The organism is Sphingopyxis sp. SE2 (genome assembly GCF_032227185.1).
Taxonomy (GTDB): domain Bacteria; phylum Pseudomonadota; class Alphaproteobacteria; order Sphingomonadales; family Sphingomonadaceae; genus Sphingopyxis.
Genome location: NZ_JAPMXW010000001.1, coordinates 3600005 through 3713726 on the forward strand (window position 1 = coordinate 3600005; position 113722 = coordinate 3713726).

At 66.1% G+C, this 113722-nt stretch carries 104 protein-coding genes (2 of these 104 cut by a window edge); 53 read left to right on the forward strand and 51 right to left on the reverse strand.

What is annotated here, in order from left to right; all coding sequences use genetic code 11:
* From flgK to OVY29_RS17270, 5 genes are all read left to right on the forward strand, one after another.
* Window positions 1-766 carry the 3' portion of a flagellar hook-associated protein FlgK gene (gene flgK / locus OVY29_RS17250; RefSeq protein ID WP_037557401.1) on the forward strand. The gene continues 560 nt to the left of window position 1, outside the view, so the window shows 766 of its 1326 coding nt (coding positions 561-1326); its start codon lies off the left edge, out of view; the stop codon is at window positions 764-766.
* A 13-nt stretch (window positions 767-779) separates the two neighbouring features.
* The gene (locus OVY29_RS17255) at window positions 780-1610 is read left to right on the forward strand and encodes a flagellin (protein ID WP_313911797.1); all 831 of its coding nucleotides are present in this window, start codon (window positions 780-782) and stop codon (window positions 1608-1610) included.
* A 117-nt stretch (window positions 1611-1727) separates the two neighbouring features.
* A complete protein-coding gene (motA, locus tag OVY29_RS17260) occupies window positions 1728-2591 on the forward strand; it encodes a flagellar motor stator protein MotA (RefSeq protein ID WP_037557399.1) in 864 nt (287 codons plus the stop codon).
* Window positions 2591-3454 (forward strand): flagellar motor protein MotB, encoded by an 864-nt coding sequence (locus tag OVY29_RS17265; protein ID WP_037557398.1) that lies wholly within the window; start codon window positions 2591-2593, stop codon window positions 3452-3454. Before motA ends, OVY29_RS17265 begins: the two co-directional genes overlap by 1 nt.
* A 180-nt stretch (window positions 3455-3634) precedes the next feature.
* A complete protein-coding gene (locus tag OVY29_RS17270) occupies window positions 3635-4696 on the forward strand; it encodes a sigma-54 interaction domain-containing protein (RefSeq protein WP_037557397.1) in 1062 nt (353 codons plus the stop codon).
* A 385-nt stretch (window positions 4697-5081) separates the two neighbouring features.
* Here OVY29_RS17270 and fliS read toward each other — a convergent pair whose 3' ends face one another.
* The 17 genes from fliS to fliE all read right to left on the reverse strand — a co-directional run bounded on the left by fliS (window position 5082) and on the right by fliE (window position 18835).
* Complete coding sequence (fliS, locus tag OVY29_RS17275; RefSeq protein WP_037557396.1) at window positions 5082-5471, reverse strand: flagellar export chaperone FliS; 390 nt, start codon at window positions 5469-5471, stop codon at window positions 5082-5084.
* Between the two features lie 22 nt (window positions 5472-5493).
* Window positions 5494-6864 carry a flagellar filament capping protein FliD gene (gene fliD / locus OVY29_RS17280; RefSeq protein ID WP_037557395.1) on the reverse strand — a complete coding sequence of 457 codons (1371 nt, stop codon included), beginning with the start codon at window positions 6862-6864 and terminating at the stop codon, window positions 5494-5496.
* A gap of 44 nt (window positions 6865-6908) precedes the next feature.
* Window positions 6909-8048 carry a flagellar biosynthesis protein FlhB gene (locus OVY29_RS17285; RefSeq protein WP_037557394.1) on the reverse strand — a complete coding sequence of 380 codons (1140 nt, stop codon included), beginning with the start codon at window positions 8046-8048 and terminating at the stop codon, window positions 6909-6911.
* 3 nt (window positions 8049-8051) lie between these two features.
* Complete coding sequence (gene fliR / locus OVY29_RS17290; protein WP_037557393.1) at window positions 8052-8831, reverse strand: flagellar biosynthetic protein FliR; 780 nt, start codon at window positions 8829-8831, stop codon at window positions 8052-8054.
* A 16-nt stretch (window positions 8832-8847) separates the two neighbouring features.
* A complete protein-coding gene (locus OVY29_RS17295; protein ID WP_037557392.1) occupies window positions 8848-9117 on the reverse strand; it encodes a flagellar biosynthetic protein FliQ in 270 nt (89 codons plus the stop codon).
* A 228-nt stretch (window positions 9118-9345) separates the two neighbouring features.
* Window positions 9346-10116: a flagellar type III secretion system pore protein FliP gene (fliP, locus tag OVY29_RS17300; protein ID WP_037557391.1), complete on the reverse strand. Its 771-nt coding sequence runs from the start codon at window positions 10114-10116 to the stop codon at window positions 9346-9348.
* Window positions 10106-10384, reverse strand: coding sequence for a flagellar biosynthetic protein FliO (locus OVY29_RS17305; RefSeq protein WP_037557390.1), 279 nt, complete (start codon window positions 10382-10384; stop codon window positions 10106-10108). Before OVY29_RS17305 ends, fliP begins: the two co-directional genes overlap by 11 nt.
* Window positions 10384-10716: a flagellar motor switch protein FliN gene (gene fliN / locus OVY29_RS17310; protein WP_037557389.1), complete on the reverse strand. Its 333-nt coding sequence runs from the start codon at window positions 10714-10716 to the stop codon at window positions 10384-10386. Before fliN ends, OVY29_RS17305 begins: the two co-directional genes overlap by 1 nt.
* Window positions 10709-11659 carry a flagellar motor switch protein FliM gene (locus OVY29_RS17315; RefSeq protein ID WP_037557388.1) on the reverse strand — a complete coding sequence of 317 codons (951 nt, stop codon included), beginning with the start codon at window positions 11657-11659 and terminating at the stop codon, window positions 10709-10711. The genes fliN and OVY29_RS17315 overlap by 8 nt, the downstream gene beginning before the upstream one ends.
* The gene (gene fliL, locus OVY29_RS17320; protein ID WP_037557387.1) at window positions 11656-12261 is read right to left on the reverse strand and encodes a flagellar basal body-associated protein FliL; all 606 of its coding nucleotides are present in this window, start codon (window positions 12259-12261) and stop codon (window positions 11656-11658) included. Before fliL ends, OVY29_RS17315 begins: the two co-directional genes overlap by 4 nt.
* A 17-nt stretch (window positions 12262-12278) precedes the next feature.
* On the reverse strand, window positions 12279-13451 hold the full coding sequence (locus OVY29_RS17325; protein ID WP_313911798.1) for a flagellar hook-length control protein FliK: 1173 nt from the start codon (window positions 13449-13451) through the stop codon (window positions 12279-12281).
* Entirely contained in the window at window positions 13448-13894 is a 447-nt protein-coding gene (locus OVY29_RS17330; RefSeq protein ID WP_037557384.1) for a hypothetical protein, read from the reverse strand. The genes OVY29_RS17325 and OVY29_RS17330 overlap by 4 nt, the downstream gene beginning before the upstream one ends.
* Entirely contained in the window at window positions 13891-15222 is a 1332-nt protein-coding gene (locus OVY29_RS17335; protein WP_037557383.1) for a FliI/YscN family ATPase, read from the reverse strand. Before OVY29_RS17335 ends, OVY29_RS17330 begins: the two co-directional genes overlap by 4 nt.
* The gene (locus OVY29_RS17340) at window positions 15219-15815 is read right to left on the reverse strand and encodes a FliH/SctL family protein (RefSeq protein ID WP_037557382.1); all 597 of its coding nucleotides are present in this window, start codon (window positions 15813-15815) and stop codon (window positions 15219-15221) included. The genes OVY29_RS17335 and OVY29_RS17340 overlap by 4 nt, the downstream gene beginning before the upstream one ends.
* The gene (gene fliG / locus OVY29_RS17345; protein ID WP_052182462.1) at window positions 15808-16839 is read right to left on the reverse strand and encodes a flagellar motor switch protein FliG; all 1032 of its coding nucleotides are present in this window, start codon (window positions 16837-16839) and stop codon (window positions 15808-15810) included. The genes OVY29_RS17340 and fliG overlap by 8 nt, the downstream gene beginning before the upstream one ends.
* Window positions 16832-18487, reverse strand: coding sequence for a flagellar basal-body MS-ring/collar protein FliF (gene fliF / locus OVY29_RS17350; protein ID WP_313911799.1), 1656 nt, complete (start codon window positions 18485-18487; stop codon window positions 16832-16834). Before fliF ends, fliG begins: the two co-directional genes overlap by 8 nt.
* Before the next feature lie 3 nt (window positions 18488-18490).
* Window positions 18491-18835, reverse strand: coding sequence for a flagellar hook-basal body complex protein FliE (fliE, locus tag OVY29_RS17355; RefSeq protein ID WP_037557379.1), 345 nt, complete (start codon window positions 18833-18835; stop codon window positions 18491-18493).
* Window positions 18836-19081: 246 nt separating this feature from the next.
* On the opposite strand from fliE, the gene OVY29_RS17360 reads away from it, so the two are divergent.
* Window positions 19082-19900 carry a flagellin gene (locus OVY29_RS17360; protein WP_037557378.1) on the forward strand — a complete coding sequence of 273 codons (819 nt, stop codon included), beginning with the start codon at window positions 19082-19084 and terminating at the stop codon, window positions 19898-19900.
* Window positions 19901-20122: 222 nt separating this feature from the next.
* Here the strand turns inward: OVY29_RS17360 and OVY29_RS17365 are convergent, their stop codons facing one another.
* From OVY29_RS17365 to OVY29_RS17390, 6 genes are all read right to left on the reverse strand, one after another.
* A complete protein-coding gene (locus tag OVY29_RS17365) occupies window positions 20123-23395 on the reverse strand; it encodes an error-prone DNA polymerase (RefSeq protein WP_313911800.1) in 3273 nt (1090 codons plus the stop codon).
* A complete protein-coding gene (locus tag OVY29_RS17370; RefSeq protein ID WP_037557376.1) occupies window positions 23392-24930 on the reverse strand; it encodes a Y-family DNA polymerase in 1539 nt (512 codons plus the stop codon). Before OVY29_RS17370 ends, OVY29_RS17365 begins: the two co-directional genes overlap by 4 nt.
* On the reverse strand, window positions 24833-25621 hold the full coding sequence (locus OVY29_RS17375) for an ImuA family protein (protein ID WP_037557509.1): 789 nt from the start codon (window positions 25619-25621) through the stop codon (window positions 24833-24835). The genes OVY29_RS17370 and OVY29_RS17375 overlap by 98 nt, the downstream gene beginning before the upstream one ends.
* Window positions 25622-25791: 170 nt before the next feature.
* Entirely contained in the window at window positions 25792-27207 is a 1416-nt protein-coding gene (locus tag OVY29_RS17380; protein WP_037557374.1) for an efflux transporter outer membrane subunit, read from the reverse strand.
* Window positions 27204-30401, reverse strand: a complete 3198-nt coding sequence (locus tag OVY29_RS17385) for an efflux RND transporter permease subunit (protein WP_037557372.1) — start codon at window positions 30399-30401, stop codon at window positions 27204-27206. Before OVY29_RS17385 ends, OVY29_RS17380 begins: the two co-directional genes overlap by 4 nt.
* A gap of 6 nt (window positions 30402-30407) precedes the next feature.
* Complete coding sequence (locus tag OVY29_RS17390) at window positions 30408-31586, reverse strand: efflux RND transporter periplasmic adaptor subunit (RefSeq protein WP_037557369.1); 1179 nt, start codon at window positions 31584-31586, stop codon at window positions 30408-30410.
* 353 nt (window positions 31587-31939) lie between these two features.
* Here OVY29_RS17390 and OVY29_RS17395 point away from each other — a divergent pair, with 353 nt between their 5' ends.
* Both OVY29_RS17395 and OVY29_RS17400 read left to right on the forward strand, forming a co-directional pair.
* Entirely contained in the window at window positions 31940-34558 is a 2619-nt protein-coding gene (locus tag OVY29_RS17395) for a TonB-dependent receptor (protein WP_161786572.1), read from the forward strand.
* 70 nt (window positions 34559-34628) lie between these two features.
* Complete coding sequence (locus OVY29_RS17400; RefSeq protein ID WP_037557365.1) at window positions 34629-36308, forward strand: hypothetical protein; 1680 nt, start codon at window positions 34629-34631, stop codon at window positions 36306-36308.
* Between the two features lie 133 nt (window positions 36309-36441).
* Here OVY29_RS17400 and OVY29_RS17405 read toward each other — a convergent pair whose 3' ends face one another.
* The gene (locus OVY29_RS17405) at window positions 36442-37497 is read right to left on the reverse strand and encodes a LacI family DNA-binding transcriptional regulator (RefSeq protein ID WP_037557363.1); all 1056 of its coding nucleotides are present in this window, start codon (window positions 37495-37497) and stop codon (window positions 36442-36444) included.
* A 172-nt stretch (window positions 37498-37669) separates the two neighbouring features.
* On the opposite strand from OVY29_RS17405, the gene kduI reads away from it, so the two are divergent.
* The 4 genes from kduI (at window position 37670) to OVY29_RS17425 (ending at window position 41880) form a co-directional block, all read left to right on the forward strand.
* The gene (gene kduI, locus OVY29_RS17410; RefSeq protein ID WP_037557362.1) at window positions 37670-38512 is read left to right on the forward strand and encodes a 5-dehydro-4-deoxy-D-glucuronate isomerase; all 843 of its coding nucleotides are present in this window, start codon (window positions 37670-37672) and stop codon (window positions 38510-38512) included.
* A gap of 91 nt (window positions 38513-38603) precedes the next feature.
* Complete coding sequence (kduD, locus tag OVY29_RS17415) at window positions 38604-39356, forward strand: 2-dehydro-3-deoxy-D-gluconate 5-dehydrogenase KduD (RefSeq protein ID WP_037557508.1); 753 nt, start codon at window positions 38604-38606, stop codon at window positions 39354-39356.
* A 9-nt stretch (window positions 39357-39365) separates the two neighbouring features.
* Window positions 39366-40376 (forward strand): sugar kinase, encoded by a 1011-nt coding sequence (locus OVY29_RS17420; RefSeq protein WP_037557361.1) that lies wholly within the window; start codon window positions 39366-39368, stop codon window positions 40374-40376.
* A complete protein-coding gene (locus OVY29_RS17425; protein WP_037557507.1) occupies window positions 40363-41880 on the forward strand; it encodes a carboxylesterase/lipase family protein in 1518 nt (505 codons plus the stop codon). Before OVY29_RS17420 ends, OVY29_RS17425 begins: the two co-directional genes overlap by 14 nt.
* 55 nt (window positions 41881-41935) lie before the next feature.
* Here the strand turns inward: OVY29_RS17425 and OVY29_RS17430 are convergent, their stop codons facing one another.
* From OVY29_RS17430 to OVY29_RS17440, 3 genes are read right to left on the reverse strand one after another with little or no spacing between them, the layout of a single operon-like run.
* A complete protein-coding gene (locus OVY29_RS17430) occupies window positions 41936-42907 on the reverse strand; it encodes an alpha/beta hydrolase (protein WP_037557360.1) in 972 nt (323 codons plus the stop codon).
* The gene (locus OVY29_RS17435; protein WP_037557359.1) at window positions 42904-43305 is read right to left on the reverse strand and encodes a cupin domain-containing protein; all 402 of its coding nucleotides are present in this window, start codon (window positions 43303-43305) and stop codon (window positions 42904-42906) included. The genes OVY29_RS17430 and OVY29_RS17435 overlap by 4 nt, the downstream gene beginning before the upstream one ends.
* Entirely contained in the window at window positions 43302-44681 is a 1380-nt protein-coding gene (locus OVY29_RS17440; protein ID WP_037557357.1) for a polysaccharide lyase family 1 protein, read from the reverse strand. The genes OVY29_RS17435 and OVY29_RS17440 overlap by 4 nt, the downstream gene beginning before the upstream one ends.
* Window positions 44682-44939: 258 nt before the next feature.
* On the opposite strand from OVY29_RS17440, the gene OVY29_RS17445 reads away from it, so the two are divergent.
* Complete coding sequence (locus OVY29_RS17445) at window positions 44940-47729, forward strand: TonB-dependent receptor (RefSeq protein ID WP_081933227.1); 2790 nt, start codon at window positions 44940-44942, stop codon at window positions 47727-47729.
* A 95-nt stretch (window positions 47730-47824) separates the two neighbouring features.
* Window positions 47825-49429, forward strand: a complete 1605-nt coding sequence (locus OVY29_RS17450) for a family 43 glycosylhydrolase (protein ID WP_081933226.1) — start codon at window positions 47825-47827, stop codon at window positions 49427-49429.
* On the opposite strand, the gene OVY29_RS17455 is transcribed toward OVY29_RS17450, so the two are convergent.
* A complete protein-coding gene (locus tag OVY29_RS17455; RefSeq protein WP_313911801.1) occupies window positions 49426-50922 on the reverse strand; it encodes an altronate dehydratase family protein in 1497 nt (498 codons plus the stop codon). The genes OVY29_RS17450 and OVY29_RS17455 overlap by 4 nt on opposite strands.
* A 100-nt stretch (window positions 50923-51022) precedes the next feature.
* On the opposite strand from OVY29_RS17455, the gene OVY29_RS17460 reads away from it, so the two are divergent.
* From OVY29_RS17460 to OVY29_RS17475, 4 genes are read left to right on the forward strand one after another with little or no spacing between them, the layout of a single operon-like run.
* Window positions 51023-51814 (forward strand): 2-keto-4-pentenoate hydratase, encoded by a 792-nt coding sequence (locus tag OVY29_RS17460; RefSeq protein WP_313911802.1) that lies wholly within the window; start codon window positions 51023-51025, stop codon window positions 51812-51814.
* 21 nt (window positions 51815-51835) lie between these two features.
* The gene (locus OVY29_RS17465) at window positions 51836-53143 is read left to right on the forward strand and encodes an MFS transporter (protein WP_052182461.1); all 1308 of its coding nucleotides are present in this window, start codon (window positions 51836-51838) and stop codon (window positions 53141-53143) included.
* Between the two features lie 4 nt (window positions 53144-53147).
* Window positions 53148-54560: a glucuronate isomerase gene (gene uxaC / locus OVY29_RS17470; protein ID WP_313911803.1), complete on the forward strand. Its 1413-nt coding sequence runs from the start codon at window positions 53148-53150 to the stop codon at window positions 54558-54560.
* Entirely contained in the window at window positions 54557-55873 is a 1317-nt protein-coding gene (locus OVY29_RS17475) for a mannitol dehydrogenase family protein (protein ID WP_313911804.1), read from the forward strand. Before uxaC ends, OVY29_RS17475 begins: the two co-directional genes overlap by 4 nt.
* 115 nt (window positions 55874-55988) lie before the next feature.
* Here OVY29_RS17475 and OVY29_RS17480 read toward each other — a convergent pair whose 3' ends face one another.
* Entirely contained in the window at window positions 55989-56876 is an 888-nt protein-coding gene (locus OVY29_RS17480) for a LysR family transcriptional regulator (RefSeq protein WP_052181937.1), read from the reverse strand.
* A 224-nt stretch (window positions 56877-57100) separates the two neighbouring features.
* On the opposite strand from OVY29_RS17480, the gene OVY29_RS17485 reads away from it, so the two are divergent.
* The 8 genes from OVY29_RS17485 to mmsB all read left to right on the forward strand — a co-directional run bounded on the left by OVY29_RS17485 (window position 57101) and on the right by mmsB (window position 63962).
* Window positions 57101-58606, forward strand: a complete 1506-nt coding sequence (locus OVY29_RS17485) for a CoA-acylating methylmalonate-semialdehyde dehydrogenase (RefSeq protein ID WP_037553094.1) — start codon at window positions 57101-57103, stop codon at window positions 58604-58606.
* Window positions 58607-58676: 70 nt separating this feature from the next.
* Complete coding sequence (locus tag OVY29_RS17490) at window positions 58677-59195, forward strand: hypothetical protein (protein ID WP_037553368.1); 519 nt, start codon at window positions 58677-58679, stop codon at window positions 59193-59195.
* 25 nt (window positions 59196-59220) lie between these two features.
* On the forward strand, window positions 59221-59526 hold the full coding sequence (locus tag OVY29_RS17495) for an I78 family peptidase inhibitor (RefSeq protein WP_037553095.1): 306 nt from the start codon (window positions 59221-59223) through the stop codon (window positions 59524-59526).
* Window positions 59519-59914 (forward strand): RidA family protein, encoded by a 396-nt coding sequence (locus tag OVY29_RS17500; RefSeq protein WP_037553096.1) that lies wholly within the window; start codon window positions 59519-59521, stop codon window positions 59912-59914. Before OVY29_RS17495 ends, OVY29_RS17500 begins: the two co-directional genes overlap by 8 nt.
* A gap of 2 nt (window positions 59915-59916) precedes the next feature.
* Window positions 59917-61062 carry an acyl-CoA dehydrogenase family protein gene (locus OVY29_RS17505; protein WP_037553097.1) on the forward strand — a complete coding sequence of 382 codons (1146 nt, stop codon included), beginning with the start codon at window positions 59917-59919 and terminating at the stop codon, window positions 61060-61062.
* Window positions 61059-62105 carry an enoyl-CoA hydratase/isomerase family protein gene (locus tag OVY29_RS17510; RefSeq protein WP_037553099.1) on the forward strand — a complete coding sequence of 349 codons (1047 nt, stop codon included), beginning with the start codon at window positions 61059-61061 and terminating at the stop codon, window positions 62103-62105. The genes OVY29_RS17505 and OVY29_RS17510 overlap by 4 nt, the downstream gene beginning before the upstream one ends.
* Before the next feature lie 80 nt (window positions 62106-62185).
* Window positions 62186-62968, forward strand: a complete 783-nt coding sequence (locus tag OVY29_RS17515; protein ID WP_037553100.1) for an enoyl-CoA hydratase-related protein — start codon at window positions 62186-62188, stop codon at window positions 62966-62968.
* 118 nt (window positions 62969-63086) lie between these two features.
* On the forward strand, window positions 63087-63962 hold the full coding sequence (mmsB, locus tag OVY29_RS17520) for a 3-hydroxyisobutyrate dehydrogenase (RefSeq protein ID WP_200880123.1): 876 nt from the start codon (window positions 63087-63089) through the stop codon (window positions 63960-63962).
* Between the two features lie 83 nt (window positions 63963-64045).
* Here the strand turns inward: mmsB and OVY29_RS17525 are convergent, their stop codons facing one another.
* From OVY29_RS17525 to OVY29_RS17570, 10 genes are all read right to left on the reverse strand, one after another.
* A complete protein-coding gene (locus OVY29_RS17525; RefSeq protein WP_235211406.1) occupies window positions 64046-64273 on the reverse strand; it encodes a hypothetical protein in 228 nt (75 codons plus the stop codon).
* A 153-nt stretch (window positions 64274-64426) separates the two neighbouring features.
* A complete protein-coding gene (locus OVY29_RS17530) occupies window positions 64427-66460 on the reverse strand; it encodes a 3-hydroxyacyl-CoA dehydrogenase NAD-binding domain-containing protein (RefSeq protein ID WP_037553105.1) in 2034 nt (677 codons plus the stop codon).
* Between the two features lie 121 nt (window positions 66461-66581).
* The gene (locus OVY29_RS17535) at window positions 66582-67784 is read right to left on the reverse strand and encodes a serine hydrolase domain-containing protein (RefSeq protein ID WP_037553106.1); all 1203 of its coding nucleotides are present in this window, start codon (window positions 67782-67784) and stop codon (window positions 66582-66584) included.
* Between the two features lie 13 nt (window positions 67785-67797).
* Entirely contained in the window at window positions 67798-68601 is an 804-nt protein-coding gene (locus OVY29_RS17540; RefSeq protein ID WP_037553108.1) for an SDR family NAD(P)-dependent oxidoreductase, read from the reverse strand.
* Window positions 68601-69377, reverse strand: a complete 777-nt coding sequence (locus tag OVY29_RS17545) for an SDR family NAD(P)-dependent oxidoreductase (protein WP_037553111.1) — start codon at window positions 69375-69377, stop codon at window positions 68601-68603. The genes OVY29_RS17540 and OVY29_RS17545 overlap by 1 nt, the downstream gene beginning before the upstream one ends.
* Window positions 69374-70441: a phosphotransferase family protein gene (locus tag OVY29_RS17550; RefSeq protein ID WP_037553114.1), complete on the reverse strand. Its 1068-nt coding sequence runs from the start codon at window positions 70439-70441 to the stop codon at window positions 69374-69376. Before OVY29_RS17550 ends, OVY29_RS17545 begins: the two co-directional genes overlap by 4 nt.
* A gap of 157 nt (window positions 70442-70598) precedes the next feature.
* Complete coding sequence (locus OVY29_RS17555) at window positions 70599-71690, reverse strand: Zn-dependent alcohol dehydrogenase (protein WP_037553118.1); 1092 nt, start codon at window positions 71688-71690, stop codon at window positions 70599-70601.
* A 110-nt stretch (window positions 71691-71800) separates the two neighbouring features.
* Entirely contained in the window at window positions 71801-73090 is a 1290-nt protein-coding gene (locus tag OVY29_RS17560) for an acyl-CoA dehydrogenase family protein (protein ID WP_037553119.1), read from the reverse strand.
* A 110-nt stretch (window positions 73091-73200) separates the two neighbouring features.
* A complete protein-coding gene (locus OVY29_RS17565; protein ID WP_313911806.1) occupies window positions 73201-74661 on the reverse strand; it encodes an MFS transporter in 1461 nt (486 codons plus the stop codon).
* Window positions 74658-75515 (reverse strand): SDR family NAD(P)-dependent oxidoreductase, encoded by an 858-nt coding sequence (locus tag OVY29_RS17570; protein ID WP_037553121.1) that lies wholly within the window; start codon window positions 75513-75515, stop codon window positions 74658-74660. Before OVY29_RS17570 ends, OVY29_RS17565 begins: the two co-directional genes overlap by 4 nt.
* Before the next feature lie 173 nt (window positions 75516-75688).
* On the opposite strand from OVY29_RS17570, the gene OVY29_RS17575 reads away from it, so the two are divergent.
* From OVY29_RS17575 to OVY29_RS17590, 4 genes are all read left to right on the forward strand, one after another.
* Window positions 75689-76870, forward strand: a complete 1182-nt coding sequence (locus OVY29_RS17575) for an acyl-CoA dehydrogenase family protein (RefSeq protein ID WP_037553123.1) — start codon at window positions 75689-75691, stop codon at window positions 76868-76870.
* 148 nt (window positions 76871-77018) lie between these two features.
* Window positions 77019-78137 carry an acyl-CoA dehydrogenase family protein gene (locus tag OVY29_RS17580; RefSeq protein ID WP_037553125.1) on the forward strand — a complete coding sequence of 373 codons (1119 nt, stop codon included), beginning with the start codon at window positions 77019-77021 and terminating at the stop codon, window positions 78135-78137.
* Between the two features lie 163 nt (window positions 78138-78300).
* The gene (locus tag OVY29_RS17585) at window positions 78301-79104 is read left to right on the forward strand and encodes an SDR family oxidoreductase (RefSeq protein ID WP_037553127.1); all 804 of its coding nucleotides are present in this window, start codon (window positions 78301-78303) and stop codon (window positions 79102-79104) included.
* Window positions 79105-79281: 177 nt separating this feature from the next.
* On the forward strand, window positions 79282-79800 hold the full coding sequence (locus OVY29_RS17590) for a hypothetical protein (protein ID WP_037553134.1): 519 nt from the start codon (window positions 79282-79284) through the stop codon (window positions 79798-79800).
* Window positions 79801-79918: 118 nt separating this feature from the next.
* Here OVY29_RS17590 and ppc read toward each other — a convergent pair whose 3' ends face one another.
* The 3 genes from ppc to OVY29_RS17605 all read right to left on the reverse strand — a co-directional run bounded on the left by ppc (window position 79919) and on the right by OVY29_RS17605 (window position 83736).
* Window positions 79919-82597, reverse strand: coding sequence for a phosphoenolpyruvate carboxylase (gene ppc, locus OVY29_RS17595; protein ID WP_037553136.1), 2679 nt, complete (start codon window positions 82595-82597; stop codon window positions 79919-79921).
* A 63-nt stretch (window positions 82598-82660) separates the two neighbouring features.
* Window positions 82661-83086: a YbaY family lipoprotein gene (locus OVY29_RS17600; protein ID WP_037553137.1), complete on the reverse strand. Its 426-nt coding sequence runs from the start codon at window positions 83084-83086 to the stop codon at window positions 82661-82663.
* An 83-nt stretch (window positions 83087-83169) separates the two neighbouring features.
* A complete protein-coding gene (locus OVY29_RS17605; protein ID WP_037553138.1) occupies window positions 83170-83736 on the reverse strand; it encodes an HNH endonuclease in 567 nt (188 codons plus the stop codon).
* Between the two features lie 170 nt (window positions 83737-83906).
* Between OVY29_RS17605 and gluQRS the strand changes: the two genes are divergently transcribed.
* The 8 genes from gluQRS (at window position 83907) to OVY29_RS17645 (ending at window position 90437) form a co-directional block, all read left to right on the forward strand.
* A complete protein-coding gene (gluQRS, locus tag OVY29_RS17610) occupies window positions 83907-84770 on the forward strand; it encodes a tRNA glutamyl-Q(34) synthetase GluQRS (RefSeq protein ID WP_037553139.1) in 864 nt (287 codons plus the stop codon).
* A gap of 9 nt (window positions 84771-84779) precedes the next feature.
* Entirely contained in the window at window positions 84780-85004 is a 225-nt protein-coding gene (locus OVY29_RS17615) for an HIG1 domain-containing protein (RefSeq protein ID WP_037553140.1), read from the forward strand.
* Window positions 85005-85013: 9 nt separating this feature from the next.
* Window positions 85014-85595: a cob(I)yrinic acid a,c-diamide adenosyltransferase gene (locus OVY29_RS17620; RefSeq protein ID WP_037553141.1), complete on the forward strand. Its 582-nt coding sequence runs from the start codon at window positions 85014-85016 to the stop codon at window positions 85593-85595.
* 232 nt (window positions 85596-85827) lie between these two features.
* Window positions 85828-87093 carry an ergothioneine biosynthesis protein EgtB gene (gene egtB, locus OVY29_RS17625; RefSeq protein WP_052181940.1) on the forward strand — a complete coding sequence of 422 codons (1266 nt, stop codon included), beginning with the start codon at window positions 85828-85830 and terminating at the stop codon, window positions 87091-87093.
* 268 nt (window positions 87094-87361) lie between these two features.
* Complete coding sequence (gene egtD, locus OVY29_RS17630) at window positions 87362-88348, forward strand: L-histidine N(alpha)-methyltransferase (RefSeq protein ID WP_037553142.1); 987 nt, start codon at window positions 87362-87364, stop codon at window positions 88346-88348.
* Window positions 88349-88417: 69 nt separating this feature from the next.
* Window positions 88418-89284: a 3-hydroxyacyl-CoA dehydrogenase NAD-binding domain-containing protein gene (locus OVY29_RS17635; RefSeq protein WP_313911811.1), complete on the forward strand. Its 867-nt coding sequence runs from the start codon at window positions 88418-88420 to the stop codon at window positions 89282-89284.
* Window positions 89281-89883: a class I SAM-dependent methyltransferase gene (locus tag OVY29_RS17640; protein WP_037553144.1), complete on the forward strand. Its 603-nt coding sequence runs from the start codon at window positions 89281-89283 to the stop codon at window positions 89881-89883. Before OVY29_RS17635 ends, OVY29_RS17640 begins: the two co-directional genes overlap by 4 nt.
* A gap of 65 nt (window positions 89884-89948) precedes the next feature.
* Window positions 89949-90437, forward strand: a complete 489-nt coding sequence (locus tag OVY29_RS17645; RefSeq protein WP_313911813.1) for a hypothetical protein — start codon at window positions 89949-89951, stop codon at window positions 90435-90437.
* A gap of 9 nt (window positions 90438-90446) precedes the next feature.
* Here the strand turns inward: OVY29_RS17645 and OVY29_RS17650 are convergent, their stop codons facing one another.
* The 3 genes from OVY29_RS17650 to OVY29_RS17660 form a co-directional block, all read right to left on the reverse strand.
* Window positions 90447-90764 (reverse strand): MliC family protein, encoded by a 318-nt coding sequence (locus OVY29_RS17650; protein WP_081932939.1) that lies wholly within the window; start codon window positions 90762-90764, stop codon window positions 90447-90449.
* Between the two features lie 13 nt (window positions 90765-90777).
* Window positions 90778-91392, reverse strand: a complete 615-nt coding sequence (locus tag OVY29_RS17655; RefSeq protein WP_037553147.1) for a beta/gamma crystallin-related protein — start codon at window positions 91390-91392, stop codon at window positions 90778-90780.
* Window positions 91393-91514: 122 nt separating this feature from the next.
* On the reverse strand, window positions 91515-92852 hold the full coding sequence (locus OVY29_RS17660) for a NupC/NupG family nucleoside CNT transporter (protein WP_052181941.1): 1338 nt from the start codon (window positions 92850-92852) through the stop codon (window positions 91515-91517).
* A gap of 125 nt (window positions 92853-92977) precedes the next feature.
* Between OVY29_RS17660 and OVY29_RS17665 the strand changes: the two genes are divergently transcribed.
* Genes OVY29_RS17665 through OVY29_RS17690 form a run of 6 tightly spaced genes read left to right on the forward strand, consistent with a single transcriptional unit; the run spans window position 92978 to window position 97111 of the window.
* Window positions 92978-93655 carry a queuosine precursor transporter gene (locus OVY29_RS17665; RefSeq protein ID WP_037553148.1) on the forward strand — a complete coding sequence of 226 codons (678 nt, stop codon included), beginning with the start codon at window positions 92978-92980 and terminating at the stop codon, window positions 93653-93655.
* Window positions 93652-94560 (forward strand): acetylglutamate kinase, encoded by a 909-nt coding sequence (argB, locus tag OVY29_RS17670; RefSeq protein WP_409581469.1) that lies wholly within the window; start codon window positions 93652-93654, stop codon window positions 94558-94560. The genes OVY29_RS17665 and argB overlap by 4 nt, the downstream gene beginning before the upstream one ends.
* Before the next feature lie 36 nt (window positions 94561-94596).
* On the forward strand, window positions 94597-94905 hold the full coding sequence (locus tag OVY29_RS17675; RefSeq protein WP_081932940.1) for a YggT family protein: 309 nt from the start codon (window positions 94597-94599) through the stop codon (window positions 94903-94905).
* 3 nt (window positions 94906-94908) lie between these two features.
* The gene (gene folD, locus OVY29_RS17680; protein ID WP_037553150.1) at window positions 94909-95817 is read left to right on the forward strand and encodes a bifunctional methylenetetrahydrofolate dehydrogenase/methenyltetrahydrofolate cyclohydrolase FolD; all 909 of its coding nucleotides are present in this window, start codon (window positions 94909-94911) and stop codon (window positions 95815-95817) included.
* Window positions 95817-96485, forward strand: a complete 669-nt coding sequence (locus tag OVY29_RS17685; RefSeq protein ID WP_313911818.1) for a hypothetical protein — start codon at window positions 95817-95819, stop codon at window positions 96483-96485. Before folD ends, OVY29_RS17685 begins: the two co-directional genes overlap by 1 nt.
* Complete coding sequence (locus OVY29_RS17690; RefSeq protein ID WP_037553153.1) at window positions 96482-97111, forward strand: MarC family protein; 630 nt, start codon at window positions 96482-96484, stop codon at window positions 97109-97111. Before OVY29_RS17685 ends, OVY29_RS17690 begins: the two co-directional genes overlap by 4 nt.
* 52 nt (window positions 97112-97163) lie before the next feature.
* On the opposite strand, the gene OVY29_RS17695 is transcribed toward OVY29_RS17690, so the two are convergent.
* Window positions 97164-97853 carry an OmpA family protein gene (locus tag OVY29_RS17695; protein WP_037553154.1) on the reverse strand — a complete coding sequence of 230 codons (690 nt, stop codon included), beginning with the start codon at window positions 97851-97853 and terminating at the stop codon, window positions 97164-97166.
* A gap of 219 nt (window positions 97854-98072) precedes the next feature.
* Between OVY29_RS17695 and OVY29_RS17700 the strand changes: the two genes are divergently transcribed.
* Entirely contained in the window at window positions 98073-99395 is a 1323-nt protein-coding gene (locus OVY29_RS17700; protein ID WP_037553155.1) for a hemolysin family protein, read from the forward strand.
* A 121-nt stretch (window positions 99396-99516) separates the two neighbouring features.
* Here OVY29_RS17700 and OVY29_RS17705 read toward each other — a convergent pair whose 3' ends face one another.
* The 3 genes from OVY29_RS17705 to purD form a co-directional block, all read right to left on the reverse strand.
* Window positions 99517-99861: a hypothetical protein gene (locus OVY29_RS17705; RefSeq protein WP_313911819.1), complete on the reverse strand. Its 345-nt coding sequence runs from the start codon at window positions 99859-99861 to the stop codon at window positions 99517-99519.
* 249 nt (window positions 99862-100110) lie between these two features.
* Window positions 100111-100884 (reverse strand): hypothetical protein, encoded by a 774-nt coding sequence (locus tag OVY29_RS17710; RefSeq protein ID WP_313911820.1) that lies wholly within the window; start codon window positions 100882-100884, stop codon window positions 100111-100113.
* A 62-nt stretch (window positions 100885-100946) separates the two neighbouring features.
* Window positions 100947-102224 carry a phosphoribosylamine--glycine ligase gene (gene purD / locus OVY29_RS17715; protein ID WP_037553156.1) on the reverse strand — a complete coding sequence of 426 codons (1278 nt, stop codon included), beginning with the start codon at window positions 102222-102224 and terminating at the stop codon, window positions 100947-100949.
* On the opposite strand from purD, the gene xseA reads away from it, so the two are divergent.
* The 4 genes from xseA (at window position 102223) to OVY29_RS17735 (ending at window position 108235) form a co-directional block, all read left to right on the forward strand.
* On the forward strand, window positions 102223-103647 hold the full coding sequence (gene xseA, locus OVY29_RS17720; protein WP_313911821.1) for an exodeoxyribonuclease VII large subunit: 1425 nt from the start codon (window positions 102223-102225) through the stop codon (window positions 103645-103647). The two genes, purD and xseA, sit on opposite strands and share 2 nt — an antisense overlap.
* A 90-nt stretch (window positions 103648-103737) precedes the next feature.
* The gene (locus OVY29_RS17725; RefSeq protein ID WP_037553160.1) at window positions 103738-103950 is read left to right on the forward strand and encodes a DUF2093 domain-containing protein; all 213 of its coding nucleotides are present in this window, start codon (window positions 103738-103740) and stop codon (window positions 103948-103950) included.
* Entirely contained in the window at window positions 103947-104873 is a 927-nt protein-coding gene (locus OVY29_RS17730; RefSeq protein WP_200880124.1) for a M23 family metallopeptidase, read from the forward strand. The genes OVY29_RS17725 and OVY29_RS17730 overlap by 4 nt, the downstream gene beginning before the upstream one ends.
* A 266-nt stretch (window positions 104874-105139) precedes the next feature.
* Entirely contained in the window at window positions 105140-108235 is a 3096-nt protein-coding gene (locus tag OVY29_RS17735; protein ID WP_313911822.1) for a TonB-dependent receptor domain-containing protein, read from the forward strand.
* Window positions 108236-108527: 292 nt separating this feature from the next.
* Here the strand turns inward: OVY29_RS17735 and OVY29_RS17740 are convergent, their stop codons facing one another.
* Window positions 108528-109553 carry a hypothetical protein gene (locus OVY29_RS17740; protein ID WP_313911823.1) on the reverse strand — a complete coding sequence of 342 codons (1026 nt, stop codon included), beginning with the start codon at window positions 109551-109553 and terminating at the stop codon, window positions 108528-108530.
* A gap of 43 nt (window positions 109554-109596) precedes the next feature.
* On the opposite strand from OVY29_RS17740, the gene OVY29_RS17745 reads away from it, so the two are divergent.
* From OVY29_RS17745 to OVY29_RS17760, 4 genes are all read left to right on the forward strand, one after another.
* Entirely contained in the window at window positions 109597-110781 is a 1185-nt protein-coding gene (locus OVY29_RS17745; RefSeq protein WP_313911824.1) for an aspartyl/asparaginyl beta-hydroxylase domain-containing protein, read from the forward strand.
* Between the two features lie 107 nt (window positions 110782-110888).
* Window positions 110889-111218: a hypothetical protein gene (locus OVY29_RS17750; protein WP_313911825.1), complete on the forward strand. Its 330-nt coding sequence runs from the start codon at window positions 110889-110891 to the stop codon at window positions 111216-111218.
* A gap of 28 nt (window positions 111219-111246) precedes the next feature.
* The gene (locus tag OVY29_RS17755; protein ID WP_152567538.1) at window positions 111247-111597 is read left to right on the forward strand and encodes a hypothetical protein; all 351 of its coding nucleotides are present in this window, start codon (window positions 111247-111249) and stop codon (window positions 111595-111597) included.
* Window positions 111598-111616: 19 nt separating this feature from the next.
* On the forward strand, window positions 111617-111928 hold the full coding sequence (locus OVY29_RS17760; RefSeq protein WP_037553166.1) for a hypothetical protein: 312 nt from the start codon (window positions 111617-111619) through the stop codon (window positions 111926-111928).
* Window positions 111929-111960: 32 nt separating this feature from the next.
* Here the strand turns inward: OVY29_RS17760 and clpB are convergent, their stop codons facing one another.
* A protein-coding gene (clpB, locus tag OVY29_RS17765; protein ID WP_313911826.1) for an ATP-dependent chaperone ClpB crosses the window boundary here: on the reverse strand, window positions 111961-113722 show its 3' portion. It continues 818 nt past the right edge of the window; only the last 1762 of its 2580 coding nucleotides appear in the window; its start codon lies off the right edge, out of view; it ends in the stop codon at window positions 111961-111963.

A 113722-nucleotide genomic window follows, 5' to 3' on the forward strand; every position in this document is an offset into this window, starting at 1 on the left:
GCGCAAGGCGCGGCCGGGATCGACGAACGAAGCGAGCCTGCTCGACGAGCGCGACCGATTGCTCGACAAATTGTCGTCGCAGGCGGGGGTCAGCGCGAGTTTCGACAATAATGGCGCGGTGACGCTGCGCGCCGCCGGATCGGGCGACCTGCTTGTCGGCGGCGGGGTTGTGAACCCGATTTCGGTGACTGCCGCGGCCGACGGGCGGCTGTCGTACAGTATCGGCGGATCGCCGCTTGCCATCTCGACGGGATCGCTCGCCGGGCTCGCCGAGGGGGCGAACCATGTCGCCGACCAGCGCGCCGCGCTCGACACGATGGCGAGTGATTTCGCCACCCAGCTCAACGCCGCGCATCAGGCGGGTACCGATGCCGGCGGCAATCCGGGGCAGCCGTTGTTCACGGGCACCAGCGCCGCGACCTTGACCGCCACGACGCTGACCCCCGATCAGGTGGCGGCCGCCGACGCGTCGGGCAGCAACGGCAATATGCTGGCGTTCGGCTCGATGCGGGGGGCGGACGATCCCGAGGCGCGCTGGTCGGGCCATATGGCCTCGCAGGCGCAGACGGTCGCGTCGTCGCGCGCGCAGGATGCCGCCGCCGCGACGCGCGCCGACGCGTCGGCCGCCGCGCGCGATGGGGTCAGCCAGGTCGATCTCGACACCGAGGCGGCCGAATTGCTGCGCTTCCAGCAGGCCTATTCGGCCGCCGCGCGCACGATCCAGGTCGCGCGCGAAACGATGCAAACGCTCTTGAGCTCGCTGTAAGGAGGCCGGGACGATGATCAACGCCGTGGGCAATCGCATGACGCGCGAAATCGCGCGCCAACAAAAGCTCGCCGACGCGCTCGAGCGGACGCAGATCCAGATTTCGGGCGGCAAGAAGCTCCTCCGAATGTCCGACGATCCGGTCGCGGCGCGCCGCATCGCGACGATCGGCACGACGCAGGCGAGCATGGCCGCCTGGTCGGCGAACGTCAATTCGGCCTCGGCACTCGTGTCGCAGGCCGACGGGGTGATGAAATCGGTGAGCGACCTGATGTCGCGCGCACGCGAGCTGACGCTCGCCGCCGCGAGCGATACCGCGAACCCCACCGACCGCGCGACGATTGCGGCCGAACTCGGGACGATCGCCGACGAGCTCGACGCGCTCGCGGCGACCCGCGATTCGAACGGCGATCCGGTATTCGCCGCCGGCGCCGCGCGCGTGATGCGCGTCGATTCTGACGTCACCTTTGCGCCGGTACCGTCGGCGGCCGATGTTTTTGTCGTCGGGGGCAACAGCCTGTCGACGGGAATCCGCGACGCCGCGATGGCAGTCGCCGCGAACGACAAGGCGGGAATGAACGCATCCTTGGGATCGCTCGACACCGCGATCAGCCACGTCGCCGACGAACATGCCAAGATCGGCCTGTCGGGCGGTCGCCTCGACCGCATCGGCGACGGTCTTGCATCGCGCGGGATCGCGCTCAAGGACGAACGCTCGGTGGTCGAGGATACCAATCTCGAAGAGGCGATCGCCCAGCTCCATGCGCAGGATTTGACGCTGCAGGCCGCGCAGGCGGCCTTCGCCAAGATCAACCGGCAGACCTTGTTCGATATTTTGGGCTGACGGCCCTCAATCTTGCGACGGCGCTGCCGTTAATCATCAAGACGTCCCCGAGTTAGTGGGGGCCTGAGTTTGCGGGGCCGGCCTCGACAGCCGGGTCCCGAATGGAGTTGCGCGCACATGTTTCCCGTTGTCGGCATCGTCGTCTTGATCCTGCTGGTCTTCGGGGGCTTTGCGCTGACCGGGGGCAACCTCGGCCCCGTGATGCACGCGCTGCCGCACGAGATGCTGATCATCGGCGGCGCGGCGCTCGGCTCGCTGATCATCGGCAATTCGGGCGCCGACCTGAAGGCGCTCGCCGGCGGGCTCGGCAAGGTTTTCAAGGGACCGCAATACAAGAAGCAGGATTATCTCGACTGCATCCTGCTCGTCTCGACGTTGATGAAGATGATGCGCACTGAGGGGCCGGTCGCGGTCGAGCCGCATATCGAGGATCCGAAGAATTCGACGATCTTTCAGCAATATCCCAAGCTTTTGAAGGACGACACGCTCGTCCATCTGATCTGCGACACGCTGCGTCTGGTGGTCGTGTCGTCGGGGACGCTCGACCCGCACGCGGTCGAGGAGGTGATGGACAATGCGCTGAAAAGCCACCACCACCACAGCCTGAAGCCCGCCGAAGGCTTGCAGAGCCTCGCCGACGCGCTCCCCGCGCTCGGCATCGTCGCGGCGGTGCTCGGCGTCGTCAAGACGATGGGCTCGATCGACCAGCCGCCGGCGATCCTCGGTGCGATGATCGGCTCGGCGCTTGTTGGCACCTTTCTCGGCGTGCTGCTCGCCTATGGCCTCGTCGGCCCGTTCGCGACGCGCGCCAAGACGGTGATCGAAAGCGACGGCGCCATCTATCACACGGTGAAGCAGCTGATCATCGCCTCGCTCCACGGCCATCCGCAGCCGCTGGTGATCGAGGCAGCGCGTTCGGGCGTCGACCATCATAACCAGCCGAGCTTCGCCGAAGTCTTTGATGGCATGAGAGGCCGCTGATGGCCGCGCGCCCGAACACGCCGCCGCGGCCGATCATCGTCAAGAAGGTGATTCAGGAAGCGCATGGCGGCCACCACGGCGGCGCGTGGAAGGTCGCCTATGCCGACTTCGTCACCGCGATGATGGCCTTCTTCCTCCTGATGTGGCTGCTCGGCGCGACCAACGAGGCCCAGCGCAAGGCGCTCGCCGACTATTTCGCGCCGACGATCGTGCAGACGAAAACCGAAACCGCGGGATCGAACGGCCTGTTCGGCGGCGATTCGCTGGTGGCGGCGGATCGCTATCCGCATGGCGCCGCACAAACGGGCACGCGCGCGATGACGATCCCGCGCGATGCGGTCGGCGGCCCGCGCGAGGCGTCGGGGCGCGAACGCAAAGCCGAATCGAAAAAGTTCAACGCGCTCGCCCAGTCGCTGAAGGAGCGGCTCCAGAGCCGCGCCGACCTCAAGCGCCTCGCGCGCAACCTGCGCTTCACCGAAACGCTCGAAGGGCTGCGCATCGACATCGTCGACGACGCCGACGTCTCGATGTTCGCGATCGGCACCAGTCAACTGACCCCGTCCGGCGCGAAGCTGTTCGCCGAGGTCGCGGCGCTGATCGCCGAAGTGCCCAACCGGGTGATGATCCGCGGGCACACCGACGCTGCACCCTGGTCGGCGAAATCGGGCACCAACAACTGGCGCCTGTCGGTCGACCGCGCCGAGGTCACGCGCCACTATCTTTCGTTCCGCGGCATCGCGTCGGAGCGGTTCGCGCGAATCGAAGGGGTCGCCGATCGCGAGCCCTATGTCCCTTCCGACCGATTCGATCCGCGCAATCGCCGTATCTCGATCACCCTCGGGTGGCGGTCGGTGAACGATTAGTGCCAATTTGGCAGCATATCGGCGATAGTTAACGCGTTTGTGGCGTTAATGCTTTCATTTTGGCGATATCCCTTTGTTTTGAATAGCTTAGCGAGCACCAAATAAGCTTTTGTTTACCAGTTTCGTCAATTGCTGAGTCCATCGAAGGGGCACCGAGCGGGCGGTGCGGTGGAGACCAAAATGACACTGGGGCACAACAATAATGCAGCGCTCGAAGCGCTGATCATCGGGTCGAGCCCGGCGGTTTGCCGGCTGCGCGAGATGATCCGCCGCGTGGCGCGATCGAACGCTTCGGTGATGCTCTGCGGCCCGTCGGGCTCGGGCAAGGAACTGGTCGCCCGGGCGATCCACGACGAAGGCGTCCGTGCGGGCAAGGCCTTTTCGGCGATCAACTGCGGCGCGATCCCCGGCGAACTTATCGAATCCGAACTGTTCGGGCATGAAAAGGGCAGCTTCACCGGCGCCCATGCCCGCCGCATCGGTCATTTCGAAGCGAGCGAGGGCGGCACGCTCTTCCTCGACGAAATCGGCGACATGCGTTTCGACATGCAGGTGAAACTGCTCCGCGTGCTCGAAGACCGGACGATCGTCCGCGTCGGCAGCAGCGAGGTGAAGGCCGTCGACGTCCGCGTCATTTCGGCCACCCATCAGGATCTCGGCGCCGCGATCGCCGAAGGCAAGTTCCGCGAAGACCTGTTCTTCCGGCTCGGCGTGGTTGTGCTCCAGGTCCCCAGCCTGGCCAGCCGCGTCGAGGATATTCCGGCGCTCGTCCGCCACTTCCAGCGCCGGATGCCGGCCGATGCCAAATGCCGCTATGACGACGCCGCGATGGCGCTCCTCATGCAGCACGCCTGGCCGGGCAATGTGCGCGAACTCCGCAATTTCGTCGAACGCGCCAGTGTTCTCCACGGCGGCGAGACGCTCGGCGCCGACGATGTCGCGATGCTTTTGAACCCCACCGCAGCGCTTGCACCCCGGCCGGCTGTCCCCAGCAGTCCCGCCGCGGTGCAGGCCGGCGCGGACGATTTCACGACGCCCGCGACGCCCTATGCCAAGACGCCGGCACCGGGCCGCCCGATTGACCTCAAGCGCGAGATCGAGACGATCGAACTCGAACAGATCCACGTCGCGCTCGACCTCGCCGACGGGATCATTTCGGAAGCCGCGCGCCTGCTGACGCTGAAGCGCACGACGCTGATCGAGAAGATGCGCAAATATGGCGTCCACCAGCAGGCCGCCTGACGGCCCGCGCGACACAGGTTTCAGCACCCGCTGAAAAAGGGGGCTCTGGTCCGCTCCCGCACCACCCGGCCGCCCGTCCCCACCTAGGGCGGCCGGGTACCCATCAGGTTATCAAATATGAACGGCACCGGCCGGCTCCTTCATACGACGGGCGGGCCGTTCGTTATGATCAGTGCGAGAGCGGCGTGCGTCAAATCCGATCCGCATCCCCGAGCCCATCGACTGCTCTGGCGGGCGCTCAGGATAAACTTCGGCCTTTGGCCGAAGACGAGGGGCCCGTTCGAGCGGAGCGAGAACCGAAAACGTCGCAGCCTCGACTTCGCTCGGCATAGCTCCTCGTCTTCGCTCGGGGGATGCGGATATTTCAGATTGCGCGCAATGGGCGCTAACGAAGCTGTCGCCAGGCGGCGCTGATCGTCAGGATTCCTTCGAGAAGTTCGGAAAGCCCCTCGGCGCTGTTCGCCGCCACGGCATCGTCGAGCTTGCGGCGCATGCTGCGGTAGACGCGCGAGAGCGCGGTCGCAACATCGCCGCCCTTGTCGCGGTCGAGATTGACGTCGAGGCCGATCAGGATCGCGCGCGCGCGATGCGCGGGTTCGGTCGCCGAAATGCGCTGCCCCTGCCGCACCATCGCGGCGAGGACGCCGACGGCGGTTTCGAGCTCGTCGTAAAGCATTGTCACCAGCTCGATCGGGTCGGCGGCGGCGGCGCGGCTTTCGTTCTGCAAGCGGCGATAAAGTCCGGTCGCCCGGACGGTCGAGGCGGTAGCGGTCACGGTCCTGGTCCCCACGCTCTGGTTAGTCATTGCCCTGATTCGACCAGAGCTTGATCTGTTGTTCCAGATAGGATTGCGTCGCCTTGAACGCGGCCAGCTTCGCTTCGAGCGCGCCATATTGCTTCTCGAGGCGCTTCTTGTACGCGTCCTCGCGTTCCTCGATCTTCTCGAGCTGGTCGGCGAGATTTTCCTTTTTCGTGTCGAGCGATTTCGACACGCGATCGATCGCGCCATTGACCCCGACCGCCTTGTCGCGGATCGCGTCGAGCGCGAAGGCGATGCCGGGGTCGCTCTGTTCGGTGTGGGTGGCGTCGCGACGCGGGTTGAACAGCGCCTCGACCGCGCCGGCGTCGGTTTCGAGCGCCTTGTCGAGCCTTTTATTGTCGACCGACAGCAGACCTTCCTTCGTTACCGAAACGCCGATGTCGGACAGCTGGTTGATGCTGCCGTGGCTCGAAACCACCTTGTGGAGGAGCCCGCCGAGTTCGCGTTCGAGTTCGCGCAATCCGGTCGTCGGGCCCGACAGGCTCGATGCGGCGACGAGGCTTTTCTTGAGCTGGTTATAGACCGCGACAAAATCGCCGACGGTCTGCTTGATCATGTCGAGCGGGCGGCTCGCGCCGATATCGACGGGCTGACCCGGCGCCGCTTTCTTGAGCGTGAGCGACATGCCCGGGACGACGTCGTCGACGATGTTGGTCGCGCGGCTGAAAGCGATGCCGTCGATGGTGAATTCGGCGTTGGCGGCGCTTTGACCCTCGGTCATGCCGCCGCCGGTGGTAAAGGCCGAGAGGCCCGGATCGGCGCCGGCATCGGCGGTGAGGGTGAAGGCGCCCGCTTCGCCGGTCGGGCCTTTCAGGATCAGGCGATGCCCGCCTTCGTCGGCGATGATCGACGCGGTGACGCCCGCGCCGCTCGCGTTGATTGCGTTCGCAAGCCCGTCGAGGCTGTTGTTCGTCGCGTCGATCGTGATCGTCTTGGCGACGCCGCCGACGGTCAGCGTCATCGTGCCCGCGCCGATCGCGGCGGTCTTGTCGGTGACAACGCCCGAATAATTGGTCTGCGCGCGCGCGAGCTGGTTCACGACGACCGTCGCGGCAAAGCTGTCGGCGGAAAGGCCCGCGCGGCTGGTGGCGCCGAGCACGCTTTCATCCGACACGGTGGGCGTGCTGCGCAGCGTGCCGTCATTGACCATCTGGCTCAGCGAATCGGCGAATCCGTCGAGATCGGCGCGCGCCTGCGCGAGCGCGCTGATCCGCGTTTGGTTCGCCTGCGTCAATTCGGTCATGCGCGCGATCTTGGGGTCACGCGACGCGTTCGACAGGTCGGTAACGAGCTGTTTGACGTCGAGGCCCGAGCCGAACCCGAGGCTGTTGGCGATTGAACTGACCATGGCAAATATCCTTCGCACTGCTTAACGGCGGCGCGCAGGGAAGATTAAGCCTGACGCCGGCCTTCGGGATCGAAGCGGTGCGAAGGCGGCACGTCGACTGCAGGCTGGCTGAGCCCGTCGGCGACCGCGCGTTCCAATTGGAAGACGAAGGCGAGCACGGTCGCGACCGCGACGAACAATTCTTCCGGAATCACGCGGCCCGCGCGCGCGGTGAAATAGATGGCGCGGGTGAGCTGCGGATATTCGAGCATCGGCACATTGGCGGCGCGCGCCAGCTCGCGGATCGACAGTGCGACATCGCCGCGTCCGCGCGCGACGACGACCGGCGCGGCGTCGGTCCCGGGACGATAGCGCAGCGCGACCGAGAAATGCGTCGGGTTGGTCAGGACGACGGTCGCTTCCGACACCGCCTTGCGCGCCGACCCGCTCAAAATCTCGTGTGCGCGCTGGCGCTGCGCCTGCTTGAGTTCGGGGGCGCCGTCGGACTGGCGCATCTCCTCCTTGATCTCCTGCTTGCTCATCATCAGCCGCTTGTTGCGCTGGAACCATTGCACCGGGACATCGATCAGCGCGATGACGACGAGCCCGCCGGCGAGCGTCAGCATCGCGTGGCCGACCGCCTTTCCGGCAAGGCCGATCGCGGCGATCAGGTCGGTCGATGCCATCGTCATGATCGCGGGCAGACTGCTTGCGACGAGCCAGTAACCGATCGTCCCGAGCAGCAGCACTTTCGCGATCGCCTTGCCGAGCTCGGTCGCGCCCTGCATGCCGAACATGCGTTTGAGCCCGCTCAGCGGGTTGATCCGGTTGCCCTTGAAGTGGAGCGCCTTGCCGCGCCAGCCTATCGAGCCGAGCATCGCCGGACCTGCGACGGCGGCGCCGAGCGCGAGCGCGAACAGGCTCGCGAGCGGCAGCAAAATCTCGACGCCGTTGCGCATCAGCGCCTCGGCGGGCGCGAAATCGGCGACGTCGGCTGCGGTCAGCGTCAGCCCGCGACGGACGAGGTCGCCCGCCGACTGGACGAACCAGCCGCCCGCGGCGACGATCCAGCCCGCGGCGGCGAGCATCATCAGCGCGGTCGCCAACTCGCGCGATATCAGCACATCGCCCTCGCGCGCCGAATCGGCGAGCTTCTTCGCGGTCGGCTGTTCGGTTTTCTGGTCCTTGTCGCTGCCTTCGGCCATGGCTCAGATTCCCGCGACCATGCGCGCGGCGTCGAGCGCGTCGGAGAGGATGCGCGCGACCGCCTCGGCCATCGCGGGCGTCGCGACGCCGAGCAGCACGATCCCGGCGAGCAGGGTCGCGGGGATGCCGACCGCGAACAGGTTGAGCGCGGGCGCCGAGCGGCCGATCACGCCCATGATGATCTGGACGAGAATGAGCACGAAGCCGACGGGCATCGCGATCGTCAGCCCCGCCGCGAACATCAGGCTCCCGAAGCGGATGAGGCCGCCGATCGCGTCCCACGAGGGAAAGGCGTTGCCGGGCGGCAGCGCGTCATAGCTGCCCACGATGATGTCGATCAGCAGCAGATGGCCGTCGGCGGCGAGGAAGAGCGCCGTCGCCATCATCGACAGGAACTGGCCGATCGCCGAACTCGACGCGCCGCTCAACGGATCGACCATCGACGCGAAGCCGAGGCCCATCGCATTGCTGATCACTTCGCCCGCGAGCAAGGCGGCGGCGAGTCCCATCTGGAGCACGAAGCCGATCGCGAGCCCGATCACGACCTCGCCGATGACGAAGAAAAAGCCCGGAACCGACACGATGCCTTCGGGCGGCAGCGCCATGCCCGATGCCGCGACCGCGGGCACCCCGACCGCGAGCGCGATCACGAGCCGAAGCTGTACCGGCACATTCGCGGCGCCGAACACCGGCGCTGCGATAAAGGCGGCGCCGGGGCGGATCATCCCCAGCATCCACAGCTGAAGCATCGCCTCGATATTCGGGATGTCGGCGGGGTTCATCGACGTGCCGCGAGCCCTAACGGACGAGCGCCGGAATCTGCGCGAACAACTCGCGCGTGAAGTCGGTGAGCAGCACGAGGATGCTGCCGCCGAAGATCGCGAGGCAGATCGCCGCGACGATCAGCTTGGGCACGAAGGTCAAAGTCTGTTCGTTGATCGAGGTCGCCGCCTGCACCATGCCGAGCAGCACGCCGATGACGAGCACCGGCAACAGCAGCGGCGCCGAGGCGAGCGCAAGGATCCACAGCGACTGCTGCGCGACCCCGATGAAATAGTCGGCTTCCATGGCCTCAGTGCCTGCTGTCGAGCGACTGGCCCGCCCTGACCGGTTCGATTTTGTCCCGGTGCAGGGCAGGCGAAGCGCCGCGATGCGATACGTCCCGCTGGGGGACCAATGTGACGATGGGCCAAAAGCGGCCGGTTCCGAAGGGGCTCCAGCGCCGCGGCGCGCGGTGCTCCCCGGAAACCTGCGCCGCGGCGCAATCGAGGTAGGTCAATCCCATCGTACCGGACCCTAACTCACGAAGGAGGAGGCGAGCGATCCCATCGTCAGCGCCCAGCCGTCGACGAGGACGAAGAGCAGCAGCTTGAACGGCATCGATATGATCGTCGGCGACAGCATCATCATACCGAGCGACATCAGTGCCGATGCGACGATCAGGTCGATGACGAGGAAGGGGAGGAAGATGAGGAAGCCGATCTGGAACGCGGTCTTGAGCTCGCTGGTGACGAAGGCGGGGAGCAGGATCGAGAAGGGGACGTCCTTCGGGCTCGCATAGCTCGGCGCCTTGGCGATCTTCGCGAACATCATCAGGTCGGTCTTGCGCGTCTGCTTCATCATGAAACCGTGGAGCGCATCGCCCGAGCGCGACACCGCTTCGCCGATGTCGATCTGTTCCTGACCATAAGGTTCGATCGCGACGCGGTTCACTTCGCTGATCACCGGCGCCATCACGAACAGCGAGAGAAAGAGGCTGAGGCCGACGAGCACCTGGTTCGGCGGCGTCTGTTGCAGCCCGAGCGCGTGGCGCAGGATCGACAGCACGATGATGATCCGCGTGAAGCTCGTCATCATCAGCAGCAGCGACGGCAGCACCGTCAGCAGGCTCATCAGGACGAGGATCTGGAGCGACAGGCTCAAGGGTCGGCCGTCGCCGCCGATCTCGTTCACCGCGCGGCTGAGGCCGTCGGCCGCCTGTGCATAGGCCGCCGGCGCGGTGCAGAGCAGCGCGCCGCCGCCGGCGAGCGCCGCGGCACGCAGCCAGAAGCGGCGGTCAGTCGACATGGAAATCCCCCTGCGCGTCGTCGGCAATCCGCGTGATCCCGTTACGCGACACCGCGACGAGAATCCGCTGCCCCGCGAATTCGACGACCGCGAGCTTCGATCCCGGGCCGAGCGGCAGCACGTCGATCATTTCGACCGCGCGCGTCTTGGTCGCGCCGCCGACGAGCGGCACGCCCATCTGGACGCGCTTCCACAGCCACAGGCTGCCCCACGCCATGCCGCCGACGATCGGCAGCAGGATGAGCAGGCGGAGGATATATTCGAACATCAGGCTCTCCGTTCGAAGCCTTCGAGCCCGCGCGCCGGCGCGACGACTTCGGCGACCTGAATGCCGTAGCGGCCATCGACGCTGACGATTTCGCCCTTCGCGATGAGGGTGCCGTTGGCATAGATGTCGAGCAGGTCGGTCGCGGCGCGATCGAGCTCGATCACGCTGCCTTCGCCCAATGCGAGCAACTCGGAAAGCGTCATCGAGGTCGACCCGACCTCGACCGACACGCGCAGCGAGACGCCGGCGAGCAGGTCGAAATTGGGCGCGGCGGCGATGCTCTTGTCGCGCCGGTCGGCGCGCGCCTTCGGGGCGTCGGCGATGTCAGTCATTGTCCGGTCCTTTTTCGATATGGTCGATCATGATCGCGGCGTTGCCATTGGCTTCGCCGATGCTGCCGAACGCGAAGCTGCGCCCGGCGACGGTCACCGGCACATGGCGCGGCATGGAAAGCGGAATGATGTCGCCGACCTCGAGCGCGAGCAGCTTGACGAGGCTGATCTCGGGACGCGCGAGCACCGAGCGAACGGGCATGCGCACGTCGCGCAGCGCCTTGTCGAGCGCGCCCGACCAGACCGGATCGCCGCCGCCGGCGGCCGGCATGTCGGGAAGCAGTTCGTCGCCCGCGATCCCGCGCAGCGCCGCGACCGGATAGGCGCACAGGATGACGCGCCCGTCGAAAGGCGCGCCGCGCAGCGTGAAACGCTGCACGAACAATTCGTCCTCGGCGCGCACCGCGGCGAGCTTCGCCGGATCGGCGGTAACGCAGTCGAGTTCGGGTTCGAGTGCCAGCTTGCCGCGCCAGGCGGCGGCGAGCTGCATCCCGATGTCGCGGCCGAGCCGCGCGGCGAAGCGGTCTTCGGCGTCGGTCAGCTCTTCGCGTTCGGCGGCGAGCTGGCCGCGGCCGCCATAGAAGATATCGACGAGCTGGAGCAGCAGCGAGCGCGATCCGGCGAGCAGCACCGGGCCTTTGAGCGGCGCCGCGTGATAGCGCCAGAAGATCGCAGGCGCGGCCGACGCGCTCCACTCGGCAAAGCTCATCTGTTCGGCGCCGGCGCGCTCGACCTGAATCGCCGGCGCACCGAGCGCGCGGATAAGGTCGCGCAGGCTGCGCGCGAACTGGTTCGCGACGCCCTCGAGCGCGGGAAAGGCATAGCTATCCGCCGCCTTGCGCAGCAGGAGCGATTCCTTGCTGTCCGCGGGCGCGGCCGCGGGAGCCGGTGGAGAAGCCCTTGGGGCCTTCACGGCTTTGACGGATTTCGTGCCGGTGGTCACTGGATCACCAGACTCGTGAAATAGACATTGTCGATACCCCCGAAACCTTCCTTCTCGCGCAGCACATCGTTGATCGCGGTCGTCAACTGGCGTTGAAGCCGCTGTTTCCCCTCTGATGTGGAGAGCAGAGCCGGATTCTGTTCGGCGAGCACCATAAGCACGACCGAGCGGATCGGCACTGCCTGCCGTTTGATATTATTGATAACCTTGCCGTCGTAGAAGGTCGAAAGGCTGATACCGATCTGCAAAAAGCCCGATCCGTCGGCGAGGTTCGTCGTGAAGCTTTCGGTGATCGGATAATAGGTGATCTCATACGTGCGCGGATCGACCTTGAACTTGTCGTTCGGGACCGAGACGGTTCCGACCTTGAGCGGCGCTTCCTTGTTGTCGCCCTCGGCGGCGGGTTCGGCGCCGTCCTCGCTGCGCACGACGAGCTTGGGATAATTATCCTCGGGCTTCGCTTCATGCGCCTGCAGCGCGCCGAAATAGATGCCCGCGCCCGCGCCGGCGCCGATCAGCGCGATCGCCGCGACCCCGATCAGCAGCAGCTTTTTGAACTTGCCCTTTTTCTTGGGGGCGCCTTCGACATTATCCTTGGCCATGATGAGACCCTTTCTGATCAGGCGAAGCGGCCGCGGCGGTCCGCGGCGCGCGCTTCGTCGCGCGGCTCGGCGCGTTCGGTGGCGGTTTCGATAAGATGCGTGGGGTTAGCGGCGGCGGAACGGTCCTGCCCCTGGCCCTGGCTTTGCGACTGGCGTCCGGTCTCGCCCGGCGTGCAGGTCACTTCGGCGCCGGTGACGCGCACGCCCTGCTGGCGCAGTTCGTCGACGAGGCGGCCCTGTGCGGCGGTGACGATCGTCGCGGTCGCTTCATGATGCGTGTCCATCTTCAGCGCGACGCCCTCGTCGCCTTGTCGCATCGCGACGTCGAGCCGGCCGAGGTGGCGCGGCATCAGGCGAAAGCTGATGTCGCCGCTGTCCGACTTGGTCGCGGCGATGTCGCGCGCGAGCTGGTCGATCCACGCGCCGTCGCTGTCCATGTCGAGCACGCGCTCGGCGATTTGGGCGGGTGCGGCGGCTTCGGTCGCCATGGCGGTGCCCTGCACCGCGGGTTGGGCGAAGAGGATCGTCATCGACGGTGCGGCGTCGACGGGCTTTGCGGCCGGCGCTTCGGTGCCGGCTGGGATCGGCAGCGGCGCGCTGGCGTCGCGCGGGCGCGCGGCGACCGGCGTTGCCGGTGTCTCGGCGTCGGCACGGACCTGCGGCGCCTCGACCGGCTTGGCGGGCTTCGCGGCGGCCGGAATGGTGGCGGCCACGACCGCAGCCAGATTGGTCGCCGGGGCGGCGGTGGTGACGGCTTCGCCCGGTTCCGCCGTGTCGGGGGCGGTATCCGCTTCGCTTTCGGCCGGCACCGGCTTGCCGGGTGCGGGCGTGCCGGGCACGCTGCCGCCCAGCGCGACCAGCAGGGTCGCAGCCAGTGCGGCAGGGTTTGTTTCGGCAGGCTCCGCTTTGACGAGCGGGGCTTCGACGCTGACGGCGGCTTTGAGCGGCGCGGTATCGATCTGCGGGGGCACGGCCTCGGCCGTCGGCGCGGTAACGATCGCGACCGCCGCTGTCGCCTTGGCGATCGGCGCAGCGGCCGCGGGGGCGCCCGTAACCGGCGCCGCGGCGAGCAGCCGGTCGAAACCGCCGCCTTCACCGCCTTCGGGAAGCTGGCCGATATTGGCAAGGAAGGTCGCGAAGCCCGCGGGCATTGCGCCCTGCGGCGTTGGAAGGGATGGCGCGCCCATCATGCCGCACCGCCTTCGATCAGGCGCAGGCGCATGCCCGTGCGCGGACGGTGCGGGCGGTTCGCGTCGTCGCGGCGTTCCCGTTCGGCCTCGGCCGATTTGCGGCTGCGTTCATAAAGGCGCACCGCCGATTCTTCCTTCGCCATTGCGCTTTGTGCGAGCGCGCCCATCTGGTCGCGGCGCTGGCTCGCGCCCGCCAGCGGCGCGGTCAGGCTTTCCTGCGCGATGTCGAGCCGCATCGCGAGCTCGCCGATTGTGTTGAGCGCGCGGCCGGCGACCGCGCCCTTCGCCATCGCCAGGTCGACGCGCAGCGTTTCGAGCCGCTTGGCGAGCTCGACGAGATTCGCCAGTTCGCCATTGGCGCGCGCCAGATTGGCCTCGGCCAGCTGATGTTCGACGGAGCGCACGCGGATGATGCGTTTGCGGCGTGCGGTGCGGGCGTTCATGCGGAATATCCTTCGATCAGGGCTTGGCGGGAAATGTCGAAATCGACCTGCGCCTTGGCAGGCTGCGAAACATAGGCGAGCTGGTCGGCGTGGCGGGCGATCGCGGTGTCGAGCACCGGATCGGCGCCGGCGACGTAAGCGCCCATCAGCATCAGGTCGCGATTCTCTTCATAGAGCGACCAGAGCTGTCGAAAGCGCGCGGCGGCGGCGGCATGTTCGGGGTCGACCGAATCGACCATCGTGCGCGACAGCGATCGCGCGACGTCGATCGCAGGATAGACGCCCTGTTCGGCGAGCTGGCGCGACAGGATGATATGGCCGTCGACGATCGCGCGCGCGCTGTCGACGACGGGATCGTCGATGTCGCCGCCATCGGCGAGCACGGTGTAGAGCGCGGTGACCGATCCGCCGGTTTCGCGGTCGATGCCGGCGCGTTCGCAGAGCGAAGGGATGAGCGCGAAGACCGACGGCGGATAGCCCTTCATCGTCGGCGGCTCGCCCAGCGTCAGCCCGATCTCGCGCTGCGCATGCGCGACGCGGGTCAGGCTGTCGATCAGCAGCAGCACTTTCTTGCCTTCGGCGCGAAAGGCCTCGGCGATCGCGGTTGCGCGCATCGCGGCGCGCAGGCGGAGCAAGGGCGGATGGTCGGCGGGAACCGCGACGACGACCGACTTCTTGCGCACCTCGGGGGGCAACTTGGTTTCGACGAAGTCGCTGACCTCGCGGCTGCGTTCGCCGATCAGCCCGACGACGATGACGTCGCATTCGGTGCCCGCGATCATCTGGCCCATCAGCACCGACTTGCCGACGCCCGACCCCGCGATGATCGCGACGCGCTGGCCTTCGCCGACCGTGAGCAGGCCGTTGATCGCGCGCACCCCCATGTTGAGCGCGCGCGTGACGCGGCCGCGGCGCAGTGGATTGACCTTGCGGCCGGCGAGCGGCCACTGGAATTGCGACTTGATCGCCGGGCGGCCGTCGAGCGGATTGCCCTGTGCGTCCATGATGCGGCCGAGCAAAGCCTTGCCGACCGGAACCATGCTCGACGCGCCGTGCGGTTCGACGGGCGCGCCGGTGACGAGCGGCTTGCCCGAGTCGAAGGGGAGGACGAGGCTGCGGTGACCGCGAAAGCCGACCACCTCGCCATAGACATAGTCATTGTCTGCCGACCGGATGCGGACATTGCTGCCGAGCGGCATCGGAAAACCCGAGACTTCGAGCATGATGCCCTCGTGCGAGACGAGCGTGCCGATGCGGCGCGGGCTGGCGTGCGCCAGGTCGACGGGGTCGAGCAATTGCTGCGCGGAGAGGGCGAGGCGGCGCGTCATGCGGCTTCGCTTTCGCCAAGCGCGGCGCGCAACTCCTCAAGATAGACCGCACGGCCATGCTCGATCCAGCCGGTCGAGGTTTCGATGCGGACGGTGCCCCGCATCATCGCCGCGTCGCTCTCGACCGCCATCGCAAGCGGGCAGTCCGCGAGCAGCGCGGCATCGTCGGGATGGACCCACAAAGTGCGCGCCTTGTCGGCGTCGGCGATCATCGCCGCGGCGGTTTCGACCTGTGCGCGCAGCCATTCGGCGTCGATCGGCGCGGTGGCGACGATCTGGCGGACGAGGCGTTCGACGGTCGCGGCGATCAGCTGCGCCAGCTCTTCGCTCGGTTCGTCCTGCAGCGCCTCGGCGGCGGCGAGCAGCGCGAGCAGCTGGTGGCGTTCGGCGACGAAGGCGGCTTCGGCCAGACGCTGGCCTTCGGCGAGGCCGAGCGCGAAAGGGTCGTCGAGATCGATTTCATTGACGCCTTCGGGCTCCTCCGACTGCACCGGAGAGGCGGGCGCGAAGGACAGCGGACGAAAACCGCCGCGCGCCATTGCATCGGCAAGGTTGACGGGGACGAAGCCGGTTTCGACGGCACGATCAGACATAATCGTCGCCTCCGCCCGCGATCATGATCTCGCCGGCCGCGGCCATCTGGCGCACGATCTGCATCACGCTCTTCTGCGCGTCGTCGACGTCGGCGCGCTTGACCATCGTCATCTCGTCCATTTCGTCGCGGATCGTTTCCGCGGCGCGCTGCGACATGGTGGCGAGGCACATGTCGACCATATCCTCGTCGGCGCCCTTGAGCGCGATCGCGAGCTGGGCGGCATCGACCGAGCGCAGCACGCTGCTGAGGCTCTTTTTGTCGAGGTCGCGCAGATTTTCGAAGATGAACATTTCTTCCTCGATCGTCTGCGCGAGGATGCGATCGTGCTTCTTGAGCGCGCGGATCGTGCGTTCGGAAAGCTGCTTCGGCATCTTCTTCATGATCTTGGCGACGTCGCTCGGGCCGCCGATCGCCTGCTTGGCGACGCGCTGGCCATCGACATTGGCGCTGGCGAGTACCGATTCGAGATCCTCGATCGCGGCGGCGGGGACCGAGGTGAGCATTGCGGCGCGCAGTACCAGATCGGCCTGCAGCACTTCGTCGAGCGTCTCGATCGCGCGTGCGGCGACGTCGGGGACGAGCACCGACAGGATCAGCGCGCCCACCTGCGGATGCTCGCTCGCGAGCAGGCCGCTGATCGCATCGACGTCCATCCAGCGCAGCATTTCGAGCGACGCGGCGCTGCGCTGCGGCGCGACGGCGGCGAGGATATTGTCGGCGCGGACGTTGCCGACGGCTTCGTTGATCACCGTGCGGATGCGCGTGTCGGCGCCGATCGCGAGCGCGCTGACGTCGCGGCTGCGCGTGACGAAACGGTCGAGCGCCTGTCCGATCTGCTGCTCGCTGGCGTTGGCGGTGTCGAACATCGCTTTGGCGAGCTGGCGCACCTCGTCGGGGTCGAGCTGCTTCAGGATCGTCGCGGCTTCGCTCTCGTCGAGCAGCATCAGCAGGATCGCGGCGGCGGCCGATCCTTCGATCGCGGGCATCGCGGGCGCATTATCCAGTTCGGCGAGCTCAGGCACGGGCGCCCTCCTGCATCAGGTGGCGGACGACGAGCGCGGCGCGTGCCGAATCCTGGCGGACGAAGGCGCGGACGAGATTGGCGCGCGCTTCATAGCTCGGCGCCTGTTCGATCATCTCGAGCGTGATTTCGCGATGGTTCGATCCGTTGGCGAGCGCCGGGCGGTCGGTCGCGGCGAGCAGCGACGCTTCGAGCTCCTGATTCTGTTCGGCGCGTCTGGCGGCGCGTTCCTTGGCCGCGCGGATCATCGGGCGACCGATGAAGAGGAAGGCGAGCAGCGCGGCGAGGATCGCGCCGACCTGCTTGACCAGCGGCAGGAACCAGCCCTGATCGTAAAAGGCGGGCTCGGTGTTTTCTACAGCCACGAACGGGCGCTGGTTGATCGCGACGAGGTCGCCGCGCGCGGCGTCAAAGCCGATCGCGCCCTTCACCAGACTGTCGATCTTGGTCAGGTCGGCCTGCGTCAGCGCCTTCTTGCCCTGATTGAGCGCGACGGCGACCGAGACGCGGCGCAGCCTGCCCTGCGGCGAATGGGTGACCGAAATCTCGCGGCCGACTTCATAGGCGCGCGCGGCATTTTCATTGCTCTCGACGCCGGGTGCGGGGGGCGCGCCGGCCGGGGCCGGCTGCGGCCCTTCGGCGGTGACCGTCGTCGCCTGCGGCGGCTGGTTCGACAGCGCGCCGGGAATGCCGACGGCGGGGGCGCTCGTGCCGCTGGTCGAACGGGTGATCTGCTCGCTGGTCAGCGCGCGGTCGTTCTCGGGGAAGCTTTCGCGCGTTGCCTGGCTTTCGGACATGTCGACGTCGGCGTGGACCTCGACGGTATAATTGCCGGCGCCGAGCATCGGGCCGAGCAAGGTGTCGAGCGCGCGGCGGAACCGGTCCTCGACCTGCAATTGCATCTGGAACGCCTTCATGTCGCTGCCGCTCGCGGTGTCGGAGAGCAGCGCGCCGCGCTGATCGATCACCGACACCTGATCGGCGTTCATGCCGGGCACCGACGAGGCGACGAGGAAGCGGATCGCCTGCACCTGCCCGTCGCTGAGCGAGCGGCCATTCTGCAACGTCAGCATCACCGACGCGGTGGCGGGCTTGTCGTCGCGCACGAACAGGCTGGGTTCGGCGGCGGCGACATGGACACGCGCGCTCTTGACCGCGTCGATCGTCTCGATCGTGCGCGACAGGTCGGCTTCGCGCGCCGAGCGCAGCGCTTCGCCCTCGATCGCGCGGCTCGACCCCATGGGGAGCGAAGCGATCAGGCTGTCGCCGCTCGGCGCCGCCTTGGGGAGGCCCTGTCCGGCGAGCGCGATGCGCGCCTGATGCAGCTTGTCGGCATCGACGGTGAGCGCGCCGGTCGAACCATCGATGCTGTGCGCGATGCCCTGCGACTGGAGCGCTTCGGCGACCGCCGCCTTGTCGGCGTCGTCGAGCCCGGCGAACAGCTGCGCCTGCGGCGCCGCCTGCATCGTGAAATAGGCGAGCGCGGCGATGCCGATCGCCGACGTCATCGCGATCGCGGGCAGCGCGCGCTGCACCGCCGGCTGGCGGATGAACTGGCTCACGGGTGCGAAGCGACCGCCCAGGACGGGGGCGGGGAGGCGGTTCGCGGATCCGTCGTCGACGGGGGTCAGGATTTGCGCTTCGGCCATGGATTACACCGGCATGTTCATGATGTCGCGGTACGCGGACAGCAGCTTGTTGCGGACTTGCAGCGTGGTTTCGAAGCCGAGCGAGGCTTTCTGGCGCTCGATCATCACGCTGACGATGTCGTGCGTGTCGCCGCGCTCATAGGCTTCGGTGATCTGGCTCGCCTTCGACTGCTGGGCGTTGACCTGTTGCAGCGCATTGTTGATCGCGGCGCCGAAATCGGGAGTGCCCGCCGCGCCGCCTTCGGCCGCGCCGATGCCGCCGCGGCCCGCGGCGCGCTGCAACGCCTGGTTCTGATTGAGGATCGAACTGCGCATCTGCAGCAGCCGGCTCGGGTCAATCGTGCTCATTGCTTCTTCATCCGTCCTGTTGCGCGGCGGTCTGCCGCACGCACAAAGATGCAAAGCTCGTGCCAAAAATATTTATCTAATATTTTCAGTAGTTTAAATAAGGTGCACCCGGCCTGTGGGCGACTTTCGGCATTTTTTTGACGCGCCGGGCTTAAGCGCTGCCGCCGCGCGCCGTTACTGGCTTCGTGACCGCTCCTCGAGCCCTCACATCACGGGAATGGCCATCGAGGCCGGAAAGGAACAAAGATGACTGTCATCAACACCAATGTGAGCGCGCTTCGCGCCCAGAACAACTCGCGTGTCGCAGGCCAAATGCAGTCGCAGGCGATGGAACGCCTGTCGAGCGGCAAGCGCATCAACAGCGCGAAGGACGACGCCGCCGGCCTCGCCATCGCGACCCGCATGGACGCCAGCGCCCGCGGCCTGACCCAGGCGATCCGCAATGCCAACGACGGCATTTCGCTCGCCCAGACCGCCGACAGCGCCGCCGGCAGCATCTCGGACATCCTCGTCCGTATGCGTGAACTGGCGATGCAGGCCTCGACGGGCACGCTCAGCGACGACGACCGTACGCTGGTGCAGGAAGAAGTTACCGCGCTGATTTCGCAGATCGGCGACGTCGCGACCCGCACCACGTTCAACGACAATGTGCTGCTCAACGGCAGTGTCGCCGCGGGCTTCGACATCCAGACGGGTCTCGATACCGGCCAGGTCGTGAATATCACGGTTGCCGATCTGCAGGCTGCCGCGCTTGGTGTTGACGCGCTCGACTTCTCGACCGCGGCGGGTGCGCAGGGCGCGCTGGCGACGCTCGACACGGCGATCGACACGGTTGCGACCGAACGCGCCAACCTCGGTGCCCAGCAGAACCGCCTGACCTCGGCTGTCGACAATTTGACGTCGAGCGTCACGAATCTGTCGGAAGCGAAGTCGCGCATCGAAGACGCCGATTTCTCGGTCGAATCGACGAACCTCGCGGCCGCCGGCATCCTGGCGCAGGCGTCGACCGCGATGCTCGCCCAAGCGAACCAGAGCTCGCAGGGCGTGATGAACCTGCTCCGCTAAGTTTCGCGAACATTTCAGGCTATATTCGGTTGGTCCCTTAGATAGCCTGATTGGATGCCCCGGCCCCCACAGCCGGGGCATCTTCTTTTTTCTTTTTTCTTTTTTGCGCGAAGGCGCGGCACCGGCCCGCTCCCCCACCCGGCCTCCCATAGAATACTATGTCGGGAGGCCGGGCGGGGAGCGGGCCGGCGCCGCTTCCGGCGTTAGCCGGAAAACGATCCATCAATGAAAATCGCGCGATTTTGGCAGGATTCGGACGTTGCGCGGATGGCCGTGCTGCGCCGCATGGCCGCGCGGCGGCTGCGGATGACGGACCTCGTCGGCGCGGCAGACGTCGGGATCGAAGCGCCGGTCGCTCCCTAGCGTATCGAGCATCGCCGTGCGGTCGACGATCCGCGTCGCCATCAGGTGGATCACCCCTTCCTTGCTCCGTTGCACCTCGCCCTCGGCGAGCATCAGCCGCGATGCCATCACCGCGCGCCGCTGGCGTTCGAAAAGGCGCGCCCACAGCAATATGTTGACGATCCCGCCCTCATCCTCGAGCGTGATGAAGATCGCATTGCCTTTGCCGGGTCGCTGGCGGATCAGCACGACGCCGGCGGTGCGCACGATCGATCCGTTCTTCGCCGCCGCGACCCCGGCCGCGCTCAGCACGCCTTCGCGCTCGAAATCATCGCGCAAGAATGCCATCGGATGGCCTTTCAGCGACAAGCGCGTCGTCTGATAGTCGGTGAGCACATGCTCGACCATCGGCGTCGGCGGCAGTGCGGCATCCTCCTCGAAGCCGAGTTCGTTCGCCTCGGCGGCGGCGAACAGCGGCAGCACGCCCTGCCGAACGCGCCGCGCATCCCACAGCGCCGGACGCCGGTCGAGCCCCATCGAGCGGCACGCATCGGCATCGGCGAGAAGGCGCAGCGCGCGCGACGGCAGATTGGCGCGGCGTGCGAGTTCCTCGATCGAAGCGAAAGGCGTAGTGCGCGCCAAAGCGATCTGCGCCGCCCACTCTTCGCGAAACCCGTCGACCTGCCGAAAGCCGAGCCGCAACGCGAGGCTGCCGTCGTCCTTTCGTTCGAGGCTGTTGTCCCAGTCGCTCGCATTCACATCGACCGCGCGCACCTCGACCCCATGCTCGCGCGCATCGCGCACGAGCTGCGCGGGGGCGTAAAAGCCCATCGGCTGCGAATTGAGGATGCCGCACGCGAAGACCGCGGGATGGTAATGCTTGATCCATGAGGAGACATAGACGAGCCGCGCAAAGGATTGCGCATGGCTTTCGGGAAAACCATAGCTGCCGAAGCCCTCGATTTGCTTGAAACAGCGTTCGGCGAAATCCTGCTTGTAGCCACGACGCACCATGCCCCCGACCATCTTCTCCCGGAAATTGTCGATCGTGCCCACATTACGAAACGTTGCCATGGCGCGCCGCAGTCCATTCGCTTCCTCGGGAGTGAAGTCTGCCGCGACGATAGCGAGTTTCATCGCCTGTTCCTGGAAGAGTGGAACGCCGTAGGTGTCGCCCAGAACATCGACGAGTTCATCTTGGGGATATTGAGGAGAGGGGGAAGGATATTCTACTTTCTCCTCCTTGTTGCGTCGACGCAGATAGGGGTGGACCATGTCGCCTTCGATAGGACCCGGGCGAACGATCGCAACCTGCACAACCAGATCGTAGAATTTTTCAGGCTTTAATCGCGGCAGCATGTTGATTTGCGCCCGGCTCTCGACCTGGAACACGCCGATGCTGTCGCCGCGCTGGAGCATTTTGTAGACGGCTTCGTCCTTGCAATCGATGTCGAGTTCCAGCGTGTAATGGCCCAGCCCATGTTCGCGCATCAGGTCGTAACATTTACGGATGCAGGTCAGCATGCCGAGCGCGAGCACATCGACCTTCATCAGACCGAGCGCGTCGATGTCGTCCTTGTCCCACTCGATGAAGGTGCGATCCTCCATCGCAGCGTTGTGAATCGGGACGAGTTCGTCAAGCCGCCCTTCGGTCAGCACAAACCCGCCGACATGCTGCGATAGATGGCGCGGCGCCTTGAGCAGTTCGCCGACGAAACGGTGCAGCCGTTCGATCTCGCCATTGTGTGGATTGAGACCTGCCTCAACGAGGCGTTCAACCGGTACCTCGTCGCCCCAGCTCCCCCAGCTTGTGTCGGCGAGCCGCGCGGTGACATCCTCGCTGAGACCCAGCGCCTTGCCGACCTCGCGGATTGTACTGCGCGGCCGATAGTGGATGACGGTCGCGGCGATCGCGGCGCGATCGCGCGTATAACGGTCGTAGATATATTGGATAACCTCCTCGCGCCGCTCATGTTCGAAATCGACGTCGATATCGGGCGGCTCGTCGCGCTCGGCTGACACGAAGCGTGAGAAAAGCAGCTTATGCTCGTCGGGATCGACCGACGTGACACCCAGCAAAAAACAGACGATCGAATTGGCAGCCGATCCGCGACCTTGGCACAGGATCGGCGGTTCCTGCGCGCGGGCGAAGCGGACGAGATCATAGACGGTCAGGAAATAATAGACATAGTTCCGACGCCGGATCAGGCGGAGCTCATTGCCGATGAGCTTGCGAATTTTCGGCTTCAGCGGCGTGCCATACCGCTCCTCCGCAGCGGTCTTCACCAGATGATGGAGATAGTTGAAGGGCTTCCACCCCAGCGGCACCGGCTCGTGCGGATATTCATATTGCAAGTCTTCGAGGCGAAAGCCGATGCGTGCGAGCAGCCTTGTGCTTGCTTCGATTGCCTTCGGATAACCCTCGAACAGGCGTTTCATCTCGGCGGGCGCTTTCAGATAACGCTCGCCATTGGCGCGAAGCAGCTTGCCGGCTTTCGAGATCGTCGTGCCTTCGCGGATGCAGGTGATGATATCGTGAAGCGGGCGCTGTTTCTTGGTTGCATAAAGTGCGTCGTTGGTCGCGAGCAGGGGAACGCCGGTTGCCGCCGACACGCGCTGGAGTTCGGCCAGCCGGCGCGCGTCGGCGCCCGATTGCGGCATCGTGGCGGCCAGCCAGACCGACTTCGGCCGCTTGCTTTTGAGGGTGCGGAGCAACTCCTCGTCGCCTTCCATCGCGATGAGGAGGAGATCGTCGCAATGATCGAGCAGGTCTTCGAGATGGAGAATGCAGTCGCCCTTTTGCGCGCGCAGGTTTCCGGTCGACAGAAGGCGCGTCAGTCGTCCCCAGCCTTGGCGATCGACGGGATAGGCGACGATGTCGGGAGTGCCGTCGGCGAAGACGAGCCTTGCCCCGACCACGAGCCGGAAGTCCTTCACCATCTCGGGCTGTTTGACCTGCTGTTCCTTCAAAAAAGCCCACGCCCGCACCACCCCCGCGACACTGTTGCGGTCCGCGATGCCGATGCCCTTCATGCCGAGCGCCAGCGCTTCCGCAACCATGTCGGCGGGATGCGAGGCGCCGCGCAAGAAGCTGTAGTTGGTCGCGGCGACCAGCTCGGCGAAGCCGGGCTCGGTTTCGGATGCCTCGCTCATGCGAAGACCCCGTGGATATACCAGCGCGGGTCGGGCTTTTCGTCGTAGAGGCCGTGGCGGAAGAGCCAGAAGCGGCGGCCCTGCGCATCCTCGACGCGGTAATAGTCGCGCGTCAGCCCGCCATTGTCACGGCGCCGCCACCATTCGGCGGCGATGCGTTCGGGGCCTTCGTAGCGGCGGATCGCATGGAAGGCGCGGCGCCAGCGGAAACGCTGCGGCGGGCCGTCGGGGACCTCGGCGATCACCTCGATCGGCTGCGGCGGGTCGAAGAGGTGGAAGGGACGCGTCGGCGGTTCGCCCGGCTCGGGCGCCTGCCAGGGCAGCGGCGCGGGCGCGTCGATCGCGGGCAGTTCGAGCTGCGCCTGTTCGGGGATATGCGTGTCGGCGGGACGCAGCCGTCGCACGCGCCCGCGCCCGAGCCGCGTCGCGAGCCGGTCGGCGAGTTCGTCGATCGCAGCCTCCTTGACCGCGCCGCCCTCGAGCCCCAGCTGGCTCGCGCCGAGCGCCTCGATCCGCGGTACCGCGAGGCGGATCATGTCGAAGCCGAAACCGGGGTCGAGCGGGTCGGCGAGGCCGTCCATGCGCTCGGCGAACAGGCGCATGACGAGCCCGGCGTCGCGCGTCGGGTGCCCGGTCTCGATCGCGATCGTCCGCGCGAGGCCGTCGCTGCGAAAGAAGGTCGCGCGGAAATGGCGCCCACCCTTGCCGCGTTCGCCAAGCTCCTCAATGGCTTCGGCGGCGAGTTCGGTGAGGACTTTGGTCGCGTGTACCGTGCTGCCGAGCGGCTCGGCGAAGCGGCGTTCGGCGGCGACCGGCGGTGGCGTCACGCGCGGGTCGAGCGGGCTTGGCGAATCGCCCAATATGCGGCGCAGCGCCATCGCGGCATCGGCGCCGAAGCGCGCGGCGAGGTTCGCCATCGGGCGGCTCGCAAGGTCGCCGATCGTCTTCAATCCTGCGCGGACGAGCGCGGTCGTCGCCTCGGCTTCGAGTTCGAGCGCGGCGACGGGCAGGCGGCGAATCGCGCTGGCTTCGTCGGGAGCGGGGCGCGCCTGATAACGCGCGAGCGCGCGGGCGGCGTCGGCGGTCGGGCCGAGCGCGTGGCGCAGCGTCATGCCAAGGCGCGCGAGGCGCATCTCGACGTCGGCGATCAGTCCCGCCTCGTCGCCGAAGAGATGCGCGGCGCCCGCGATGTCGAGGATCAGCCCGTCGGGCGCGTCGAGCGCGACGAGCGGCGTGTAGCGCGCAGAGCCCTGCGCGAGCCGGTCGAGCCATTCCGCATCGAGCACCGGATCGTGCGGAACGACCATAAGCTCGCCGACCTGCGCCCGCGCATCGGCGAGCGGCATGCCGGGCCGCAGCCCGACCGCGAGCGCCGCCGCATCGACGCTCGCGAGGCGCATCGCGCCGCGCTGCTTCTCGGCGAAGACGAGCGGGGCGTCAGGCGGCCGCGGCGCGGTGCGAAGCCATCGCTCGGCGGGCAGGAAGGGGAAGAAGAGCGCCAGATAGCGCCGCTTCTCCGAAGCATTTCTCGTCATGGTTCCAGTCCAGTCGCCAGCGCGTCCCCGCGGGGCCGGCTCGCCAGCGCAGCAGTTCGAGGTCGAAGGCGGGCGCGCCGGGGGCATTGGCCTCGAGCGCGTGCGAGGGCGCGGCGGCGACGCTCCAGCGCGTTTCGGCGACGCTCGGCGTCGGCACGGCATTCAGGCGGAGCATCAGCAGAGTGGTGCCCGCATCGCGCGCGCCGAGTGCAAGGCGGCGGCCGGCAGTGAGGTCGAGCAAAGGGAATTTTCCCCAGCTTTCGACGATCACCGCCGCCGACCCCGCGCAGCGAATCGCATCGTTCGCACAGGCGAGCAGCATCTTGGGGTCGGCCGCCTCGACGAGGAGCAGCCGGTCGGGATCGCCGCCGAGTTCGGCGATGCCGGGGGCGTAGATATGGCCGCTGCGCTTGCCGGCGTCGCTTGTACGCAGCCAGATCAGTGGCGCCTTGCCCGGCGTGCGCAGCGCGACGAGCGCCGCGAAGGCGGCGGCGCTCGTCGCATCGAGCGCGTCGGCGGCGAAAAATTCATGGGTGCGTCCGACCGCGAGCCCACCGCCGAACGCGTCGTCGAAGCGCGCGTGGCCGCTCGCCAGCCAGCCTTCGCCCCGGCGGCTTTCCACGCCGTCGCTGGCGGCGATCCGGGCGATGCGTTGGCGCAGCCCGGCGAGAGGGTGAGACGACTCGCGCATCATTTGTTCCTGATATGTTCTATTAGCGTGCGAGCGGGGGCTATTGTCAAGATGAGTCGATATCGCCCCTGATCGTCATGCCGGACTGATCCGGCATCCATTCCGGCGGCGTGGTCGTGGACCCCGGATCAAGTCTAACGAGCCACGGGTCTCTTTAGAGGGTGACGAAGCTATTGGGGTGCAGGCGCCGCCGTGCCCGCGCTGCTGTCGCCGCCCAATGCGCGGAACAGTGCGATTCGGGTCTGGACGAGCAGCAGCTGGGTCGCGATCTCGCTGCGCCGCGCCGAATAGAGGCTGCGCTGGGCGTCGAGGCTGGCAAGGAAGCTGTCGACGCCGCCCTTGTAGCGCGCGTCGGTCAGCGTCGCGGTATCGGCGGCGGCTTCGCTATTCGCTGCGGCGGCGCGGACGCGTTCGGAAATCGTGCCCTGCACCGCGAGCGCGTCGGCGACCTCGCGAAAGGCGGTCTGGATCGCGCCTTCATAGCCCGCGAGTGCGACGTCGCGCTGCGCCTCGCTGACGGCGACCCCGGCGCGGCGCCCGCCGGCGTCGAAAATCGTCGCCGTCGCGTCGCCGCCCGCCGACCAGCTGAACGATCCGCTGTCGAACAGGCTACCGAGCGCGTCACTCGCGAAACCGAGCAATCCGGTGAGCGAGATCGACGGGAAGAGCCGCGCGCGCGCGACGCCGATGTCGGCGTTGGCGGCGCGCAGATCATATTCGGCCTCGATCACGTCGGGGCGGCGGAGCAGGATTTCGGAGCTGACCCCTGCGGGCAGCGACACGACCGACGGCGTGACTTCGGTCAGGCTCGCGGGCAGCAGCGCGCGGTCGACGTCGCCGCCGACGAGCAGGCGAATGAGGTTCTCGTCCTGCGCAAGCGCGGTTCGTTGCTGCGCGATCGAATCCTCGGCGGTCGCGAGAATCTGTTCGGCCTGGCGCAGGTCGGTGCGCGGCGCGACGCCGCCGTCGAGCCGTGCCTGGGTGAGCCGCACGCTTTCGCGCGCGTTGGCGGCGGTGTCCTCGGCGATTTTGAGCAGGTCGCGGTCGGCGCCATAGGCCGCCCAGGCCTCGGCGAGACCCGCGATCAGCGCGAGGCGCACCGTGCGCGACGCGGCCTCGGTCGCAAGCGCGCGGTTGCGGTCGGCCTCGGTCGCGTTGGCGAGACGGCCGAACAGGTCGAGTTCGAACGCGGTGACGCCGCCGCGCAGCGAGAAGTCGCCGCTACCATTCCCGTTGCCGCTGCCGCCGCCGTCCGAATAGCCCGCGCCAACCGTTACGCCGAGTTCGGGGAATTGCGCCGAGCGCGTGACGCGCACCTGCGCGCGCGCCGCGGCGACATTGGCATAGGCGGTGCGCAGGTCGCGGTTGCCGCTCAGCGCCTGCTCGGTCAGCGCCTGCAGCCGCGGGTCGGTGAAGACGCTTTTGTAGGAGAGGATCGGCAGCGCCGCTTCGCTTTGCAGCAGATAGGCGTCGCCGACCGGCCAGCTTTGCGGGACCGGCGGCGCCGGCAGCACCGTCTTGGGCGCGAGCGAGCAGCCGGCGAGCGCGAGCGTGCTCACGATCAGGAGGGCGCGCGCGCCGGTCATGCCGGCACCTCGGCCGCCCCGCCGTCCTTCCTCTTGCCGAAGCGCGCGCGCATCGCGGCGAGCCCGTCGCGCACGCCGCGGCGGACGAGCACGAAGAAGAGCGGGATGAAGAAGATCGCGAGGAAAGCGGCGGTGAGCATGCCGCCGATCACCGAGGTGCCGATCGCGACACGGCTGTTCGCGCCCGCGCCGGTCGCGATCGCGAGCGGCAGCACGCCGAAGATGAAAGCGAAGCTCGTCATCAGGATCGGGCGTAGACGGATGCGCGCCGCCTCGACCGCCGCCTCGATCACGCGCTTGCCCTTTTTCTCTTCCTGCTCGGCGAACTCGATCATCAGGATCGCGTTCTTCGCCGCGAGTCCCATCGTCGTGAGCAGACCGATCTGGAGATAGACGTCATTCTCGAGTCCGCGCAGATTCACCGCGAACACCGCGCCGATCAACCCCAAGGGGATGACGCACAGCACCGCGAGCGGGATCGACCAGCTTTCGTAGAGCGCGGCGAGGCAGAGGAAGATGACGAGCAGCGACAGGCTGTAAAGCAAGGGCGCCTGTCCCGACGAGAGGCGTTCCTGATAGGAAGAGCCCGACCAGGCGACGCTGGTGCCGGGGATTTGGTTCGCCATGCGCTCCATCTCGTCCATCGCCTCGCCCGAGCTGGTGCCGGCGGCGGGTTGGCCCGAGATTTCGAAGGCAGGCACGCCCTGAAAGCGCGAGCTGCTGCTCGGCGTCGTCGACCAGCCGGTCCGGGCAAAGGCCGAGAAGGGCGACATTTCGCCGTCGGCCGAGCGGACAAACCATTGCCCGAGATCTTCGGGCTTGGCGCGATAGGGGGCATCGCCCTGCACAAAGACGCGCTTGACGCGCCCCTTGTCGATGAAATCGTTGACGTAGCGGCCGCCCCACGCGGTCGCGAGCGTCGAATTCACATCGGCATTGTCGATGCCATAGGCCGTCAGCCGCTGCGTATCGACGTCGATCTTGAGCGTCGCGACGTCGGGCAGGTCGGACAGGCGTACCGACGTGAGTTTCGGATTGTCGTTTGCCATCGCGAGCAGGCGGTCGCGCGCTTCGGCGAATTCGGCGCGGCTCATCCCGCTGCGATTCTGGAGCTGCATCGTGAAGCCCGACGAATCGCCAAGGCCGCGCACCGCGCCGGGGACGAGCGCGAAGATCTGCGCGTCGCGCAGGCCGCTCAGCGCCTTGCGCGCGCGATCGACAATCGCATCGGCGGTATTTTCCTTGCCCGGCCGGTCGTCCCAATGAGTGAGGTTGACATAGCCCTGGCCGGTGTTCTGGCCCGCCGCCGCGCCGCCGCCGCCGCCCGCGATCAGGAACAGCGTCTGGGTGTTCGCCTGCTCCTGCGTCAGCAGATATTTTTCGATTTCGTCGCGCACTTCGAGCGTGCGTGCCTGCGTGGCGCCGGCGGGCAGACGGAACTGGACCGAAACGCGTCCCTGATCCTCGTTGGGCAGGAAGCTGCTGGGCAGACGCAGGAAGAGGAAAACGAGCGCGGCGAGCAGCAGGAGATAGATGCCGAGGAAGAGCCATTTGCGGTCGACGACCTTGGTCACGCTGCCGACATAGCGGGAGACCGCGTGGTCGAAGCGCGTGTTGAAACCGTTTTTCGCGCGTTCGAGGAAAGCATGGACGCGCGGGAAGCGCCCGCCGCTCGCCGCTGCGTCATGGCTCTTCGGCTTGAGCAGGGTTGAAGTCAGCGCGGGGCTCAGGATCAGCGCGACGAGCACCGACAGCATCATCGCCGAGATGATGGTGACCGAGAATTGCCGGTAGATGACGCCGGTCGACCCGCCGAAGAAGGCCATCGGCAGGAACACTGCCGACAGCACGAGCGCGATCGCGATCAGCGCGACCTGCAGCTCCTTCATCGACTGGATCGTCGCCTCGCGCGCCGACATGCCGGGATTTTCTTCCATCAAGCGCTCGACATTCTCGACCACGACGATCGCGTCATCGACGAGCAGGCCGATCGCGAGCGTCAGCCCGAACAGGGTGAGCGTGTTGATGCTGAACCCGAGCAGATAAAAAATGCCGAAGGTGCCGAGCAGTACGACGGGCACCGCGATCGCGGGGATCAGCACCGCGCGCCAGCTTTGCAGGAAGACGAACATCACGAGGATGACGAGCAGGATAGCCTCGAACAGCGATTTCTGCACCTCGCTGACCGACAGTTTGATGAAGGCGGTCGCATCGTTGGCGTAAGAGTAGGTGAGGCCGTCGGGGAAGTCGGCGGCGAGTTCCGCCATCCGGGCCTTGACCCGGTCGGCGGTCTCGAGCGCGTCCGACCCCGGCGACAGCGAGATCGACATGCCGGCGCCCGGATGTCCGTTGATACGCACGATCGCGCTGTAATTCTCGGCGCCGATCTCCACCCGCGCGACATCCTTGATCCGCACCGTCGATCCATCGGGCAGCGTCTTGAGGACGATATTCTCGAACTCTTCGACCGTCTGCATTCGCGACTGGGCGGTCACCGTCGCATTGAGCATCTGGCCCTCGGGCGCCGGCAGGCCGCCGACGTCGCCCGCGGCGACTTCGCTGTTCTGTGCCGTGATCGCCGAGATTACGTCGCTTGGCATCAGCGACACGGCGGTAAGACGCCGTGGATCGAGCCAGATGCGCATCGCGTGCGGCGACCCGAACACATTGACATCGCCGACGCCGTCGACGCGCGACAGGGGGTCCTGGATGTTCGACGACAGGAAATCGGCGACATCGGGGAAGGACCGGGTATCGGTGGTGTCATAGACGCCGACGAGCAGTAGCGTGTCCGAATTGGACTTGGTGACGCGCACGCCCTGCGCTTGCACCTGCTGCGGCAGGCGCGAGACGGCCGACTGAATCTTGTTCTGGACCTGCACCTGCGCGATGTCGGGGTCGGTGCCCTTCTCGAAGATCGCGGTGATGCTCGCCTGCCCGCGCGAACTCGACTGCGAGCTGAAATAAAGGAGGCCGTCGATCCCGGTCAGTTGCTGTTCGAGTACCTGCGTGACGCTGTTCTCGATCGTTTCCGCCGAAGCGCCGGGGTAGCTCGCGCGGATGTTGACCTGCGCCGGCGCGATGTCGGGATATTGCTCGATCGGCAGCGAAAAAAGCGCGCCGACGCCGCCGAGCATGACGATGATCGCCAGCACCCAGGCAAAGATCGGCCGATTGATGAAAAGACGCGACATGCGGCGCTACTTGCCCTTCGCCCCGGTGGCCGCGCCCTTCGGCGTCCCCACGCGCTGCGGGCTGTTCGCGGGCACCGGCCGGATCGTCGCGCCCTGCCGCAGATTGCCGATCCCCTGCGTGATCACGCGCTCGCCGGGTTTCAGCCCGCCGGTGACGACCCAGTTGGCGCCCGAAGTGCGGTCGGCGACAATCTTGCGCCGCACCGATTTGTTATCCTTGCCGACGAGGTAGACGAAGGCCGAACCGTCGAAGTCGCGCTGGACCGCGGCCTGCGGCAGCAGGATCGCCGACGGGTTCACCGCTTGGTCGAACATCGCGGTCACGAACATGCCGGGCAGCAACACGCCCTTCGGATTGGGGAAGCGCGCGCGCAGCGTCACCGTTCCGGTCGCTTCGTTGACGGTGACGTCGGAAAACTGGACCGTCCCGGCAAAGCCATAGTTGCTGCCGTCCTCGAGGCGCAGGCGCACCGACGTGCTGCCGGCGTCGACTCCGCCGCTTTCGATCGCCTGACGCAGCGTGGTGAGTTCGGCGCTCGACTGCTGCATGTCGACGAACATCGGATCGGTCTGCTGGATCACCGCGAGCGGGGTCGCCTGGCTCGCGCTGACGAGCCCGCCCGGCGTCACGAGCGATCGGCCGATGCGGCCGCTGATCGGTGCGGTGATCGTCGCGAAGCGCAGGTTGATGCGCGCGGTTTCGAGCGCGGCGCTGTTCTGCGCGACCGTGGCGCGCGCCATCCGCGCCTGTGCGAGCGCGTCGGTATAATCCTGCTCGGCGACCGCCTGCATCTTGGCGAGCGGTTCGAGGCGGCGCGCGCGTTCGTCGGCCGCCGCTGCGCTCGCCCGCGCGCTCGCTAGGTTCGCAGCGGCTTGGTCGACCCCCGCCTGATAGAGGCGCGCGTCGATCTGATAGAGCGGCTCGCCCGCGCGCACGAAGCTGCCCTCGGTGAACAGGCGGCGGCGGATCAGGCCGTTCACCTGCGGACGTACTTCGCTCGTCTCATAGGCGACGGTGCGTCCGCCGAGCGAGGTGGTGAGCGGCACCGGCTGGACCGCGACGGTGACATAGCCGACCTCGGGCGCGCCGCGGCCGCCCTTCTCTTCTCCGGCGGAGCAGGCGGCAAGCGACAGCGCGATGGCACACAGGGCTCCGGCACGAAGCAGCGGCCTCTTGTCCAGCATGGGTTATCTCGTTTCAAATCGGAACGGGGGAGTTTTGCGCCTATTCAGCCGATTGCCCCCGCGCTGGCAAGCCCTCTGGGCGCGATGCGACAATTTGCGACAATTTTTCTGACGGATGGTTGACCCAGCCAATCGTGGCTCAAAGTTGTCATACTAATGGGATAGTTGTCATACAATTTTTTGCTTGACAGCGACTCGCTCTTGCCCGCATCATCGTGACACCGGTTACCAAAACCGGATAACGAAATAGAAATAGATGGCGACCGAGTGGCTCCGAAAGGCGGCATTGGTCGCAATCCGTGGAAAACGGGCGCTCGGGCGGCAAGTCCCCGCGCCCGGGTGGGAGGATGGATATGGCTATTCAGGCAAGACGGGGCATCGGGATAGTGGCGAAGCTCGCGGGCGGCGCGTCGCTGGCCGCGCTGGCGATGACGCCGGCTCATGCGCAGGACGCAGCGGGCGCGCCGGCGGAGGAGGATGCGATCGTCGTGACCGGCATTCGCGCTTCGCTCGAGCAGGCGGCGGATATCAAGCGCGAGGCCGATCAGGTGCTCGACGTCATCACCGCCGAGGATGTGGGCAAGCTTCCCGACGCCAATGTCGCCGAGGCGCTGCAGCGTGTCACCGGCGTCCAGATCACCCGCGTCTTCGGCGAGGGCCAGTCGGTGTTGGTGCGCGGGCTCCAGCAGGTGCGCGTCGAGGTCGACGGGCGCACTTTGCTCGGCTGGTCAGCGCGGCTGTCGCCGCCCGAGAATGACCAGCTCGGCCGCTCGTCGGGGCTCGATTCGGTGCCGTCGAGCCTGTTCGGGCGCCTCGAAGTGCGCAAATCGCCGCTTGCGAGCCAAGCCGAGGGCGGGCTCGGCGGCACAGTCAACCTCGTCACGCCGAAGCCGCTGTCGTTCAAGGAGCCGACGGTCTCGCTGCGCGCGCAGGGCGTCTATTCGGAGAACAGCGACAAGTTCGAACCCGCGATCACCGGCTTCGCGACGACCAAGTTCGCCGACGGCCGCATCGGCGTCATGCTTGCGGGCGAATATCAGAAGCGCACCTCGACGACGCAGGCGTTCGAGCGCAACAATTTCCTCGACCGCAATTACACCGCCGGCGGGACGACGACCGTCCAGCAGACGCCGGTGCTGCTCCAATATGAACAGTTCACCGTCGATCGCTCGCGGCTCGGGCTCAACGGCGCGATCCAGTTTGCGGTGACGCCCGAATTCACGGTCACCGCCGACGCGCTCTATTCGAAGCTCAAGACGGGGCGCCGCCAGGATTTCTTTGCCTTCCGCCTGCCCACCGGTACCAACCCGGTGACGAACCCCGTGGTCGAGGACGGCATGGTGGTCGCGGGCAATGCGAACGGCACTGTCACCACCGCGGGACAGATCCGCAACGAACCGACCGAAAGCTTCCTCTATGGCCTCAACGGCAAATATGAAGGCGACAACGGGCTGACGATCGAGGCCGACGGCTATTACAGCAAGGGCACGATCGATCAGACGATCCAGATCATCACGCTGCAGGGCACCGCCGCGGTGCCCGGCGCGTTCGATTTTCGCGACCAGACGATCCCGTCGCTGACGCTCGGCGGGACGTTCGATCCGACCGATTATGCCTCCTACAATCCCGCGAACAACGGCGTGCGCAGCAACCGCCTGCTCGGCCTGCTTGAGGAATGGACGGGCAAGCTCGACGTCAGCTACGAGGCCGGCAGCGGGGTCACGATCGCCGCCGGAGTGCGTTATACCGACCTCCACGCGCGCTCGAACGCCTTCCGTAGCCAGGTCACCCCGACGCGCGAGGAAATCGAACCCTATCTGAAGCTGGTCGATGCCGACGATTTCCTGTCCGACATTCCGGGCAGCTTCCCGCGCAGCTTCCTGAGCACCGCGCCGACCTACGACTTTGTTTTCAACCGCGCGCAGGCGGCCGAACCGAACCCCGATCCCGATGGCCGCTCGACGCTGCTGCCCAACCTCCAGCGCGACTATGATTTCAGCGAAAAGACGCTCGCGGGCTATCTGATGGTGTCGGGCGAGGGCGAGATCGCGGGCATCCCGTACAAGGCAAACGCGGGCGTGCGCATCGCGTCGACACGGCTGTCGGTCGACTCATACGTCAACGTCGGCGCGGTCAGCACGCTGCGCAACGACAAGAACCGCTACACCAATGTGCTGCCCAGCGCGAACATCGCCTTCAACGTCACCGACGATTTCCTTGTCCGCGTGTCGGGATCGCAGACGATGCAGCGTGCCTCGATCGCCGACCTTGCGCCCTCGACTTTTTTCAATGCGACCAATCTGTCGGTCACCGGCGGCAATGTGAATCTCGAACCGCCGATCGCGACGCAGGCCGATATCAGTTTCGAATATTATACGGGGAAAAGCTCGCTGATCTCGGGTGCGGTCTTTTACAAAGACGTCAAGAATTTCATCGCGAGCTTCGTGACCACCGGGGTCGATCTCGATCTCGACGATCAGGGCCGCGAACTGACCTTCTCACGTCCCGAAAATCTGGCGAGCGCAAAGATAAAGGGGTTCGAGATCGGCATCCAGCAGTTCATGGACTTTCTGCCCTCGCCGCTCGACGGCTTCGGCGTGATCGCCAATTACACCTATTCGGATGCCGAAGATAATGCCGGCTTCCCGCTCGTCGCGGTGTCGAAGAACAGCTACAACCTCGTCGGTCTCTATGAAAAGGGGCCGTTTTCGGCGCGCATCGCCTATAATTACCGCGACGAGGCGGTGTTCGAATTTTCGCAAGGACGCCCGAGCTTCATCGGCGCGCGCTCGCAGCTCGACGCCCAGCTCGGGGTCGACATCACCGACAATATCGCGCTGTCGCTGCAAGCGCAGAATCTGCTGCCGAAAAAATCGGCGACGAGCGAATATAGCAATTTCAACACGACCGCGCTCAACAGCTATGCCTTGTCCGAGCGGCGTTTCTCGGTCGGCGTGCGCGCGAAGTTCTAAAAGGGGTCCCCGACATGGCGGCGGCGGTCGCGCGCCGCCATGTCACCGGGCCGCAGGGAGTGGATGAGTGATGATCTTGGGTAAAGGGCGTGCGCGTCTCGTTTCGGTTGTGGCGCTGGGTGCGACGCTGATTTTTCCGGTTCAGGCGCAGCCGGGGAAATTGCCCAAGATCCTGTCGGACCCCGCGACGGTGGCGGCGAACCCGCTGCCCGATTTTTCCTATGCGGGTTATGGCTTCGGCCTCGCGTCGATCCCCGCCGATGCCGGGACGATCATCGAAGTGACCGATCATGGCGCGATCCCCGACGACGGGCTCGACGATAGCAAGGCGGTGCTCCGCGCGCTCGCCGCCGCCAATGCGGTGAAGGGCAAAGTGACGCTGCGCTTCCCGAAAGGGCGGACGCAGATCACCGAAGTATTGCGTATTACGCGCAGCGACATCGTCCTCGACGGCGCGGGCGATGGCCCCGGCGGCAGCGAGCTCTGGTTCCCGCGCCCGCTCAAGCTCATCGACAAGAGCCACGATTATGACGAGCTGCGCGAATATCTGGTGCGCGAAAAGAAGCAGCAGGTCGAGCCCGAGCATAATATCGACTATCTCTTCACCGAATATACGTGGGCGGGCGGGATGATCTTTGTCGCGCCCGAGGGCAGCCGGCCGGTCTCCTACGACGGGACAAAGGATGTTCGCGATCCGGTGCTCGCGACCGGGATATCGGGCAAGCAGTTCGCCCGCACGCTGACGGTCGACGATCCGTCCAAGCTGAAGGTCGGCGACATCGTCCAGCTGCAATGGTTTTCGGTCGACGGACCGAAGAGCAGGATCCTGACATCGCTTTACGGCGACACCGACCTGCCGATCGGTTCGCACCACTGGACCTTTCCGAACCGGCCGGTGGTCGCGCAGGCGACGCGCGTCGCGGCGATCCGCGGCAAGACGGTGACGCTCGGCGATCCGCTGCTCCACGACATCCGCGCCGACCAGCCCGCGGTGGTCGCCGACTGGAAGCATCTGACCAACGTCGGCATCCAGAATCTGCGGCTGCAATTTCCCGAAGCGCCCGCCTTCGGCCATCATCTCGAGCAGGGTTATAACGGCATCTATATGACCGGCGTGTTCGACGGCTGGATCCGGGGGCTGACGATCGACCGGGCGGACAGCGGCATATTGACCGACAATGCCGCAAGCCTGACGATTTCCGACATCATAACGACGGGCGACCGCCGCGCGCATTATTCGGTACACGTCGGCGCGGTGCACAATGTGCTGGTCAAGCATCTGAAAGTCGAAAATCCGGCGGTCCACCCCGTGAGCATCAACACGCGCTCGACGCGGTCGGTGTTTCTGCGCGCGGTCGTCGACAGGGATGCGATCATCGACCAGCACAGCGGATCGAACCACCAGAATCTGTTCGACCAGATCGAAATGCACATCGATCCGAAGCAGGGCAAGGACGGTTGGCAGTATCAGCTCTGGGTCGGCGGCGGAGCGCCTTACTGGAAGCCCGGGCACGGCCTCTACAACACGCTTTGGAACGCGAAGCTTGTCGTGCCCGAAAGCATCCCCGCCGACGCCAGCGTGGCGATCACCAGCGGGCTCGAAGGGCCGGGCGAGCGGATCGTCGGGCTGCACGCGAACCGAAAGATCCGGGTCAGCTATACGCCGACGCCCTATATCGAGGGCACGGGGCAAGCGGTCGACGCGGTGCCGTCGCTTTACGAATATCAGCTCGCGCGCCGGCGTCGCTGACGCTCTCTTCAACATCGTCATCCCGGCGACAGCCGGGATCTCGCCGGTGCGTCAGAAGGCGAGGTCGAGATCCCGGCCTTCGCCGGGATGACGAAATAAAGAAGACGGTGTTTCAGTCGAATCCGATCCGGCTCTAACGCCCCGGTGGCGGGCCGACCGACTGGCGTTCGACGAAGGTCGAGGCGAGCACATTGCTCTCGTCGCTCGATGCCTTCGCGCCCGGCCCCAGGAAATCGGGAACGAGCGTCTGCGCGGCGCGGATGCCCATTTCGCGGATCGGCCAGCGCACGGTGCTGAGCGCGGGCCAGATATGCGTCGCGGTCGGGCTGTCGTCGAACCCGATGATCGACAGCTCGCCCGGCACCTTGATGCCCTTGCCATGCGCGACGCTCATCAGGCCCGCCGCCATCTCGTCGTTCGAGCAGAAGACCGCGGTCGGGGGTTCGGCCCGCGAGAGCAGGGCTTCACCGGCCTCGATGCCCGCGGTGTAGCGATAATTGCCGGGCGCATAAAGTTCGGCGGGCAGGTCGAGCCCCGCCTCGGCGAGCGCCGCGCGGAACCCCTCTTCGCGCTCGGCGGCCGAACGGAAGCCGACAGGACCGCGCACGAAGCCGATGCGGCGATGGCCGAGCGCGACGAGCCCGCGCACCGCTTCGGCGACCACTTCGCGGTCATTCGACGAGATGCAGCGCTTCGCATCGTCGATCCGTGCCGACCCGATGCGGACATAGCGCACGCCAAGATCCTCGCAGAGCGCGGCGAGATCATCATTCTCCGAGATCGGAGGCAGCAGCATCGCGCCGATCGGGCGCTGCTTTTCAAGGAAGGTGCGGACGTCGTCGAGCATCTTGTCCGACCCGCGGTCGACGGGGCGGACGAGCAGCGCGAGGTCGCTGTCCTTGATCGCGTCGAGCACCCCGCGCTGGAAATTGAGCACCGTCTGCGCGTTCGGATTGTCGTGGAGCAGCGCGATCAGAAAATTGCGACGAAAGGCGAGCGCGCGCGCCTGCGGATTGGGAACGAAGCCGAGCTGCTCGATCGCCTTTTCGACCGCCGCGCGCGTCTTGTCGGTCAGGAATTCGGACCGGTTGATCACCCGGCTCACCGTCTTCTTCGACACCCCCGCCAACGCCGCGACATCGTTGATCGTCGGCTGCTTGCCCCCCGGCCCCTTATTTTGTGCCGCCATATTCGCTCTTTCCCCTGCGGAGCCTCTGGCCAGACCCGCGCTTTTCTATGCTGATGGGCGCTCGAACGCGTAAAATCAACGCCCGGCGGAAGTGCCGACAACTCTTGACACCGGTTACCATCAAAACTAGCAAGGCGGCAAGCCCAGAAATATCGAGCGAGGATGCGATCCCATGTTTTCCAAGACCTATTACGCCACCCATCCCGTGATGATGGAGGAGGTGTCGAATGCCGAGCTGCGCGATCGCTACCTGATCCAGAATCTATTCCGCACCGGCGAATGCGTCCTCAATTACACCCACGCCGACCGTTTCGTGATCGGCGGCGTCGCGGTGGGCGGCGCGCCCGTCAAGCTGCCTGCGCAGACCGAACCGCCGTCGGCCGCGGGGCACCCTTTCCTCGAGCGCCGCGAACTCGCGATCGTCAATGTGTCGTCGGTGCAAGGCACGGTGACCGTCGACGGCGAGAGCTTCACGCTCGGCAACAAGGATTGCCTCTATGTGACGATGGGCGCGAAGGACGTCGCCTTCGCGGGTGAGGGCGCGCGCTATTATCTGGCGTCGTGCCCGGCGCACAAGGCGTTCACCACGCGCAAGCTCGGCATCGCCGACGCCAATGCGCTCGACCGCGGCAGCCTCGCCGAATCGAACGAGCGCACGATCTTCCAGCTCGTCATTCCGGGCGTGTGCGACAGCGCGCAGCTCGTCATGGGCCTCACCGTGCTCAAGGAAGGCAGCGTCTGGAACACGATGCCGCCGCACATCCACGAGCGCCGCAGCGAGATCTATTTCTACTTCGAGCTGGACAATGTCGACACCGACCGCGTCATGCACTTCATGGGCGAGGGCGAGGCGACGCGCCACATCGTGATGCAGAATGAGGAAGCGGTGATCTCGCCGCCCTGGTCGATTCACATGGGCGCGGGCACGAAATCCTATGCCTTCATCTGGGCGATGGCGGGCGAGAATCAGGATTATACCGACATGAACGTCCTCGACATCTGTCAGCTGTCGTAACCATTATCGTCACCCCGGACCTGATCCGGGATCCGGACAACACCGCCGAAATGGATGCCGGATCAAGTCCGGCATGACGAAGGGTAAGAAGATGAAGATGTTCGACCTCACCGGAAAAGTCGCGCTCGTCACCGGCGCCAACACCGGCATCGGGCAGGGGATTGCGCTTGCGCTCGCCGAGGCCGGTGCCGACATCGCCGCCGCGGGCCGCTCGCCCGCCGACGAGACCGTCGGCAAGGTCCGCGGGCTCGGACATAGGGCCGAGAATTTCGCCGCCGACCTGTCGAGCGTCGGCGCGGTCCAGCCGCTCGTCGATGCGGTGCTCGCCGAATTCGGCCGCATCGACATCCTCGTCAACAATGCCGGCATCATCCGCCGCGCCGATGCGGTCGACTTCACCGAGGCCGACTGGGACGCGGTGATGGACACCAATTTGAAGACGCTCTTCTTCCTGTGCCAAGGCGTCGGGCGTCACATGATCGCGCGCGGTTCGGGCAAGATCATCAACATCGCCTCGATGCTGACCTTTCAGGGCGGCATTCGCGTGCCGAGCTATACCGCGTCGAAATCAGGGGTCGGCGGGCTTACCAAGCTGCTCGCGAACGAATGGGCGGCGAAGGGCGTGCAGGTCAACGCGATCGCCCCCGGCTATATCGCGACGAACAACACCGCCGCGCTGCAAGGCGACGCGACGCGTAACCGCCAGATCATGGAACGCATCCCGGCCGGACGCTGGGGCGACCCGAGCGATATTGGCGGCGCTGCGGTCTTCCTCGCGTCGCCGGCGTCGGACTATGTGCAGGGCCATATCCTCGCCGTCGACGGCGGCTGGCTCGCGCGCTAGCATCGCGCCATGACCGGTCGCCTCGTCTTTTTCGGCGAACTGCTGATCCGCCTGACCGCGCCGGGCAATGAGCTGTTGATGCAGTCGCCGTCGCTGTCGCTCCACGTCGGCGGCGCCGAAGCCAACGTCGCGATCGGGCTCGCGCACCTCGGCCATGCTTGCGCGATGGTCAGCAAGGTTCCTTCGAACGCGCTGGGTCGCGGTGCGGTGGCGGCGGTGCGCGGCGCGGGCGTCGACTGCGCCGCCGTCACGCTTCACCCGGGGCGCATGGGGCTCTATTTCCTCAGCGTCGGCGCGGGGCTGCGCGCGTCCGAGATCGTCTACGACCGCGCCGGGTCGAGCTTCGCGGCGACCGGGCCCGAGGACTATGATTTCGACCGCCTGCTCGCGGGCGCGGGCCTGCTCCACCTGTCGGGCATCACCCCCGCGCTCGGGCCGCGCTCGGCCGAATCCGCGCTCGCCGCGGCGCGCGCGGCGAAGCGGCTCGGCGTGCCGGTCAGCTTCGACGGCAATTACCGCGCGATGCTGTGGGAGGCGTGGGATAGCGACCCGCGTTCGGTCCTGACGGCATTGATCGACAGCGCCGACATTTTGTTCGGCAACCATCGCGACCTGTCGCTGGTGCTGGGGCAGGAATTCAGCGGCGACGGCGAAGACAGGCGGCGCGAGGCAGCCGAGGCGGGCTTTGCCGCCTTCCCGGGCCTCGCGCTGATCGCCTCGACCGCCCGCCACACCGTCACCGCCGACCATCACCGCATTGCCGCGCGGGTCGACCTGCGGAGCGGCGGCCACCAGACCGATGAGGTCGACGTCACCGGCATCGTCGATCGCATCGGCGCGGGCGACGCCTTTGCCGCCGGGGTACTTCACGCGCATTTGTCGGGCGGCGATGCCAAAGCGATGGCGGAGAGCGGGCTTGCGCTGACCGCGCTCAAACATTCGCTGCCGGGGGATGCGAGCCGGTTCGGGCAGGCCGATATCGATGCCTTTCATGGCGGCGGGCTCGATGTCCGGCGCTGAGCCGACGCGTCGCGCGCTGCTGGCGGCTGGCGCGCTGCTTTTCCCGGTCATCGCGCGTGCGGACACATTTGCGCCGATCCATCATATCGGCGCGGTGGACGCCGCCGACGGCATGTATCAGTCAGGCAAACGTCGCAGCTTCGGCGATGGCAGCGCCTGGGCCTTTACCGGAATCCGCTATGGCCGCGCCGATCGCTTCCGCGCGCCAACCCCGGTGATGGCGTCCGAACAACTGCGCCACGACATCTTCGGCCCCGCCTGCCCGCAGAGGGGCGAGAGCTATCAGCCGCGATCCGAAGACTGCCTGTTCCTCAACGTCTGGACCCCCCACATCGAGATGAAGCGCAAGCGTCCGGTCATGGTCTATTTCCACGGCGGCGCCTATTCGGCCGGCAGCGTCACCGATCCGGTCAACGACGGCGCGCGGCTCGCGGCGCGCGGCGATGTCGTCGTGGTTACCGTCAACCATCGCCTCAACGCGCTCGGCTATCTCTATCTCGCGCGCCTCGATCCGCGCTTCCCCGACAGCGGCAATGCGGGGCAGCTCGACCTGATCGTCGCGCTGCAATGGGTCCGGCGCAATATTGCGGCGTTCGGCGGCGATCCCGCCAATGTCACCGTCTTCGGCCAGTCGGGGGGCGGCGCGAAGATCGCGACGCTGATGGTGATGCCCGCCGCGAAAGGCCTGTTCCACAAGGCGATCACGATGAGCGGCCAGCAAGTCACCGCGTCGGGGCCACTCAACGCCACCAGACGCGCCGAGGCGTTTCTCGATAAACTCGGCAAAAATGTCGATCCCGCGACCGCGCCGGTCGAGCAGCTCGTAACCGCGCTGGCGGCGATCGACCCGATCCTCGGCGGCTCGGTCTATATGGGGCCCGTGCTCGACATGAAGCATCTGACGCGCCACCCCTTCTGGCCCGACGCCGCGCCGCAGTCGCTAGGCGTTCCGATGATGCTCGGCAACACGGTGATGGAGACGCGCGCTTTCTACGCGCCCGACGGCAAGCAGCTCGCGGGGCTCGATTTCGCCAATCTCGCCGCACGGATCGCGCCCGAGATGCGGATCGACATCCATCCCGAGTGGGTCGTGGCGCAGTTCCGCGCGCGCTACCCTGACGCGCCGCCGCTCGAGCTATTCCACCGCATCGTCACCGCCGCGCGCAGCTGGCGCGGACAGGTCGAGGAAGCCGAAGCGCGCGCGCGTGCCGGAGCGCCCGCCTTCGTCTACCAGCTCGATTTCGAGAGCGCGAAGCACACCGACGACATCGGCCTCAGCTTCGGCACGACGCCCGATCCGACCTCCGCACAGCAGGCGATGAGCGACCGCGTCATGGACGTTTTCGTCCGCTTCGCACGCACCGGCGATCCGGGGTGGCCGACCTATGATCTTGCGCAGCGGCAAACGATGATATTCGACACCGGGAGCCGCGTCGAGAGCGATCCGCGCCGATGGGAACGCGAGCTGTTTGCGCGTGTGCCCTATATCCAGCCGGGCAGTTGAAGCGCGTTCATACTCTCATAGCGTCATCCCGGCCTTCGCCGGGATGACATATTGGTCAAACGAGCTTGTGCGAGGCGAGCCAGTTCCACAGCAACTCGGGCCAGATTGCGACGGGCAGCCCCGCCGTCTTCATCAACCCGAAGCCATGCCCGCCGCGCTCGAAGAAATGCGCCTCGACCGGCGCGGCGATGCCGCGCGTCGCTTCGCGCAGCCGCGCGCTGTTCTCGACCTTCACGACATCGTCGTCCTCGGCGTGGAGCAGCCACAGCGGCGGCTGGTCGGCGCGGACATTGCGTTCGGGCGAATAGGCTTTCTCGCGCCTCGCGTCGGCGTCCGCGCCGATCAATTTCTCGCGGCTCATTGCATGCGCGATCGCGGGATCCATCGATACGACGGGATAGATGGCGGCGAGCGCATCGGGCCGCGCCGGCAGCGTGTCGGCGGTATCGAGCGGATCGTAAAGCTTTGCGTCGAAGCGCGTGAGCAGGCTCGTCGCGACCTGCCCGCCCGCCGAAAAGCCGCCGAAGGCGACGTGCGCCGGGTCGATCCCGTCGATCCGCGCGCGGCTGCGCACGAGCCGCACCGCGCGCTGCGCATCGGCGAGCGGGACGTCGGCGCCGTTCGCCCAGCCGTCGCCGGGCAGGCGATAGAAAAGAACATAGACGGTGACGCCGCGCACCGTCAGCCAGCGCGCCAGTTCATAGCCTTCCTTGTCGACCACGACATAGCGATAGCCGCCGCCGGGGGCGAGGATCACCGCCGCGCCATTGGGTTTGGCGGGGCGGAAGATGTCGAGCCGCGGGCGCGTGATGCGCTCGAGCATCCGGTCGCTGGCTTGCGGATCGTCGCTGCGCTGCACGACCTTTTCGACGAGGCCCGCGGGCGGCGCGATATGGCCTTCGGGCCAGAGCGCGATGCTCGCATCGGGGGTCAGGCCGGCGGGCCGCGTCCACGCTGCGCGCGCCGCCGCGCTTGCGAAAGGCAGCGCGAGGCTCGCAGTCAGCAGCGAGCGGCGGCCGACGGTCATCGCCCGGCCTCCTTGTTCGGATAGGCGACGATCAGCACGAGCGGCACGCTGCCCGTCTGGCGGATGCCGACCCTCGCGCCCTTGTAAAGCCACGCCGCCATTCCGGCTTTCAGCGCCTTCTCCTCGCCGTCCGAATGGACGATGCCGGTGCCCGAGAGGACGTAATAAATCTCGTCATGGTCGATGGGGTGGGCGCCGATCGCCGCGCCGACATGCAGCGCGCGCTTGCGAAATTCGAAGCTGCGCGGCGCGGGCACCGCATCGCTGATCCGGTATGCGGTCGACATGCCGATCGCGCCATGTGGCGGCGCTTCTTCGCGCACCGTCGCGGCTTCGTCGATCACGATCATCGCGGGGGCGGCGGCGTTCGCGAGAAGGATCGCAAGCAGCGCGCTCATTGTCCTTCTCCACGCGACGCACGATCGCGCGCCGACAGATGCTCCTGCGGCATCGGTGCGGTCTGGCCGGGGTAACGGCCAGACTTCGGTTCCATCGTCGTAAGGTCCCAATCCTTCTCGACGAAGGGCGCGCGCACCGGCGCTGCGACCTTGGGATAGGCGCTGACCTCCTTTTCGTCATCGATGACGTCGCCGCGCCCTTCGGCGACAAAGAAGAGAATGCGGATCTCCTCGGCGTCGCGCGCCCAGGGCCGGGCGCCGGCGGTCGCGAGCACCGAGGTTTCGACGTCGCGCGACGGCAGGATGCGATAACCGTCCGTCGGCGCCAGCGGCGTCTTGGCGCGGATCAGCTTGGCCTGCGTCTCGCCATAGCGCCCGAACTCGGGAAGCGGCTCGCCGTGGCGGTCGACCGCCAGATTGTCCTTGCCATAATAGTCGAGGTCGCCGTCGCCGCCGAGCATGAGGAAGGGCAGGCCCTCGTCGGTGTCGTTACCGCCGCGCATCACATTGCCGATCGCGGTGATCTGCCCCGTCACATAATCATGCCCGACCCATTCGAGGTTCATCAGGTTATAATGCACCGCGCGATGCTGCGGGTTGTAGATCAGATTGTTGATCATCAGCGCCTGCCCGCCACCCTTGATCAGCGGGTTGCGCTCGACATTATGCGCCCAGACGTTGCGATAGAAGACGATGCCCGTCGCATTGTCGTGGATCAGCGATCCCTTGCTGTGCTCGCCCTTGGGATGGCTCGCGTCGGCGAGGCCTTCGGCGGCGAGGTTGTTCGAAAAGCTGATGTTGTGGCTCGTTCCCTTCCGCCACTCCGCGACGCTCTTGCCGGTGAAGCGCGGGCCCGATGCCGACATATTCTCGTCGATCCCCCACAGGAAAGTGCAGTGATCGACGATGACATTCTGCGCCGCGAGGGTCGAGAAGGTATCGGCCTCCCAGCCGCTGCGCTTCGGCTGGCCGTCGGCGCCGGTATAGACGCGCAAATGGCGCATCACGACGTCGTGCGTCTTCACGTCGATGCCGGTGCGGATCAGGGTGACCCCCGGTCCCGGCGCGGTCTGGCCGGCGATCGTCAGATATGGATGTTTGATCTCGATCGTCTTGCGGCCCATGTCGATCACGCCGCCGACTTCGAACACGATGATGCGCGGCCCCGGCGTCTCGATCGCCGCTTTCAGCGACCCCGGACCATCGGGCGCGAGCGTCGTCACGCGCAGGATCTTGCCGCCGCGCCCCCCGGGCGTTGCGGCCGCCGGGCCGACCGCACCGGGGAAGGCCGATGGTGCGGCATCGGCGGCCGACGCCGGTACAGCCGACATCGCAAGCGCCAGAAAAAGCGCAGTAATCCAAGGTTTCCGGCGCATCTCTCTCTCCCTATTCTTTGGGTATTGACACGGCTACCCATATCCTTCAATCTTCCTGACACCGGTTACCCCAATCGGTCAACGAGAAAATATTTCCAAGGGAGAGGGTCTGATCCGGTCCGCGGCGCATGGCGGCGGCCAATCTCACTCTCTGAAAAATCGACGGATGAAGCGGCGAGCCAGATCGCTTCGTCCAGCAAAGTAACCGGTGTCATTTCTTGCGCGAGCGGGGGCAACGGGGCACAAGGGAGGATGATGATGGTTATTCATGCAATGCGAAGCGTTCGCGCTTTGACCCGGCTGGCGTGTGGCGCCTCGCTGGCCGCACTGGCGCTGGCACCGGCCCATGCGCAGGACGCCGAAGCCGTCGCAAGCGAGGACGAGATCGTCGTCACCGGCTTCCGCGCTTCGCTCGACAAGGCGCTCGACCAGAAGCGCGATTCGATCTCGGCGGTCGACGTCATCGTCGCCGAGGATATTGCCAAATTCCCCGACCAGAATCTCGCCGAGTCGCTCCAGCGCATCCCGGGGATTTCGATCCAGCGCGACGCCGGCGAGGGCCGCGCGATCACCGTCCGCGGACTCGGCGCCCAATTCACCCGCGTCCGCCTCAACGGCATGGAAACGATCGCCACCTCGACCGACGGCGCCTCGGCGAACCGCGACCGCGCGTTCGACTTCAACGTTTTCGCGTCCGAACTCTTTACCTCGCTCGTGGTCCACAAGACGGCGTCGGCATCGCTCGACGAAGGTTCATTGGGTGCCGTGGTCGATCTCAACACGGGCAACCCGCTCGGCGGCAAGGAAGGTTTCACCGCCGTCGCCTCGGTGCAGGGGCGCTACAACGACCTGACCAAGGACGTCGATCCGCGCCTCGCGGGCCTCATCGCCTGGACCAATGCCGACCGGACGTTCGGCGTCTCGGCGTCGGTCGCCTGGGCTGATTACAAGACGCACGAACTCGGCAACAACAGCGTGCGCTGGGCGCAGGCGCCGTTCCGCAGTGTCGATGGCGTCACCTGCCTCGCCGGATCGAGCTTCGTCGACAACCCCTCGGACGGCTGCATCGAGGTCGCCGAAGCCTTTCACCCGCGCATCCCGCGCTACGGCCTCGTCAGTCACGACCGCGAGCGCCTCGGCGCCACCGCGTCGATTCAGTGGGAACCGAGCGAAAACACCAAAATCTCGATCGACGGCCTCTATTCGACCTTCAAGGAGACGCGCGACGAATTTTGGGGCGAGGTGCTGCTGCGTAGCGAAGAGGACGCGATCGACGTTTCGAACTACACGATCGACGGCGACAACAATCTCATCGCCGCCGACCTCGACAATGTCTATGTCCGCACCGAACGCTATTCACGCCAGAGCAAGACCGAATTCTACCAGATTTCGGGCCGCCTCGAACAGCGCCTGACCGACGCGTTCGCGGTCAATCTTCTCGGCGGCATCTCCAAGTCGCAGGCCGACATTCCGGTCGAAACGACCCTCGCCTTCGACGATGTCGACGCGACCGGCTATCGCTACGATTATACGAATATGAAATATCCGCTGCTGACCTTTGGCGCCGGCATCGACGATCCCTCGTCCTTCGTGCTCGCCGAATTCCGCGACCGGCCGTCCTTCCTGACCAACAAGTTCAAGACCTTCGCGGCCGATTTCGACTGGGACGTCGCCGACCGGTTCAAGATGCGCGGCGGCGGCTTCTATCGCCAGTTCGATTTCGACACCGTCGGCTATCGCCGCGACAGCAGCTATTGCAGCGCCTTCACCTGCGCCCCGGGTACGGGCGGCTTGCCGGTCACCTCGGACATCGCCGAGCTGTTCGAACTCGGCGACGCCGGGCAACCGTCGGGTAACACCAACGCCTGGATCATTCCCGATCTCGACGCGGGCACCGCGCTGATCGATCTCTATGGCCGCCCCGCGCAGCTCCAGCAGGGCGAACAGCGCGCCGTCACCGAAAAAACCTATGGCGGCTGGTTCATGGCGGAGTTCGAGACCGACGTGCTCGGCATGCGGATGACGGGCAATGCCGGCGTCCGCTATGCCAAGACCGATCAGTCGTCATCGGGCTTCACCAGCGGCACCTTCGTCACGGTCGACCGGACCTATGACGACTGGCTGCCCTCGTTCAACGTCAACCTGCACCCGACCGACAGCGTCATCCTGCGCGGCGCGATCGCCAAGGTGATCACGCGTCCGACGCTGGGCAGCCTGACCCCGGGCGGTTCGGTCGACCAGTTCAATTTCCGCATCAGCTCGGGCAACCCGTTCCTCGAACCCTATCGCGCGACGACCTTCGACCTCGCGGCCGAATGGTATTTCGCACCGGGGGCGATCGCGTCGGTGGCGCTGTTCGCCAAGGATATCGAAAGCTTCCCGCTCTCGGACAGCTTCCAGGGCACCTATGCGTCGAGCGGCCTGCCGCTCGCGCTGCTGACGCCGGGAACGCCCGCCTATCAGGCGATCGTCGAGGGGGGCAATCCGGGCCGCGAGTTCGAATTCCGGACGACCGTCAACGGTCCCGGTGCCAGCCTGAAGGGCGTCGAGCTGTCGTTGCAGCTGCCCTTCTCGGTCTTTTCGGATTCGCTGCGCCACTTCGGCGTGCTCGGCAACACGACCTTCGTGAAGAGCGACGTCGATTACGCCATCCGCGGTCCGCTGGTATATGATCCCGACGACAACCGGTTGGAGGCGCCGGCCGCCAGCACCTTCACCCAGCCGCTGCTCGGCCTCGCCAAGCGCGCGTGGAATGCCACCGTCTATTATGACGACGGCAAATTCTCGGTCCGCACGTCGGCCGCGTGGCGCAGCGGCTATAACGACAGCACCAGCGGCAACAACAATGTGTTCGAAGGTTATGGCAGCTCGTTCAACGTCGATGCGTCGATCCGCTATGCGCTGACCGACAATATCGAACTGTCGATCGAGGGCACCAACCTGACCGACGATTATCGCTATCGCTTCACCGATCTCGAAGCGAACCGCAATTACGAGAATAATCACTACGGTCGCACCTTCCTGTTCGGTGCACGCTTCAAGATCTGACACGAGTTGATTTCGTCCCGGTGAGGCCCGGCCTTCGCTTGCGGGGGCCGGGCCTTTCTTTTTTCGAGGAGAATGATGTGACCGATCGGCGCGACATGCTCAAACTGGCGGGAGCGGGATTGCTGGGGACGGGGCTGACGGGTTTCGGTGCCCCGGCGGGCTTAGTCGTCCCCGCCCGCGCGGCGCCCGCTTCACCCGGCCCCGCGCCGGCGTGGGCAAGAGGCTTCGATGGCCAGCGCAAGGCCGACCTTGGCGACGGAGGTTTCCTCAACCCGATCATGGCGGGCGACCATCCCGATCCGTCGATCCTGAAGGACGGCGCCGACTATTATATGACCTTCTCGACCTTCGATAGCTATCCGGGCCTGGTCATCTGGCATTCGCGCGATCTGGTGAACTGGCGCCCGATCGGCCCCGCGCTGACCCGCAATATCGGTTCGGTCTGGGCGCCCGAACTCTGCAAGCATGACGGCCGCTATTATCTCTACATTCCCACAAAGGGCCCGAACACCAGCTGGGTGATCTGGGCCGACCGGATCGAGGGACCGTGGAGCGACCCGGTCGATCTCGATCTGCCGAACCATATCGACCCCGGCCATGCGGTCGGCGAAGACGGGTCGCGCTGGCTGTTCCTGTCGGGGGGCGATCGCGTTCGCCTGTCGGATGACGGACTGTCGCGCGTCGGCGAGCCCGAGCATGTCTATGACCCGTGGCGCTATCCGTCCGACTGGGTCGTCGAGGGTTTCGCGCCCGAGGGGCCGAAGATCACGCGGCGTGGCGCCTATTATTACATGATCACCGCGGTCGGCGGCACCGCCGGGCCGCCGACCGGCCATATGGTCATCGCGGCGCGGTCGAAGTCGATCCACGGGCCATGGGAAAATTGCCCCGCCAACCCGCTCGTTCGCACCGTTTCGGCCGCCGAAAAATGGTGGTCGCGCGGCCATGCGACGCTCGTCGAAGGGCCGGCGGGTGACTGGTGGAGCGTCTATCATGGCTATGAGAATGGCTATTGGACGCTCGGGCGGCAGGCTTTGCTCGACCCGATCGAATGGACCGGCGACGGCTGGTTCCGCATGAAGGGCGGCGACCTGTCGCGGCCGATCGCGAAGCCGAAGGGCGGCACGGTCGCAGGGCCGCACGGCATGGCGCTTTCGGACGATTTCGCGACGCTTGCGCTCGGCGCCAAATGGAATTTCTTCAAGCCCGCCGCCGACGAACCCAGCCGCGCGCGCGTCGAGGACGGCGCACTGGTGCTGGCGGCGCGCGGCGAGGCGCCGGTCGACTCCTCGCCGCTGCTCCTGATCGCGGGCGATCAGGCGTACCGCTTCGAATGCGATATCGAGATCGCGCCGGGCGGCACTGCGGGGCTGATCCTCTTCTATGACGAGAGGCTCTATTGCGGGCTCGGCTTCGACGGCGCGCGGTTCGTCACCCACCAATATGGCATCGAGCGCGCGCGCCCCGCCAACCCGCACGGATCAAGGATGCGGATGCGCGTCACCAACGACCGTCATATCGTCACCTATGACACGAGCGGCGACGGCGGAAAGACGTGGGTCCGCTTCGACCGCGGCATGGAGGTGTCGGGATATCACCATAATGTGCGCGGCGGTTTCCTGATGCTGCGTCCCGGCCTTTATTCGGCGGGAGCGGGGGAGGCACGCTTCCGCAATTTCACCTTCACGGCGTTCGATTAAAGCGTCACGCCCGATTTCCAGATCGCGATATCGCGTTCCGCATTGGCTTCGGCCTTGGTCGGCGCGCCCGAAGCGGTGGCGGCGACGAGGTCGAGCAGCGCGTCCGCAGCCTGATCGAAACCAGCATCGAGCACCTGCCCGGCGTCGAAATCGATCCACCCCGGCTTGCGTCCGGCGAGCGCGCTGTTCGACGCGATCTTGAGGGTCGGCGCCGGAAAGCCGAGCGGCGTGCCGCGTCCGGTCGTAAAGAGGATCACCGTCGCGCCCGCCGCCGTCAGCGCGGTCGACGACACCGCATCGTTGCCAGGCGCTTCGAGCAGGGTGAGGCCGGGAAGCATCGCCTCGCCGCCGTAGCGGCGGACATCGACGAGCGACACCTGGCCGCCCTTCTGCACCGCGCCCAATGACTTTTCCTCGAGCGTCGTGATCCCGCCCGCGATATTGCCGGGCGAGGGGTTCTCGCTCACCGGTTCGCCGTGACGGATGAAATATTGCTTGAAATCGCGAACGAGCGCGACGGCTTCGTTGAACACCGTGCGCGACACCGCGCGGTCCATCAGCAGCTGTTCGGCGCCGAAAATTTCGGGGATTTCGGTCAGCACCACCTTGCCGCCCGCCGCCGCGATGGTATCGGCCATGCGCCCGACGAGCGGGTTGGCGGTAAGGCCCGACAGACCGTCCGAGCCGCCGCATTTGACCCCGAGCACCAGTTTCGCCAGCGGCATATCGGTGCGCGGCGTATCGGCGCATTCCGCCACCAGCTCATCGACCAGCGCGAGGCAGACGGCCTCGTCATCCTCGACCGCCTGCGCCGACAGGGTTCGGATATGCGCGCGGCGTTCGGCGGGAATGCTATCGAGCAGCGCGCCGAGCTGGTTGCTCTCGCACCCGAGGCCGACGATCAGCACCCCGCCCGCATTGGGGTGCTGCGCGAGCGCCGCGAGCAGCGCGCGCGTATGGCCAAGGTCGTCGCCGAGCTGCGAACAGCCGAAAGGATGCTTGAAGGCATGCACCCCGTCGACGCGCCCCGCATGGCGCTCGCCCGCGATCCGCGCGACGCGTGCGGCAAGATTGCCGACGCAGCCGACGGTCGGTAGAATCCATATCTCGTTGCGCGTTCCGACGCGGCCGTCGGCGCGGAGATAGCCTGAAAAGGTCCGGGAGGGTCCGGCCGCGGGCGCCGCGCCTGCGGGAGGCGGCGCATAAAGATAGTCGCCGCCACCGCCGAGCGCGGTCGTCAGATTGTGGCTGTGCACATGCTCGCCGGGCGCGATGTCGGCGGTCGCGGTGCCGATCGGAAAGCCATATTTGACCACCGCCACGCCGCGCGCGATCGGCGCGAGCGCGATCTTGTGTCCGCGTTCGACGGCGACCGATGCGCGAAGGCCGCTATCGCCGAAGAGCGCCTCGCCCGCACCGATATCGGCAATCGCGGTCGCGACATTGTCCGCGTCATGGACGCGGATCGCATGGATTTTGCCGACGCCGGTCATCGTCGCCCGACACCCGGCAGGACGAGGCTATTTGTCATACATCCGATATTCGCTTGCCTTTGACACCGGTGTCTCTTACACCGCATCGCGGAAGAGGGAAATGAGAAAGATGCTGGCGACAAGCGATCAAGAGAATATAGCGCGGGCCCTGATCGACGCGCGTGCGCGAAAGACACCGCTTACCGCCTATCCCGGCGCGATGCCGCAGACGATGGCCGAGGCTTATGCGATTCAGGACAGCGCGATCGCGCTCGACGGCCGCCGCATCGGCGGCTGGAAAGTTGGACGAATCGCGCCCGAACTCGTCACCCGCTATGGCGGCAACCGCCTGACCGGCCCGATCTTCGCCGACGAAATCGTGGGTGCCGCCGAACAGCCTGTGATGCCCGTCTATGCCGACGGATTCGCCGCGGCCGAGGCCGAAGTGCTGCTTTGTTTCGACGAAGTCGGCACGCGCGATTATGATATCGACAGCGTGAAGCACTGCATCGCCGACGTCCGCACGGGTATCGAAATCGCGAGTTCGCCCTTTCCCGAAATCAACCGCCACGGTCCCGCGGTCACGGCGTCGGACTATGGCAACAACAAGGGGCTGATCCTCGGCCCGCCGATCGCCGGCTGGGAGGACGCCGACCTCATCCGCATGCCGGTCGAAATGACGATCGACGGCGAAACCGTCGGCACCGCGACAATGGAGGCCATGCTCGACGGCCCCTTCGGCTCGGCGCTGTTCCTGATTCGCATCCTCCGCGCGCGCGGCATAGCTATTCCACCCGGGACATGGGTGTCCGCGGGTGCGATCACCGGTATCCATGAAATCCGGCCGGGCCAGCGTGCCGAAGCAATCTTCGACGGAAAAATCCGCGTCGGCTGCTCGATCAGAAGCTTTTAGAGCAAATAACAGGAGAGGATTATGGCACAGGCATTCGCGGACGGAGGGACGGCGGCGCCAGTGCCTCGGTCGGGGCGTTATCGCTGGCTGATCGTCGCGCTACTGTTCGCCGCGACCACGGTCAATTATATCGACCGCACCATGCTCGGGCTGCTCGCGCCGACCCTCGGCGACGAGCTCAAATGGACCGAGAACGACTATGGCAACATCGTCACCGCCTTCCAGTTCGCCTATGCGCTGGGCTTTCTCCTCATGGGTTGGCTGATCGACCGCTTCGGCCCCAAGATCGGCTATGCGATCGCGATCTCGATCTGGACCGTCGGCCATGTCGCGCACGGTTTCGCCGCGTCGGTCGTCTCTTTCATGCTCGCGCGCGTCATCCTCGGCGTCGGCGAGGCGGGGCATTTCCCCTCGGTCGTCCGCGCGTCGAGCGAATGGTTCCCGCAAAAGGAACGCTCCTATGCGATCGGCTGGGTCAACAGCGCGACGACGATCGGCGTCATCCTGACCGCGCCGACGGTCGCGCTGTTCATGCGCGTGCTCGGCTTCGACTGGCGCGAAACCTTCATCTACACCGGGGCCTTCGGCGCCCTGCTGCTGATCCTCTGGCTCTGGTTCTACAGCAATCCGCGCGAGAGCGGAAAGGTCAGCGAGGCCGAACTCGCATGGATCGAACATGACCCGCCCGAAAAGGTCGAGCGGCTCGGCTGGGGCGCCATCGTCACCAAGCGCGAGGCGTGGGCGTTCGCGGTCGCCAAATTCCTGACCGACCCAGTGTGGTTCCTGATGCTCTTCTGGCTGCCCAAATATTTCAGCACCACCTATGACGTCGACCTGAAGATCGTGCTGCTGCCGATGATCATCATGTATCTGCTCTCCGACGCCGGCAGCATCCTCGGCGGCTGGGTGTCGTCGAAGCTCATCCAGGCGGGCCACAGCGTCAATTTCGCGCGCAAGGTCACGATGATCGGCGCGGGCCTCTGCGTGCTGCCGCTGCTGTTCGTCACCGGGCTCGACAATATGTGGCTCGCGGTCGTGCTGATCGGCATTGCGCTCGCCGGGCATCAGGCCTTTTCGTCGACGATCCTGTCGATCCCGCCCGACATGTTCCCCAAACGCGCGGTCGGATCGGTGATCGGGCTCGGCGGCTTCATGGGCGGCGTCGGCGGCATGATCATGGCCAAATCGACCGGGCTCGTGCTCGACGCGACGGGGGGCAATTACACGCTCATCTTCGCCGCCTGCACGACCGTCTATTTCCTCGCCGTGCTCGCGGTGCATATCCTGAGCCCGCGCCTTGCGCCGGTCAGCGTCGAAAGCGCGAAATAGCGCGATGCCGCGTCCGCTGCTCCTCTCCCCCGACCGCCTCTTTCCGTCCGATCCGGCGCAGCGCGACATCGCGCGCCGGCTCTATGGGGAAGTGGCGGGTCTGCCGATCGTCAGCCCGCACGGCCACACCGATCCCGGCTGGTTTGCGGGCAACGCGCCCTTCGGCAATGCGGCGGAGCTGCTGCTTCACCCCGATCATTATGTATTTCGGATGCTCTATTCGCAGGGCATATCGCTGGGTGCGCTCGGCATCCGCAACCCGGCGGCCGATCCGCGTGAAAGCTGGCGGCTCTTCGCGCAAAACTACCATCTCTTTCGCGGCACCCCGTCGCGGATGTGGATGGACTGGGTGTTCGCCGAGGCGTTCGGCTTCGACGTGCAATTTTCGGCCGAGACCTCGGACCTTTATTACGACCATATCACCGAGGCACTTTCGACCGACGCCTTCCGCCCGCGCGCGCTCTTCGACCGCTTCGGGATCGAGGTGATCGCGACGACCGAAAGCCCCCTCGACACGCTCGAACACCACGCCGCGATCCGCGCCGCGAATGCCAGCGGCGAATGGGGCGGGCGCGTGATCACCGCCTATCGCCCCGACTCGGTCGTCGACCCCGAATTCGAAGGCTTTCGCGATAATCTCCAGCGCTTTTCCGAACTGTCGGGCGAAGATGCGTTCAGCTACGCCGGTTATCTCGCCGCCCACCGCAACCGCCGCGCTTTCTTCGCTGAAATGGGCGCGACCTCGACCGACCACGGCCACCCGACCGCCGCAACCGCCGATCTCTCGGACGCTGAAGCCGAAGTTCTCTTCGCACGCGTCACTGGCGACGATGTCAGCGCCGCCGATGCCGAGCTGTTCCGCGCGCATATGCTGACGGTGATGGCGGGGATGAGCCTCGACGACGGGCTCGTCATGCAGATCCACCCCGGCGCCTTCCGCAACCACAACCCTTGGCTGTTCGAACATTATGGCCGCGACAAGGGCGCCGATATCCCGATGGCGACCGACTATGTCCACGCGCTGCGCCCATTGCTCGGAAAATATGGCAACGAAGCTGCGCTGACTCTAATCCTCTTCACGCTCGACGAGACGAGCTACGCGCGAGAGTTGGCGCCGCTTGCGGGCCATTATCCGGCGCTGAAGCTCGGCCCGGCGTGGTGGTTCCACGACAGCCCCGAGGGGATGCGGCGCTTCCGCAGCCAGACCACCGAGACCGCAGGCTTCTATAATACAGTCGGCTTCAATGACGACACGCGCGCCTTCCTCTCGATCCCCGCGCGCCACGACGTCGCGCGGCGCATCGATTGCGGCTTCCTCGCGCAATTGGTCGCCGAGCACCGGATGGAGGAATGGGAGGCGGCCGAACTCGCGGTCGACCTCAGCTACAATCTCGCCAAGGCGGCGTACAAGCTGTGAGGCTGTCGGCACAAACACCGCTCCCGGCGTCGGTGCAGGCGCCGGGTTACGACCGCGCCGCCCAGGCGGCGGGCATCGTCCATATCGGCATCGGCGCCTTCCACCGCGCGCATCAGGCCGTCTACACCGACGATGCGATGGGCGCGGGCGACCGCGACTGGGGCATTATCGGCGTGTCGCTGCGCTCGGGCGACGTCGCGGCGCAGCTGGGTCCGCAGGACGGGCTCTATACCGTCAGCACGCGCAGCGCCGCGGGCACGCGGCTCCGCCTGATCGGCGCGGTGCAGAAAGTGCTCGTCGCGGCCGGCGACGGCCAGGCGGTGATCGATGCGATCGCGGCGCCATGCACGCATATCGTCAGCTTCACCGTCACCGAGAAAGGCTATCTGCGCCGCTCCGACAGCTCGCTCGACCTCGCCGCAGCGGTCGGGAACCCAAGTCTCTATCGCTTCCTCGCCGCCGGGCTCGCGGCGCGCAAGGCGGCGGGGCTCGGCGGGCTCACCTTGCTCAGCTGCGACAATCTCGCGGGCAATGGCGCGGTGCTGCGCCGTTTGATGCGCGAATATCTCGCCGCCTATCACCCCGACCTGTCGGCGTGGTTCGATGGCGAATGCACCTGTCCCGCGACGATGATCGACCGCATCGTCCCCGCCACGACCGACGCCGACCGCGCCGCGGTCGAAGCCGCGCTCGGCGCACGCGACGAGGGCGCGGTGGTCACCGAAGCTTTCAGCCAGTGGGTGATCGAGGATGATTTCGCCGGCCCGCGCCCGCGCTGGGAAGCTGGAGGCGCCAAACTGGTGGCCGACGTCGCGCCCTATGAGGCCGCGAAGCTGCGCATGCTCAACGGCGCGCATTCGGCGCTCGCCTATATCGGACTGGGGCGCGGACACGAATTTGTCCATCAGGCGATCGCCGATCCCGAAATCCGTCCGGTCATCGAACGGCTGATGCTGGGCGAAGCCGCGCCGACGATCGACGCCGCGCCGGGGCAGGATCTCGCCGCCTATGCCGATGCGCTGCTGGGCCGCTTCGCCAACCCCGCGCTCGACCACCGGCTGATCCAGATCGCGATGGACGGCAGCCAGAAGATCCCACAGCGCTGGCTCGAAACCATGGCCTGGCATCAGGCGCGCGGGACGCGTTGCCCGTCGATCGAAGTAGCGATCGCGGCATGGATTGCCTTTCTGCGGAGCGATCGTCCGATCGACGACCCGCTTGCAGACAAGTTGCGCGAAGCGGCGGCAGGCCCTTACGCGATCGAACGGATATTCGGCGACGGCGGGCTGGTCGCTTCGGACTGGCGGCCATAAATCCCATATGATCCGTTCGCCCTGAGCTTGTCGAAGGGCCGTTCTTTCTTGCGACGCCGGAAGAAAGAAGGACGGTGCTTCGACAAGCTCAGCACGAACGGATTCGAGGTAGGCGCTAATCCGGCACCAACAACCCCCGGCTCTCCCTTACCTCCGCATCGAGCCAGTCGATAAAGGCGCGGATGCGCGGCTGCGGCGCAACGTCGCGGTGGAGCGCGAGCCAGAAGGCGCGCGCGATGACTTGATCGCCCCGCACGCGCACCAGCGCCGGGTCACCCGCCGCGAGGAAGCAGGGGAGCACACCGACCCCCGCGCCGCCCGCGATCATCCGTCGCTGCGCGAGGATCGACGAGGAGCGCACATTGGCGCGTAGTCCGGGCTCGATCTCGCCGAGATAATCGAGTTCGGGCGCATAAAGGATGTCGGGCATATATCCGATCACCGGAATCCCCGCGCGCGACAGGGGCGCCGCGGCGACCGCGTCCTGCCAGTCGGGCCGGTCGGCGGGGGCATAGAGGCCGAGACTGTAGTCGGAGAGCTTGCGCGTGATCAGCGGGCCCTTGCGCGGCCGCGCGAGCAGCACCGCCATATCGGCCTCGCGCCGCGACGGATTGAGGAAGCCTGACGAGGCGACAAGGTCGATCTCGAGCTCGGGATGCGCCGCGACGAAACGCCCGAGCCGCGGCGCGATGAAGCTGTTGCCGAACCCTTCGGAGACGCTTACGCGGAGTTGCCCCGACAGGTCCGATCCGCCTTCGGAAGCCTTGTGGATGCGCGCCGCCGCCGCCGCCATCGCTTCGGCGTGCGGAACGAGCGCGCGGCCCGCCGCGGTCAGAACGAAACCCGTCGTCGCGCGTTCGAAGAGCGTCTGCTGGAGCGCGGTTTCGAGCGCGCTGATCTGGCGGCTCACCGTCGTTGCGTCGACATGCAGCGCCGCCCCGGCGCGCGCAAGTGAGCCGTGGCGTGCGACGAACAGGAAATATTGCAGCTTGTCCCAGTCCATCAACTGCAAATATGCAGTATTGGACTGCAAGTCTATCCCTTGCCATCGGCCCGTAACTCGTATGAGAGAGCCTCCGACAATCTCCGCATCCCCGAGCGAAGACGAGGGGCTAAGCCGAGCGAAGTCGAGGCGGCAGCGTAGACGGTTCTCGCTACGCTCGAACGAGCCCCTCGTCTTCGCTCGGGGATGCGGGAATTTGGTTAAGCGTCAGGGAAGGATCCTCCATGCGACAGATCGACCATCACATCGTCGGCGGAGCCGGCGGCAGCGCCCGCCAAGGCGACGTCTTTGACCCGAACAATGGCGGCGTGCAGGCGCGGGTCGCGCTCGGCGACCGCGCCATCCTCGACCGCGCCGTCGCCGCCGCCAAGGCCGCGCAGCCCGCATGGGCCGCAACGAACCCACAGCGCCGCGCGCGCGTGATGTTCGAATTCAAGCGGCTCGTCGAAGCCAATATGAACCAGCTCGCCGAAATGCTGTCGAGCGAGCATGGCAAGGTGATCGCCGATTCGAAGGGCGACATCCAGCGCGGCCTCGAAGTCATCGAATTCTGCTGCGGCATCCCGCATGTGCTGAAGGGCGAATATACGCAGGGCGCCGGCCCCGGCATCGACGTCTATTCGATGCGCCAGCCGATCGGCATCGGCGCGGGCATCACCCCGTTCAACTTCCCCGCGATGATCCCGTTATGGATGGGCGGCGTCGCGACCGCGACCGGCAACGCCTTCATCTTGAAGCCCAGCGAGCGCGACCCCTCGGTCCCTGTTCGCCTGTCCGAACTCTTCCTCGAAGCCGGCATGCCCGAAGGCATTTTCCAGACCGTCCACGGCGACAAGGAAATGGTCGATGCGATCCTCGACCATCCCGACATCGGCGCGGTCAGCTTCGTCGGCTCGTCGGACATCGCGCATTATGTCTACAACCGCGGCGTCGCCAACGGCAAGCGCGTGCAGGCGATGGGCGGCGCGAAGAACCATGGCATCGTCATGCCCGACGCCGATCTCGACCAGGTGGTGAACGACCTCACCGGCGCCGCCTTCGGTTCGGCGGGCGAACGCTGCATGGCGCTGCCCGTCGTCGTGCCCGTGGGCGAGGACACCGCCAACCGCCTGCGCGAAAAACTGATCCCCGCGATCGAGGCGCTGCGCGTCGGCGTATCGACCGATGCCGAGGCGCATTATGGCCCCGTGGTGACGCAGGCGCACAAGGAAAAGGTCGAAGGCTGGATCGCCAAATGCGCCGACGAAGGCGCCGAACTCGTCGTCGATGGCCGCGGCTTCACCTTGCAGGGCCACGAAAAGGGCTTCTTCGTCGGCCCGACCCTGTTCGACCATGTCACCCCCGACATGGAATCGTACAAGGAAGAAATCTTCGGTCCCGTGCTCCAGATCGTCCGCGCGCCCGATTTCGAAACCGCGCTCGAGCTGCCGTCGAAGCACCAATATGGCAACGGCGTCGCGATCTTCACGCGCAACGGCCACGCCGCGCGCGAATTCGCCGCGCGCGTGCAAGTCGGCATGGTCGGTATCAACGTGCCGATCCCGGTGCCGGTGGCCTATCACAGCTTCGGCGGCTGGAAGCGCTCGGCGTTCGGCGACACCAACCAGCACGGCATGGAAGGCGTGAAATTCTGGACCAAGGTCAAGACAATCACCCAGCGCTGGCCCGACGGCGCGGCGGGTGGGGTCGGCGACGCCGGCAACGCCTTCGTGATTCCGACGATGGGCTGATGTGCGGATCGGGCGCACCGGTGAAACCTCTGCGCCCGGTCGAACATTTCTCCCGCGAAGGAGAATGACGATGATGCGATGGACGATGCCGGCCGCGCTGTTAATGCTCACGGCGTGCAGCGGCGGACAGGATGAGGAAACGGGACCCGAAGCCAGCTCGGATATCGGCCCGCTGCAAAAGGCCGAGCGCCCGGCGCCCGCCGAAACGCCTGCGCCGGACGCAGAACCCGAAGCGCCGGCAAAGACCGAGCCCGGCGACAAAGTCGACGGCAAGACGATCCCCTCCGCGATCCGCGGCCGCTGGGCGCTGAAGGCCGCCGATTGCGCCGCAAAAAAGGGCGCCGACCTCACCGCGTTGACCATCGACGCAACAAATTTGCGTTTCTTCGAGTCGCACGGCGAGCTTGCCGGCGTGCAGAAGAGCGACGCGAACAGCATCGTCGCCGACTATAAATTCAGCGGCGAGGGCGAGGAATGGGATCGCCGGATGCAGCTCGATCTCGCCGATGGCGGCAAGACGCTCGTTCGCCGCGATTCGGGTGAGGGTGCCGCAGCGGGCGCGATGCGCTATACGCGCTGCGCCGGATGACGGTTTTTTGAAAGGGAGATTATCGATGGACATTCGCTTGCTCGCACTTGTCGCCGCCCTGCCGCTTGCCGCCTGCTCGAGCAGCGATGCGCCTGTCGAATCGACCCCGCCGCCGCCCGAGGCCGAAATGACGTGCAAGGCGGACGCGGTGCAGTCCTATGTCGGCCAGACCGTCACCCCCGATCTCGGCGCCGCGATCCTCAAGGCATCGGGCGCGCGCACATTGCGCTGGGGCCCGCCGCGCTCGGCGATGACGATGGACTATCGCGTCGACCGCGTGAACGTCATGTACGACGATGCGTCGAAGATCACACAGGTCACCTGTGGCTGACGCGTCGCGGCGTCATCACTCCTCGGCGTCCCCGTTCGAACCGGTCTACGGCTACAGCCGCGCGGTTCGGGTGGGGGACCGCATCGACGTGGGGGGCTGTGCGCCGATCGAGGCCGACGGCAGTTCGACCGTCGGCGATGCGGGGGTTCAGGCGGCGCGCTGCCTGACGATCATCGCCGAGGCGCTCGCGGCGCTCGGCGGATCGCCCGCCGACGTCGTGCGCACGCGCATGTATATCACCGACCCCGCCGACGCCGACCTCGTCGGCCGCGCGCACGGCGCGATGTTCGGCGACATCCGTCCCGCCTCGACGATGCTCGTCATCCCCGCGCTGATCCGCCCCGAGTGGAAAGTCGAAATCGAAGCCGAAGCGATTCTAGAGAAATGACCATGACCGACCAGTTCCAGCTTACCGATGACCAGCTCGCCATCCAGGACATGGCGCGCAAATTCACCGCCGATCGCATCACGCCCTTCGCGGCCGAGTGGGACGAGAAAAGCCACTATCCCGTCGACGTGTGGAAGGCGGCGGGCGAGCTCGGCTTCGGCGCGATCTACGTCGCCGAGGAGTCCGGCGGCATCGGGCTCGGCCGGCTCGAGGCGGCGCTGATTATGGAGGCGATGGCCTATGGCTGCCCCGCTACATCCGCTTATGTCTCGATCCACAATATGGCGACGTGGATGATCGACCGCTTCGGCGGAGCGGAGGTCAAGGCGCGCTTCCTGCCCGACCTCGTCAGCATGGAAAAGATCGCGAGTTATTGCCTGACCGAGCCGGGCTCGGGGTCGGACGCCGCGGCGCTCAAGACGACGGCGAAAAGGGACGGCGACCATTATGTCCTGAACGGCACCAAGCAGTTCATCTCGGGCGCGGGCCATAACGACATCTATGTCTGCATGGTCCGCACCGGCGACGAGAAGTCGAAAGGCATCTCCTGCCTCGTCGTCGAAAAGGACACGCCGGGCCTCAGCTTCGGTGCGCCCGAGAAGAAGCTCGGGTGGAACGCCTCCCCCACCGCGCAGGTGATCTTCGAGGATTGCCGCGTGCCCGCCGAGAATCTGGTCGGCGCCGAAGGCGACGGCTTCCGCTTCGCGATGGCGGGGCTCGACGGCGGGCGGCTCAATATCGGCGCCTGTTCGCTCGGCGGCGCGCAGCGCTGTCTCGACGAAGCGATCGCCTACACCAAGGATCGCCAGCAGTTTGGGTCCCCGATCGCCGATTTCCAGAACACTCAGTTCATGCTCGCCGACATGGCGACCGACCTCGAAGCGTCGCGCGCGCTGCTTTACATGGCGGCGGCGAAGGTCACCGCGAACGCGCCCGACAAGTCGCGCTTCTCGGCGATGGCGAAAAGACTCGCGACCGACAATGGCAGCAAGATCGTCAACGACGCGCTCCAGTTGTTCGGCGGCTATGGCTATCTCAGGGATTATCCGATCGAGCGTTTCTGGCGCGACCTTCGCGTTCATTCGATCCTCGAAGGCACCAATCAGGTGATGCGGATGATCGTCGGAAGGGACCTGCTGCGCCAATGACCGAAGATGTATTGATTGCAACCGACGTCCGCGTCGGCCGCATCTCGCTCAACCGCCCCAAGGCGATCCATGCGCTCAATCTCGCCATGTGCGAAGCGATGATCGACGCGCTTTTAAAGTGGCGCGATGATGATGCAGTCGAGGCGGTGATCATCGATCATAGCGAGGGACGCGGTTTCTGCGCGGGCGGCGACATCCGCATGCTCGCGGAGAGCGGGGCGAAGGACGGCAAAGAGGCGCGCGCCTTCTTCCACACCGAATATCGCCTCAACCACCTGCTCTTCACCTACCCCAAACCCGTCGTCGCCTTCATGGACGGCATCACCATGGGCGGCGGGGTCGGCATTTCGCAGCCGGCGAAATATCGCGTCGCGACCGAGCATACGCGCTTCGCGATGCCCGAAACGGGAATCGGCCTTTTCCCCGACGTCGGCGGCGGCTGGTATCTGCCGCGGCTCGAAGGGCGCGTTGGTGCTTATCTCGCGCTCACCGGCGCGCGGCTCGACGGCGCCGAATGTCTCGCGCTCGGCCTCGCGACGCATTATCTGCCGTCGGAGAAACTTGCCGAGGCCAAGGAACGCATCGCGGTCGCCCCCGACCGCATCGGCGGCATCTTGGGCGAGCTGTCGGTCACCGCGCCGCCCGCCAGCATCACCCAGAATCTCGAACGGATCAACCGCCTGTTCGCGAGCGACACCTATGAGGACATTCTCGCCGCGCTCGAAGCCGACGGCGGCGAATGGGCGGCCAAGGAGCTGGCAACGCTCCACGGCAAGAGCCCGCAGACCTGCAAGGTCGCGCTCCGCCAGCTCAAGGAAGGCGGCGAGATGCACGACTTCGCCGCGCAGATGACGCAGGAATATGCGATCGGAAGCCGCGTCGTTTCGATGCACGACTTCATCGAAGGCGTCCGCGCGCTGATCATCGACAAGGACAACAGCCCGAAATGGGATCCGCCGACCCCCGAAGCGGTCACCGACGACTGGATCGACGCGATCTTCGCGCCTTTGCCCGAGAGCGAGAAATGGACCCCGCTGACTTGATCGTCGCCCCCGTGAAGACGGGGGCCGCCAGACTTTAACGCCAACGGCCCCCGCCTTCGCGGGGGCGACGGAGAAAAAAGATGACCTACGAAACCCTCCTCGTCGAAACGCGCGGGGCCGTCACGCTGGTGACGCTCAACCGCCCGCAGGCGCTGAACGCGCTGAATTCGAGCGTACTCGACGATCTGATCGCCGCCTTCACCGCCTTCGAGGCCGATGCCAGCCAGCGCTGTGCGGTGCTCACCGGATCGGGCGACAAGGCCTTCGCTGCGGGCGCCGACATCAAGGAAATGGCCGACAAGCCGGCGGCCGATTTCTACCTTCAGGATTTCTTCTCGAAATGGACAAGCGACTTCGTGAAGAAGGTGCGCAAGCCGTGGATCGCGGCGGTGAATGGCTTTGCCTTGGGCGGCGGCTGCGAACTTGCGATGATGGCCGACTTCATCATCGCGTCGGACAAGGCGAAGTTCGGTCAGCCCGAAATCAAGCTCGGTGTCGCCCCCGGCATGGGCGGGTCGCAGCGGCTGACGCGCGCGATCGGCAAGGCGAAGGCGATGGAAATGTGCCTCACCGGCCGGATGATGGACGCCGCCGAAGCCGAGCGCTCGGGCCTCGTCGCGCGCGTCGTCGCGCATGAAACGCTGGTCGAGGAAGCGGTGAAGACCGCGACCACGATCGCCGCGATGCCGCCGATGGCCGCGATGGTGAACAAGGACATGGTCAACGCCGCGTTCGAAACCACGCTCGACCAGGGCCTCATCTACGAACGCCGCCTGTTCCAGATCCTCGCCGCGACCGAGGACAAGGCCGAAGGCATGGCCGCCTTCATCGAAAAGCGCGAAGGCGTGTGGAAGGGGCGGTGAGCCCAGTTCCCCTCCCGCTTGCGGGAGGGGTTAGGGGAGGGTCTGTTTCCTCTCCACCAGTTCAATATTCGGGACAGGCCCTCCCCCGGCCCCTCCCGCAAGCGGGAGGGGAGAGATAATGAAAATCGCATTCATCGGACTCGGAAACATGGGCGGCGGCATGGCCGCCAACCTTGCGAAAGCGGGCCACGACGTCCGCGCCTTCGACCTCAGCGAGGAAGCATTGGCGCGCGCCGTCGAAGCCGGCTGCACCCGCGCCGCATCGGCGGCCGAAGCCGTCACCGGCGCCGAAGCCGTCGTCACCATGCTCCCCGCGGGCAAGCATGTCGCGGGTGTCTACGAAAGCGACGTCTTTCCCAACGCCGCGCCGGGCACGCTGCTGCTCGACTGCTCGACGATCGACGTCGCGACCGCGCGCGCCAATATCGAAGCCGCGACCGCCAAGGGCCTCGTCGCGGTCGACGCGCCCGTCTCGGGCGGTATCGCCGCCGCCAATGCGGGAACCTTGACCTTCATGGTCGGCGGCACGGACGAAGGTTTCGCGCGCGCCGAACCGATCCTCGCCAAGATGGGCAAGGCGGTGATCCATGCGGGCGGCGCCGGCGCGGGGCAGGCAGCGAAAATCTGCAACAACATGCTGCTCGGCGCGTCGATGATCGCGACGTGCGAAACGCTCGCGCTCGCGCAGAAGCTCGGGCTCGATCCGCAGAAATTCTTCGACATCGCCAGCGTGTCGTCGGGGCAATGCTGGTCGCTCACCAGCTACGCGCCGCTCCCCGGCGTCGGGCCGACGACGCCCGCCGACAATGATTACAAGGGCGGCTTCGCCGCCGCGCTGATGCTCAAGGATTTGCGCCTTGCCATGGAGGCGGCCGCCAGCGTCGATGCCGACGTCCCGATGGGGTCGAAGGCGCGCGAATTGTACGAGGCATTCGTCGAGGCCGACAAGGACGGCCGCGACTTTTCGGCGATCATCAAGACGCTTCAATCCTAGTCGTCGCCCCCGCGAAGGCGGGGGCCGCTGGAAAGGTAGCGTAAGGCTGATAGCGGCCCCCGCCTTCGCGGGGGCGACGGGCCTCAGTAAAAATCCGCCGTCTCGCCGCCGTCGCGGCGCTCGGTGCGATGCACCTGCGTCGGGGCCTTGTGCTCGCCGGTGCGTACCTCGATCCGGCCATCGATGCGGCGCACTTCGGCCGGCGCCAATATTCGCGCGCGCGCGACGCCGATCGCGCTAACCTGCGGCGTCGCTACGAGAGCGGTTACCGGCACGCTGCCGGTGAGCAACAGGAGGGCAAGGGCGGACATGGCGTTCATGCTCTGCCGTAACGGCGGGTCTTGCCAGCGCTTTGACCCTGAATCGCAAGTTTTCGCTCACGCCTGCGGCCGCCTCCGGGCAAAAGAAAGGCCGCCTGCCCCGCAGCGGGACAGACGGCCTGCTTTTCGTGAGCGTGCGCGGGCTCAGAAGCCCGATTTCGCCTCCGCTTTCTCCTTGAGCAGCGGCGCGATTTCGAAACCATGTTTCTCGAGCGCCGCGACGATCTTGTCGGTGCCTTCCAGCCCCGCCCAGAACATCGGGCCGCCGCGATAGACCGGCCAGCCATAGCCATAGATCCACACGACATCGATGTCGCTCGCCCGCTGCGCCTTGCCTTCGGACAGGATCAGCGCGCCTTCGTTGACCATCGGATAGAGGGTGCGCTCGATGATCTCCTGATCGGTGATCTCGCGCTTCTCGACTCCCGCCTTTTGGCGGAATTCCTCGATGATCTCGGCAACGCGCGGGCTTTCGCTCGGCGTGCGCTTTTCGTCATAGTCGTAGAAACCTGCTTGCTTCTTCTGGCCCCATCGGCCTTCGGCGGCGAGCGCGTCGCGGATGCTTTCGATGCGGTTGGGGTCGCGGTGCCAGCCGATGTCGACGCCGGCAAGGTCGCTCATCTGGAACGGCCCCATCGGCATCCCGAACTCGACATGCACCTTGTCGACCTGCGCCGGCGTCGCGCCTTCGAGCAGCAGCTTCATCGCCTCCATCTGGCGCGGCTTCAGCATCCGGTTGCCGATAAAGCCGTCGCACACGCCCGCGACCACGGCGACCTTCCCGATCTTTTTGCCGATCGCCATCGCCGTCGCCAGCGCGTCGGGCGCGGTCTTGTCGCCGCGCACGACCTCGAGCAGCTTCATGACGTTGGCGGGCGAGAAGAAGTGCATGCCCAGCACGTCGCCGGGGCGGCTCGTCGCGGTCGCGATTTCGTCGATGTCGAGATAGGAGGTGTTCGACGCGAGGATCGCGCCGGGCTTCGCGATCTTGTCGAGCTTGCCGAAAATGTCCTTCTTGACGTCCATATTCTCATAGACCGCCTCGATGATGAGGTCGCAGTCGGCCAGGTCGTCGAGGCTGAGCGAGGGGGTGATCAGCCCCATCATAGCCTCGACCTGTTCGGGCTTGAAGCGGCCCTTGGCGGCCGACGCGTCGTAGTTCTTGCGCACGACGCCCAGCCCGCGGTCGAGCGCGTCCTGTTGCATTTCGACTATCGTGCACGGAATGCCCTTCTGCAGGAAGTTCATCATGATCCCGCCGCCCATCGTGCCGGCGCCGATGATGCCGACCTTTTTGATCTCGCGCAGCTGCGTGTCCTTGGGCAGGCCGTCGATCTTGGCCGCCTGACGCTCGGCGAAGAAGATGTGCCGCTGTGCCGCCGACTGGCTGCCGAACATCAGCTTCATGAACTGCTCGCGCTCGAAGGCGAGGCCTTCGTCGAAGGGCAGGCGCGTCGCCGCCTCGACGCAGGCGAGGTTGGCATAGGGCGCCTCGAACCCGCGCCAGCGCTTGGCATTCTTGGCCTTGAGCTGTTCGATCACCGCAACGTCGCCGAATACCGGACGTTCGCGCGTCGGGCGCGGGCCGTCGGCGATCTTGGCGCGGGCGAAGGCGATCGCATCGGCGGCAAGGCTGTCCTCGCCCGCCAGTTCGTCAACGAGGCCTAGCTCTTTGGCCTTCGATGCGGGCAGCGGATCGCCGGTCGAGGTCATCGTCGCGGCGGCTTCGACGCCGACGACGCGCGGCAGGCGCTGCGTGCCGCCCGCGCCGGGGAGCAGGCCGAGCTTCACCTCGGGCACGCCGAGCTTCGCCGAGGGCACCGCAACACGGTAATGACAGACGAGCGCGGTTTCGAGACCGCCGCCGAGCGCCGTCCCGTGGATCGCCGCGACGACGGGCTTCGATGCCGCTTCGATGCTGTTGAGCACCGCGTTGAAATCGGGGCCGCGCGGCGGCTTGCCGAATTCGCTGATGTCGGCGCCCGCGATGAAGGTCGCGCCGGCGCAGCGCAGCACGATCGCCTTGACGCCATCGTCGGCGAGCGCGGCGGTGAAATTATCCTCGAGCCCCTGCCGGACGTGCCAGGAGAGCGCGTTGACCGGCGGGTTGTTGACGATGATGACGGCGATTTCGCCATCCTTTTCCATCGTGACGGATACGGGGGTTTCTTCGGTCATGGGAGAACTCCTTCAAATAGGCCGCTCGCATCGAGCGAAGTCGAGATGCCCCTCGGGCTAGGCGCCCGTTCGACGGGTGTCTCGACTTCGCTCGACACGAACGGAGAGGTGGTGTTGCATTTCAGTCATCGATCGCGGCGTGGACAAGCGTCTTGACCTCGCGCCGCACGGGATAGGTGGAGGAAGGCATGAGCTGGGTCATGAAGACCATGCAAATCTCCTCGACCGGATCGACGAAGAAGCCGGTCGAGAACATGCCGCCCCAGTAAAAGTCGCCCGCCGAGCCGGGAATGCCCGCGCGCGCCGGATCGAGCGTGACCGCGAAGCCGAGCCCGAAGCCGACCCCGGCATTCTCGTCCTCGCTGAAAATGCCGACGCTGTGCTGCGTCAAATCGCCGCCGCCGACGAGGTGGTTCGATGTCATCAGATCGAGCGTCTTGCGGCTGACGATCCGTGTGTTGCCCAATTTACCACCGCCAAGCAGCATCAGGCAGAAGCGGTGATAATCGCCCAGCGTCGAGGCAAGCCCGCCGCCACCCGAGTGGAAACTGCGCTCCTTCGCCCAGCGGCTGCGCGCGCCTTCGTCGAAGCCCTGCATCTTGTTCTTGGGGTGAAAGGCATAGGCGTCGGTCAGGCGGTGCTGCTGGTCGGCGGGCACCCGGAACCCGGTGTCGACCATGCCGAGCGGGCCAAAGATGCGCTCCTGCAACACCTCTGCGAACGGCTTACCCTCGATCCGCTCGATCACCGCGCCGAGCACGTCGGTCGCCATCGAATAATTCCAGTGCGCGCCGGGGTCGAATTGCAGCGGGATTTTCGCGAGGTCGGCGATAAAGCTGTCCATCGTGTAATCGGCATCGAAATCGTCGATCCGCGCCTTGCGATAAGCCGCGTCGACCGGGGTGCGCTCCTGAAAGCCATAGGTCAGTCCCGACGTATGGCGCAGCAAATCGACCATGCGGATCGGCGACGCGGGCGGTCGCGTCAGGAAGGGGACATTGCCGCCGCCCGCGACGAAGACGCCGGTGTCCTTGAACTCGGGGCAGAACTTCACCAACGGATCGGACAGCGCGACCTTGCCCTCCTCGACCAGCATCATGAAGGCGATGCTGGTGATCGGCTTGGTCATGCTCGCGATGCGAAAGATCGCGTCGTCCTTCAGCGCCTCGCCGGGCCGCGCGTCGCCGATGCACGAGCGATGCGCGATCTCGCCGCGCCGCGATACGAGCGTCGCGGCGTGCGGCAGGCGGCCGGTGTCGACATATTTGGCGGCGAGAAAGGCGGGGATGCGGTCGAGCCGCGTCGTGTCGAATCCGTGGGTCATGCAGCGCTGCCTATCAGTGCGAGGTCTGGCCAAGCAACTGGCGCGTCACCGGGTGCGAACTGGTGAGGCCGCCATCGACCGCGATCGCTTGTCCGTTGACATAGCTCGCCTGATCGCTCGCGAGGAACAGCGCGACATTGGCGAGCTCCTCGGGCTGCGCCGCGCGGCGTAAAGGGTTCAATTGGCCGAGTTTGTGCGTGACTTCCTTGGCCTTGGCATAATCGAAGGTCGGCTTGGTCATCCCCGTTTCGGTCAGGCCGGGGCAGACGGCATTGACCCGCACGCCGCTCGTCGACAGCTGCTGCGCCGCGACCTTGGCAAGGTTGATCACCCCCGCTTTCGACGCGGAGTAAGCACCCGGGCCCGCGCCCGAATTGATCCCGGCAACGCTCGCGGTCAGCACGATCGCGCCGCCGCGGCCCTGGTCGACCATCGCCTTGCCCGCATGTTTCACCATCAGCGCGGGGCCGATCAGGTTGACGCGCAGCGTTTCGGTCCATTGGGCGGGATCGAAATCGAAGATGCCGCCCATGTCGCCGATGATCCCGGCATTGGCGAAGGCGACGTCGAGGCCACCGAAATTCTCTTTCGCGGCCGCGACGAGCGAGGCGACATCGGCTTCTACGCCCGCGTCGATTTCGAGCGCGACGACTTCGCCGCCCGCATCCTTCACCAGCTTTGCCGTGTCGTGCACCGCCGCACTCTTGTCGCCGATGACGAGCTTCGCGCCCTCGGCGGCGAAGCGCAGCGCGCTCGCGCGGCCGATGCCGCTGCCCGCGCCCGTGATGATCGCAACCTTGCCGTCCAATGCGCCCATCATGCGCCTCCCGAAATCGTGGCTCCGCCATCGCACACGATGGTCTGGCCGGTGGTGAATGCCCCCGCCTTGCTGGCGAGGAAGACCGCGGCGCCCGCGATCTCGTGCGGCTCGCCGATCCGCTTCAGGGTCGAGGCGGCGGTCGAGCGCCCCAGATTTTCTTCATTTTCCCACAAGGCGCGTGCCATGTCGGTGCGGATCAGGCCCGGCGCGATGCAGTTGACGCGCACGCCGCTGGGTCCGAACTCGACCGAAAAATTGCGCGCGACCTGCATGTCGGCGGCTTTCGAAATCCCATAGGCGCCGATGATCGGCGATCCTTTCAGCCCGCCGATCGAGCTGATGATCGTGATCGACCCTTCGCCGCGTTCGAGCATTTCGGGCGCGACCATCGTGATCAGCCAGTGATTGGACAGGATATTATTGTCCATGATCTTGCGGAACTGATCGTCGCTGATCCCGAGGCCGGGACCATAATAGGGGTTTGACGCCGCGTTGCAGACGAGCGCGGTGATCTTGCCGAAGGCGGCGCGCGTTTCGTTGACGAGGTTCTGCAAATCGTCCTTCGACGAGATGTTGGCGGCAACCGAAATCGCCGTGCCGTCGCCGAACTTCGCGTTGATCTCCGCTGCGGTCGCGTCGCACGCATCCTGCTTGCGGCTCGAAATCACCACCTTCGCGCCCTGCTCGGCCATCGCTTCGGCCGTGGCCTTGCCAATGCCGCGCGACGATCCGGTGATCAGCGCGACCTGCCCGGTCATGTCGAACAGGCTCATGCGCCGGCCTTTCGTGCAAAGTCCCACGCCTTTTCGGCGAGCGGACGGACGCGTTCGGACATCGCTTTCGCATGGGCGGAGGAAGCGGTGCCGTCGATGACGCGCTTCTTGATCCCCTGCATGATGCCGGCGAGGCGGAAGAAATTATAGGCGAAATACCAGTTCATGTCGGGCACGCCGTCGCGGCCGGTGGCTTGGCAATAGCGTTCGACCATCTCGTCGAGTTCGGGAATGCCGAGCGCCTTGCGGTCGAGGTCCATCACCCCCGACCGCCCGCCATTTTCGGTCACCCACGCCATCGCGACATAGGTGAAATCGGCGAGCGGATCGCCCAGCGTCGACAGCTCCCAGTCGAGCACCGCGAGTACCTCGGGCCGATCCTTGGCGAAGATCATATTGTCGATGCGGTAATCGCCATGGACGACGCTGGTACGCGTCTGCTCGGGCAAGGTTGCGGGCAGCCACGCGATCAGCTGCTCCATCTCGTCCATCGTCTCGGTTTCGGAGAGGCGGTACTGCTTGGTCCAGCGGTCAACCTGGCGGCCGAAATAATTGCCGGGCTTGCCGAAGTCACTGAGCCCCGCCGCCTCGATATCGACGCTGTGCAGCGCCGCAAGCGTGTCGATCATCGCCTCATAGGTCGCGCGGCGGTTCTCGGGGGTCGATCCCGGCATAGCGCCGTCCCAGATCGTGTGGCCGTCGACCATGCCCATCACATAGAACCAGCTGCCGACCACCGAATCATCGGTGCAGAGGCCATATTGGCGCGCGACGGGGAAGCCCATTTTATGCAGGCCTGCCTGCACCTTATACTCGCGATCGACCGCATGCGCCGAGGGCAGCAGTGGGCCGAAGGGCTTGCGGCGCAGCACATAATTGCCCGACGGGGCCGAAATCTTGTACGTCGGGTTCGACTGGCCGCCGGCGAACTTGCCCTGCGTCAGCGGACCTTCGAAGCCCTCGACATTGGCTTCCATCCACGCGGTCAGCTTCGCCTCGTCGAGCACATCGGCGCCCTCGGGCGCAACGGTGCCGCTGAAGGCTTTCTGGGCGTCCAAGGTCATATGTTCCTCCCTGCGCGAAGCGTGGGGAGGGGGACCATGGGAAGCATGGTGGAGGGGCCGACGAAGGAGGCGAGCGGCGCTCGCTGCCCCTCCACCAGCCTGCGGCCGGTCCCCCTCCCCATCTTCGACGGGGAGGATTGGGGGACGTGCCCCACGCTCATTGGTCGAACACGATCACCGACCGTGCGGCGTCGCCTTTCCTCATCTTGTCGAAGCCTTCGTTGACTTGTCCCAGCGGGATCGTCTCGGCGACGATCGAGTCGAGGTCGAGCAGCCCGCGCAGGTAGAAGTCGACGAGCCGCGGGATGTCGACCGGGAAGCGGTTGCCGCCCATGATCGCGCCCTGCAATTTCTTGCCCGACAGCAGGTCCATTGCGCTGAGGCCGACCTTCTCGGCGAGCGGCATCATGCCGAGGATTGTCGCGGTGCCGCCGCGCCGCAGCGACGCGACGGCGAGGCTCGCCGAGGCGGGACGCCCCACGGCCTCGATCGCATGGTCGACGCCGCCCTTACTGATTTCAACGATCTGCTTCGCGGCGTCGTCCGATAGCGCATCGACGACGTCGGTCGCCCCCAGCTTCTTCGCGAGTTCGCGCTTTTCGGGCACGGGGTCGGCGGCGATGATGCGCCCCGCACCCGCGATCTTCGCGGCGTTGATCGTCGCGAGGCCCACGCCGCCGCAGCCGACGACCGCGACGGTCTCGCCCGGCGTCACCTTGCACGCGTTGAAGATCGTTCCCGCACCCGTCGTCACCGCGCAGCCGATCACCGCGGCGCGGTCGAGCGGCATGTCGGGGTCGATCGCGACGCACGCATGTTCGTGGACCAGCATGACTTCCGAAAAGGCCGAGAGGTTGAGCATCTGGTTCACCGGCGACCCGTCGGGGCGCGTAATGCGCGGGGCCGATCCCGCCGGCCGCCGCGTGTCGCCGCCCATGCACAGCGACATGCGCCCGGTGACGCAGAACTCGCAATGGCCGCAGAAAGCGGAGAGGCAGGTGACGACCGCATCGCCGACCTTCACCGTGCGCACTTCGCTGCCGACCGCCTCGACGATGCCCGCGGCTTCGTGGCCGGGGATCGCGGGCAGCGGATGCGGATAAGCGCCGTCGATGAAATGCAGGTCCGAATGGCACAGCCCGCACGCGGCGGTGCGGATGCGCACCTCGTGCGGGCCGCAATCGGCAACGACGACGTCCTCGATGGACAGCGGCTTGCCCGGCTCGATCAGGATCGCGGCTTTGGTCATTTAGACTACCCTCTCTTGCCGTTTGCCCTGAGCCTGTCGAAGGGCCGTTCTTTCTGTATGCGAGAAAGAAGGACGGTGCTTCGACTAGCTCAGCACGAACGGATTATCCTTTAGCGTGATACCCCGATGTCGCCCGACGAAAAGCCCGGATCGCTCGCCTCGCTATGTTTGGCGAATTCGATGCGCGCGATCGCGCGTTCGTGGACTTCGTCGGGACCGTCGGCCAGACGCAACGTGCGTTGATGCGCATAGGCCTTGGCGAGCCCGAAATCCTCCGACACGCCGGCGCCGCCATGCGCCTGGATCGCATCGTCGATGATCTTGAGCGCCATGTTCGGCGCCTGCACCTTGATCATCGCGATCTCGGCCGCCGCGGTCTTGTTGCCGACCTTGTCCATCATGTCGGCGGCTTTCAGACACAGCAGGCGCGTCATCTCGATATCGATGCGCGCGCGCGCGAGGCGATGTTCCCAGATGCTGTATTCGGCGACCTTCTTGCCGAACGCCACGCGCGACTGGAGGCGCTTCGCCATCTTCGCGATCGCTTCTTCCGCCACGCCGATCGTGCGCATGCAATGGTGGATGCGGCCGGGCCCGAGGCGCCCTTGCGCGATCTCGAACCCGCGCCCCTCGCCGAGCAGCATCGCTTCCTCGGCATTGACGCGCACGTCCTTCAGTTCGATTTCCATATGGCCGTGCGGCGCATCGTCATAACCGAAGACGGGGAGGTGGCGCAGGATGTTCACCCCGGGGGCGTTCAGCGGCATCAGCACCATCGACTGTTGCGCGTGGCGCTTGGCGGCAAAGTCGGTTTTGCCCATCACGATCGCGACCTCGCAGCGCGGATCGCCCGCGCCCGACGACCACCATTTGCGGCCGTTGATCACATAATCGTCGCCGTCGCGCTCGATGCGCGTTTCGATATTCGTCGCGTCGGACGAGGCGACGCGCGGTTCGGTCATCAGAAAGGCCGAACGAATCTCGCCGTTCATCAGCCGGCCGAGATATTTGTCCTTCTGCGCGCGCGTCCCGTAACGGTGGAACACCTCCATATTGCCGGTGTCGGGCGCCGAGCAGTTGAACACCTCGCTCGCAAAGCCGACGCGGCCCATTTCCTCGGCGCACAGCGCATATTCGAGGTTGGTGAGGCCGGGCCCCTCGAACTCGAACGTCTCGTCGACATGGTGATGCGCGGCGCTGCGCGGGGGCATGAACAGGTTCCAGATGCCGGCTTCCTTCGCCTCGGCCTTCAGGTCCTCGACGACCTGGATGACCTTCCAGCGGTCGCCCGCCTTGTCCTGTTCGTTATAGGTGGGGACGGCGGGGCGGACCTTGCGTTCGATGAAATCGCGCACCCGGTCGCGCCAATAGACCTGCCGGTCGGTGAGATCGAAATCCATCTCCACATCCTTCCCTTTACGTTCACGTAAACCCTTGGACCGATTCGCGGGCCTTGCCAAGTCCTGCGGTCCGAAAATTACCTCATTTGGTCATGGCGCGCATTTTTCGCTTACGGGTGCGCCCCGCTCGCGTCGGGTTCGGCGCGCGCCGCGTCGCCCAGCAGCGCCAGCCGCGCCTCGTGATCGGCGCGCGAAATCGGAAAGCGCCGCATCACGATCAGCCCGACGATCCCGATGACGAGCACCGAAAGCATGTAACCGAGCGCCAGATCGCCGAGCACCGCGTTGCTGACCTGTCCCGGCTTGGCCCCGGCCGGAAAGGCGGCGAAGGACAGGATCATCCCCGCAGCGAAGATGCCGATGCCCGTCGCGCATTTCTGCATGAAGAAATAGCCCGCGAAGAACAGCCCTTCCGACCGGCGCCCCGTCTCGCTCTGCGACGCCTCGACGACGTCGGCCATCATCGACGAGGAGAGGATCATCAGGATGATCGAGAAGCTGTTGCTGACGAAAACGAGCGCGAACATCGTGGCGACACTCGGCTTGCCGGGCAGGCCCGGAAAAAAGCCTTGAATCCACGCGAAATAAATGCCGCTGTTGACGATCAGCGAGATCGCACCGGCGACGATCGCGGCGTCGCGCTTGCCGAGCTTGGTCGACAGCGGCGCGACGAGCAGAAAGGCCGCGATCATCGTCCCGAACAGCAGGAAGACATAGGCGACCATCTCCCCCCGCGTGAACTGCCAGAAGAAACTCAGCAGATAATTGTTCATCGCAAAGGTGATGCCCTGATTGACGAAGCCGAACAGCGCGGCGAACACCAGCCACAGGAAGGCGCGGTTCGACAGCGTATCGCGCATGTCGCGCAGGATATGCGACAGGCTCATTGCGGGCTGGTGGTCGGCGAGATTCGACACCGCGATCCGCTTGTGCTGGCCCGCCGCCGAGATGACGACGGCGCCGAGCATGACGAGCGCCCCGGTCAGCGCATAGGGGAAATAGCCCGCCGGATCGACCAGCCCCTTGGCGCCGCCGAAAATGACGCCATAGGCGAGGACGAGGATCACCAGCCCGCCGCCCCAGCCGAACAGGAAGCGGTAGCGCATCACCGCGGTGCGCTCGTCATAATCGGCGGTGAGTTCGGGGACGATCGCTACCGACGGCACTTCGCACATCGACACGAGTGCGCGCACGATGATCGCGAAGCCGATCAGCCAGGCGACGGTCGCCGCGTCGCTCATTTCTGGCGGGCTCCACAGCGCCATCCACGCGAACGCGAGCGGGAAGGGCGCGATATAGAGCCATGGCAGGCGGCGGCCCCAGCGGCTGCGGGTGCGGTCGGTCAGTTCGCCGATCACCGGGTCGACGAACGCATCGAAGATCAGCGCAACCATGATAGCGATGCCGACGACGCCGGCGTCGAGCCCGATGACCTGATTGTAGAAGAGCAGCAGGAAGGTCGAAAAGCCGTTTTCCTTGACGCCGTAAGCGATGCTGCCGAGCCCGTGCACGAGCTTCAGCCAGACGGGCAGGCGTTTGGGCGGCGGAACCGTCGCGGCGGCCGCGCTCACGCGTCGGCTCCGGCCTTGGCGGCCTCCTCCATCGCGACGAGGGCGTCGAACAGGCCGGGGGCTTCGGGGTCCCACGCGTGGCGCTGGCCGATGGTCAGCCCGCCGTCGACCAGCATATGCGTGCCGGTCATGAAGGAGGATTCCTCGCTCGCGAGATAGGCGACCGCGTTGGCGATATCCTCGGGCTGGCCGCCGCGCGCGACGGGTTGCGCGGCCGCGCTCATCCCCGCGATGATCGCCTTCGCCTCATCCTTATTCGCCTCGGGCACATCGAGCGACGAGGTGAAGATATTGGTGTTGATGAAGCCGGGGCAGATCGCGTTGACGCGAATGCCGTAACGCGCAAGGTCGGTCGCGGCGACCTTGGAGAGATGCAGCACGCCCGCCTTCGCCACCGCATAGGCGATCGGCGAATAGCCCGCGCCGAGCGCCGCGACGCTCGCGGTGTTGACGATGCTCGCGCCCTTGCGGCCCTTCATATGCGGCGCGGCATAGCGGATGCCCATCGCGACCGACTTCAGCACGAGATCCATCGTCCGGTCCCAGCCCTCGGGGCTGATCTCGTCGATCGGCGCGCGGTCGCCCGCGGCGGCGGCATTATTGAACACGATGTCGATGCCGCCGGCTTTCGCCGCGGCTTCATTCATCAGTGCCTCGATGTCCGATGGCTTGGTGACGTCGCAGCGCACGAAGTCGATCTTGCCGTTCGACTGCTCGGCGAGTGCCTGTCCGCCCGCCTCGTCGATGTCGGCGGCGAAGACATGCGCGCCTTCGCCCGCGAGTTTCAAAACCGCTGCCTTGCCTATGCCCGACGCCGCTCCGGTGACGACGGCAATCTTGCCTGCGAATCGCATTGACCCATTCTCCCGTTTTCTTTTGCCACTTAGCTTAGGCGCCAAAGGTGACGCGTCAACGGCGGTCGAATCGACGCTACGGCGCCGTAACGGCAGGCCCGATTCTCCAAGTTGACGCTTGCGTAAAGTGGCGAAGCGGACGTAGATTTGGGCGCAGAAGAGGAGCCAAAAGGATGAGCGAACTGGACGCTTTCCGTACCGAGGTGCGGGAATGGCTGGAGGCGAACTGCCCCGCCGAAATGCGCGAACCGATCCGCGACGAGGGTGACGTCTGCTGGGGCGGGCGCAATTTCAAATTCAAGAATGAAGCGCAGAAAGCGTGGCTCGAAGCGTGCGTGGCAAAGGGCTATACCGTGCCCGACTGGCCGAAGCCCTATGGCGGTGCCGGGCTGACCCCCGAGCAGACCAAGATCCTCAAACAGGAAATGAAGCGCATCAAGGCGCGCTCGCCGCTCGACAGCTTCGGTATCTGGATGCTCGGCCCCGCGCTGCTGCAATTCGGGACCGAGGAGCAGAAGGTCCAATATCTGAACCCGATCGCACGCGGCGAAATCCGCTGGTGCCAGGGCTATTCGGAACCCGGCTCGGGCAGCGACCTTGTCAGCTTGCAGACCTTCGGCGAGGACAAGGGCGATCACTGGGTCGTCAACGGGTCGAAGATCTGGACCAGCTACGCCGACAAGGCCGACTGGATTTTCTGCCTCGTCCGCACCGACAAGACGAACAAATATCAGGGCATCACCTTCATGCTCTTTGACATGGAGAGCAAGGGCGTCACGACCAAGCCGATCCTGCTGATTTCGGGCAACTCGCCCTTCTGCGAAACCTTCTTCGACGATGTCGAAGTGCCGAAGACGCAATATGTCGGCGAGATCAACCGCGGCTGGGACGTCGCCAAATATCTGCTTGGCCACGAACGCGAGATGATCTCGGGCGGCGGTGCGGGCGGCGACATGGTCAGCATCGGCGGCGCCTTTGCCAAGGCGTTCGGCAAGAATGCGGCGGGCGAACTCGACGACCCGATCCTCCGCGCCGAAATGGCGGCGTTCGACGTCGATGTCTTTGCCTACAGGGCCATGGGCGAGCGTTTCATGGATATGTGGAAGACCGGCCGCGCGCATCCGGCCAGCTCGAACATGATGAAATATGTCGGGACCGAGCTCAACAAGCGGCGACACGAGCTGGTGATGTCGGGCGGCGGCAGCGAAGCGCTCGAATGGGACAGCGAGGAAAGCAAGGGCGGCGCGCGCGCGCGCGGGTGGCTGCGCACCAAGGCGAATTCGATCGAAGGCGGGACGAGCGAAGTCATGCTCAACGTCATCGCCAAGCGCATCCTGGATTTGCCGGGGGCGTAAACGAGACACGCCCTCCCCTTCAGGGGAGGGCAGCGAGACTTGGGAGCTTGCTCCCTAGTCGCAGCGGGTGGGGTCTATCGGCCTTACGCCACGCCGACAGACCCCACCCCAACCCCTCCCCTGAAGGGGAGGGGCTAAGGAGACAGATATGCCGCTCTATCACAATGACGATCAGGCGATGCTCAAGGACAGCGTCGCCCCCTTCGTGGCCGAACAGGCGCCGGTTTCGCACCTCCGCAAGCTACGCGACAGCGCCGACGCGACCGGCTTTTCGCGCGATCTCTGGGCGCAATTCACCGAAATGGGCCTGCCCGGCATGCTCGTTCCCGAGGCGCATGGCGGGCTCGGCATGGGGCATATGGAGGCGGGCATCGTGCTCGAGGAAATCGGCCGCAACCTGACCCCGTCGCCCTTCCTCTCGACCGGCGTCGGCGCGGTCGCCGCGCTGGCGAAGGCGGGCGGAACGCAGGCCGGCCGCTGGCTTCCCGCCATCGCGTCGGGCGAGGCGATCGTCGCGCTCGCGATCGACGAGGGCGCGAAGCACCGCCCCGACCGCATCGCGACGACCGCGACGCGCGCCGGAAACGGCTTTCGCCTCGACGGCAAGAAGAGCTTCGTGCTCCACGGCCATGTCGCCGATGTCAGCATCGTCGCGGCGAAGAGTGACGGCGGCATCACTTTGTTCGCGGTGCCGAAGGACGCGAAGGGCCTGACCGCCGATCCGCGCCGTCTCGTCGACTCCTCGCTCGCGAGCCACGTCACGCTCGACGGCGTCGAGGTCGATGCCGACGCGGTGATCGGCGAGGTCGATGCCGGCGGCGAGATCCTCGACGCGCTGCTCGCCGCGACCCGCACCGGCGCCGCCGCCGAGATGGTCGGCGTCGGCCAGGGCGCGATGGACATGACCGTCAATTACCTCAAGGAACGCAAGCAGTTCGGCAAGCTGATCGGCGAGTTCCAGAGCCTCCAGCACCGCGCCGCGCATCTCTACGGCGAGATGGAAGTCGCGCGCGCCACGGTAATGAAGGCGCAGCAATTGCTCGACGAGGGCAGCGAGGGCGCGAAGCTGATGGTCTCGGTCGCGAAAGCCAAGGCGGGCCGCGCCGCGAACCTCGCGGTGCGCGAAGGCGTGCAGATGCACGGCGGCATCGGCATGACCGACGAATATGACATCGGCCTCTATATGAAACGCGACCGCGCGCTCGCCGAATATATGGGCGACGTGCATTATCACATCGATCAGGTCGCGCGGATGAACGGCTACTAATCAGCCGAACCCCTCCCCTTCAGGGGAGGGGCAGAGAGACTTGGTCCGGCGTTAGCCGGGCCTTAGTCGAGCGGGGTGGGGGGCATCGGCCTTACGCTACCTCGCCGAACCCCACCCCAACCCCTCCCCTGAAGGGGAGGGGGCTTCAAGAGGAGCCCAACCAATGAACCTCAATGACATGTTCGGCCTCGACGGCCGTATCGCACTCGTCACCGGCGGCTCGCGCGGCATCGGCAAGATGATCGTCGAGGGCTATCTCGCCGCGGGCGCCGCGCGCGTCTATATTTCGGCGCGCAAGAGTGCGCAGATCGAGGAAGCCGTCGCCGATTTCGAAACGCGCTATCCGGGCAAGGTCATCGGCCTTCCCGTCGATCTCTCGACCGTCGAGGGTTGCCGCGCGCTCGCCAAGGAACTCGAAGCGCGCGAGGAGCGGCTCGACATCCTCGTCAACAACGCCGGCGCGGCGTGGGGCGAACCCTTCGAAGGCTTCCCCGAGGCGGGCTGGGACAAGGTGATGGACATCAACGTCAAGTCGCCCTTCTTCCTGACGCAGGCGCTGCACGGGCTGCTAAAGGCCGGCGGCACCGCCGACCGCCCGGCAAAGGTCATCAACATCGGCTCGATCGACGGCATGCGGCTCAACCCGTGGGAAACATACAGCTACCACGCGTCGAAAGCGGCGATCCTCTACCTCACCAAGCGCATGGCCGCGCGGCTGGTCACCGACCATATCCTCGTCACCGCGATCGCGCCGGGCGCCTTCCAGTCGGACATGAACAAGGCCGCGCGCGACCATGGCGACGCGGTGGCGAAGAGCATCCCGGTCAAGCGCATCGGCGTGCCCGAGGACATGGCCGGCGCCGCGATCTTCCTCGCATCGAAGGCGGGCGACTATGTCGTCGGCGACACGATCACCGTCGACGGCGGGCTGGTGCACGGCGATCTGAAAACCAGCATCGACGCCTGACGCCTCCTCTCCTGCATCGTCACCCTCGAACGAGACACGTGGCTCGTTCGACTTGATCCGGGGTCCACGACTGCGGCCGTTGCATGGATCCGGGTCAAGCCCGGCATGACGAAAGGGGGAGATTGACTCAATTACTCCAAGGTGTATTATATAACTAATGCACCAAGGAGATTGACCATGCGTCTGGCGTTCCTGATTCCCCCGATGATGCTCCTCGCCGCCTGCGGGTCGAACGAGAAGGCGGCCGGCGACGCGACCGAGGTCTCGATCAATGCCGAAGGCGACGGCGGCGGCGTCAAGATCCGCACCGGCAAGGACGGCGGCAAGATCAGCATCGGCGGTGAAGGGGCCGCGATCAACATCGACGTCCCCGACTTCGTCGATCTCGACATCGAGGGCGATTTCGACATCGACGGGGTCAAGCTCTACCCCGGCAGTAACGTGACGACGGTCAACGTCGACGCGAGCGACAAGGGGGGCGCCGACAAGGCGCGGGTCGAACTCGGCTTTACCTCGCCCGCCGCGCCCGCGAAGGCGGCCGACTGGATGGCGGGCGAATTCGCCAAAAACGGCGTCAAGGTCACGCGAAGCGGCGACACGCTCGCGGGCAAGACGAAGGACGGCGAGGATTTCACGATCAACTTCGGCCCCGACGGCGCGAACGCCAAGGGCAAGGTGCTGATCACCAAGAGCTGAGCTTCGCTCCTGTGATCGTCATCCCGGCGAAGGCCGGGATCTCTCCGTTGCGTACTGGCGAGAGGTCGAGACCCCGGCCTTCACCGGGGTGACGGTTTTGGTGGCGCGACTTGGCTTCCTATCCGCTGTTCCGAAGCGCCGTCGCGATCGCGTTGATCGTCAGCTGGATACCCTCGGCGATGCGCGGGTCGGTTTCGCCCGCGCGGTGGCGCTTCATCAGCTCGATCTGCAGCAGGTTGAGCGGCTCGATATAGGGCAGCCGCAGCCGGATCGACGCCTCGAGCGCCGGGTTCCTCTCGAGCAACCGCGTCTGGCCGGTGATCTCCAGCAGCCCGTCGTGCGCGCGGTTCCAGCCATCCTTGATGCGGCCGAAGATCGCGTCATGCCCGTCGACTTCGCTTGCCAGCCCGGCATAGCGCGCCGCGATTCCCATGTCGGACTTCGCGAGCACCATCTCCATATTGCCGAGCAGCGCGGCGAAGAAGGGCGAGCTTTGCGCCATGTCGGCGAGCAGCGCTCGATCACCGAACGCCGCGAACGCCTCGCCGGTGCCGTACCAGCCGGGCAGCATCGTGCGCGCCTGCGCCCAGCTGAACACCCAGGGGATCGCGCGCAGATCCTCGATCGCCGTGCTCTTCTTGCGGCTCGACGGACGCGATCCGATCTTGAGCGTCGCGATCTCGGCGATCGGCGTCATCGCGCGGAAGAAATCCTTGAACGCCGGCGTGCCATAGACAAGATCGCGATAGGCGGCGAAGGCGGTATCGGACAAGGCGTCCATCGCGGTGGTGAAGGACTCGCTCGCATCCCCGCCAAGGCTCTCGGGCTCGAGGCTCGCGAGCAGGCTCGCCGACACCATCGCTTCGAGGTTCGTCGCCGCACTGTCGATCGTGCCATATTTGGCGGCGATCACCTCGCCCTGTTCGGTGATGCGGATGCGGCCCTGCACGGTGCCCGCGGGCTGCGCGCGGATCGCCGCAAAGGCGCTGCCGCCGCCGCGGCCGACCGCACCGCCGCGGCCGTGGAACAGCTGCATCGCGGTGTCGACCTCGTCGAACACCGGAGTCAGTGCCTGCGATGCCTGATGCAATCCCCAGGTCGAGGTGAAATAGCCGCCGTCCTTGTTCGAATCCGAATAGCCGATCATCACTTCCTGATGCCCGCGCACCCCGACCTGCGGGCCGATTTCGGGCATCGCGAAATAGCGGCGCATGATGTCGGGCGCGCGGCTCAGGTCGTCGATCGTCTCGAACAGCGGCACGACCATCAGATTGCTGGCGCCCGCCTCGGTGCCGCTCCGCCACAGCCCGCCTTCGCGCGCGAGGACATGGACCTCGAGCAGGTCGGACAGGTCCTGCGCCATGCTGATGATCCACTGGCAGATCGCATCCTTGCCGAGCCGGGCCCGCACGTCGGCTGCGGCATGGACGATCGCCAGTTCGCCCGCGGTCTCCTCGCTCCACTGATGCCAGGGCGCGGCGAGCGGCCGGTCGCTCGCGAGTTCGGCGGTGAGCAGCGCGACGCGCGCCGCTTCGTCCAGCGCCAGATAGTCGGCGCACACGCCCGATACCGCCAGCAGCTCGGCGAGCACGCGTTCGTGCACCGCACTATTCTGCCGCATGTCGAGCGTCGCCAAGTGGAAACCGAACACCTCGACCGCGCGGATCAGCCGCCCGAGCGCGCCGATACCCGCAAGTTGTCCCTTGCCGCTCGCCGACAGGCCGTTCGCGATGGTGACGAGGTCGCGGCGGAAATCGGCGGGGGTGGCATAGGCCTCGCCCTTCAGCGCGGCGGGGCGCGGCGGCGCCTTGCCGGTGATCGCCAGATACGTGGCCGACAGCCGCGCATAAATGCCCGACAGCGCCCGGCGATAGGGTTCGTCGCCGCGGCTCGGCGCGGCGTCGCCGCTCGCTTCCGCCAGCGCTTCGACCGCCTCGGGCACCGGCGCGAGGCTCGACGACACCGACAGTTCGGCGCCCAATGCGTGGACCTGGTCGATATAATGGCCGATCACCGCCGCGGCGTTGCGCGACGTCGCCTGTCGCAACGTCTCGGCGGTAACGAAGGGATTGCCGTCGCGGTCGCCGCCGATCCAGCTCCCGACGCGCAGGAAGCTCGCGGGGCGGACGCCCAGCTCCTTCTCCCAGCGCGCATAGAGCTTGGGCACCACGGGCAGGAAAACGTCGCGCAAATAGGTCAGCGCATTGTCGATCTCGTCGGCGACGAACAATTTCTGCGTGCGCAGCGGCCGCGTCTGCCACAGGAGGACGACCTGCCGCCGGATCGCGTCCTCGATCACATCGCCTTCGGGCGTCTCGTCGAGCCCGGCATCGCGCATCCGCATCAGTTCGGCGACGCGGTTCTTGTGGTCGAGCACCGACTTGCGGCGCACTTCGGTCGGATGCGCGGTGAGCACCGGCGCGACGAGTGAGGCGCCGAGCAGCGCGGCGACCGCGTCATCGTCGATCCCGTCGGCCTTCAGCTTTTCGAGCGCCGCCGCGACCGTCGCCTCGGGTTCGGCCGCGACCCCCTGCCGGTCCTCGGCCAGGTTCGCGAGCATCGAAAACAGCATGAAGCCGCGCACGAAGGAAATCGTGTCGTCGAGGCTCAGCGCATCGAGCCCCGGGTCGATCGCCTCGGCCCCCGCGATGCCGCGGTGCCGGTCGACGCTCGACGAGCGGATATATTCGGTCTGGCGGAACAATTTGTCGCCGCCATAGGCGCGGATGACGTCGCCGAGGATCCGCCCCAAATAGCGGATGTCGGGATTTTGCGAGATCTGGATAGGCGGGCCCATGCGCCGCTTGCTGCACCTGCGAAGATGCAGGGTCAAGCGGCGCATAGCTATGCGCCTATAAGATCAGTTCGTCTTGACGAGTGTCAGCATGCCCAGATCGATTGCGCGGCGGCCGTCGAACGTAACAGAGTTGCGCGTATCGGTGATGAACATCAACCTGCCCGACGCATCCGTGATCCGCGCCGACACCGCATAGCTGTGGCGCGGATCGAGCTGGCGCTGATCGACGGTTAGCGAAAAGGCGAAGGGCACCTGCCGGCCGTCGGCGGTGAAGCTTTGCTGTGCGATCGTCTTCGACGGTGCGTCCATCAAACTGACGTCGGCTAGCGTCACTTCGACCTGCGCCGTCGGCGGCAATGCCATGCGCTCGCGATAGGTGATGCTGCCGGTGACCGAGACCGGCTCTTCGGCGGGCGGGATCGTCGCGCAGGCGGCGAGCAGCGGCCCGGCGATCGCACTGACGGCGAGCATGCGGCTGATGCGAACCATGATGTTTCTCCTTTTTTCGATGGTTGGCGCGCGCCTAATTCCATCGAGGTGAACCCATGCTGTCGCGCCCGCCCATGCGCCGTTCAGCCTTCGAGTTCAACATCCCAGTAAAGCCAGTCGATCCAGCTCGTATGGAGATAATTCGGCGGAAACGCCCGCCCATTGTCCTGCAACTGCCAGCTCGTCGGACGCCACGGCTGGCGATAGAGCGGCATATGCGCCTGCTGCGGGGTGCGGCCGCCCTTCTTGAGGTTGCAAGGGGCGCAGGCGGTCGCGACATTTTCCCATGTCGTCCGCCCGCCCAGCCGGCGCGGCACGACATGATCGAAGGTCAGGTCCTTGCCCGACCCGCAATATTGGCAGGCGAAGCGGTCGCGCAGGAACAGGTTGAAGCGCGTGAAGGCGGGATGCTCCGACGGCTTCACATATTGGCGGAGAGCGATCACGCTCGGGATCGGCATCGTCCGCGTCGGCGAATGAATCTCGCGCTCGTAATTTTCGACGATGGTGACCCTGTCGAGGAACACCGCCTTCACCGCGGTCTGCCAGGGCCAGAGGCTCAAAGGATAATAGCTCAGCGGCGTATAGTCGGCGTTGAGAACGAGCGCCGGACAGCTGTCGGGATGCCGGGCAAGATCGGGATGGAACATGGCTAGGTAACGCTGCCCCCATTGCTTCACGGGATGGCGCGCCACTGCCTCCCGCGCGTGACACTGTCATTACATGCCCTATCAGATTCTGCCGTCAAGGGGCTTATTTCCGCAAGATATGGAATGATTCGCTTTGACTCGGTACAGCATATGGATTCATTGCAGAGGCAATGCTGACGCGTTTCGCCCCCAGCCCGACCGGCGACCTGCACTTGGGTCATGCCTATAGCGCGGTTCTCGCGCACGCTGCCGCGCGCGCCGTGGGCGGGCAATTTCGTCTCCGCATCGACGATATCGACGGCGGCCGCTCGCGCGAGGATTATGTCACCGGCTCGCTCGCCGACCTCGCATGGCTCGGGATCGACCGGGACGGCGATCCGGTGCGCCAGTCCGACCGGCTCGGCAGCTATGCCGCCGCGCTCGACGACCTTCGCGCGCGTGGCCTCGTCTACCCCTGTTTCTGCACCCGCGCCGACATCGCCGCCAGCCTGTCGGCGCCGCACGGGCCCCCAGATGGACCGTCCGGCGCGATCTATCCCGGCACCTGCCGCGACCTGTCCGTGGGCGAGCGCGAACTGCGCATGGCGGACGAGCCGCATTGCTGGCGCCTCGACATGGCGCGCGCGGCGGCGGAGGCCGGCGATCTCGTCTGGGAAGAAGCGGGGCAGGGGCTGCGCCTCGCCGACCCCGCCGCGCACGGCGATATCGTCCTCGCGCGCAAGGACGCGCCCGCCTCCTATCATCTTGCGAGCACGCTCGACGACGCCGCCATGGGCGTGACGCACGTCATCCGCGGCGCCGACCTGATCGCCTCAACCGACGTTCACCGGCTGCTGCAGGCTTTGCTCGGCCTGGCCGTGCCGGTTTATCGCCACCATGCGCTCGTTTGCGGCGCGGACGGTAGAAGACTCGCCAAGCGCGACGCCGCGGCGTCGCTCAAATCGCTGCGCGACGCGGGTGCCGACGGCCGCACGCTTGCGGCCGATTTGGCGGTCGACAGGCTTCCCACTGGCTATTCGCTGCAAAATCCCTAGATAGGTTCTATGGAAATCCTGCTCATCCTTGGCGTCGTCATCGCCGCCGGCTTCGTCCTCTTCTCGCTCGCGCGGGGGCTCTTCTATTTCTCGCAGGGCCACCGCGCCCAGGTCGAGGGCACCGTCCAGGAAAATCAGGTGATGCAGAACAAGATGATGATGGCCCGCGTCAAATGGCAGGCGATCACCATCATCCTGCTCGTGCTGATCGGCGTTTTTGCTGCCGGAAGCTAAGGCCCGGCGATGGTCAAGCTTAACAAGATCTACACGCGCACCGGCGACGACGGCACCACCGGCCTCGTCGATGGCTCGCGCATCGCCAAGTCCGACGCGCTGATGGCGGCGATCGGCGAAGTCGACGAAGCGAACAGCGCGATCGGCATCGCTGCCGCGGCGATCGACGCCACAAGCTACGAAGCCGCGATGCTGTCGCGCATCCAGAACGAGCTCTTCGACCTCGGCGCCGATCTTGCGACCCCGCCCGACATCCAGTTCGGCTTCGGCCCGCACGACATGGCGCTGCGCATCGTGCCGAGCCAGATCGCGCGGCTTGAGGACGAGATCGACGCGATGAACGACAATCTCGACGCGCTCAAAAGCTTCATCCTGCCCGGCGGCACCGAAGCCGCGGCACGCCTCCACCTCGCGCGCGCGGTCACGCGCCGCGCCGAACGCGCTGCGGTCGCGGCGGGCGCGGCGCGCAAGCTCAACCCGCTCGCGCTCGCTTATCTCAACCGCCTGTCGGACCATCTCTTCGTGCTCACACGGCACCTCAACGCCGCCGCGGGCGGCGATATCCTCTGGAAACCCGGCGCGACGCGGTGAAAATCCTCCCTGCCGCGAAGCGGTGGGGAGGGGGACCGCCGTCGTAGGCGGCGGTGGAGGGGCGGAGACGTCGCGCTAACGGCCCCTTCGTCAGCCTACGGGCTGCCACCTCCCATCGCTCCGTGACGGGGAGGATTATTTTGTTCCCTAAATGTTCTAGACTTTGCCACATGCTGTAACCATAATCGGGTGAACCGCGAAACCGAATCGCTCCCCGGGGAATTGTCACAGCATGGCCAGCCGCACCGACGCTTCGAACCGCACCGACCCGATCGAGGCGCTGACCCGGCGCTTTGCCGCGACGCGGCGTCTGTCGCTCGAACTCGCGGAGACCCTCTCCGACGCCGACGCGAGCGCGCAGTCGATGCCCGACGCCTCGCCCGCCAAATGGCATCTCGCGCACACGACATGGTTCTTCGAAACCTTCATCCTGCGCGACCATGTGCCGGGCTATGGCCTCTTCGACGATCGCTATCCCTTTCTTTTCAACTCCTATTATGAGGCCGAGGGGCCGCGCCACGCCCGCCGGCATCGCGGGCTGCTGACGCGCCCCTCGCTCGACGACGTGTGCGTCTGGCGCGCGCATGTCGATGCCGCGGTGCAGAGCGCGCTGCCCGACCTTCCGGCGAGCACGCTGGCACTGGTCGAGCTCGGCATCCATCACGAGCAGCAGCATCAGGAATTGCTGCTCACCGACATCAAGCATCTTTTCGCGCAAAATCCGCTCGGCCCCGCGGTGTGGAACGCGCCGATCGCGAGCGAAGTTCGGAAATTTTCCGCCATGAAATGGGTGAAGGGCGCCGAAGGCGTCGCCGCGGTCGGCCACGGCGGCGAGGGCTTCGCCTTCGACTGCGAAGGTCCGCGCCACGACGCGCTGCTCACCCCGCACGCGCTCGCGAGCCGCCCGGTCAGCAATGGCGAATGGCAGGAATTCATCGCCGACGGCGGCTATCATACCGCCGCGCTCTGGCTCAGCGATGGCTGGGCATGGGTGCAGGCCGAAGACGTCGAGGCGCCCGCCTATTGGCGGGACGGCCAGCTTTTCACCCTGTCGGGCTGGCAAGATATCGACCCCGCCGCGCCGGTGACGCATATCAGCTTTTTCGAGGCCGACGCCTTTGCCAGCTGGGCCGGCGCGCGCTTGCCGACCGAGCAGGAATGGGAAGCGTCCGCCGCGGGGCTTGATCCCGACGGCGGTCAGCAACTCGACGGCGCTGGGCCGGTCCAGCCCACGCCCGCTGCAGACGACACCGATCTGCAACAGATGTTCGGCAGCGTGTGGGAATGGACCGGCAGCGCCTATCGCCCCTATCCCGGCTTCCGCGCCGCGCCCGGCGCGGTCGGCGAATATAATGGCAAGTTCATGAGCGGCCAGTTCGTGCTCCGCGGCGGCAGCTGCGCGACCCCGCGCGGTCATTGCCGCGCTTCCTACCGCAACTTCTTCTACCCCCACCAGCGCTGGCAATTCACCGGTCTGCGCCTCGCGAAGGATCTGTAGGACCTCCTCAGGGCAACAGGCCGGCTGAGGTTTGAAGCAAATTTGTTCGGTGCAAGGAGGAGCGACGAAGACATATGAATATATTTCGAGGCATTCCGACGCGGCAGCGGACAAATTTGATCAAATCCCGAAGGGACGACAAAATGGCTTCCATCTCGAACCAAATGCCCCTTGGGCATGGAACCACTATTCCCGGCGGGTCATTTGGCCCGATATGTTCGCCATTTTGGCGCCTCAGCCGGCCTGTTGCCCTGAAGAGGTCCTAACCATGGGTGTTGTGCGCAACCTTCGTCAGGTTTCGGCCGATGACGCCGGCGTCGACATCGCCTTTCGCGCCGACGTCCACGCCGGCCTTGCGCAGCGGCAAAAGGCGATTCCGGCGCGCTGGTTCTACGACGCGACCGGCTCGGCCTTGTTCGAGGATATCACCGCGCTCCCCGAATATTATCCGACGCGCAGCGAAACCGACCTGCTGACGCGCCACGCCGCCGACATCGCCGCTGCGACCGGCCCCGACCGCGCGGTCGTCGAACTCGGCTCGGGCAGCTCGACCAAGACGCCCCTGCTCCTCGACGCCATCGCGCCCGCCGCCTATGTCCCGGTCGATATTTCGGGCGATTTCCTGCGCGACAGCGCGCTGGCGCTCGCGGCGCGCTTCCCCGCGGTGCCGATCTATCCGGTCGAGGCCGATTTCACCCAGCGGGTCGAATTGCCGCGCGAAATCTGCCCGCTTCCGAAACTCGGCTTTTTTCCGGGCTCGACGATCGGCAACATGGTCGCGCGCACCGCGATCGACCTCTTGCGGGGCTGGCGCGCGACGCTCGGCGACGGGTCGCTGATGCTGATCGGCATCGACCGGATCAAGGACATCGGCATACTCGAAACCGCCTATGACGATCCGGCGGGGGTGACCGCCGCCTTCAACCTCAACCTGCTCGAACGCATCAACCGCGAACTCGGCGGCGATATAGCGGTCGAGAATTTCAGCCATCGCGCGGTCTGGGACGATGTCCACGCGCGCATCGAAATGCACCTCGTCGCCGCCTGCGACATGGATTTCACGATCGACGGCCGCGCCTATCATATGGCGAAGGGCGAAACGATCCACAGCGAGAACAGCCATAAATACGGGGCCCGCGACGCGAACCTGCTGCTCCGCGCCGGCGGCTGGACTCCGGTCGCGACATGGGACGATGCCAGCCCCGCCTTTGCCCTGATCCTCGCCGAAGCGACCGAGTTCCGCTCCGCCCCCTGACGGCTCGCTCTTGACGCCCCTGCCCGAAGCCGTAGGGCCACGGGCAGGTTTTCAGCGAAAGGGCAGGATATGATCGTCGGCGTTATCGGAGCGGGGCAGATGGGCGCGGGGATCGCGCAGGTGTCGGCGGGCGCCGGCCACGACGTGCTCCTCTCCGACATCGACATCGCCCGCGCCGAAGCGGGCAAGGCCGGCATCGCCAAGGCACTCGGCCGCCTGGTCGCGAAAGAGAAGATGAGCCAGAGCGACGCCGATGCGCTGCTCGAACGCATCACGCCCGTTGCCGACCATAGCGCCTTCGCCCCCGCCGACCTCGTCATCGAAGCGGCGACCGAGCGCGAGGAAATCAAGCGCGCGATTTTCGCCAGCGTCGGCGAACATCTCTCGGCAACCGCGATCCTCGCGAGCAACACCAGTTCGATCCCGATCACGCGGCTCGCCCAGGCGGCGCCCGATCCGGCGCGCTTCATCGGTGTCCATTTCTTCAACCCGGTGCCGGTGATGGGGCTGATCGAACTGATCCGCGGCCTCGCGACGAGCGACGATACGCTCGCCAGGGTCGAGACCTATGGCGGCGGGCTCGGCAAGGAGATCGTCCACGCCAACGACGCGCCGGGCTTCATCGTCAACCGCGTGCTGATGCCGCTCATCAACGAAGCGGTCTTCGCGCTTGGCGAGGGCGTCGCAACGATGCAGGACATCGATACGGGCTGCCGCCTTGGGCTCAATCATCCGATGGGACCGATCACGCTCGCCGACTTCATCGGCCTCGACACCTGCCTCGAAATCATCCGCGTGCTTTACAGCGGCACCGGCGATCCGAAATTCCGTCCCGCGCCCTTGCTCGTCCAATATGTCGATGCCGGCTGGGTCGGGAAAAAGACCGGCCGCGGCTTTTACGACTGGACGGGGCCGGAGCCCGTCCCGACGCGGTGAGCGGTTCCGACGCCCGGACGCTTGCCTTCTACGCGGCCGAAGCGCCGGTCTATTCGGCGTCGGGCCCGTCGGGTGTATCGCGCCATCTCGATCACTTCCTCGACCGGTTGCCCGCGGGGGCGGAGATTCTCGAACTCGGCTGTGGCGGCGGGCGCGATGCCGCGCATATGATCGTGCGCGGTTTCGCGGTCGACCCAACCGACGGAGTGGCCGAGATCGCGGCCCAGGCCGAAGCGAGGATCGGCAGGCCGGTCCGCGTGATGCGCTTCGGCGAACTCGACGCCGTCGGCCGCTACGACGCCATCTGGGCGTCGGCCAGCCTGCTCCATGTGCCGCGCGGCGATCTTCCGGGCGTGCTGGCGCGTATCCATCGCGCGCTGAAACCCGGCGGACTGCATTTCGCGAGCTACAAGGGCGGCGGACGCGAAGGGCGAGACCGGTTCGGTCGCTATTTCAACTATTTTGCGCGCGAGGAACTCGAATCCGTTTATCGTGACGCCGCGTCTTGGGACTGGCTCGATCTTACCGAAGGTCTCGGCGGCGGCTACGATGGGGTGCAGGTACCATGGATTCAAATCACCGTGCGCCGCCCGCTATAGGGGGCGATGGAGCCGAAAGACATCGGGCGCGTTGGATCTGCGAGACTGTAGGGGATGGAATGATCATGCGTAACAAGGCGTTATTCGCTCTTGCGGCAATCTTGCTGGCCGGCGCCGCACCTGCCCACGCCCAACAGGGCGCGCCCGAAGAGTCGACGATCGAGGACACGGCCAATTCGGTGACCGAACCCTTCGACGGCAAGGAAGTGCCCCCCAAGCTGCTTGAGGTGCAAGGCGATCCCTATTCGCTGGCGGGCCTCGGCAAATGCGCCGCCATCATCCGCGAAGTGAACGAACTCGACGAAGTGCTCGGCCCGGATGTCAACGAACAAGTCGACAAGAGCCGCGCGAAGAAGCGCGAGGAAACCGCCGGCCGCGTCGCCGGCACGGTGGCGGGCGGCATCATCCCCTTCCGCGGACTGATCGGCGAGGTCACCGGCGCCAATGCCGAACGGCGGCGCTACGCGCTCGCCGTTTACGCCGGGACGGTGCGTCGCGGCTTCCTGAAGGGCGTCGGACTCGAGCGCGGCTGCAAGGAACCGGCCCGGCCCTGATCCCGGCTCTCAGAGCGGCGTGTAGACGGTGCGGCAGCTTTCGGGCGCCGAGCGCAGCGCGGTGTTCCACGTCACCTCGTTGCCATTCCGCTGGAGCCGCGCGCCCTTCTTGTTCTCATAGACCGCACCGCCCGTCGACGGGGTCTGCTTCAGCACCATCGAGCGCCGGCCGTTGACGCGTACGATCGCGGTGTTGCCGACATAGTCGACCTTCAGCTTGGTGCCGCGGTTGCAATCATAGCTGGTGCCGGTGTTGCGCGGCACCGACGAACAGGCCGCAAGGGCAAGAACCGCGGCGGCGACCACGACAACCGTCATCGACTTCATTATCGGTCTCCCCTCAATAACCCGAGCGAACGCAGAGCACGTCGGCGAGGTAAACCCTGCCGCTCACCGTCTCCATATGCTCGCGCGCCGACCCGTTCCAGCCGATCGAGCGGCACCAATTGTCCGCCGTCTGCGCAGCGCAATTGGCGGTCGCCGACCCGCGGGTACAGGCGAGGACACGGTAGTTGCTTGTCGCCGGCTGTGTGTGAAATTCGGCAAAATTGCCGCGCGCGACCTGATCATTGGCGGGCGGGTTGGGGTTCCAGCCGCCGCCACCCGAACCGGCGGGACGCATCGACTGGACGGTGATGCCGCGCAGGACATTGTTCAGCATCGGCGTGTCGCGATCGACCGTCCGGCAGTTCCCGCGATAGCGCGTCCGTTCGCAAAGCTCCCAGCGGCCGCGAGTGACGCGGATCGAATTGACGGGCCAAGCGAGCCCAAGGTTCGGCTTTTCCTCGCCGATGAAGACCGCGGGGCCGCGATAGCCAGCGTCGCGATAGATCGTCGCCTCGGGCGGACGGTATCGTTCTGTTTCAACGGTCTGGGCGTTCGACGTGGCGAGAAAACCCGCCCCTATCGACGCCGCGGCTGCGGCAAGGATCGACAAACGATAAGCGGATTTCATTACAGCCTCCCTGTTGACGAACATGACCCGGGATTCGTTATGTTCCCATAATTTACGTCATTGCATGATGGCTTGCAAACTCTCCCGATCGCCAATCCGCGCGTGCGTTTCGTGGGAATGAATCAGGGTACTGTCGTCGATGGCGCCGGCGCGGCGACGGCGGTATCGGGCGTGGCCGCCGGGATCGCGGCAGGCTCGGGTGCCGGGGTGGCCATCGGCGGCGCGATCCCGAGCATCAGCCCCGCAAGTGCAGCCGACATCAGGTTCGAGAGGCTGCCAGCGAGTAGCGCCTTCAGCCCGAGCTTGGCGATCATCGGACGCTGGTTCGGCGCGAGTCCGCCGGTCACTGCCATCTGGATCGCGATCGAGCTGAAATTGGCGAAGCCGCAAAGCGCGAAGGTGGCGATCGCGACCGCCGCCAGCGACATGTCGGCTTGCGCCCTGCCAAGGTCGATGAAGGCCACGAATTCGTTGAGCACGACCTTGCTGCCGAACAGGCCGCCGACCGTCGCGCTTTCCTCCCACGGCACGCCCATCAGCCACATCACGGGGCGGAAGATCGCGCCGATGACCGCTTGGAAAGACAGATCGGGATAGCCGAACCAGCCGCCGATTCCTGCAAGCAACCCGTTGGCGAGCGCGACGAGCGCGACGAAGGCGAGCACCATCGCGCCGACCGCGACCGCCAGCTTGACCCCCGTCTGCGCGCCCTGCGCTGCCGCCATGATGATGTTGGCGGGCTTTTCCTCGTCATGGCTCGCCTCGGGCATGATCACGGGTTCGATGCCGAGGTCCTTGGGATCGTCGGGCATCATGATCTTGGCCATCAATATGCCCCCCGGCGCGGACATGAAGCTCGCCGCGAGCAGATAGGGCAGGAGCTCTTCGCCGATCATGCTCGCATAAGCGCCGAGGATCGTACCCGCGACACCCGCCATGCCGACCGTCATCACGGTGAAGAGCTGCGAGGGGGTGAGCCCGGCGAGATAGGGCCGGATGACGAGCGGCGATTCGGACTGGCCGACGAAGATATTCGCGGCCGCACCCAGGCTTTCGACCTTGGTGATACCGGTGATCTTCTGGATCGCCCCGCCGACCCATTTGATCACCAGCTGCATGATGCCGAGATAATAGAGGATCGAGATGAGCGAGGCGAAGAAGATGATCACCGGCAGCGCCGCGATCGCGAAGCTGTTCGCGCCCATTTCGGGCGAGGCGAGCGGGCCGAAGATGAAATCGGTTCCGGCCTTGGCATAGCCGAGGAGGTTCGAGACGGCGTTCGACATCGCCTGGATCACCGCGCGACCCCACGGCGTCCCGATGACGAGGATCGCGAACCCGGCCTGGAGCAGGAAAGCGGGAATGACGACGCGCAGCCGAATCCACCGCCGGTTCGACGAAAAAAGCACGGCAATCGCAAGCAATGCGACGATCCCAAGCAGACCGATCAGGCGTTCCATGATGTAAATGCGTCCCCCGCAAGTTAATGGGCCTGAATAACGGGCTTTGGCGGCGGGGCAAGAGCTGCGCGTCGAGCCGCGCTTCTCGGACTTTCCACCCTGCGTAAAACCGACTATCGGGCGGCATGACCGAACCCACCTCGGCGGCGTTGCCGCGCACGCTTCCGCCATCGCTCTTTCTTTTCTCGATCGTCTATGGCGGCATGGTCGTGCTCGCGGGCGTACTCGGTAACAAGCAGGTCGCGCTGGGAAGCTGGCTGGCGGTCGAGGCGGGCATTTTCGCCTTTCTGCTGCTCGTCGCGCTGTCGAGCGCGGTGTCCGAACTCCACGGACAGTCGGTCGCGAACCGGCTGGTGCTCTGGGGTTTCGTCCCGCTCGTCCTGTCGATCATGCTGACCTCGCTCGTTCTCGCGCTCCCGGCATCGCCCGAAATGCAGCCCCAGCGGCTCGCGGCCTTCGACATGATCCTGGGTCAGAGCCCACGCCTGATGGCGGCGGGTATCGTCGCTTATGGCACATCGCAATTCCTGAATGTCACGATCTTCTCAAAGCTTCGCGGACGGGAAGGGGCGGGGAGCGGGACGACCTGGCTCGCGATCCGCGGCGCGATCGCCAGCGCGCTGAGCCAGATCGTCGACACATTGCTGTTCGTCACGATCGCTTTTTACGGCGTGTTCCCGATCGCCAACCTGATGGGCGGGCAGATGCTCGCCAAGGTCGCGCTGTCGGTGCTCGTCATTCCTTTCGTCATCACCGGGCTGGTCGCACTCGGCCGCAGCCTCGATGCGAAGAACGCCGGATGATATCGATGACTGACCCTTCGCAAATGCCCGACCTCCTCGCCAAGGCCGAAACGCTCGTCGAGGCGCTGCCCTATCTGCAGCGCTATGCCGGCGAGACGTTCGTGATCAAATATGGCGGCCACGCGATGGGCGACCCGGAGGCGCAGCGCGATTTCGCCGAGGATGTCGTGCTCTTGAAGGCCGTCGGGATCAATCCCGTCGTCGTCCATGGCGGCGGGCCGCAGATCGGCGCGATGCTGAAACAGCTCGGGATCGAATCGACCTTCGTCGGCGGGCTGCGCGTCACCGACGCCGCGACCGCCGAAGTCGCCGAGATGGTCCTTGCGGGCAAGATCAACAAGGAAATCGTCAGCTGGATCGCCGGGCTCGGCGGTCGCGCGGTCGGCATTTCGGGCAAGGACGCCAATCTCGTCCTTGCCGAAAAGGTCGCGCGCACCGAGCCCGATCCCAATTCGGGGATCGAGCGCCACGTCGACCTCGGCTTCGTCGGCGAGCCGGTCGCGGTCGACCCGACGATTCTCGTCAACCTGACCAACGACAATTTCATCCCCGTCGTCGCACCCGTCGCGCTTGGCGCCGACGGCGCGACCTATAATATCAACGCCGACACGATGGCGGGCGCGATCGCGGGCGCGCTCGGGGCGAAACGCTTCTTCCTGCTCACCGATGTTGCGGGGGTGCTCGACAAGTCGGGCGCGCTGCTCACCGATCTCGATCGCACCGCGATCGACGGGCTGAAGGGCGACGGTACGATCACCGGAGGCATGATCCCGAAGGTCGAAACCTGCGTCGCGGCGGTCGATGCGGGGGTCGAGGCGGCGGTCATCCTCGACGGGCGCATCCCGCATGCGATGCTGCTTGAAATTTTCACCGCGAGGGGTGCGGGGACGCTCATTCACCGCTAACATCGCCGCCATCGACCTTCCGGCCGGAGACCTTCCTTGTATTTCTTGCTTCTCGATATTCTGTCGATCCTGCTCAACATCCTTTGGTGGATCATCATCGTCCAGGCGGTGATGTCGTGGCTGATCGCGTTCAACGTCATCAACACGCACAATGATTTCGTCGGACAGCTCTGGCATGTACTCGACCGGATCACCGAGCCGCTCTACCGTCCGTTCCGGCGTATCATGCCCGATTTCGGAGGCATCGACCTGACGCCGATGGTGGTGCTGATCCTGCTCATCATCCTCCAGGGCCCGGTGATGTCCTATCTCTACCGGCTCGGCGTCCAGACCGGGATGGCCTGAGGCATGGCCGGTTCGGTTCCCGCGACCAAAGTAATCGACGGCAAGGCGTTCGCCGCGGGGCTTCGCGCGCGGATCGCCGACGCGGTTCCGGCCTTTCGCGCGGCGACGGGACGCGCGCCAGGGCTTGCCGTCGTCCTCGTCGGCGACGATCCGGCGAGCGCGGTCTATGTCGGATCGAAGGGCAAGGCGACGGTCGCCGCAGGCATGGAAAGCTTCGAGCACCGCCTGCCCGCGACGGCCCGCCAAGAAGAGGTCGAGGCGCTGCTCGCCAGGCTCAACGCCGACGAGGCGGTCGACGGCATCCTGCTCCAGCTCCCGCTGCCGGGCCATCTCGACGAGCAAGCGGCGATTGCGACGATCGATCCGGACAAGGACGTCGACGGGCTGACCCCGGTCAGCGCCGGGCGCCTCGCGCTCGGTATCCCCGGCATGGTGCCGTGTACACCCTATGGCTGCCTGCTGCTGCTGCAGGACCGGCTCGGCGACCTGTCGGGCAAGGATGCGATCGTCGTCGGACGCTCGATCCTCGTCGGTAAGCCGATGGGACAATTGCTGCTCGGCGCCAATTGCACCGTCACCATGGCGCATAGCCGCACCCGCAATCTGCCCGATCTCGTGCGCCACGCAGACATCGTCGTCGCCGCGGTCGGGCGGGCCGAAATGGTGAAGGGCGACTGGATCAAGCCCGGCGCGATCGTGATCGACGTCGGCATCAACCGCCTGCCGCCCGCCGAGGGTGAAGCCAAGGGGCGGCTGGTCGGCGATGTCGACTATGCCGAAGCCGCGGACGTTGCCGACGCGATCACGCCAGTGCCCGGCGGCGTCGGCCCGATGACCATCGCGTGCCTGCTGCGCAACACGCTCGTCGCGGCACATCGCCGCGCGGGGCTTTCCGATCCGGAGGGTTTTTGATGCGCCAGCTGATCGTCGCCGCGCTTGCCCTGATGCTTGCGGGCTGTGCGGGATCGCCCGACGATTTCCGCAACCGGCCGCTCGCCGCGAACCCCAGCGCCTTCATTGCCGCCGAGATCGGCTTCGCCCGGCTTGCGCAGGAAAAGGGCCAGTGGACCGCGTTCCGCGAAACGTCGCATCCCGATGCCATCATGTTCGTACCCGAACGCGTCAAGGCGCGCGACTGGCTGAAATCGCAGAAGGATCCTGCCGAGGCGGTGAGGTGGCAACCGCACGCCGTCTATGTCAGCTGCGATGGCAATAGCGGCGTCACCACCGGCGCGTGGCAAAAGGGGCCGGCAAATGGTTTCTTCACCACCGTCTGGGCGCGCGATGAAAAGGGCCGGCTGAGCTGGGTCCTCGACCATGGCGACGCGCTGGCGACGCCGCGCGAAGCGCCCGAATTCATCGCGTCGAAACGGGCGGTCTGCGGTTCGCGGCCCGCAGTTCCGATCGAGGCGGCGGGCGAAGGCGAAGATATGGCCGTCGGCCTCTCGGCGGATCAGACGCTGAGCTGGACCTCGACCGTTCGCGCCGACAAGTCGCGCCGCGTCACGATCCGCCTGTGGGACGGCAAGGAAATGGCGACCGTCATCGACGACCGGGTCGCGGCGCCGAAGCAGCCATGATCGATCTTTTCATCTCGGCCTTCGTTACGCTCTTCGTCGTGATCGACCCGCCGGGCTGCGCGCCGATCTATGCCAGCCTGACGACGGGCGCGAGCGCGGCGCAGCGTCGCTCGATGGCGGTCCGTGCGACGATCATCGCGGGCCTCATCCTCATCTTTTTCGCGATGTTCGGCGAAGCTTTGCTCAGCTTCCTCCACATCGACCTCGACAGTTTCCGCATCGCGGGCGGGATCATGCTGTTCATCATCGCGATCGACATGGTGTTCGAAAAGCGCACCGAACGCCGCGAACAGCGCGCCGAAAAGGTCATGGCAACCCCCGAGATCGAGGATGTCTCGGTCTTTCCGATGGCGATGCCGATGCTTGCCGGGCCGGGATCGATCGCCTCGGTGATGCTGCTGGTGTCGCAGAATAATGGGATCGAGCGCGCCTTCGTCATCTTCGGTGCACTGCTGCTCGTGCTGCTGCTCACGCTGGCCGCGCTGCTGTCCGCGGGGCCGCTGATGCGGCTGATCGGCAACAAGGGCGAGGCGGTGATCACGCGCCTGCTCGGCGTGCTGCTCGCGGCGCTCGCCGCGCAATTCGTGATCGACGGATTGAAAGCGAGTTTTCCGAGCCTGACGTAAAAGGGCGCCGCCTGCCGGCGACGCCCTCTCCTCTCCACGGGAATGGAAAGCTTTACTGCGCCGCGTTGACGTCGGCCTGAGTCACTGGCGCGATGCGAATCTCGACGCGGCGGTTGCACTGATAATCGGCCTCGCTCCGCTCGGGCGAGCATTTCAATTGCGATTCGCCATAGCCGAGCGTCGCCATGCGCGCGCGCTGGATGCCGCGGCCCGCTAGATAGTCGGCGACCGAGGCGGCACGGCGTTCGGACAGGCCCTGGTTATAACTGTCGCTGCCGGTCGAATCGGTGTGGCCATAGACGTCGATATAGGTGCTCGGATATTCGGCGAGCGTCGAGGCGACATTGTCGAGCGCGCTGCGGAACTGCGATTTCACCATCGCGCTGTTGAGGTCGAAGGTCACGTCGCCGGGCATGTTGAGCACGAGCTGGTCGCCTTGGCGTTCGACGTCGATTCCGGTGCCCGCGGTGCGTTCACGCAGCTTCTTTTCCTGCTGATCCATATAATAGCCGACCCCCGCGCCCGCGACCGCGCCGATACCCGCGCCGACGATTTCCTCGGTGCGGCTGTTGCGCCCGCCGATCAGGTCGCCGAGCAGATAGCCGCCGAGCGCGCCGCCGACGCCGCCGATCGCGGCCTTCGATATCTTGCGTTCGCCGGTCACCGGATCGGTGACGCAGCCCGTCAGCGCGATCGCGCCGATGCTGGTGAGAATGGTGAGCTTGATCGTCCTGCTGTTCATTTTTCGCTCCCTTATCCAGCGGATGCCTTTGATCTTTTGCATGCCGCGCTTGTGTGCCGATAACATATGGCCGGCGATCTGGTTCCCGAATAGCGCTGAACGGCGGCTGAGCAGGGCATTCAGGTGAGCACCATTGTGCAACGCCGCGCCTTTCGCTTATAGGGTGGAAATGACCGACGATGACAGGGGCCAGGCGCCGACGCGCTGCACGACCGCCCAATGACCCCTTTCCCTTGGTCCGACGTCGCGATCATCGCGGTCCTCGTCCTCCTCAACGGCGTTTTCGCCATGTCCGAACTCGCGATCGTTTCGGCGCGCGACCCGCGCCTTCAGGCGGCCGAGAAGCGCGGCAGCCGCGGCGCGAAGATCGCGCGCCAGCTCGCTTCCGATCCCGGCCGCTTCCTGTCTACGGTGCAGGTTGGAATCACGCTGATCGGCGTGCTGACCGGCGCCTATTCGGGTGCCAGCCTCGGCCAGCCGGTAGCCGACCGGCTCGCGGCATGGCTTGGCCTCGATCCCGAAAACGCCCAAGCGGCGGGCTTTGCGACGGTCATTGCGCTTACCACCTATTTCTCGCTGATCGCGGGCGAGCTGGTGCCGAAGCAGTTCGCGCTGCGCTCGCCCGAGCGGATCGCGATATTCATGGCGGTTCCGATGTACTGGCTGTCGCGTGTCGCGGCGCCGCTCGTCTGGCTGCTCGACAACAGTTCGGCGCTGGTGTTCCGCCTGCTCGGCCTCAACCGCGAATCGGAAGATCGCGTGACGGCCGAGGAACTCCACCTGATCGTCGCCGAGGCGTCGAAATCGGGGGTGATCGAGGAAAGCGAGCGCGCGATCATTTCGGGCGTCGTGCGCCTTGCCGACCGTCCGGTGCGCGAGGTGATGACGCCGCGCAAGGACGTGGACTGGATCGATGCCGGACTCGACGCGCGCGGGGTGCGCGACAAATTGCTCGAAACCCCGCACAGCCGCCTGCCCGTCGCGCGCGGGTCGGTCGACGACATCGTGGGGGTGGTGCAGGCGCGCGATATCGCCGCGGCGCTGTTTCAGGGCGAGACGCTCGACCTCGAACAGCTGATGCGCCCCACCAAAGTCATCCACGACCAGATCGACGCGATGGACGCGCTCGAGGCGCTGCGCGTCGCCGAAGTGCCGATGCTGCTCGTCCACGACGAATATGGCCATTTCGACGGGCTGGTCACGCCCGCCGACCTTTTGTCGGCGATCGCCGGCGAATTCGCGTCGGACCAGGATATCGGCAGCGAACCCTTCGTCGTCGAGCGCGACGACGGCAGCCTGCTCATCGCGGGATCGATGCCCGCCGACCAGATGGCCGAGCGGCTCGGCATCGAACTCGGCGAAGACCGCGACTATGCGACCGCGGCGGGCCACGTCCTTGCGATCCTGAAGCATCTGCCGACCGAGGGTGAAAAGTTCACCGACAGGGGCTGGCGCTTTGAGATCATCGACATGGACGGGCGCAAGATCGACAAATTGCTCGTCACCGAAATCCGCAAGCCGAAGGATGCCGAGGCGGAGTAGGCGTGGCTTAAGGCCACAAAAGCCCCGCATGAACGCCTTCAAAATGAGTCCTTTGTGGCTTTAAGCGGCGCCGCATCTTCGCGCAGCGCTGAATGGACGATGTCCATATCGGGGCCACCGGTCACGTCGACCGCACCGCCACGCAGCACCCGGACGGTGGTGATGCCGTTGATCGCGCGATCCATCGCATAATCGAACTGCCGCATCCGCCCATCGAGATCGCGCGGTCCCATGCCTGCGCAAAGCTCTCCGCGCCGGGGCGGTCGCGCAAGCGATAGGCGGAGCGGCGCCCCATGCCGACGGCGCGCGCGGCCTGTCCGACCGAACCCATCGCTTCGAGTGCGCGGATGAAGCATTGCTGCATTATGGGTGTCCAGCCGTCGGCGCGGCGGCGCTGCTGCGGCACGGGATGGAAGGCGAGGCAGGTGCCGGCGAGCAGCTGGGCGGGTGGGGGTGTCGGTTCCATCGACCAGTTTGGAGCATGGCGCAATAAAGTAGGAAAGCGAAATTTGCCGGCCTGTTTCCGCTTTGGGGTGGGGAGCGGACGTTGCGGCAATTTAGCTCCTCCCTTCAGGGGAGGGCAGCGCAGACGGCAGCCTGCTGCCTGGTCGTAGTGGGGTGGGTCTATCGGCCTTGCGCAGGCGATGATCCCAACCCCTCCCCTGAAGGGGAGGGGCTTTCTTCTCTCAATGGCCGCAACCGGTCGTTAACCACCTTAGAGTTCGCCCCCGAGCGCGCCATATTTCGCTTCGAACCCTGCTTTGTCGCCGCGTGCGAGATAGGCGGCCTGGTCGACGATATTGTCGCGCGCGATGCGGCCCTGGAAGGCGCCGAGCTGTGCGTCGACCCTAGCGATGTCGGCGTCGGTCCAGTCGGCGATCTGCTGGAAGCTGGTGACGCCGAGGCCGTTCAGCAGCACGACGAGCTTGGGGCCGACGCCCTTCAGCAATTGCAGATCGTCGGTCTTCGCCGCCGACGGTGCGGGGGCGGGTTTGGCCGCGGGCGGCGGGGGAACGGCCGGCTCTTGCGGAATCGCGGCGGCGTCGGTCGCCGCCGGTTTGGCCGCCGCCTTATTTGCGGCGGATTTTGCTGCCGTCTTTGCCGCCGGCTTCGCAGCGGGTTTCGCTGCCGATTCCTTGGCGGCAGCCTTCTTCGTGGCAGGCTTTGCCGCGGCTTTGGGTTTCGCCGCGGGCTTGGACGCCGGGGGTAGGGCTTCCACAGCCGCTTCGGACGCGGGAGCGGAAGCCGGCTCGGGTGCCGGCGGCGGGGCAGCGGGCTGCGGCTTGGGTTCGATCGGCTTGAAGCGCGCGGGCTCGGCAGCGACGATTTCGGGCTTCGCCGGTTCGAGCGGCTTGGCGGGCTTCGCCGGCTCCACGGTCGGCGGCGCAATCTCTGCGGGCTTGGCGCGTCCGAACAGCCACCACAGCAGCACGACGGCAACGACGAGGCCGACGACCGCGATAATCCAGTTTTCCTGAAGCCAGATCATGATCTTCTCCGCTTGTGAGTTTTATCCAGCCTATTCCGCGTTTTCGCGCGCGTCCACCATTGTCACCCGGCTTCGCGCGCGACCTCGCGCCAGCCGATATCGCGGCGGCAGAAACCGCTCGGGAAGTCGAGCTTGTCGACCGCGGCATAGGCGTGCGCCTGCGCTTCGGTGACGCTCTTGCCCGTCGCGGTCACGTTGAGCACGCGCCCGCCGGCGGCGACGATCACGCGATCCTCTCGCGCCGTTCCGGCGTGAAAGACGCGCACTCCGCCGGCCTCGGCGTCGGCGATGCCGCGGATCGCGCCGCCCTTTTCGGGCGTCCCCGGATAGCCCTTTGCCGCCATCACGACGGTCAGCGCATAGTCGTGCGAAAAGGCAGGGGTCTCGGCCGCGGCGATGGTCCCGGTCGCGGCGGCGTTGAGCAATGCGGCGAAGTCGCCCTTGAAGCGCATCATCAGCACCTGGCATTCGGGGTCGCCGAAGCGGCAATTATATTCGATCAGCTTCGGGCCTTCGCCCGTGAGCATCAGCCCGGCGAACAATACGCCCACATAGGGTGTGCCCTCGGCGGCGAGCGTCGCGACCGTCGGGCGGATGATGCGGTCCATCACCTGCGCTTCGAGATCGGGTGTAAGGACGGGTGCGGGGCTGTAGGCGCCCATGCCGCCGGTGTTCGGTCCCATGTCGCCGTCGCCGACGCGCTTGTGATCCTGCGCGCTGCCGAAGGCGATGACGTCGGTGCCGTCGGAGAGCGCGAAGAAACTCGCCTCCTCGCCGGCCATAAATTCCTCGATCACCACCTCGGCGCCCGCGCTGCCGAAGGCGCCGTCGAACATATCCTCGATCGCCGCCTCGGCGCCTTCGCGGCTTTCGGCGATGATCACGCCCTTGCCCGCAGCGAGGCCGTCGGCCTTGATCACGACGGGGATGGCAAAGCCTTCGAGGACGGCGCGCGCCTCTTCGGCACTCGTGCAGCGGACATAGGCGGCGGTCGGGATCGACGCACGCGCGCAGAGATCCTTGGTGAAGCCCTTCGAGCCTTCGAGCCGTGCGGCGGCCGCCGACGGTCCGAACGCTGGGATGCCGATCTCGCCGAGGCGGTCGGCGAGGCCCGCGACGAGCGGCGCTTCGGGGCCGACGACGACGAAGTCGATCGCATGCGCCTTGACGAAGGCGATCAGTCCGTCGATGTCGTCGACCGAAATCGGCACGCATTCGGCGTAGAGTTCGATCCCCGGGTTGCCCGGTGCGGCATAGAGCTTGGCGCAGCTTGGCGATTGTGCCAACTGCCAGCTGAGCGCATGTTCGCGGCCCCCCGATCCGACCAGCAGGATATTCATGTCAGTCCCTTTTCCCGATACGGCGTCCGACGATGGCACCGAAGCGCGGCTGTTAGCCGAGGCGGCGCCGGGGGACAATGCGCCTGCCTTATCGGTCAGCCAATTGTCGGCGGCGATCAAGCGGACGGTCGAGGACGGCTTCGCGCGCGTGCGCGTGCGAGGTGAGTTGTCGGGGGCGAAGCGTGCGGCGTCGGGGCATTTCTATGCGGCGCTGAAGGACGACAATGCGCTGATCGACATGGTGATGTGGAAGGGGCAGGCGGGGCGGCTCGCCTTCCGGCCCGAGGACGGGATCGAGGTGATCGCGACCGGCAAGCTCACCACCTATCCGGGGCGCTCCAAATATCAGCTCGTCGTCGATACGCTCGAGGTCGCGGGCGAGGGCGCCTTGATGCTGCTCTTCGAAAAATTGAAGGCGCGGCTCGGCGCCGAAGGGCTGTTCGACCGCGAGCGCAAATATGACCGGCTGCCCTATCTGCCGCGCACGATCGGGGTCGTGACCTCGCCGACGGGGGCGGTGATCCGCGACATCCTGCATCGCCTCGCCGACCGCTGCCCGACGCATGTGATCGTCTGGCCGGTGCTGGTGCAGGGCGACGGCGCCGCGGCGCAGGTCGCGAGCGCGATTCGCGGCTTTGACGCCATCGCGCCGGGCGGGCCGGTGCCGCGTCCCGATCTGGTCATCGTCGCGCGCGGCGGCGGGTCGATCGAGGATCTGTGGGCGTTCAACGAGGAAGTGGTCGTGCGCGCGATCGCCGACTGCCGCATCCCGACGATCAGCGCGGTGGGGCACGAGACCGACGTGACGCTCGCCGACTATGCCGCCGACGTGCGCGCGCCGACGCCGACCGCTGCTGCCGAGATGGCGGTGCCGGTGCGCGCCGAGCTTATGTCGCAGCTGGCGACGTGGAACGGCCGCGTCATCGGGGCGGCAAACCGGCATCAGCGGCTGGCGGGCGAGCGGCTGACCGCGCTCGCGCGTCACCTGCCGAAGCGCGAGGCGCTCTACGCGCCGCAGCGCCAGCGTCTCGACGATGCCGGCGAGCGGCTCGACCGCAGCCAGCGCCACCGGCTGACGATGATTTCGGAACGGCTCGCGGCGCGCGGCGCGGCGCTGCGGCCGGCGCTGCTCGCGCGGCGCTGGGACCGCGACCGGGCACAGCTCGACGGGCTGGGGCGACTGCTGACGTCGCTAGATCCGCGCGCGTTGCTCTCGCGCGGTTATACGATGGTGCGCGACGGCGGCGGCGCGATCGTCACGTCGGCGGGCAAGGCGAAGGACGCCGGGCATCTGCGGCTGCAGTTCGCCGACGGCGAGGTGCCGGTGCATGTGTCGAGCAGCGATGCGCCACCGCCCGCGCCCAAGCCACAGCGCAAGCCGCCGCTCGCCGAGCCGAAGCGCGGGCAGGGCGAGCTCTTCTGAAGCTCGCCCCAGGACCCCCGGGGGGGTGGCCGCATCGCGCGATGCTGTTATAACCGTACCCATGACCTGCCGCCTTATGGATAGAGAATCATGCTGATCGCGAGCCGCAACCGCCTTGCCCGCCTGCAATATGGGCCGAACGGCTTTCGCGTCCTCGCGCCCGGCGACCATGTGCTGTGCGCGGTGACCGGCGCGCCGATCGGGCTCGACGAGCTGCGCTATTGGTCGGTCGCGCGGCAGGAAGCCTATGCGAGCGCCGAACTGTCGGTGCAGGCCGCACTGGATACCGCGCGCAAGGCATGAGGTCGGCGGCGGATCGGCTTCAATGCGGCGGGGCGCTGGCGCTGGTCGCCGTGCTTGCCGGCTGCGTGCCGCCGGTCGATGCGGGACAGCAGCCCGCGCCGCGGCCGCCGGTTCAGCCCGATCCGGCGCCGCCGCCCACTCCACCGCGCCCGCCGGTGCGCGCCGACTTCGCGCTGCAGGGCATCCCCGAACAGGGCGCGGTGATGGTCGGGCAAGTACCCGAGGGCACGCGCACGCTGACTTTCGACGGCGAGGCGATTCCGGTCGCGGCCGACGGGCGCTTCCTGATCGCCTTCGATCGCGACGCGGAGCCCGAGGCGCGGCTCGTCGCGACGCTCGCCGACGGGCGCGCGGTCGTGCGGCCGATCGCGGTCGCGCCGGGCCGCTGGCGACTCGAGCATATCAACGCGCCGTATCGCGGCAGCGCGCGGAGCGACGCCGATTTCGAGCGCCGCCGCCCCGCCGAACTCGCCCGGATCGCCGCGGCGCGGAGCAGTCAGGTCGAATCGGGCGGCTGGCGGCAGGCGTTCCGCTGGCCGGTGACGGGGCGGCTATCGGGCTTCTTCGGCTCGCAGCGCGTCTATCAGGGCAAGCCCGGCAGCTATCATAGCGGCACCGACGTCGCGGTTCCCGCGGGAACGCCCTTCGTCGCGCCCGCCGACGGGGTGGTCGTGCTGGCGGCGGACGCGCCCTTCACGCTCGAGGGCAATCTGCTCATCGTCGACCATGGCATGGGATTGTCGAGCGCCTTTCTCCATTGCCAGCGCCTCGACGTAAAGCCCGGCGACCGCGTCGTGCAGGGCCAGCGGCTCGGCACGGTAGGCCAAACCGGACGCGCGACGGGGCCGCATATGCACTGGGGACTCAAGTGGCGCGACGCGCGCCTCGATCCGGCCAAGCTCGCGGGCCCGATCGGCGGCTGAACCCTCGCCCCGTCGCGGGATTTCGTATCCGTTGAAACAAAATGTCGCGAATGGCGCGATGCAGCATATTGTATTTCGCGGCTTTCCGAGTTTGTTGCAAATACGTCACAATGCGCCGCGAAACGGCCCTTTGCGCCGGGAATTCCCTTTACTCCACATGAACGAAGTTTCATCCCGCACCCTATCGGGGCATCTGCGCGTCGGCTTTCTGTCGCCGCGCCGGGGGTCCGGGTAATTTCAATCCACCAGTAGCAAGGGACTGCACTGTGAAGAAAACCCACTATTCCAAGCTGAAGCTGGGTGCTGCGCCGCTCGTGATGAGCGTCGCCCTGGTTTCGGCTCCTGCCTATGCGCAGGACGCAGCCGTTGAGGGCGCGGCACCGGGCGAGGAAATCGTCGTCACCGGTACGCTGATCCGCAACCCCAACCTCGAACAGTCGACGCCGGTCAACGTCACGACCGCCGACACGATCGAGCTGAAGCAGTCGAACGTCGCCGAAGAAGTTCTGCGCGAACTGCCCGGCGTGGTCGCCAACATCGGTTCGGCGGTCAACAACGGCAACGGCGGCGCTTCGTACGTCGATCTTCGCGGCCTCGGCTCGACCCGCAACATCGTCCTCCTGAACGGCAACCGCGTCGCTCCGTCGGACGTCAATGGCCGCGTCGACCTCAACAACATCCCGCTCGCGCTGATCGAGCGCGTCGACGCGCTGACCGGCGCGGCGGTGACCACCTATGGTGCCGACGCCATCACCGGCGTCGTCAACTTCATCACCAGGCGCGATTTCGCCGGCCTTGAAGTCACCGCTTCGGAGCAGATCACCGAACAGGGCGACGGCAACATCTTCCGCGTCGACGCCACGATCGGCGCCAACTTCGACGACGGCCGCGGCAACGCGGTGCTGAGCGTCGGTTACCAGCAGGCCGATGCCGTCTATCAGGGCGCGCGTCCCTTCTCGGAAAACACGCTCGACAGCTATTCGAACACCTTCATCGGTTCGGGCACGAGCGTTCCGCCGCGCTTCTCGGGCACGCGTCCGCTCGGCCCCGACGGCCTGCCGATCACCGATCCCGATGTCGCCAACAATGGCGTGTTCCAGGTCGATCCGGCGACGGGCACGGCGGTTCCGACCTTCGCGACCTATAACTTCAACCCGTTCAACATCTTCCAGACGCCGTTCGAACGCTTCAACATCTATGGCCAGGCCAATTACGAGGTCTCGGACGCGATCGAAGTCTATACGCGCGGCATGTTCTCGAAGCAGACCGTGTCGACGATCATCGCGCCGTCGGGTTCGTTCGGCGGCACCGTGACGATCAACCTGAACAACCCGTTCCTGCCCGCCAACCTGCGCAACCAGTTCTGCGGCTTCAACACGACGCAGGCGGATGGTATCTACACGCCGCGCTTCACGCAGGCCGAGTGTGATGCTGCTGCTACGGCGGTGGACGCGGATGATCCGAACTATCGCGAAGTCACCGCCACGCTGAACCGCCGCACGCCCGAAGTCGGGCCGCGTGTCAGCGACTATCAGACGACCTTCTTCGATTATCGCGTCGGCGCCCGCGGCGGCATCACCGACACGATCGACTGGAGCGTCGAGGGCGCTTACGGCGAATCGGAAAACATCCAGACGATTCAGGGCTACACGCTGCAGTCGCGCTGGCGCGAAGCTTCGCTGGTCAACCTGGTGGATGGCGTCCCGACCTGCGCAAGCGGCAACCCGGATTGCGTCCCCGTCGACCTGTTCGGCCCCGAAGGTTCGATCACGCCTGAAATGGCCGATTATCTTCAGGAAAACAGCACCTCGGTGAACCGCACCTCGCTGGCGCAGGTTCGCGCCATCGTTTCCGGCGATCTCGGTTTCTCGTCGCCCATGGCGGTGCAGCCGATCGGCTTCGCGCTTGGCGGCGAATATCGCAGCTACAAGGCACAGCAGCAGTCGGATCTCCTCGCCAAGACGGCGGGCGAACTCGGCGGTGCCGGCGGTGCGGCTCCGGACATCGACGGTGCCTATGACGTGTATGAGGCCTATGCCGAAATCGTCGCGCCGCTGATCGAGGACAAGCCCTTCTTCGAAAGCCTGACTCTCGAAGCCGGTGTCCGCTATTCGGATTACAGCATCCGCGGTGCGGGCGGCTACGACACCTGGACCTGGAAGGCCGGCGGCAGCTGGGAACCGGGCGCGGGCGTCAAGTTCCGCGGCAACTACAGCCGCGCGGTTCGCGCGCCGAACATCGGCGAACTGTTCACGCCGACCTCGACGGTGCTGACCAACCTCGGCATCGACCCCTGCGCGGGCAGTGCGCCGACGAACAACGCCAACCTGGCGGCCATCTGTATCGCGCAGGGCGCGCCGGCAGGGACGATCGGTATCATCACCAATCCGACCGCGGCTCAGGCGAACATCACCGCTGGTGGTAACCTGAACCTGCAGCCTGAAAAGGCCGATACCTGGACGCTCGGCGTGGTGTTCCAGCCGGACTTCCTGCCGCGTTTCAACCTGTCGCTTGATTATTACAACATCAAGATCAACGACGTGTTGGGCACGCCGCTTCCGGATGACATCATCAGTGCCTGCTTCGACAACATCACGGCGGCGAGCGCGAGCGACCCGGCCTGTACGTCGATCCGCCGCAACCCGATCACCGGCGGTCTCGACGGCGATCCGGCGACCACCCCGGGCCTGTTCGGTCTGACCAACAACCTCGGCCGCTTGTACACGGATGGTTTCGACCTTCTGATGAACTACAACACCGATGTTGGTTTCGCGAACCTCGCCTGGTCGTTCGTCGGCAACTGGACCCGTCATTCGAAGTTCAACGCCAACGTCGCCAGCGCGGATTCGCTCAACCGCGAATGCGTCGGCTACTACAGCGTGAACTGCTCGTTCACGGGCTCGATCCAGCCGGAGTTCCAGTTCTCGAACCGCTTCACGCTGGGCTTCGACACCGTCGACCTCTCGCTGCTGTGGCGCTGGCAGGACTCCGTGTCGTTCGAACCGGCGCAGCTCGCGGCTGACCGTGCGGCGGCCGATGCGGCGAACCGTGACGGCGACGGCGTTCTGCTCCCGATCGACGATCAGGGCTGCCCCGACTTCGATGGTGCCGATCCGGGCGCCTGCGTCGTCGACCCGCAGTTCCGCAAGATCAAGGCGCAGCACTATTTCGACCTGACGGCACGTTTCAACGTCAGCGAGAATCTGGTGTTCACCGCGACCGTGCAGAACCTGCTCGACAACAAGCCGCCGATCGTCGGCAACTCGATCGGTTCGACCACCTACAACAGCGGCAACACCTTCCCGTCGACCTACGACGCGCTGGGCCGCCGTTACGCGGTGTCGGCGAAGCTGAAGTTCTAGTCGCTTCACGCTTCGACCAAGAATTGGGGGCGGACAGCAATGTCCGCCCCTTTTTCTATGGGGGTGGCGAGGTTGGCTTAAACGACCGTTATGGGGCGGGGAGCGGACGTCAAAATCCTCCCTGTCGCGAAGCGATGGGGAGGGGGACCGCCGCCGCAGGCCGTGGTGGAGGGGCTGCGACGTAGCTTCATCAGCCCCTCCGTCAGCGCTTCGCGCTGCCACCTCCCCATGGCTTCGCCACAGGGAGGATCATCCGTCCGCTTCCGGCCGTAACCGGTCTTTCCGGAGGGTGTCAGCGCACCGGCAACGGCCCCGGCAGGATCAGCGGAATATTCGCCTGCTCTGCAACGGCCTCCGCCCAGCCGATGACTTGCGAGATTTCTTCGCCATAGGCGGCCTCGGCCTCGGCAAGGTCGCGCTGCCGTTCGCCTTCGGCGAAGGCGGCGCCCGATTTGCTGTTGCGCGCCAGTGCGGGATGATCGGCAACCATCGAACGATCGCCCGCGAGGTGCAGATGATCCATCGCCGCCGCGACCGCCGCGGCAGGATCGCGCGTCAACGTCTCGCTGTCGAGCGATGCGATCCGCTCGGGGGCCCAGTCGAGCAGCGCGGCGAAGGCCTGTTGTTGCGCGAGCCAGCCGACCGCCGCGATCTGCAGGTCCGACTGACGAAAATAATCGCGCGGTTCAAAACCGAGCCCGACGAAGCCGTCGGCGAGATAGGATTCGAGCAATTCACGGCACCACAGGCGGCACCACATGCCCTTGCGTGCGACCGACAGCAAAAAAACACGGAGCGGTGCGTAAAGCAGGATCGCGCGCGCCTGCGGCCGCAGCATCAGCGCCCCGCGCGCGAGCGGATTGAAGATGTTCGACGGTTTGACGATCACCGACTCGCCCGGCGCGAAGCCGCGCCCGAGCATCGTGAGCGCGCCGTCCATCACCCGGCCATGCTCGCGCGGCGCCGCGCCGCGACGGCGCCAGCCGACCATGTCGTTGAGCAGTACCGGTTCGGACAGGCTGGCTGCGACGCCCGGCTGATCGAGCGCGTGGGTCAGCATTGTCGAGGCGCAATAGGCCGAATGAAAGACGAAATGGAGCGGGGCCGATGCCGCCCCCATCGCGCCGAGGCAGTCGCTCCGGCGCAATATCGCCGGCGCCGTCTCTTCGCCCAGATGCGCGTCGGTGAGGAAGGGGACCGCGCTGCGCTTGTGGCGCGCGACCCGGCGAAAATGGAAGACGTCGTGCCCCGGATCGTATCGATGCGCGAGCCATTCGGCGTCGTCGATAATGGCGGACACGGGGGGCGTTGCGGTCATCAATCGACCTTGCCGATTGGTCCCGCCGATGGCAAGCATGGGCATGACCAGCACACCTCCACCCGCCTCCGCAGTCGAGGCCAACCGGCTTGGCATCGCGGCCTTGCAGGCCGGCGACAATGAAGCCGCCGCGAACCATTTCGGCGCGGCGATCGCGGCCGATCCGCATTCGGGCGCCTTGCAGCGCAACCTCGCCTCGGCATGGCGTGCGCTCGGCGACGATGTCCGGGAGCTCGAGGCGCTCGATGCCGCGCTCGCGATCGATCGCCGCGACCTGATGGCGTGGATCCGCAAGGGCGAACGCCACGAGGCGCGCGGCGAAATGGGCTTGGCGCTCGCCGCGTGGAGCGCCGCGATCGCGCTCGGCGCGCAACTCGACCCGGTGCCGCCGCCGCTCGCCCCGCTGCTCGCGCATGGCCGGGATTTCGTCGCGGGGGCGACCGATACGATGTTTACCGCGGCGTCGGGTGCGTTCGATGACATGCGCGGCGACCTGTCGGAGACCGAAGCGCGGCGCGGCCAAGCTTTCATCGCGAGCGCGCTCGGCCGTCGCCGCATCTATCGGAACGAATGCGCAGGGGTTTATTATCCCTTCCTGCCCGCCGACGAGTTCTTCGACCGCGGCCATTTTTCCTGGCTTCCTGAAATCGAGGCACAGTCCGCCGCGATCCGTGCGGAATTGCAGGCGCTGCTCGACGACCCGGGCGAGGCGCTTCGTCCCTATGTGCGGATGGAGGCGGGCTCGCCCGAAACCATCTGGTCAGGTCTCGACAACCGGCTCGACTGGGGCGCCTGTTTCCTGTGGGAATATGGCGAGCCGAACCAGCCGGTGCTCGACCGCTGCCCCGCGACCGCCGCCGCGCTCGCCGCCATACCGGGCGCGCGCATTCCGGGCCGCGCGCCCAGCGCCTTCTTCTCGATGCTGAAACCGCACACGCGCATTCCGCCGCATACCGGCGTCACCAACACGCGCGCGATCATGCATTTGCCGCTGATCGTCCCGCCCGGTTGCGGCTTTCGCGTCGGGGGCGAAATACGCGAGTGGAAGGAAGGCACCGCCTTCGCCTTCGACGACACGATCGAGCATGAAGCATGGAACGACAGCGACGAACTGCGCGCGGTGCTGATCTTCGACGTTTGGAACCCGCATATGACCGCCGGCGAACGTGAGCTTCTGCTGCGCTATTTCGCGTCGGCCGATGCGTCGGGCTACGCCGTGCCGCGCTAGGCCCGGCACGGCCCGTCGCGCCGGAGATTCAGCTTTGCGAAAGCCGCGATGGCACATAAGATGCAGAGCATGAGGCTGTGGGTTATGCCCGCGGCAGGAGGACTAGCATGAACCGGATTTTACCTGCTTTCATGGCCGCGACGCTGCTCGCTGCGCCGGCGTTCGCCGCCGAGAGCGCGGCGCCCGCCGATCACGCGCCGCCGCCCAAGGCGCCGTCGGCGATGACCCCGACCGAGATCAAGGCGCATAATGAGGGACTGGCGCAGACCCACCCCTATTATATCAAATGTCGCAAGACGCTTGAGATCGGGTCGCTCGTGAAGAAGAATCGCGTTTGCTACACCAATGAAAAGTGGAAGGAAGTGACCGCGCAGGGCAACCAGAATGCGCGCGACACCGCCGAAGCGATGGTGGGCAAGGGCGTGAACTCGAACTGATCGGTCATCGGGGCGAAAAGGGGGGAAGATGCGGGCGCTGGCAATAAGCGTTGCGATCATCGCCGCCACACCGGCGGGCGCAGGTGATGGCACTTTGCGCCTCGCGCGCGCGCCGTCGGACATGTCGGGGGCAGAGATCGACGCCTATAACGAAGGGCGGATGGCGAGCGATCCCGACTATATCCGTTGCCGCCGGATCGAGCAGGTGGGTTCGCTCGTCAAGAAGCTGCGCGTCTGCAACACCAACGCCGAATGGAAGCGCATCGTCGACAAGGGCAATCAGGATGCGCGCGATTCGATGGAAACGCTCGCGCGCGGGTGGAGCGTTTCGCAGGAACCCCAGGATCAGTTGATGCGGGCGCCCGGCCGGCCGCAATGAACGGAAGGATATCTCTCCCATGCTGAATATCTTGACCGCACTCGCGCTCGCCGCCGCCCCGGCGACGACGGAGACCGAAAACCGCCGCGCGCTCGACAAGGCGCCGTCGGCGATGACCAATGCCGAGATCAAGGCGTTCAACGAAGGGCTGGCGATGACCCATCCCGACTATATCAAATGCCGCAGGATCGAGGAGAGCGGCTCGTGGGTCAAAAAAGCACGCGTGTGCCGCACCAACGAGCAGTGGAAGCAGGCATGGGCGCAGGGCAACCAGAATGCGCGCGACACCGCCGAGGCGATGACGCGCGCACCCGTCAATCACAGCAATTGATCCGCGCCGTTCCGGGAGCGGGCTGATCCGGCTCAGGCCGGGGTCAGCACCAGCGCCCCGTCGCCTTCGTCGACCATGATCGTCGACCCATCCTTGACCTCGCCCTTCAGGATCAGGTCGGCGAGCGGGTCCTGCAGATATTTCTGCACCGCGCGCTTCAAGGGCCGCGCGCCATAGACCGGATCATAACCGACGCGGCCGAGCCACGCGCGCGCGGCGTCGGTGAGGTCGAGCGTGACCTTGCGGTCGGCGAGCAATTTCTGGACGCGCGCGACCTGGATGTCGACGATGCCGCCCATATGCTGCTGGCCGAGGCGGTGGAAGAGCACGATCTCGTCGAGCCGGTTCAGGAACTCGGGCCTAAAATGCGCGCGCACGACCTCCATCACCGCGGGCTCGGCCTGTTCGACCGGCGCGTCGTCGGGAAGCGCGGCGATCGCCTGGCTGCCGAGGTTTGACGTGAGGATGATCAGCGTGTTGGTGAAGTCGACCGTGCGGCCCTGTCCGTCGGTCAGCCGCCCGTCGTCGAGCACCTGGAGCAGGATGTTGAACACGTCCGCATGCGCCTTTTCGACCTCGTCGAACAGCACGACCTGATAGGGACGGCGCCGCACCGCTTCGGTGAGCGTGCCGCCCTCTTCATAACCGACATAGCCCGGCGGCGCCCCGACGAGCCGCGCGACGCTGTGCTTCTCCATGAACTCGGACATGTCGATGCGGACCATCGCATTGTCGTCGTCGAACAGGAAACGCGCGAGCGCCTTGGTAAGCTCGGTCTTGCCGACGCCCGTGGGGCCGAGGAAGAGGAACGAGCCCAAGGGCCGGTTCGGGTCCTGCAGCCCGGCGCGCGCGCGGCGCACCGCAGTCGAGACGGCGCGGACGGCTTCGTCCTGCCCGATCACGCGCTGACCCAGCGTGTCTTCCATGCCGAGCAGTTTCTCGCGCTCGCCCTCCATCATCCGGTCGACGGGAATGCCGGTCCATTTGCTCACGACGGCGGCGATGTCGTCGGCGGTGACTTCCTCGCGCAGCATCGCGTTGCCCGCGGCCGCCTGCGCTTCCTCAAGCCGCTTTTCGAGGCCGGGGATGGTGCCGTAGGAGAGCTCGCCCGCCTTCGCGAGGTCGCCCGCGCGCTGCGCCTGATCGAGCGCCGAGCGCGCGGCGTCGAGCTCTTCCTTGATCTTCGCCTCGGCGTGGATCTTGTCCTTTTCGGCCTGCCATTTCTGGGTGAGTTCGGCCGACTGCTGCTCGAGATTGGCGAGTTCGGCCTGCAAGCTTGCGAGCCGGTCCTTCGACGCGGCGTCGCTTTCCTTGCCGAGCGCGGCCTCCTCGATCTTCATCTGGATAATGCGGCGGTCGAGGCTCTCGATCGCTTCGGGCTTCGATTCGACCTCCATGCGGATGCGGCTCGCCGCCTCGTCCATCAGGTCGATCGCCTTGTCGGGCAAAAAGCGGTCGGAGATATAGCGGTTCGACAGCGTCGCCGCGGCAACGATCGCGCCGTCGGTGATCCGCACGCCGTGGTGCAGCTCATATTTCTCCTTGATCCCGCGCAGGATCGAGATCGAGTCCTCGACCGTCGGCTCGCCGACGAAGACCGGCTGGAAACGCCGCTGGAGCGCGGGATCCTTTTCGACATGCTTGCGATATTCGTCGAGCGTCGTCGCGCCGATGCAGTGGAGTTCGCCGCGTGCGAGCGCGGGCTTCAAGAGGTTCGACGCGTCCATCGCGCCCTCGCCCTTGCCCGCGCCAACGAGCGTGTGCATCTCGTCGATGAACAGGATGATTTCGCCC

Bases quoted from the DNA above. Each gene is read 5' to 3' on its own strand.
- OVY29_RS17255 (WP_313911797.1), top strand. From the start codon at position 780: ATGATCAACGCCGTGGGCAATCGCATGACGCGCGAAATCGCGCGCCAA.
- motA (WP_037557399.1), top strand. From the start codon at position 1,728: ATGTTTCCCGTTGTCGGCATCGTCGTCTTGATCCTGCTGGTCTTCGGG.
- OVY29_RS17265 (WP_037557398.1), top strand. From the start codon at position 2,591: ATGGCCGCGCGCCCGAACACGCCGCCGCGGCCGATCATCGTCAAGAAG.
- OVY29_RS17270 (WP_037557397.1), top strand. From the start codon at position 3,635: ATGACACTGGGGCACAACAATAATGCAGCGCTCGAAGCGCTGATCATC.
- fliD (WP_037557395.1), bottom strand. From the start codon at position 6,864: ATGGTCAGTTCAATCGCCAACAGCCTCGGGTTCGGCTCGGGCCTCGAC.
- OVY29_RS17285 (WP_037557394.1), bottom strand. From the start codon at position 8,048: ATGGCCGAAGGCAGCGACAAGGACCAGAAAACCGAACAGCCGACCGCG.
- fliR (WP_037557393.1), bottom strand. From the start codon at position 8,831: ATGAACCCCGCCGACATCCCGAATATCGAGGCGATGCTTCAGCTGTGG.
- OVY29_RS17295 (WP_037557392.1), bottom strand. From the start codon at position 9,117: ATGGAAGCCGACTATTTCATCGGGGTCGCGCAGCAGTCGCTGTGGATC.
- fliP (WP_037557391.1), bottom strand. From the start codon at position 10,116: ATGTCGACTGACCGCCGCTTCTGGCTGCGTGCCGCGGCGCTCGCCGGC.
- OVY29_RS17305 (WP_037557390.1), bottom strand. From the start codon at position 10,384: ATGTTCGAATATATCCTCCGCCTGCTCATCCTGCTGCCGATCGTCGGC.
- fliN (WP_037557389.1), bottom strand. From the start codon at position 10,716: ATGACTGACATCGCCGACGCCCCGAAGGCGCGCGCCGACCGGCGCGAC.
- fliL (WP_037557387.1), bottom strand. From the start codon at position 12,261: ATGGCCAAGGATAATGTCGAAGGCGCCCCCAAGAAAAAGGGCAAGTTC.
- OVY29_RS17325 (WP_313911798.1), bottom strand. From the start codon at position 13,451: ATGATGGGCGCGCCATCCCTTCCAACGCCGCAGGGCGCAATGCCCGCG.
- OVY29_RS17330 (WP_037557384.1), bottom strand. From the start codon at position 13,894: ATGAACGCCCGCACCGCACGCCGCAAACGCATCATCCGCGTGCGCTCC.
- OVY29_RS17335 (WP_037557383.1), bottom strand. From the start codon at position 15,222: ATGACGCGCCGCCTCGCCCTCTCCGCGCAGCAATTGCTCGACCCCGTC.
- OVY29_RS17340 (WP_037557382.1), bottom strand. From the start codon at position 15,815: ATGTCTGATCGTGCCGTCGAAACCGGCTTCGTCCCCGTCAACCTTGCC.
- fliF (WP_313911799.1), bottom strand. From the start codon at position 18,487: ATGGCCGAAGCGCAAATCCTGACCCCCGTCGACGACGGATCCGCGAAC.
- fliE (WP_037557379.1), bottom strand. From the start codon at position 18,835: ATGAGCACGATTGACCCGAGCCGGCTGCTGCAGATGCGCAGTTCGATC.
- OVY29_RS17360 (WP_037557378.1), top strand. From the start codon at position 19,082: ATGACTGTCATCAACACCAATGTGAGCGCGCTTCGCGCCCAGAACAAC.
- OVY29_RS17365 (WP_313911800.1), bottom strand. From the start codon at position 23,395: ATGAGCGAGGCATCCGAAACCGAGCCCGGCTTCGCCGAGCTGGTCGCC.
- OVY29_RS17370 (WP_037557376.1), bottom strand. From the start codon at position 24,930: ATGACGAGAAATGCTTCGGAGAAGCGGCGCTATCTGGCGCTCTTCTTC.
- OVY29_RS17375 (WP_037557509.1), bottom strand. From the start codon at position 25,621: ATGCGCGAGTCGTCTCACCCTCTCGCCGGGCTGCGCCAACGCATCGCC.
- OVY29_RS17380 (WP_037557374.1), bottom strand. From the start codon at position 27,207: ATGACCGGCGCGCGCGCCCTCCTGATCGTGAGCACGCTCGCGCTCGCC.
- OVY29_RS17385 (WP_037557372.1), bottom strand. From the start codon at position 30,401: ATGTCGCGTCTTTTCATCAATCGGCCGATCTTTGCCTGGGTGCTGGCG.
- OVY29_RS17390 (WP_037557369.1), bottom strand. From the start codon at position 31,586: ATGCTGGACAAGAGGCCGCTGCTTCGTGCCGGAGCCCTGTGTGCCATC.
- OVY29_RS17395 (WP_161786572.1), top strand. From the start codon at position 31,940: ATGGCTATTCAGGCAAGACGGGGCATCGGGATAGTGGCGAAGCTCGCG.
- OVY29_RS17400 (WP_037557365.1), top strand. From the start codon at position 34,629: ATGATCTTGGGTAAAGGGCGTGCGCGTCTCGTTTCGGTTGTGGCGCTG.
- OVY29_RS17405 (WP_037557363.1), bottom strand. From the start codon at position 37,497: ATGGCGGCACAAAATAAGGGGCCGGGGGGCAAGCAGCCGACGATCAAC.
- kduI (WP_037557362.1), top strand. From the start codon at position 37,670: ATGTTTTCCAAGACCTATTACGCCACCCATCCCGTGATGATGGAGGAG.
- kduD (WP_037557508.1), top strand. From the start codon at position 38,604: ATGAAGATGTTCGACCTCACCGGAAAAGTCGCGCTCGTCACCGGCGCC.
- OVY29_RS17420 (WP_037557361.1), top strand. From the start codon at position 39,366: ATGACCGGTCGCCTCGTCTTTTTCGGCGAACTGCTGATCCGCCTGACC.
- OVY29_RS17425 (WP_037557507.1), top strand. From the start codon at position 40,363: ATGTCCGGCGCTGAGCCGACGCGTCGCGCGCTGCTGGCGGCTGGCGCG.
- OVY29_RS17430 (WP_037557360.1), bottom strand. From the start codon at position 42,907: ATGACCGTCGGCCGCCGCTCGCTGCTGACTGCGAGCCTCGCGCTGCCT.
- OVY29_RS17435 (WP_037557359.1), bottom strand. From the start codon at position 43,305: ATGAGCGCGCTGCTTGCGATCCTTCTCGCGAACGCCGCCGCCCCCGCG.
- OVY29_RS17440 (WP_037557357.1), bottom strand. From the start codon at position 44,681: ATGCGCCGGAAACCTTGGATTACTGCGCTTTTTCTGGCGCTTGCGATG.
- OVY29_RS17445 (WP_081933227.1), top strand. From the start codon at position 44,940: ATGGTTATTCATGCAATGCGAAGCGTTCGCGCTTTGACCCGGCTGGCG.
- OVY29_RS17450 (WP_081933226.1), top strand. From the start codon at position 47,825: ATGCTCAAACTGGCGGGAGCGGGATTGCTGGGGACGGGGCTGACGGGT.
- OVY29_RS17455 (WP_313911801.1), bottom strand. From the start codon at position 50,922: ATGACCGGCGTCGGCAAAATCCATGCGATCCGCGTCCATGACGCGGAC.
- OVY29_RS17460 (WP_313911802.1), top strand. From the start codon at position 51,023: ATGAGAAAGATGCTGGCGACAAGCGATCAAGAGAATATAGCGCGGGCC.
- OVY29_RS17465 (WP_052182461.1), top strand. From the start codon at position 51,836: ATGGCACAGGCATTCGCGGACGGAGGGACGGCGGCGCCAGTGCCTCGG.
- uxaC (WP_313911803.1), top strand. From the start codon at position 53,148: ATGCCGCGTCCGCTGCTCCTCTCCCCCGACCGCCTCTTTCCGTCCGAT.
- OVY29_RS17480 (WP_052181937.1), bottom strand. From the start codon at position 56,876: ATGGACTGGGACAAGCTGCAATATTTCCTGTTCGTCGCACGCCACGGC.
- OVY29_RS17485 (WP_037553094.1), top strand. From the start codon at position 57,101: ATGCGACAGATCGACCATCACATCGTCGGCGGAGCCGGCGGCAGCGCC.
- OVY29_RS17490 (WP_037553368.1), top strand. From the start codon at position 58,677: ATGATGCGATGGACGATGCCGGCCGCGCTGTTAATGCTCACGGCGTGC.
- OVY29_RS17495 (WP_037553095.1), top strand. From the start codon at position 59,221: ATGGACATTCGCTTGCTCGCACTTGTCGCCGCCCTGCCGCTTGCCGCC.
- OVY29_RS17505 (WP_037553097.1), top strand. From the start codon at position 59,917: ATGACCGACCAGTTCCAGCTTACCGATGACCAGCTCGCCATCCAGGAC.
- OVY29_RS17510 (WP_037553099.1), top strand. From the start codon at position 61,059: ATGACCGAAGATGTATTGATTGCAACCGACGTCCGCGTCGGCCGCATC.
- OVY29_RS17515 (WP_037553100.1), top strand. From the start codon at position 62,186: ATGACCTACGAAACCCTCCTCGTCGAAACGCGCGGGGCCGTCACGCTG.
- mmsB (WP_200880123.1), top strand. From the start codon at position 63,087: ATGAAAATCGCATTCATCGGACTCGGAAACATGGGCGGCGGCATGGCC.
- OVY29_RS17525 (WP_235211406.1), bottom strand. From the start codon at position 64,273: ATGTCCGCCCTTGCCCTCCTGTTGCTCACCGGCAGCGTGCCGGTAACC.
- OVY29_RS17530 (WP_037553105.1), bottom strand. From the start codon at position 66,460: ATGACCGAAGAAACCCCCGTATCCGTCACGATGGAAAAGGATGGCGAA.
- OVY29_RS17535 (WP_037553106.1), bottom strand. From the start codon at position 67,784: ATGACCCACGGATTCGACACGACGCGGCTCGACCGCATCCCCGCCTTT.
- OVY29_RS17540 (WP_037553108.1), bottom strand. From the start codon at position 68,601: ATGGGCGCATTGGACGGCAAGGTTGCGATCATCACGGGCGCGGGCAGC.
- OVY29_RS17545 (WP_037553111.1), bottom strand. From the start codon at position 69,377: ATGAGCCTGTTCGACATGACCGGGCAGGTCGCGCTGATCACCGGATCG.
- OVY29_RS17550 (WP_037553114.1), bottom strand. From the start codon at position 70,441: ATGACCTTGGACGCCCAGAAAGCCTTCAGCGGCACCGTTGCGCCCGAG.
- OVY29_RS17555 (WP_037553118.1), bottom strand. From the start codon at position 71,690: ATGACCAAAGCCGCGATCCTGATCGAGCCGGGCAAGCCGCTGTCCATC.
- OVY29_RS17560 (WP_037553119.1), bottom strand. From the start codon at position 73,090: ATGGATTTCGATCTCACCGACCGGCAGGTCTATTGGCGCGACCGGGTG.
- OVY29_RS17570 (WP_037553121.1), bottom strand. From the start codon at position 75,515: ATGCGATTCGCAGGCAAGATTGCCGTCGTCACCGGAGCGGCGTCGGGC.
- OVY29_RS17575 (WP_037553123.1), top strand. From the start codon at position 75,689: ATGAGCGAACTGGACGCTTTCCGTACCGAGGTGCGGGAATGGCTGGAG.
- OVY29_RS17580 (WP_037553125.1), top strand. From the start codon at position 77,019: ATGCCGCTCTATCACAATGACGATCAGGCGATGCTCAAGGACAGCGTC.
- OVY29_RS17585 (WP_037553127.1), top strand. From the start codon at position 78,301: ATGAACCTCAATGACATGTTCGGCCTCGACGGCCGTATCGCACTCGTC.
- OVY29_RS17590 (WP_037553134.1), top strand. From the start codon at position 79,282: ATGCGTCTGGCGTTCCTGATTCCCCCGATGATGCTCCTCGCCGCCTGC.
- ppc (WP_037553136.1), bottom strand. From the start codon at position 82,597: ATGGGCCCGCCTATCCAGATCTCGCAAAATCCCGACATCCGCTATTTG.
- OVY29_RS17600 (WP_037553137.1), bottom strand. From the start codon at position 83,086: ATGGTTCGCATCAGCCGCATGCTCGCCGTCAGTGCGATCGCCGGGCCG.
- OVY29_RS17605 (WP_037553138.1), bottom strand. From the start codon at position 83,736: ATGTTCCATCCCGATCTTGCCCGGCATCCCGACAGCTGTCCGGCGCTC.
- gluQRS (WP_037553139.1), top strand. From the start codon at position 83,907: ATGCTGACGCGTTTCGCCCCCAGCCCGACCGGCGACCTGCACTTGGGT.
- OVY29_RS17615 (WP_037553140.1), top strand. From the start codon at position 84,780: ATGGAAATCCTGCTCATCCTTGGCGTCGTCATCGCCGCCGGCTTCGTC.
- OVY29_RS17620 (WP_037553141.1), top strand. From the start codon at position 85,014: ATGGTCAAGCTTAACAAGATCTACACGCGCACCGGCGACGACGGCACC.
- egtB (WP_052181940.1), top strand. From the start codon at position 85,828: ATGGCCAGCCGCACCGACGCTTCGAACCGCACCGACCCGATCGAGGCG.
- egtD (WP_037553142.1), top strand. From the start codon at position 87,362: ATGGGTGTTGTGCGCAACCTTCGTCAGGTTTCGGCCGATGACGCCGGC.
- OVY29_RS17635 (WP_313911811.1), top strand. From the start codon at position 88,418: ATGATCGTCGGCGTTATCGGAGCGGGGCAGATGGGCGCGGGGATCGCG.
- OVY29_RS17645 (WP_313911813.1), top strand. From the start codon at position 89,949: ATGCGTAACAAGGCGTTATTCGCTCTTGCGGCAATCTTGCTGGCCGGC.
- OVY29_RS17650 (WP_081932939.1), bottom strand. From the start codon at position 90,764: ATGAAGTCGATGACGGTTGTCGTGGTCGCCGCCGCGGTTCTTGCCCTT.
- OVY29_RS17655 (WP_037553147.1), bottom strand. From the start codon at position 91,392: ATGAAATCCGCTTATCGTTTGTCGATCCTTGCCGCAGCCGCGGCGTCG.
- OVY29_RS17660 (WP_052181941.1), bottom strand. From the start codon at position 92,852: ATGGAACGCCTGATCGGTCTGCTTGGGATCGTCGCATTGCTTGCGATT.
- OVY29_RS17665 (WP_037553148.1), top strand. From the start codon at position 92,978: ATGACCGAACCCACCTCGGCGGCGTTGCCGCGCACGCTTCCGCCATCG.
- argB (WP_409581469.1), top strand. From the start codon at position 93,652: ATGATATCGATGACTGACCCTTCGCAAATGCCCGACCTCCTCGCCAAG.
- folD (WP_037553150.1), top strand. From the start codon at position 94,909: ATGGCCGGTTCGGTTCCCGCGACCAAAGTAATCGACGGCAAGGCGTTC.
- OVY29_RS17685 (WP_313911818.1), top strand. From the start codon at position 95,817: ATGCGCCAGCTGATCGTCGCCGCGCTTGCCCTGATGCTTGCGGGCTGT.
- OVY29_RS17690 (WP_037553153.1), top strand. From the start codon at position 96,482: ATGATCGATCTTTTCATCTCGGCCTTCGTTACGCTCTTCGTCGTGATC.
- OVY29_RS17695 (WP_037553154.1), bottom strand. From the start codon at position 97,853: ATGAACAGCAGGACGATCAAGCTCACCATTCTCACCAGCATCGGCGCG.
- OVY29_RS17700 (WP_037553155.1), top strand. From the start codon at position 98,073: ATGACCCCTTTCCCTTGGTCCGACGTCGCGATCATCGCGGTCCTCGTC.
- OVY29_RS17705 (WP_313911819.1), bottom strand. From the start codon at position 99,861: ATGGAACCGACACCCCCACCCGCCCAGCTGCTCGCCGGCACCTGCCTC.
- OVY29_RS17710 (WP_313911820.1), bottom strand. From the start codon at position 100,884: ATGATCTGGCTTCAGGAAAACTGGATTATCGCGGTCGTCGGCCTCGTC.
- xseA (WP_313911821.1), top strand. From the start codon at position 102,223: ATGTCAGTCCCTTTTCCCGATACGGCGTCCGACGATGGCACCGAAGCG.
- purD (WP_037553156.1), bottom strand. From the start codon at position 102,224: ATGAATATCCTGCTGGTCGGATCGGGGGGCCGCGAACATGCGCTCAGC.
- OVY29_RS17725 (WP_037553160.1), top strand. From the start codon at position 103,738: ATGCTGATCGCGAGCCGCAACCGCCTTGCCCGCCTGCAATATGGGCCG.
- OVY29_RS17730 (WP_200880124.1), top strand. From the start codon at position 103,947: ATGAGGTCGGCGGCGGATCGGCTTCAATGCGGCGGGGCGCTGGCGCTG.
- OVY29_RS17740 (WP_313911823.1), bottom strand. From the start codon at position 109,553: ATGACCGCAACGCCCCCCGTGTCCGCCATTATCGACGACGCCGAATGG.
- OVY29_RS17745 (WP_313911824.1), top strand. From the start codon at position 109,597: ATGACCAGCACACCTCCACCCGCCTCCGCAGTCGAGGCCAACCGGCTT.
- OVY29_RS17750 (WP_313911825.1), top strand. From the start codon at position 110,889: ATGAACCGGATTTTACCTGCTTTCATGGCCGCGACGCTGCTCGCTGCG.
- OVY29_RS17755 (WP_152567538.1), top strand. From the start codon at position 111,247: ATGCGGGCGCTGGCAATAAGCGTTGCGATCATCGCCGCCACACCGGCG.
- OVY29_RS17760 (WP_037553166.1), top strand. From the start codon at position 111,617: ATGCTGAATATCTTGACCGCACTCGCGCTCGCCGCCGCCCCGGCGACG.